The 115,343-nt window shown below is 69.4% G+C and carries 103 protein-coding genes and 1 pseudogene (2 of these 104 only partly in view); 35 read left to right on the top strand and 69 right to left on the bottom strand.

Annotated elements, in window-relative coordinates; all coding sequences use genetic code 11:
* On the bottom strand, positions 1 to 364 hold the beginning of the coding sequence (locus tag ABZV58_RS10125; protein WP_354999781.1) for a MerR family transcriptional regulator. The gene continues 452 nt to the left of window position 1, outside the view; the window shows 364 of its 816 coding nt (coding positions 1–364); its start codon is at positions 362 to 364; its stop codon lies off the left edge, out of view.
* 15 nt (positions 365 to 379) lie between these two features.
* Positions 380 to 1,282 (bottom strand): alpha/beta hydrolase, encoded by a 903-nt coding sequence (locus ABZV58_RS10120; RefSeq protein ID WP_354999780.1) that lies wholly within the window; start codon positions 1,280 to 1,282, stop codon positions 380 to 382.
* A 77-nt stretch (positions 1,283 to 1,359) separates the two neighbouring features.
* Between ABZV58_RS10120 and ABZV58_RS10115 the strand changes: the two genes are divergently transcribed.
* Positions 1,360 to 1,689 carry a hypothetical protein gene (locus ABZV58_RS10115; protein ID WP_354999779.1) on the top strand — a complete coding sequence of 110 codons (330 nt, stop codon included), beginning with the start codon at positions 1,360 to 1,362 and terminating at the stop codon, positions 1,687 to 1,689.
* Positions 1,690 to 1,714: 25 nt separating this feature from the next.
* Here ABZV58_RS10115 and ABZV58_RS10110 read toward each other — a convergent pair whose 3' ends face one another.
* A complete protein-coding gene (locus tag ABZV58_RS10110; RefSeq protein ID WP_354999778.1) occupies positions 1,715 to 2,962 on the bottom strand; it encodes a helix-turn-helix domain-containing protein in 1,248 nt (415 codons plus the stop codon).
* 225 nt (positions 2,963 to 3,187) lie between these two features.
* On the opposite strand from ABZV58_RS10110, the gene ABZV58_RS10105 reads away from it, so the two are divergent.
* Both ABZV58_RS10105 and ABZV58_RS10100 read left to right on the top strand, forming a co-directional pair.
* A complete protein-coding gene (locus ABZV58_RS10105) occupies positions 3,188 to 3,814 on the top strand; it encodes a helix-turn-helix domain-containing protein (protein WP_354999777.1) in 627 nt (208 codons plus the stop codon).
* A gap of 48 nt (positions 3,815 to 3,862) precedes the next feature.
* The gene (locus ABZV58_RS10100) at positions 3,863 to 4,171 is read left to right on the top strand and encodes an antibiotic biosynthesis monooxygenase family protein (protein ID WP_354999776.1); all 309 of its coding nucleotides are present in this window, start codon (positions 3,863 to 3,865) and stop codon (positions 4,169 to 4,171) included.
* Between the two features lie 2 nt (positions 4,172 to 4,173).
* Here ABZV58_RS10100 and ABZV58_RS10095 read toward each other — a convergent pair whose 3' ends face one another.
* Entirely contained in the window at positions 4,174 to 4,572 is a 399-nt protein-coding gene (locus ABZV58_RS10095) for a MerR family transcriptional regulator (protein WP_354999775.1), read from the bottom strand.
* Positions 4,573 to 4,620: 48 nt separating this feature from the next.
* Between ABZV58_RS10095 and ABZV58_RS10090 the strand changes: the two genes are divergently transcribed.
* Together ABZV58_RS10090 and ABZV58_RS10085 are read left to right on the top strand one after the other, a co-directional pair.
* Positions 4,621 to 5,544 carry an NAD(P)-binding domain-containing protein gene (locus tag ABZV58_RS10090; RefSeq protein ID WP_354999774.1) on the top strand — a complete coding sequence of 308 codons (924 nt, stop codon included), beginning with the start codon at positions 4,621 to 4,623 and terminating at the stop codon, positions 5,542 to 5,544.
* Positions 5,541 to 5,972, top strand: a complete 432-nt coding sequence (locus ABZV58_RS10085; protein ID WP_354999773.1) for a PPOX class F420-dependent oxidoreductase — start codon at positions 5,541 to 5,543, stop codon at positions 5,970 to 5,972. Before ABZV58_RS10090 ends, ABZV58_RS10085 begins: the two co-directional genes overlap by 4 nt.
* A gap of 39 nt (positions 5,973 to 6,011) precedes the next feature.
* Here ABZV58_RS10085 and ABZV58_RS10080 read toward each other — a convergent pair whose 3' ends face one another.
* The 3 genes from ABZV58_RS10080 to ABZV58_RS10070 all read right to left on the bottom strand — a co-directional run bounded on the left by ABZV58_RS10080 (position 6,012) and on the right by ABZV58_RS10070 (position 8,487).
* Complete coding sequence (locus ABZV58_RS10080; RefSeq protein WP_354999772.1) at positions 6,012 to 7,055, bottom strand: alpha/beta fold hydrolase; 1,044 nt, start codon at positions 7,053 to 7,055, stop codon at positions 6,012 to 6,014.
* A 63-nt stretch (positions 7,056 to 7,118) separates the two neighbouring features.
* On the bottom strand, positions 7,119 to 7,775 hold the full coding sequence (locus ABZV58_RS10075) for a PadR family transcriptional regulator (RefSeq protein WP_354999771.1): 657 nt from the start codon (positions 7,773 to 7,775) through the stop codon (positions 7,119 to 7,121).
* A gap of 145 nt (positions 7,776 to 7,920) precedes the next feature.
* The gene (locus ABZV58_RS10070) at positions 7,921 to 8,487 is read right to left on the bottom strand and encodes a TetR/AcrR family transcriptional regulator (RefSeq protein ID WP_354999770.1); all 567 of its coding nucleotides are present in this window, start codon (positions 8,485 to 8,487) and stop codon (positions 7,921 to 7,923) included.
* Between the two features lie 72 nt (positions 8,488 to 8,559).
* Between ABZV58_RS10070 and ABZV58_RS10065 the strand changes: the two genes are divergently transcribed.
* Positions 8,560 to 9,405, top strand: coding sequence for an NAD(P)H-binding protein (locus tag ABZV58_RS10065; RefSeq protein ID WP_354999769.1), 846 nt, complete (start codon positions 8,560 to 8,562; stop codon positions 9,403 to 9,405).
* Positions 9,406 to 9,531: 126 nt separating this feature from the next.
* Here ABZV58_RS10065 and ABZV58_RS10060 read toward each other — a convergent pair whose 3' ends face one another.
* From ABZV58_RS10060 to pyrR, 13 genes are all read right to left on the bottom strand, one after another.
* Positions 9,532 to 12,375, bottom strand: a complete 2,844-nt coding sequence (locus ABZV58_RS10060) for a hypothetical protein (protein WP_354999768.1) — start codon at positions 12,373 to 12,375, stop codon at positions 9,532 to 9,534.
* Between the two features lie 66 nt (positions 12,376 to 12,441).
* Complete coding sequence (gene metK / locus ABZV58_RS10055; protein ID WP_354999767.1) at positions 12,442 to 13,653, bottom strand: methionine adenosyltransferase; 1,212 nt, start codon at positions 13,651 to 13,653, stop codon at positions 12,442 to 12,444.
* A gap of 257 nt (positions 13,654 to 13,910) precedes the next feature.
* Positions 13,911 to 15,140, bottom strand: coding sequence for a bifunctional phosphopantothenoylcysteine decarboxylase/phosphopantothenate--cysteine ligase CoaBC (coaBC, locus tag ABZV58_RS10050; RefSeq protein ID WP_354999766.1), 1,230 nt, complete (start codon positions 15,138 to 15,140; stop codon positions 13,911 to 13,913).
* Between the two features lie 74 nt (positions 15,141 to 15,214).
* Positions 15,215 to 15,490: a DNA-directed RNA polymerase subunit omega gene (gene rpoZ / locus ABZV58_RS10045; RefSeq protein ID WP_067780290.1), complete on the bottom strand. Its 276-nt coding sequence runs from the start codon at positions 15,488 to 15,490 to the stop codon at positions 15,215 to 15,217.
* A gap of 106 nt (positions 15,491 to 15,596) precedes the next feature.
* Positions 15,597 to 16,178, bottom strand: a complete 582-nt coding sequence (gene gmk, locus ABZV58_RS10040; RefSeq protein WP_354999765.1) for a guanylate kinase — start codon at positions 16,176 to 16,178, stop codon at positions 15,597 to 15,599.
* Positions 16,179 to 16,186: 8 nt separating this feature from the next.
* Positions 16,187 to 16,507: an integration host factor, actinobacterial type gene (gene mihF / locus ABZV58_RS10035; RefSeq protein ID WP_040708330.1), complete on the bottom strand. Its 321-nt coding sequence runs from the start codon at positions 16,505 to 16,507 to the stop codon at positions 16,187 to 16,189.
* A 634-nt stretch (positions 16,508 to 17,141) separates the two neighbouring features.
* On the bottom strand, positions 17,142 to 17,966 hold the full coding sequence (gene pyrF, locus ABZV58_RS10030) for an orotidine-5'-phosphate decarboxylase (protein ID WP_354999764.1): 825 nt from the start codon (positions 17,964 to 17,966) through the stop codon (positions 17,142 to 17,144).
* Positions 17,967 to 18,180: 214 nt separating this feature from the next.
* Positions 18,181 to 21,513, bottom strand: a complete 3,333-nt coding sequence (gene carB, locus ABZV58_RS10025) for a carbamoyl-phosphate synthase large subunit (protein ID WP_354999763.1) — start codon at positions 21,511 to 21,513, stop codon at positions 18,181 to 18,183.
* On the bottom strand, positions 21,513 to 22,625 hold the full coding sequence (gene carA, locus ABZV58_RS10020; protein ID WP_354999762.1) for a glutamine-hydrolyzing carbamoyl-phosphate synthase small subunit: 1,113 nt from the start codon (positions 22,623 to 22,625) through the stop codon (positions 21,513 to 21,515). The genes carB and carA overlap by 1 nt, the downstream gene beginning before the upstream one ends.
* A complete protein-coding gene (locus ABZV58_RS10015) occupies positions 22,622 to 23,119 on the bottom strand; it encodes a transporter (RefSeq protein ID WP_354999761.1) in 498 nt (165 codons plus the stop codon). Before ABZV58_RS10015 ends, carA begins: the two co-directional genes overlap by 4 nt.
* Complete coding sequence (locus ABZV58_RS10010) at positions 23,120 to 24,505, bottom strand: dihydroorotase (RefSeq protein WP_354999760.1); 1,386 nt, start codon at positions 24,503 to 24,505, stop codon at positions 23,120 to 23,122. It abuts the gene before it with no gap.
* A gap of 180 nt (positions 24,506 to 24,685) precedes the next feature.
* A complete protein-coding gene (locus tag ABZV58_RS10005; RefSeq protein ID WP_354999759.1) occupies positions 24,686 to 25,645 on the bottom strand; it encodes an aspartate carbamoyltransferase catalytic subunit in 960 nt (319 codons plus the stop codon).
* On the bottom strand, positions 25,642 to 26,283 hold the full coding sequence (pyrR, locus tag ABZV58_RS10000) for a bifunctional pyr operon transcriptional regulator/uracil phosphoribosyltransferase PyrR (RefSeq protein ID WP_354999758.1): 642 nt from the start codon (positions 26,281 to 26,283) through the stop codon (positions 25,642 to 25,644). The genes ABZV58_RS10005 and pyrR overlap by 4 nt, the downstream gene beginning before the upstream one ends.
* 213 nt (positions 26,284 to 26,496) lie before the next feature.
* On the opposite strand from pyrR, the gene ABZV58_RS09995 reads away from it, so the two are divergent.
* Positions 26,497 to 27,123 carry an alpha-ketoglutarate-dependent dioxygenase AlkB gene (locus tag ABZV58_RS09995; RefSeq protein ID WP_354999757.1) on the top strand — a complete coding sequence of 209 codons (627 nt, stop codon included), beginning with the start codon at positions 26,497 to 26,499 and terminating at the stop codon, positions 27,121 to 27,123.
* A gap of 340 nt (positions 27,124 to 27,463) precedes the next feature.
* Positions 27,464 to 28,177, top strand: coding sequence for an HD domain-containing protein (locus ABZV58_RS09990; protein WP_354999756.1), 714 nt, complete (start codon positions 27,464 to 27,466; stop codon positions 28,175 to 28,177).
* 389 nt (positions 28,178 to 28,566) lie between these two features.
* Here the strand turns inward: ABZV58_RS09990 and ABZV58_RS09985 are convergent, their stop codons facing one another.
* Complete coding sequence (locus tag ABZV58_RS09985) at positions 28,567 to 29,160, bottom strand: helix-turn-helix domain-containing protein (protein WP_354999755.1); 594 nt, start codon at positions 29,158 to 29,160, stop codon at positions 28,567 to 28,569.
* 87 nt (positions 29,161 to 29,247) lie between these two features.
* On the opposite strand from ABZV58_RS09985, the gene ABZV58_RS09980 reads away from it, so the two are divergent.
* Together ABZV58_RS09980 and ABZV58_RS09975 are read left to right on the top strand one after the other, a co-directional pair.
* Positions 29,248 to 30,222, top strand: a complete 975-nt coding sequence (locus ABZV58_RS09980; protein WP_354999754.1) for a zinc-binding dehydrogenase — start codon at positions 29,248 to 29,250, stop codon at positions 30,220 to 30,222.
* Between the two features lie 511 nt (positions 30,223 to 30,733).
* Positions 30,734 to 31,942, top strand: a complete 1,209-nt coding sequence (locus ABZV58_RS09975) for a serpin family protein (protein WP_354999753.1) — start codon at positions 30,734 to 30,736, stop codon at positions 31,940 to 31,942.
* Between the two features lie 14 nt (positions 31,943 to 31,956).
* On the opposite strand, the gene ABZV58_RS09970 is transcribed toward ABZV58_RS09975, so the two are convergent.
* Positions 31,957 to 33,189, bottom strand: a complete 1,233-nt coding sequence (locus ABZV58_RS09970; RefSeq protein ID WP_354999752.1) for an FAD-dependent oxidoreductase — start codon at positions 33,187 to 33,189, stop codon at positions 31,957 to 31,959.
* A gap of 66 nt (positions 33,190 to 33,255) precedes the next feature.
* Positions 33,256 to 33,792: a DUF4334 domain-containing protein gene (locus ABZV58_RS09965; protein ID WP_354999876.1), complete on the bottom strand. Its 537-nt coding sequence runs from the start codon at positions 33,790 to 33,792 to the stop codon at positions 33,256 to 33,258.
* A 330-nt stretch (positions 33,793 to 34,122) separates the two neighbouring features.
* On the opposite strand from ABZV58_RS09965, the gene ABZV58_RS09960 reads away from it, so the two are divergent.
* Positions 34,123 to 34,953, top strand: coding sequence for an NAD(P)H-binding protein (locus ABZV58_RS09960; RefSeq protein WP_354999751.1), 831 nt, complete (start codon positions 34,123 to 34,125; stop codon positions 34,951 to 34,953).
* Positions 34,954 to 34,966: 13 nt separating this feature from the next.
* On the opposite strand, the gene ABZV58_RS09955 is transcribed toward ABZV58_RS09960, so the two are convergent.
* Positions 34,967 to 35,494, bottom strand: coding sequence for a hypothetical protein (locus ABZV58_RS09955; RefSeq protein WP_354999750.1), 528 nt, complete (start codon positions 35,492 to 35,494; stop codon positions 34,967 to 34,969).
* A 335-nt stretch (positions 35,495 to 35,829) separates the two neighbouring features.
* Here ABZV58_RS09955 and ABZV58_RS09950 point away from each other — a divergent pair, with 335 nt between their 5' ends.
* Complete coding sequence (locus ABZV58_RS09950; protein WP_354999749.1) at positions 35,830 to 35,979, top strand: hypothetical protein; 150 nt, start codon at positions 35,830 to 35,832, stop codon at positions 35,977 to 35,979.
* A gap of 210 nt (positions 35,980 to 36,189) precedes the next feature.
* Here ABZV58_RS09950 and ABZV58_RS09945 read toward each other — a convergent pair whose 3' ends face one another.
* From ABZV58_RS09945 to ABZV58_RS09930, 4 genes are all read right to left on the bottom strand, one after another.
* Positions 36,190 to 36,453 (bottom strand): YciI family protein, encoded by a 264-nt coding sequence (locus ABZV58_RS09945; RefSeq protein ID WP_354999748.1) that lies wholly within the window; start codon positions 36,451 to 36,453, stop codon positions 36,190 to 36,192.
* Positions 36,450 to 36,959, bottom strand: a complete 510-nt coding sequence (gene nusB, locus ABZV58_RS09940; protein WP_354999747.1) for a transcription antitermination factor NusB — start codon at positions 36,957 to 36,959, stop codon at positions 36,450 to 36,452. Before nusB ends, ABZV58_RS09945 begins: the two co-directional genes overlap by 4 nt.
* Positions 36,960 to 37,058: 99 nt before the next feature.
* Complete coding sequence (gene efp / locus ABZV58_RS09935) at positions 37,059 to 37,622, bottom strand: elongation factor P (protein WP_354999746.1); 564 nt, start codon at positions 37,620 to 37,622, stop codon at positions 37,059 to 37,061.
* A gap of 34 nt (positions 37,623 to 37,656) precedes the next feature.
* A complete protein-coding gene (locus ABZV58_RS09930; RefSeq protein ID WP_354999745.1) occupies positions 37,657 to 38,784 on the bottom strand; it encodes a Xaa-Pro peptidase family protein in 1,128 nt (375 codons plus the stop codon).
* 332 nt (positions 38,785 to 39,116) lie between these two features.
* Here ABZV58_RS09930 and ABZV58_RS09925 point away from each other — a divergent pair, with 332 nt between their 5' ends.
* The 4 genes and pseudogenes from ABZV58_RS09925 (at position 39,117) to aroB (ending at position 43,866) form a co-directional block, all read left to right on the top strand.
* On the top strand, positions 39,117 to 39,578 hold the full coding sequence (locus tag ABZV58_RS09925) for a prepilin peptidase (RefSeq protein ID WP_354999744.1): 462 nt from the start codon (positions 39,117 to 39,119) through the stop codon (positions 39,576 to 39,578).
* A gap of 255 nt (positions 39,579 to 39,833) precedes the next feature.
* Complete coding sequence (aroC, locus tag ABZV58_RS09920; RefSeq protein WP_354999743.1) at positions 39,834 to 41,051, top strand: chorismate synthase; 1,218 nt, start codon at positions 39,834 to 39,836, stop codon at positions 41,049 to 41,051.
* Positions 41,048 to 41,575: pseudogene (locus tag ABZV58_RS09915) on the top strand (shikimate kinase); the annotation flags it as partial. The gene aroC and the pseudogene ABZV58_RS09915, both read left to right, overlap by 4 nt.
* Positions 41,576 to 42,744: 1,169 nt before the next feature.
* Positions 42,745 to 43,866 carry a 3-dehydroquinate synthase gene (gene aroB / locus ABZV58_RS09910; protein ID WP_354999742.1) on the top strand — a complete coding sequence of 374 codons (1,122 nt, stop codon included), beginning with the start codon at positions 42,745 to 42,747 and terminating at the stop codon, positions 43,864 to 43,866.
* 147 nt (positions 43,867 to 44,013) lie between these two features.
* Here aroB and ABZV58_RS09905 read toward each other — a convergent pair whose 3' ends face one another.
* The 6 genes from ABZV58_RS09905 to ABZV58_RS09880 form a co-directional block, all read right to left on the bottom strand.
* Positions 44,014 to 44,487, bottom strand: coding sequence for a B-4DMT family transporter (locus ABZV58_RS09905; protein ID WP_354999741.1), 474 nt, complete (start codon positions 44,485 to 44,487; stop codon positions 44,014 to 44,016).
* A gap of 98 nt (positions 44,488 to 44,585) precedes the next feature.
* Positions 44,586 to 45,401, bottom strand: a complete 816-nt coding sequence (locus ABZV58_RS09900) for a shikimate dehydrogenase (RefSeq protein ID WP_354999740.1) — start codon at positions 45,399 to 45,401, stop codon at positions 44,586 to 44,588.
* Complete coding sequence (locus ABZV58_RS09895; RefSeq protein WP_354999739.1) at positions 45,391 to 46,944, bottom strand: endolytic transglycosylase MltG; 1,554 nt, start codon at positions 46,942 to 46,944, stop codon at positions 45,391 to 45,393. The genes ABZV58_RS09900 and ABZV58_RS09895 overlap by 11 nt, the downstream gene beginning before the upstream one ends.
* The gene (gene ruvX, locus ABZV58_RS09890; RefSeq protein WP_354999738.1) at positions 46,941 to 47,513 is read right to left on the bottom strand and encodes a Holliday junction resolvase RuvX; all 573 of its coding nucleotides are present in this window, start codon (positions 47,511 to 47,513) and stop codon (positions 46,941 to 46,943) included. The genes ABZV58_RS09895 and ruvX overlap by 4 nt, the downstream gene beginning before the upstream one ends.
* The gene (alaS, locus tag ABZV58_RS09885) at positions 47,513 to 50,179 is read right to left on the bottom strand and encodes an alanine--tRNA ligase (RefSeq protein WP_354999737.1); all 2,667 of its coding nucleotides are present in this window, start codon (positions 50,177 to 50,179) and stop codon (positions 47,513 to 47,515) included. The genes ruvX and alaS overlap by 1 nt, the downstream gene beginning before the upstream one ends.
* Before the next feature lie 109 nt (positions 50,180 to 50,288).
* Complete coding sequence (locus tag ABZV58_RS09880; RefSeq protein ID WP_354999736.1) at positions 50,289 to 51,644, bottom strand: replication-associated recombination protein A; 1,356 nt, start codon at positions 51,642 to 51,644, stop codon at positions 50,289 to 50,291.
* A 110-nt stretch (positions 51,645 to 51,754) separates the two neighbouring features.
* Here ABZV58_RS09880 and ABZV58_RS09875 point away from each other — a divergent pair, with 110 nt between their 5' ends.
* Complete coding sequence (locus ABZV58_RS09875; RefSeq protein ID WP_354999735.1) at positions 51,755 to 53,422, top strand: alkaline phosphatase D family protein; 1,668 nt, start codon at positions 51,755 to 51,757, stop codon at positions 53,420 to 53,422.
* Between the two features lie 52 nt (positions 53,423 to 53,474).
* On the opposite strand, the gene ABZV58_RS09870 is transcribed toward ABZV58_RS09875, so the two are convergent.
* The gene (locus tag ABZV58_RS09870; RefSeq protein WP_067780207.1) at positions 53,475 to 54,644 is read right to left on the bottom strand and encodes a kinase; all 1,170 of its coding nucleotides are present in this window, start codon (positions 54,642 to 54,644) and stop codon (positions 53,475 to 53,477) included.
* Between the two features lie 347 nt (positions 54,645 to 54,991).
* On the opposite strand from ABZV58_RS09870, the gene ABZV58_RS09865 reads away from it, so the two are divergent.
* Positions 54,992 to 55,930, top strand: coding sequence for a hypothetical protein (locus tag ABZV58_RS09865; protein WP_354999734.1), 939 nt, complete (start codon positions 54,992 to 54,994; stop codon positions 55,928 to 55,930).
* Between the two features lie 317 nt (positions 55,931 to 56,247).
* On the opposite strand, the gene aspS is transcribed toward ABZV58_RS09865, so the two are convergent.
* A complete protein-coding gene (gene aspS, locus ABZV58_RS09860; protein WP_354999875.1) occupies positions 56,248 to 58,047 on the bottom strand; it encodes an aspartate--tRNA ligase in 1,800 nt (599 codons plus the stop codon).
* Between the two features lie 162 nt (positions 58,048 to 58,209).
* Here aspS and ABZV58_RS09855 point away from each other — a divergent pair, with 162 nt between their 5' ends.
* The 3 genes from ABZV58_RS09855 (at position 58,210) to ABZV58_RS09845 (ending at position 61,227) form a co-directional block, all read left to right on the top strand.
* Positions 58,210 to 59,133 (top strand): neutral zinc metallopeptidase, encoded by a 924-nt coding sequence (locus tag ABZV58_RS09855; RefSeq protein ID WP_354999733.1) that lies wholly within the window; start codon positions 58,210 to 58,212, stop codon positions 59,131 to 59,133.
* A gap of 523 nt (positions 59,134 to 59,656) precedes the next feature.
* Positions 59,657 to 60,424 (top strand): methanethiol S-methyltransferase, encoded by a 768-nt coding sequence (mddA, locus tag ABZV58_RS09850; RefSeq protein WP_354999732.1) that lies wholly within the window; start codon positions 59,657 to 59,659, stop codon positions 60,422 to 60,424.
* 203 nt (positions 60,425 to 60,627) lie between these two features.
* On the top strand, positions 60,628 to 61,227 hold the full coding sequence (locus ABZV58_RS09845) for a hypothetical protein (RefSeq protein WP_354999731.1): 600 nt from the start codon (positions 60,628 to 60,630) through the stop codon (positions 61,225 to 61,227).
* Positions 61,228 to 61,544: 317 nt separating this feature from the next.
* On the opposite strand, the gene ABZV58_RS09840 is transcribed toward ABZV58_RS09845, so the two are convergent.
* From ABZV58_RS09840 to ABZV58_RS09815, 6 genes are read right to left on the bottom strand one after another with little or no spacing between them, the layout of a single operon-like run.
* Complete coding sequence (locus tag ABZV58_RS09840) at positions 61,545 to 63,035, bottom strand: NAD(P)/FAD-dependent oxidoreductase (RefSeq protein WP_354999730.1); 1,491 nt, start codon at positions 63,033 to 63,035, stop codon at positions 61,545 to 61,547.
* The gene (locus ABZV58_RS09835) at positions 63,032 to 64,432 is read right to left on the bottom strand and encodes a cytochrome P450 (RefSeq protein ID WP_354999729.1); all 1,401 of its coding nucleotides are present in this window, start codon (positions 64,430 to 64,432) and stop codon (positions 63,032 to 63,034) included. The genes ABZV58_RS09840 and ABZV58_RS09835 overlap by 4 nt, the downstream gene beginning before the upstream one ends.
* A gap of 24 nt (positions 64,433 to 64,456) precedes the next feature.
* Positions 64,457 to 65,485 carry an NAD-dependent epimerase/dehydratase family protein gene (locus ABZV58_RS09830; RefSeq protein WP_354999728.1) on the bottom strand — a complete coding sequence of 343 codons (1,029 nt, stop codon included), beginning with the start codon at positions 65,483 to 65,485 and terminating at the stop codon, positions 64,457 to 64,459.
* A complete protein-coding gene (locus ABZV58_RS09825) occupies positions 65,482 to 67,197 on the bottom strand; it encodes a fatty acid CoA ligase family protein (RefSeq protein ID WP_354999727.1) in 1,716 nt (571 codons plus the stop codon). The genes ABZV58_RS09830 and ABZV58_RS09825 overlap by 4 nt, the downstream gene beginning before the upstream one ends.
* The gene (locus tag ABZV58_RS09820; RefSeq protein WP_354999726.1) at positions 67,194 to 68,102 is read right to left on the bottom strand and encodes a hypothetical protein; all 909 of its coding nucleotides are present in this window, start codon (positions 68,100 to 68,102) and stop codon (positions 67,194 to 67,196) included. The genes ABZV58_RS09825 and ABZV58_RS09820 overlap by 4 nt, the downstream gene beginning before the upstream one ends.
* Before the next feature lie 6 nt (positions 68,103 to 68,108).
* Entirely contained in the window at positions 68,109 to 69,146 is a 1,038-nt protein-coding gene (locus ABZV58_RS09815; RefSeq protein WP_354999725.1) for a 3-oxoacyl-[acyl-carrier-protein] synthase III C-terminal domain-containing protein, read from the bottom strand.
* Positions 69,147 to 69,427: 281 nt separating this feature from the next.
* Here ABZV58_RS09815 and ABZV58_RS09810 point away from each other — a divergent pair, with 281 nt between their 5' ends.
* The 5 genes from ABZV58_RS09810 to ABZV58_RS09790 are packed head-to-tail and all read left to right on the top strand — an operon-like array spanning position 69,428 to position 75,304.
* The gene (locus ABZV58_RS09810; RefSeq protein ID WP_354999724.1) at positions 69,428 to 69,580 is read left to right on the top strand and encodes a hypothetical protein; all 153 of its coding nucleotides are present in this window, start codon (positions 69,428 to 69,430) and stop codon (positions 69,578 to 69,580) included.
* A gap of 2 nt (positions 69,581 to 69,582) precedes the next feature.
* Positions 69,583 to 70,803: a cytochrome P450 gene (locus tag ABZV58_RS09805; protein WP_354999723.1), complete on the top strand. Its 1,221-nt coding sequence runs from the start codon at positions 69,583 to 69,585 to the stop codon at positions 70,801 to 70,803.
* Between the two features lie 4 nt (positions 70,804 to 70,807).
* Positions 70,808 to 72,193 carry a wax ester/triacylglycerol synthase family O-acyltransferase gene (locus tag ABZV58_RS09800; protein ID WP_354999722.1) on the top strand — a complete coding sequence of 462 codons (1,386 nt, stop codon included), beginning with the start codon at positions 70,808 to 70,810 and terminating at the stop codon, positions 72,191 to 72,193.
* 1 nt (position 72,194) lies between these two features.
* Positions 72,195 to 74,120 carry an asparagine synthase (glutamine-hydrolyzing) gene (gene asnB, locus ABZV58_RS09795; protein WP_354999721.1) on the top strand — a complete coding sequence of 642 codons (1,926 nt, stop codon included), beginning with the start codon at positions 72,195 to 72,197 and terminating at the stop codon, positions 74,118 to 74,120.
* Positions 74,117 to 75,304 carry a cytochrome P450 gene (locus ABZV58_RS09790; RefSeq protein ID WP_354999720.1) on the top strand — a complete coding sequence of 396 codons (1,188 nt, stop codon included), beginning with the start codon at positions 74,117 to 74,119 and terminating at the stop codon, positions 75,302 to 75,304. Before asnB ends, ABZV58_RS09790 begins: the two co-directional genes overlap by 4 nt.
* A 25-nt stretch (positions 75,305 to 75,329) precedes the next feature.
* Here ABZV58_RS09790 and ABZV58_RS09785 read toward each other — a convergent pair whose 3' ends face one another.
* Positions 75,330 to 77,573, bottom strand: a complete 2,244-nt coding sequence (locus tag ABZV58_RS09785) for an MMPL family transporter (RefSeq protein WP_354999719.1) — start codon at positions 77,571 to 77,573, stop codon at positions 75,330 to 75,332.
* Between the two features lie 283 nt (positions 77,574 to 77,856).
* Here ABZV58_RS09785 and ABZV58_RS09780 point away from each other — a divergent pair, with 283 nt between their 5' ends.
* Together ABZV58_RS09780 and ABZV58_RS09775 are read left to right on the top strand one after the other, a co-directional pair.
* Positions 77,857 to 79,896, top strand: coding sequence for a CocE/NonD family hydrolase (locus ABZV58_RS09780; protein ID WP_354999718.1), 2,040 nt, complete (start codon positions 77,857 to 77,859; stop codon positions 79,894 to 79,896).
* Positions 79,897 to 79,975: 79 nt separating this feature from the next.
* Complete coding sequence (locus tag ABZV58_RS09775; RefSeq protein WP_354999717.1) at positions 79,976 to 80,620, top strand: TetR/AcrR family transcriptional regulator; 645 nt, start codon at positions 79,976 to 79,978, stop codon at positions 80,618 to 80,620.
* Positions 80,621 to 80,725: 105 nt separating this feature from the next.
* Here the strand turns inward: ABZV58_RS09775 and ABZV58_RS09770 are convergent, their stop codons facing one another.
* The 6 genes from ABZV58_RS09770 to ABZV58_RS09745 form a co-directional block, all read right to left on the bottom strand.
* Positions 80,726 to 81,493 (bottom strand): ESX secretion-associated protein EspG, encoded by a 768-nt coding sequence (locus ABZV58_RS09770; RefSeq protein WP_354999716.1) that lies wholly within the window; start codon positions 81,491 to 81,493, stop codon positions 80,726 to 80,728.
* Between the two features lie 141 nt (positions 81,494 to 81,634).
* Entirely contained in the window at positions 81,635 to 82,789 is a 1,155-nt protein-coding gene (locus tag ABZV58_RS09765) for a hypothetical protein (RefSeq protein ID WP_354999715.1), read from the bottom strand.
* A complete protein-coding gene (locus tag ABZV58_RS09760; RefSeq protein ID WP_354999714.1) occupies positions 82,786 to 83,265 on the bottom strand; it encodes a hypothetical protein in 480 nt (159 codons plus the stop codon). Before ABZV58_RS09760 ends, ABZV58_RS09765 begins: the two co-directional genes overlap by 4 nt.
* A 37-nt stretch (positions 83,266 to 83,302) precedes the next feature.
* The gene (locus ABZV58_RS09755; RefSeq protein ID WP_354999713.1) at positions 83,303 to 83,893 is read right to left on the bottom strand and encodes a DUF3558 domain-containing protein; all 591 of its coding nucleotides are present in this window, start codon (positions 83,891 to 83,893) and stop codon (positions 83,303 to 83,305) included.
* Between the two features lie 587 nt (positions 83,894 to 84,480).
* Entirely contained in the window at positions 84,481 to 86,130 is a 1,650-nt protein-coding gene (locus ABZV58_RS09750) for a hypothetical protein (RefSeq protein ID WP_354999712.1), read from the bottom strand.
* On the bottom strand, positions 86,127 to 86,453 hold the full coding sequence (locus tag ABZV58_RS09745; RefSeq protein ID WP_354999711.1) for a type VII secretion target: 327 nt from the start codon (positions 86,451 to 86,453) through the stop codon (positions 86,127 to 86,129). Before ABZV58_RS09745 ends, ABZV58_RS09750 begins: the two co-directional genes overlap by 4 nt.
* A 252-nt stretch (positions 86,454 to 86,705) precedes the next feature.
* Here ABZV58_RS09745 and ABZV58_RS09740 point away from each other — a divergent pair, with 252 nt between their 5' ends.
* From ABZV58_RS09740 to ABZV58_RS09720, 5 genes are all read left to right on the top strand, one after another.
* Entirely contained in the window at positions 86,706 to 87,710 is a 1,005-nt protein-coding gene (locus tag ABZV58_RS09740; RefSeq protein ID WP_354999710.1) for an NAD-dependent epimerase/dehydratase family protein, read from the top strand.
* A gap of 31 nt (positions 87,711 to 87,741) precedes the next feature.
* The gene (locus tag ABZV58_RS09735; RefSeq protein ID WP_354999709.1) at positions 87,742 to 88,764 is read left to right on the top strand and encodes an Rv2578c family radical SAM protein; all 1,023 of its coding nucleotides are present in this window, start codon (positions 87,742 to 87,744) and stop codon (positions 88,762 to 88,764) included.
* Between the two features lie 126 nt (positions 88,765 to 88,890).
* Positions 88,891 to 90,852, top strand: coding sequence for a 2-oxoacid:acceptor oxidoreductase subunit alpha (locus ABZV58_RS09730; RefSeq protein WP_354999708.1), 1,962 nt, complete (start codon positions 88,891 to 88,893; stop codon positions 90,850 to 90,852).
* Entirely contained in the window at positions 90,852 to 91,931 is a 1,080-nt protein-coding gene (locus tag ABZV58_RS09725) for a 2-oxoacid:ferredoxin oxidoreductase subunit beta (protein ID WP_354999707.1), read from the top strand. Before ABZV58_RS09730 ends, ABZV58_RS09725 begins: the two co-directional genes overlap by 1 nt.
* 100 nt (positions 91,932 to 92,031) lie before the next feature.
* Positions 92,032 to 93,183 carry an FIST N-terminal domain-containing protein gene (locus ABZV58_RS09720; protein ID WP_354999706.1) on the top strand — a complete coding sequence of 384 codons (1,152 nt, stop codon included), beginning with the start codon at positions 92,032 to 92,034 and terminating at the stop codon, positions 93,181 to 93,183.
* A 168-nt stretch (positions 93,184 to 93,351) separates the two neighbouring features.
* On the opposite strand, the gene ABZV58_RS09715 is transcribed toward ABZV58_RS09720, so the two are convergent.
* From ABZV58_RS09715 to hisS, 3 genes are all read right to left on the bottom strand, one after another.
* Positions 93,352 to 94,359, bottom strand: coding sequence for a malate dehydrogenase (locus ABZV58_RS09715; RefSeq protein WP_354999705.1), 1,008 nt, complete (start codon positions 94,357 to 94,359; stop codon positions 93,352 to 93,354).
* Between the two features lie 163 nt (positions 94,360 to 94,522).
* A complete protein-coding gene (locus ABZV58_RS09710; RefSeq protein ID WP_354999704.1) occupies positions 94,523 to 95,170 on the bottom strand; it encodes a hypothetical protein in 648 nt (215 codons plus the stop codon).
* Between the two features lie 126 nt (positions 95,171 to 95,296).
* Positions 95,297 to 96,577: a histidine--tRNA ligase gene (gene hisS, locus ABZV58_RS09705; RefSeq protein WP_354999703.1), complete on the bottom strand. Its 1,281-nt coding sequence runs from the start codon at positions 96,575 to 96,577 to the stop codon at positions 95,297 to 95,299.
* 139 nt (positions 96,578 to 96,716) lie between these two features.
* On the opposite strand from hisS, the gene ABZV58_RS09700 reads away from it, so the two are divergent.
* Together ABZV58_RS09700 and ABZV58_RS09695 are read left to right on the top strand one after the other, a co-directional pair.
* Entirely contained in the window at positions 96,717 to 97,586 is an 870-nt protein-coding gene (locus ABZV58_RS09700; protein ID WP_354999702.1) for a peptidylprolyl isomerase, read from the top strand.
* Positions 97,587 to 98,000: 414 nt separating this feature from the next.
* Positions 98,001 to 98,555, top strand: a complete 555-nt coding sequence (locus ABZV58_RS09695) for a hypothetical protein (RefSeq protein ID WP_354999701.1) — start codon at positions 98,001 to 98,003, stop codon at positions 98,553 to 98,555.
* A gap of 59 nt (positions 98,556 to 98,614) precedes the next feature.
* On the opposite strand, the gene ABZV58_RS09690 is transcribed toward ABZV58_RS09695, so the two are convergent.
* From ABZV58_RS09690 to ABZV58_RS09610, 17 genes are all read right to left on the bottom strand, one after another.
* Positions 98,615 to 98,977: a DUF4913 domain-containing protein gene (locus ABZV58_RS09690; RefSeq protein WP_354999700.1), complete on the bottom strand. Its 363-nt coding sequence runs from the start codon at positions 98,975 to 98,977 to the stop codon at positions 98,615 to 98,617.
* Positions 98,978 to 99,148: 171 nt separating this feature from the next.
* Positions 99,149 to 100,993, bottom strand: coding sequence for a TraM recognition domain-containing protein (locus ABZV58_RS09685; RefSeq protein WP_354999699.1), 1,845 nt, complete (start codon positions 100,991 to 100,993; stop codon positions 99,149 to 99,151).
* Positions 100,994 to 101,033: 40 nt separating this feature from the next.
* Positions 101,034 to 101,561 (bottom strand): hypothetical protein, encoded by a 528-nt coding sequence (locus ABZV58_RS09680; RefSeq protein WP_354999698.1) that lies wholly within the window; start codon positions 101,559 to 101,561, stop codon positions 101,034 to 101,036.
* A 101-nt stretch (positions 101,562 to 101,662) separates the two neighbouring features.
* Positions 101,663 to 103,327, bottom strand: a complete 1,665-nt coding sequence (locus ABZV58_RS09675) for a peptidoglycan DD-metalloendopeptidase family protein (protein WP_354999697.1) — start codon at positions 103,325 to 103,327, stop codon at positions 101,663 to 101,665.
* 61 nt (positions 103,328 to 103,388) lie between these two features.
* Positions 103,389 to 103,697: a transposase gene (locus ABZV58_RS09670; RefSeq protein ID WP_067779958.1), complete on the bottom strand. Its 309-nt coding sequence runs from the start codon at positions 103,695 to 103,697 to the stop codon at positions 103,389 to 103,391.
* A gap of 79 nt (positions 103,698 to 103,776) precedes the next feature.
* The gene (locus ABZV58_RS09665) at positions 103,777 to 106,110 is read right to left on the bottom strand and encodes a hypothetical protein (protein WP_354999696.1); all 2,334 of its coding nucleotides are present in this window, start codon (positions 106,108 to 106,110) and stop codon (positions 103,777 to 103,779) included.
* Between the two features lie 7 nt (positions 106,111 to 106,117).
* Positions 106,118 to 107,608 carry an SCO6880 family protein gene (locus tag ABZV58_RS09660; protein ID WP_141809824.1) on the bottom strand — a complete coding sequence of 497 codons (1,491 nt, stop codon included), beginning with the start codon at positions 107,606 to 107,608 and terminating at the stop codon, positions 106,118 to 106,120.
* Positions 107,605 to 109,083 (bottom strand): hypothetical protein, encoded by a 1,479-nt coding sequence (locus ABZV58_RS09655; RefSeq protein ID WP_354999695.1) that lies wholly within the window; start codon positions 109,081 to 109,083, stop codon positions 107,605 to 107,607. Before ABZV58_RS09655 ends, ABZV58_RS09660 begins: the two co-directional genes overlap by 4 nt.
* Positions 109,077 to 109,928: a hypothetical protein gene (locus ABZV58_RS09650; protein ID WP_354999694.1), complete on the bottom strand. Its 852-nt coding sequence runs from the start codon at positions 109,926 to 109,928 to the stop codon at positions 109,077 to 109,079. The genes ABZV58_RS09655 and ABZV58_RS09650 overlap by 7 nt, the downstream gene beginning before the upstream one ends.
* On the bottom strand, positions 109,913 to 110,722 hold the full coding sequence (locus ABZV58_RS09645) for a hypothetical protein (RefSeq protein WP_354999693.1): 810 nt from the start codon (positions 110,720 to 110,722) through the stop codon (positions 109,913 to 109,915). The genes ABZV58_RS09650 and ABZV58_RS09645 overlap by 16 nt, the downstream gene beginning before the upstream one ends.
* 156 nt (positions 110,723 to 110,878) lie before the next feature.
* Positions 110,879 to 111,541 carry a hypothetical protein gene (locus ABZV58_RS09640; RefSeq protein WP_354999692.1) on the bottom strand — a complete coding sequence of 221 codons (663 nt, stop codon included), beginning with the start codon at positions 111,539 to 111,541 and terminating at the stop codon, positions 110,879 to 110,881.
* A gap of 31 nt (positions 111,542 to 111,572) precedes the next feature.
* Entirely contained in the window at positions 111,573 to 111,845 is a 273-nt protein-coding gene (locus tag ABZV58_RS09635; protein ID WP_354999691.1) for a hypothetical protein, read from the bottom strand.
* Between the two features lie 7 nt (positions 111,846 to 111,852).
* Positions 111,853 to 112,143, bottom strand: coding sequence for a hypothetical protein (locus ABZV58_RS09630; protein WP_354999690.1), 291 nt, complete (start codon positions 112,141 to 112,143; stop codon positions 111,853 to 111,855).
* A 40-nt stretch (positions 112,144 to 112,183) separates the two neighbouring features.
* Complete coding sequence (locus ABZV58_RS09625) at positions 112,184 to 112,828, bottom strand: hypothetical protein (RefSeq protein WP_067779941.1); 645 nt, start codon at positions 112,826 to 112,828, stop codon at positions 112,184 to 112,186.
* Complete coding sequence (locus tag ABZV58_RS09620; protein ID WP_354999689.1) at positions 112,825 to 113,706, bottom strand: hypothetical protein; 882 nt, start codon at positions 113,704 to 113,706, stop codon at positions 112,825 to 112,827. Before ABZV58_RS09620 ends, ABZV58_RS09625 begins: the two co-directional genes overlap by 4 nt.
* A gap of 16 nt (positions 113,707 to 113,722) precedes the next feature.
* Entirely contained in the window at positions 113,723 to 114,649 is a 927-nt protein-coding gene (locus ABZV58_RS09615; protein WP_354999688.1) for a hypothetical protein, read from the bottom strand.
* A 56-nt stretch (positions 114,650 to 114,705) separates the two neighbouring features.
* Positions 114,706 to 115,343 carry the 3' portion of a cutinase family protein gene (locus ABZV58_RS09610; protein WP_354999687.1) on the bottom strand. It continues 1,000 nt past the right edge of the window, so the window shows 638 of its 1,638 coding nt (coding positions 1,001–1,638); its start codon lies beyond the right edge, outside the window — the gene reads right to left on this strand; the stop codon is at positions 114,706 to 114,708.

Genomic DNA, 115,343 nt, shown 5'->3' with positions numbered 1-115,343 from the left:
TTGCCAATTCGGCGATCCGGGCGCGGTATTCGGTGAGTTGGTCGATCTTGCGCCGCAATTCGGCGTCGACATCGGTGATGGCCGCGGCGAATTCGGTGGGCCGCGCGTGTAGCAGCGCGTCGATCCTGGCCAGCGGAACACCGGCGTCGGCGAGGGTTCTGATCCGGATGAGGTCCACCGCCGCTTGCGCGCTGTAGCGGCGGTAGCCGGAGGCATCGCGCTCGGGCTCGGGCAGCAGGCCGACGTGATGGTAGTGGCGAACGGCGCGCACCGTCACGCCCGCGGTCGCCGCGAGCTGGCCGATCGTGAGCACCGTCCTCCTCGGGTCTACGCCGAACATGATCGCGTCGAGTGTAGGCGGCATGGCTTGTCGGTGAGATCAGCGGCGAGCCGCCCGTGCGAGGACGTCGCGGATCGCCTGGACCACGGCGTCGGGACGGTCGAAGCAGAGCCGATGGTGCGCGGTGTCGGAGAGAACGCGTTGTTCCCCGTGCGAGACCGCGCTCACCAGGGCCGCGTCCATGCGCCTCCTGCCGGCTCGCATCTGCCGCTGCGTCTCCGCCGGCTGGGCGGGATCGGCGCCCAGCGCGCTGAGCGCGACGACCGGAACATCAGGGAGGTTCGGTCCGGCCCGCAGTTCGGTGGCCAGTTCGGTCAGATTGCTGCGCTCGGCTATGCCGACCCGGATCCATTCGTCGCTCTCCTTGGCCTCGATCAGCGAGCGCCGGACGTGCTCCGGGTAGTCCGCGAGCAACTCGGCGCGCATCGCGCGCAGCACGGGGCGCAGCTGCTCGAGCTGCTCCGGATCGGTGCCCATCCGCTCGGCCGCGGCCAGCCGCATCGCGGGCGGCATGAAGTCGTCCCAGTCGCGGTGCAGGCCGTCCAACCAGACCAGTCCGGCCACGTCTCGCGGGTACAGCTGCGCGAACCGATGCGCGTAGAAGCCGCCCAGCGAGTGTGGCGCGAGAACATAGGGAGCGGGGATGTTCTGAGCACGCAGCAGCACGCGCAGTTCCGTGGCGACCGCGGCGGCGGTGCGCGGCAACGGCACGGGGTCGCTGTAGCCGGTACCCGCGCGGTCGTACACCACCGCGGTGGTGAATTCTGAAACCTGCTGCTGCACACCGAGGTAATCCAGTCCGACCGCGCTGGCGCCCGGCAGGAACACGACGGCGGGGCCGCCACTCCCCGACCGATGCACGAAAACGCGGCGGCCGTCGACTTGCTGGAACCCACCGACCGGCGGAGCGAGCCGTGCCGAGGGGGTGCTGTTGTTCGTCATGCGACAAGCCTCCAACCCTGACGCACGGTCAAGGTCAAACCCCGGTGCGCGGATACCGCGAGAGATACGCTGGCCGGGTGGAGGTCAGCCGAATGCTGGAGGGCCGGGGCGCCTTCCAGGTGGCCGCCGAGCACGTCGTCCAGGCGCCGCCTGCCTTGTTCGGCGGGTTGGGGGTTCGGCGAGCGTTCGGATTCGACGTCGACCAACCGGAGCCGGTGCGACGCAACAAGATTCCCGGTGGCACCGTGAAGATCGTGTGCGCGCTCGATGGCACCGTCGACGGCGTGCGCCGTGATCCGTCGGTGCTGGTGATCGGCATGCACGACCGCGGAACGACCGCCACGCATGTCGGCCGGATGTGCAGTGTGCAAATGGAGCAGCCGCCAGCGGTGCCGCTGAAGCGGTGACCGGCGTAGGGCATCTCGGCGTTCGCTACCGGGCAACCCGCCGCTCGGTGAAATCGGCGTCGCGGTGACTGCGGGCCACCATCGCCGAGCGCAGGTACCAGAGTCCCGAGGCCTGGGTCGGGTCGAAGTCGATGAGCTGACCGATCCGCTTGAGGCGGTAGTCGACGGTGTTGGTGTGCACGTGCAGCAGGCGCGCGGTGCGCTGGCGGTTGAGGTTGGTGGCGATGTACATCTGCAGGGTCTCGAAGAACTCCGGATACTCTTCCAACGGATCCAGCAGCGAACCGAGGAAATCGCGGGCCGGGCCGGGACGGGTCAGCTGATACTCCAACGCCATGTCGTTGAACCGATACAACCCGGTGTCGAACCGCAAGCGCTGCACGATGTCCAGCAGCTCGTGCGCCTCGTCAGCGGCCTCGGGAATGCGCCGCAGCCCGGCCTCCACCGCGGTCGCCCTGATCGGCGTCTGAGCCGCGTCCGACAGCCACTTCACCAGGAAATCCAAGGTGTCGTCCTCGAATTCGTTGGCGGGCAGCAGAATCGTTCCTCCGTCGACGCTCAACAGCGAGAGCGCGCGTTCCCCGCATCGGGTCGCCAGTTCCGCCTGCACCCGGCGCAACTTGCGCCGCGCCACCACCTTCGGATCGAGCTTGGGATTCGCTTCGTCGCGGTGCGGCGGAATATGCAGTGCCAGAATGTGATAGGCGTCCGCGATCGGGACGCCGCACTCGCGGGCCATGGTGGAGGTGCTGTTGCCGCCGAGCAGCGCCGAGGTGAGCGTGTGCACCGCCGCATGGTGTTCGCTGACCACGGCTTTGAGCTCTCGCACGTAGGCGACCGACACGGTCGCGCCGATGGTGTCCAGGATATCCATCAGCCGCCGTGCGACATTCAGCAAACTCTGCTGGTCGCTGGTCGTCGCCTTGGCCAGGACCATATCGAAGCCGAGTTTGACACCCGCGTGGATGGCGTGCTGGATCGTGTCGATCGGAACTCCCTCGCGCGCCCACTGCGCGGCCGCCACGCCGACCCGCCCGATCTCGGCATCGATGTCGTCACCGCCGTCGAGCATCCGTGTCGCCAGCTCCAGGCACACACGCGTTACCGCGGCGACATCGCCGTCCAGCGCGTCACCGGGCAGGGTGTTGCACGGTACGACCGTCTCCAGGAAGTGACCGACCATCCGCTCCGAGATCGTGCGAACGTCCCGCAAATGCGTCGATACGGGACGACCTGACACCGTTAGGTCCTCGGCGACCTGCTCTGCGGACATCGAACCTCCCGCTGCTAGAACACGTTTCCCCACCGTATCCTCGCGAAACCCCACTCCCGCCACCTCACAACCGACTTTGTGGCAGCTGGGCGACTTCCCGACTTCCTTTGTCTCCCAGGACATATTGGTAGGACCCGCAGTCTCAGTAACTGCTTCGGCGCGCGAGTACCTATTGGCTTTACGTGTACTCTAATCAATATATGAGGAAGAAGATCGGAGAGGTGAGTGACCGAACCACCCCCGCGGCGAACCTACGATTCCCTGCGGCGACACGCTCAGGCGCAGCGCACGCGGGTGGAGATCGCCGACGCCGCTCGTCGGCTGTTCGTCGCGCAGGGCTGGGCGTCGACCACCGTGCGCGATGTGGCGCGCGAGGCGGGCGTTTCGGTGCCGACGGTCTATGCCGCGTACGGCAACAAGGCGGGCCTGGTCTGGGCGCTGGTGGACGCGGCCGACCTGTCCGCCGATCTCCCCCGCCTGCTCACCGAATTGGACGAATCCACCACGCCTGAGCGGCAACTCGCCGCAATGGCTGGCTACGACCGTCGGCTCCTCGAACGCGCCGGTGATCTCGTCGCGTTGATCCGCGAAGCCGGTCGCACCGAGGCCGATTTCGCCACCGTCTACGCGCAGGTCCGCCGCACGGCCGACCGGGTCCGCGCCGAGGTCTTCGAGGCTTGGCCGGATGACGTCCTGCGTCCCGGCGTGGACCTGTCCACCGCCCTCGACGTCTACGCCGCGCTGTGCAACATCGACGTCTACGCCACGCTCACCGTCGAACGCGGGTGGCAACCCGACCAGGTCGAGCGGTGGTGGAGCGAGGCGCTGGTCCGTCAACTGCTGCGCGGATGAGATCTCCTACTTCGAACCGAAATCACCGAAGACGAAAGGACATTCACCATGCCTGATCAGGGCGTCACCTTCATCAATGTGATCGAACTACCCGCCGACCGCATCGAGGAATTCGTCGAGCAGTGGCGCGAACGCGCGGCTCTCATGCGCGAAGCACCCGGATTCCGCGATGTGCGACTGCACCGAGCGCTGATGTCCGACACTCGATTCCAGCTGATCAACGTCGCCCATTGGGACAGCGTCGAGGCGTGCGAGGCCGCCGGACTCAACAAGACGGTGGTGGCCTCGGTCGCGGAGGCCGAGAAATTCGCCGACGCGAACCCCGGCCTCTATCACGTTGTCGCCGAATACCTCTGAACTCACCGACCCGCGGTGGTCTCGCACGGCGAATAGTCACCCGAGGGCGCGCGCTCCTCGGTGTTCTCGATGTAGTCGAGCAGCGCCTGTCTCGTCCGGGTCAGCGTGGCGATCTGCTCGTCGAGTCCGGCGAGGCGGCCGCGCAGGGTGTCGAACAACTCCGGGCACGGTACGAGATCGGCGTCCTCGCCGGTGATGCACGGCTGGAGGTAGCCGATCTCCTCGGTCGACAGGCCCGCGTCGAGGAGCTTCCTGATCTGCGTCACCGTCACCACCGAGTCGTCGGCGTACTGCCGGTAGCCATTGCTGCCGCGGTCGGGTTCGAGCAGCCCCTGGGCTTCGTAATACCGCAACTGATGGGCGTGGACCCCGGTTCGTCTGCTCAGTTCGCCGATCAACATGGCGCGCTCCTTGACCTTCATACCGGTGTGAACGTTGAGGATCGTGTCATGACGATCGACTCGACACAAGAGCAGGCGCCGACGCGCGAATCCGGCACCGAGACCGTGACGGTCCTCGGCCTCGGCATGATGGGTCACGCGCTCGCGAAAGCGTTCCAACGCAAGGGATATCGGACCGTGGTGTGGAATCGCACGGCGGCGAAAGCCGCGGATCTGGTGGCGGACGGCGCCGAGCTCGCGGCGTCCGTCGGCGATGCGGTCGCGGCCGGTCGGCTCCTTGTCGTGTGCCTGTCCGACTACGACTCGGTGCACGAGATCCTGGATCCGCTGGACGGGGCGTTGGACGGACGCGTCCTGGTGAACCTGACCTCGGGCACCTCGGCGCAGGCCAGACAGACCGCGGAATGGGCGGCGCGGCAAGGGTGCGCGTATCTCGACGGCGCCATCCTCGGCGTTCCCGCGGCGATCGGCTCGACGGATGCCGAGATCATCTACAGCGGCCCGCGCGCGGCCTTCGACGCACACGAAGAGACCCTCCAGAACTTCGGCCGCGCAACCTATCTCGGCGAGGACCACGGTCTGTCGTCGTTGCACGACGTGGCGGTGCTGAATCTGATGTGGGGAGTCCTGAACGCGTTTCTGCACAGCGCAGCACTGCTGGGCGCCGCCGGAGTACGCGCCGATGCCTTCGCGCCCTTGGCGACTCGCGGCGTCGGCACCGTCGGTGATTGGCTGACCGGATACGCGCAGCAGATCGACGCGCGCGACTACCCGGTGCTGGACGCCACAATCCACACGCACCTCGCCACCATGGAGCACGTCATCGAGGAGTGCGAGGCGGCGGGCGTCAGCGCCGAAATCCCCAGGTTCGTCAAGGCATTGGCGGACCGGGCCGTGACCGCCGGACGCGGCGACGAAGGCTACGCGGCCTTGATCGAGCTGTTCCGGGACGACTCGGTGACGCCACGGTGAGCGCCGAACCGTTCGACCCTCGCGCGCTGTTGGCGGAGAGCGAACTCGGTGTGCTCGCGACCATCAAAGCGTCTGGACGGCCCCAGCTCTCACCCGTGACGCCGTACTACGACAGCGCGACGGACCGGATCTACTTCGCGACCGACGAGGGTTCGGCCAAGACGGTCAACCTGCGGCGTGACCCGCGCGCCAGCCTGGAGGTCACCCGACCGGACGGCTGGGCGTGGACCACCGCCGAGGGCACCGCGACACTGACGGGGCCCGGAACGGATCCGCACGGTCCCGAGGTGGAGGCCCTGGTGGAGTACTACCGCGCCGCCGCGGGCGATCATCCCGATTGGGCGGAGTACCGAGCGGTGATGGTCGCCGAGCGGCGGGTGCTCGTCACGATCGCGGTCGAGCACGTCTACGGCGCCCGGCTGCGGTGATCGGGCCGGGCGGTTCACATCCCGCCCGGCCGACCCCGATCAGGAATTGCCCGCGATGATCACCTGCGGGATACCGGTGCCCAGCGGCACCGCCGCGCAGGTGGGCGTCGGCGCGTGCACGGGATCGAGCGCCCGCAGCACCAGCTGCTGCACGAACGGGTCGTAGACCATGTGGAAGTGACCGGTCAGGTTGGCCGGGCACAAATCCTGCACGACGATGTTCTCGGCGCCCGCCCCACGCAGCGCGATATTGCTGAAGGGCTGGATCATCTCGTCGACCCGGCTGCCGATGGTCACGTAGCGGACACCGGGCACGGTATCGCCGCCCGCGTTGAGTTCGAGCATGATCGGCGAGCCCTGCGCCTGCTGCACCGCCGCGGTCGAGGTGACCCTGGCGAACACGTCCAGCGCGCCCGGGATCACCTGCGCCACCGGCACCAGCCCGTACATCACCCCGCCGTAGCTCGGCGACGCCACGCCGACCCACTGGGCCACCTTCGCGGCGCCGCCGAGCTTATTGGTGTAGAGCCGGGTCACGTTGGCGCCCTGGGAGAATCCGACGAGATCCACCTTCGCGGCGCCGGTCGCCGCCAGCACCCGATCGACGAACATGCCGATCTGCTGGGCGCTCGCGCGCAGGTCCTCGGTGCCGTAGGTGTCGGCGCCCGGCGCGCCGCCGTAGTTGAGCGCGAAGACGCAGAATCCGGCCGCCACCAACTGCGGACCGATCGCCGACCAATCGGAGTAGGCGGTGGAGTCGGTGCCGTGCGCCAGCACGACGGGACGGGGGTGGGCCGCGGTGGGACGGCAACCGAAATCGTTGGTGCCCAGCGGCGTGGCGTTCTTGTTCTCTCTCAGAAGCCGCGCGGCGGCCAGGTGGTCGGGCTGCGGCGGCGCGCCGACGGTCGGCACGTCGGGCGCCCGGACGACGAGCGGTTCGGCGATATCGCCCGGTTCGGCGACGGCGGTGGTCGACCCGCCCACACCCGAGCCGACCAGCACTCCCGCGACCAGCGCGAACGCCATTGCGCCGCGCCAAACCTGTGACCTACCCCAACCCCACGAACCAATCGGCTGTTCCATATCACAATGATCTACCCGATCGGCGCGAAAAACGCACGCTCGAGCGATGTTTCGTGATCGTTACTATTCGGTAGCTTCGTCCTCGGCGAGGATGCGGTAGAGCGAACGGCGAGTGTCGTTCAGGATCTCGGCCGCCTTCGCCGCTTGCTCGGGGGTGCCGACGGCGGCCACCTGCGCGACCGCCCCCATCACTCCGCCGACCAATCCCCGCAGGTCGATAGCTTGCGCGCCGACGTCCGCCTTGACCTGCGCCCAGGGGTCGCCGAGTTCCTCACGATGCTCGGTGACGTACTCGCCGCCCGCCTCGGTGAGCTTGGCGGTCTTGCGACCGGCAACCTTCTCGATGAGGACCAGGCCCTCGTCCTCCAGCTGCGCGAGCGCCGGGTAGATCGATCCGGGACTCGGCCGCCAGATGTCGTCGCTGCGCTCACGGATCTGCTGGATCAGCTCGTAGCCGTGCATCGGCCGCTCGGTCAGCAGCAGCAGCACGGCGGCGCGCACGTCGCCGCGCCTGCCACGACCCCCGCGGCCGCGACCTCGTCCGAATTGCGGGCCGAAGCCCGGCCCGAAACCCGGACCGAAGCCGGGACCGAACTCGGGGCCGAAGCCGTGCCTGCCGCCGTGCCGGTGCGGTCCGCGTCCGAACTCGCCACGGCCGGGCTTGCGCCAACGGCCGCCGCGTCCGAACTCTCTGTTCTGCGTGTTCTCGATGTTTTCCATGTCGGCCCTCCTTGGGCTCTCGTGTTCATTTCACAGTATCGACGATATATCGACAATGCATCGAACACAAGGAGGTCTTCGAGTATTCCCCGCGAGAAACGCCTCGGGCGCGCCTGTGCACCACAGGAGCGCCCGAAGCAGGTCGCTACAGCGAGTCGATCCAGTCCTGGAGCCGCTTTCCCTCGGCCGCCATCAGCTCGGGATCGCGGAAGGTGTTGGTGAGCAAGGAGATTCCCTGATAGGAAGCAATGAGCGCCACCGCGAGATCCCGGGCGTCGGCGCGGCCGATTTCCGCGAACTGCCGCTCGACCCAGTCCAGCAGCGTCCGCATCACGTCGGCCGCGCGACCGTCCAACGGGTCGGTGCGCTTGTGCAGCTCGGCGGTCAGCGAGCCGAATGGGCAGCCGTGCCGGACGGCCATCTCGCGCTCGTCGACCCAGCCTTGGATCAGCGCCTTCAGCCGCTCCCGCGGCGTCGGCAGGGCATCCAAGTTCGCGGTGAGCTCGTCCAGACCCTTCGCGTGCGCGCCGATGGCCGCTTCGATCAGCTGATCCTTGGTTTTGAAGTAGTAGTACACGTTGCCGACGGGCACTTCGGCGGTGCGCGCGATGTCGGCGATGGTGGTCTTCTCGACGCCGCGCTCGTAGAACTCGCGCACTGCCGCGTCGACCAGCCGCTCGCGCTTGCCCGCCTTCTCGACTGAGTTAGTCACACAACTGACTATAGACAGCCGAGCGATCCTCCACTACGTTTCTTTTAGTCAGTCAACTAACTAGGAGTGCACATGATCGTGGTGACCGGGGCGACCGGCAATATCGGACGCTCGCTCGTCCCGCTGCTCGCGGCGTCGGGGACGCGGGTGACGGCCGTCTCGCGGGGAATCGGGTCGATCGCCCTGCCGGAAGGCGTCCGGCACGTCGCGGCGGATCTCGCCGATCCCGCGAGCCTCTCCCCCGCCCTCGCGGGCGCCGAGGCGCTGTTCCTGTTGATCACCGGTGAGCAGTTGATGGCGGGACCGGAACCGGAGGAAGTTCTGGGCGTCGCTGCCGAGGCGGGCGTACGGAGGGTGGTCTTCGTGTCCTCGCTCGGGACTCAAACCCGCCCCGATGCCGCGGGCTACGACCGAATGCGCGCTTACGAGAAGGCACTTCGGGCTTCGTCTTTGGAATGGACCATCCTGCGGCCCGGCGGTTTCTTCAGCAACACCTACGCGTGGGTGGAGTCGGTGCGCGGCGAGCAGACCGTCGCCGCGCCGTTCGGATCGGTCGGGCTGCCCTCGGTGGACCCGGCCGACATCGCGGCCGTCGCCGCCGCGGCGTTGCGCGAGGACGGGCACGCCGGTCAGATCTACACCCTGACCGGACCCGTACCGATCACGCCACGCGAGCAGGCGGCGGCACTCGGTGCGGCCCTCGGCACCGAAGTCCGTTTCGTCGAACTCTCGGCGGCCCAAGCGCGCGAAGCCATGCTCCGCTTCATGCCGGAAGCGGTCGCCGACCACACGCTGGAGATTCTCGGTTCGCCGACGCCCGACGAGCTGCTCATCAGCCCGGACATCGAGAAGGTGCTCGGTCGGCCAGCGAGCACGTATGCCGAATGGGCGGAACGGAATCGGGCTGTCTTCGCCTGACGCGCAGGACCCGGCGTCCGCGCCCAGCGGGCGCACGCTGCTCCCGCCCGGCGCGCCGCACGGGCTTTCGTTCGGCGATGTGACGGCGGTGTGGGGTTTCGACCGGCATGACAGGGCACCTGGGGGTCAGCCGATGTCGATGGGGTCGATTTGGACGCGGAGGGGGGCGTCTGAGCGGTGGGTGCTGCGGATGGCTTGGGCGGTGGTGAGGGCGCGGGAGAGGGCGGCGCCGGTGCGGCGGGGAACGCGCAGGAGCATGCGTTCGACTTCGGCCGGGGAGTCACCGGAGAAGGGTTTGCGTGCGGTGGCGGGGAGCGGGACGGGGCCGAGCACCTCGACGTCGGCGGGAAGGTCGGCGGCGGTGAGCAGTTCGTCGATGGCCTCGGTGGCGCCGTCCACCGCGGCCAAGCGGACGGCGGGCGGGAAACCGACCTCGGCGCGGGCGTCGACCTCGGCGCGGGCGTGTCCGAGCGGGTCCCAGCGCACCAGCGCCTGCACGGTCGGCAGGGACGGCTCGGCCATCACCACGACCTGCCCGTGCGGGCGGACCAGCGCCGCGGCCGACATCCAGCGGCGCAGCGCGTCCTCGGCGGCGCGCAGGTCGGCGCGGCCGAGCAGCGCCCAGCCGTCCAGCAGCAGGGCGACGCCGTACCCGCCGCGCACCACCGGTTCCGCGCCGACGGTGGAGACGATCACCTGCGGACCCGGTTCGACGGTGTCGAGCACCGCGCCGCCGCCGGAACCGCGGATCGGCACGCCGGGAAAGGCGCGGCCCAGTTCCTCGGCGGTGCGCACGGCGCCGATCACGACGGCGCGCAAGGCGCGGGAGCCGCAGGCCGAGCAGCGGAACGCGGTCTCGGTGATGCCGCACCACCGGCAGCTCGGGCTGTGCGCCTCGTGGACGCCGCCGGGCGTGCTTTCCGGAAGCGCCAGTGGGCCGTTGCAGTGTCTGCACCGCGCGGGCGTCCGGCATTTCGCGCAGGACAACGCGGGGACGTAGCCGCGGCGCGGTACCTGCACCAGCACCGCGGCCCCCTCCTTCAACGCGGCCCGTGCCGCCGCGAACGCGACGCCGGGGATGCGGACCGCGCGCGCCACGGGATCGCGCTCCATCGCCATGTCGCTGTCGCCAGGAGCGCTGATTCGAGGCGCGGCCTTGCGTAGCACCGAGCGATCGGCGACGAGGTCGTGCGCCCAGCCGGAATCCACCACCGCTTGGATCTCCGCGGTGCGGGCGAACCCGGCCGCGACGAACGCCGCCCCCGTCTCGTGCGCCCGCAACATCGACACCTCGCGCGCGTGCGGGTAGGGCGCGCGGGGCTCGGCGTAGGTGTCGTCGCCGTCGTCCCAGATCGCGACGAGACCCAGGTTCGCGGCGGGCGCGAACACGGCGCTGCGCGTGCCGACGACGACCTTCGCGCTGCCGCGCAACACCGCCAGCCATCGCCGATACCGCGCGGCGGGTCCCAGCCCCGCCGTCAACCCGACGGCCGAATCACCCACCAGCCGAACGCATTCGGCGAGGACGCGATTCAGATCCCGTTGATCGGGCACCATCAGGATCGCGCTGCGCCCGGCCCCGACCACTGTCGCGGCGAGTTCCGCGAGCCGCCGCGCCCAGTCCTCCCCCGGCATCGCCTGCCAGGCCGCCCGCACCCCCTTGCCCTGTCCGAGCGCTGCGAGGAACGCACCGCCGTGGACGTAACGCTCCCACGGCGCGGTATCGAAGCCCGGCTCCGAACGCACCCCGGATGTGCTCTGCGGCAACGCCTTCGGGCCGACTGCACGGTTGGCAGCCGCGGCGGCTCCGCCCGCGACCGCACCGGGCGCGGTCTCGCCACCACGGCTGCCCGCTACGCCATCGACCGCGTCTGCCCCGCCGCCCGCTACGCCATCGACCGCGTCGGCGCCACCTTCGGCCACATCATCCACCGGTGCGGCGCTCCGGGATGCACCCCCCGCAGGGCCACTATCCGCTGCTCCCCCACCAGCACCTGCCACGGGCGCCGCACCCTGCACCGCACCGCCCGCAGCCCCATCGTGCTCGGCCCCGGCACCACTTTCCTCTGCACCACCTGCCACGGGTGCCGCACCCGGCGCCGTGCCGCTCGCAGCGGCGACTTGCTCGGCCGATTCACGATTCTCGTTTGCACCGCCGGCCAGCTCGCTACCGGCAGCGGCACTACCGACGACAGCCGGGCCATCCGTGACCACGTCTGTCGCGACGGCGCCAGTGGCGGTCCCGCGAAGCTCCGGAGCCATCCTCGCGTCCTCGGTCGAGACGAAGCCATCATCTCCGGTCGGGGCGGTCGCCGATCGTGGAGTGCGAGAATCGTTCTCGCCGAGAATATTTCGCGGCACATCCGCAGCCGCGCTACGGTCGCCCGAGTCATCGGAAGCGGACGCATCGGACTCGCCAGCCGAATGGCCTGGTACAGAACCGTTTTCGACAACTCGCATCGGCGGGTCCGCATGTCTGTTCTCCGCCATGACCTCAGGCGCACCCTGCTGCTCGAGATCGGCGCCGGAGACGGAGTCGCCCCCTTCTTCGTCCGCCGACGACGCACCGGACGAACGAACGCCCCGCTTCTTGGTCCCTCCGTTCTCCGTCCGCGCATGCCGCGGCGGAATCGCCAACCGCAGCACATCCGCGCGGGTCCCCGCGTAGCGGGCGGCGATGGCGGTGGCGAGGTCCAGGATCTCGGGGGTGAGGACGCGTTCCGCGGAGACGACGCGCTCCAGCTTGACGAGCTTGCCGCCGTGCTCGCTGTGCGTCAGGCGGGCGAGCACGTAACCATCGACGAGGCGGCCCGCGAAGCGGACGCGCACCCGCACGCCCGGTTGGGCGATCTCGTCGAACTCGGGGGGCACCAGGTAGTCGAAATCGCGGTCCAGGTGCGCGGGCGTCAACAGCGGAAGCACCCGCGCGATAGGTCGCGCGGGTGCTTCCGCTGTCGTCGTCGGTCCCACGGACACATCATCCGTGGAGGTGGCGGATTGGTCCGCCGCGGGTCGGCTCACTCCGGCCCGGTCGGCCTACAGGCCGGCGGCCGCGCGCAGCTTGTCGGCGCGGTCGGTGTGCTCCCACGGCAGGTCGACGTCGGTGCGGCCGAAGTGGCCGTAGGCGGCGGTCGGTGCGTAGATCGGGCGCAGCAGGTCCAGGTCGCGGATGATGGCGCCGGGACGCAGGTCGAAGACCTCGGTGATCGCGGTCGAGATGCGCTCCGGGTCGACCTTCTCGGTGCCGAAGGTCTCGACGAACAGACCGACCGGAGCGGCCTTGCCGATGGCGTAGGCGACCTGCACCTCGACCCGGTCGGCCAGACCCGCGGCCACCACGTTCTTGGCCACCCAGCGCATGGCGTACGCGGCCGAGCGGTCGACCTTCGACGGGTCCTTGCCGGAGAACGCGCCGCCACCGTGCCGGGCCATGCCGCCGTAGGTGTCGACGATGATCTTGCGGCCGGTCAGGCCCGCGTCGCCCATCGGGCCGCCGAGCACGAACTTGCCGGTCGGGTTGACCAGCAACCGGACGTCGGAGATGTCCAGGGTGGGCAGGCTCAGGTCGGCGAGCACCGAGTCCAGCACCTTCTCGCGGATATCGGGCGCGAGCAGGTTGTCCAGGTCGATGTCGGCCGCGTGCTGGGTGGAGATGACCACGGTGTCGAGCCGGACGGGCCGGTGGCCGTCGTATTCGATGGTGACCTGGGTCTTGCCGTCGGGACGCAGGTACGGCAGCACGCCCGTCTTGCGGACCTCGGTCAGGCGGCGCGAGAGCCGGTGTGCGAGCGCGATCGGCAGCGGCATCAACTCGGGGGTGTCGGTGTTGGCGTAGCCGAACATCAGGCCCTGGTCACCCGCTCCCTGCTTGGCGATCTCGTCGTCTTCGCCGCCGACGCGCGCCTCGTGCGAGGTGTCGACACCCTGCGCGATATCGGGCGACTGGGCGCCGATGGCGATGTTGACACCGCACGAGTTGCCGTCGAAACCCTTTGCGGACGAGTCGTATCCGATCTCGAGGACCTTCTCGCGGACGATGCGCGGGATGTCGGCGTAGGCGGAGGTGGTCACCTCGCCCGCGACGTGCACCTGGCCGGTGGTCACGAGCGTCTCCACGGCGACCCGGCTGCGCGGGTCTTCCGCCAGCAACGCGTCGAGGATGGAATCGCTGATGGCGTCACAGATCTTGTCCGGATGACCCTCGGTCACGGACTCACTGGTGAATAGGCGGCTGCCAGACGTGCGCACAGTTGTTCCCTCTCCCTCAACGGGTTTCTCGTATCGGATGGCCACAGCGACAGTAATGCGATACCGCCGTCGCGCAACCCTTCATCTCAGACTATTCCAAACCCACGACGCGACGAATCCGCCGGTTATCGCCGTCCCAGACTATCCGCACCCGCGGTGGTCGCGGCGCACATTCGCGCACTGCGCCCGCAGTCGACGTCCGGATCGAGCGGCACGCCGATCGCTCGGCGCGGCAACGGAATTCGATCGAGCCAAGGCTACCCGGCGCGCAGCAGCGTGCCGAGCGCGTCCAGCACACGGCTGGCGAGCAGCGCCTTCGACCCGTGGTCGAGAGCCTGTTCGGTGCCGTCGGCGCCGAGCAGCCAGCCGTCGTTGGTGTCGACCTCGAAGGCCTTGCCCTCGCCGACCGCGTTGACTACGAGCAGGTCACACCCCTTGCGGGCCAGTTTGGCGCGCGCGTGGGTGAGCACGTCGCCGTGCTCGTCACCGGTCTCGGCGGCGAAGCCGACGATGGCGGTGCCCGCCAGCTGGCCGTCGCGCCGCGACTGCACCAGACCGGCGAGGATGTCGTCGGTCTTGGTCAACGGGATGACGTCCGGCTCGCCCGCGCCCTTCTTGATCTTGGCCGCGGCCACGTTCGTCGGCCGGAAATCGGCGACGGCGGCGGCCATGATCACGGCGTCGGCGCCGACCGCGTGCTTCTCCACCGCCGTCTTCAGCTGCTCGGCCGTGGTGATGTGCACCAAATCGACGGCCGCCGGAGCGGCCATCTCGATCGTGTTGCCGGCGATCAGCGTGACGTGCGCGCCGCGCTGCGCGGCGACCCTGGCCAGCGCGTAGCCCTGCTTGCCCGAGCTGCGGTTGCCGAGGAAGCGCACCGGATCCAGCGGTTCCCTGGTGCCGCCCGCGGTGATCACCAGGCGACGGCCGACCAGGTCGCGCGGAATGGCGTCGGCGCGCTCCAGCAGCAGCGCGGCCAGCCCGAAGATCTCCTCGGGCTCGGGCAGCCTGCCCGGACCGGTGTCGGTGCCGGTGAGGCGTCCGGAGGCGGGCTCCATGACGGTCGCGCCGTGCCTGCGCAGCGTCTCGACATTGGCGATGGTCGCCGGATGCTCCCACATCTCGGTGTGCATCGCGGGCGCGAAGAGCACGGGACATCGCGCCGTCAGCAGCGTGGCGGTGAGCAAGTCGTCGGCGCGGCCGTGTGCGGCGCGCGCCATCAGGTCCGCGGTGGCGGGGGCGATGACCACGAGGTCGGCCTCCTGCCCCAGGCGGACGTGCGGGACCTCCGGCACATCCGTGAACACGTCGGTGTGCACCGGGTTCCCGGACAGCGCCTCGAAGGTCGCCTTGCCGACGAACTGCAGAGCCGACTCGGTCGGGATCACCCTGACCTCGTGCCCCGTCTCGGTGAAGCGCCGGACGAGCGCGCAGGCCTTGTAGGCGGCGATCCCTCCGCTGACGCCGACGACGATGCGTGTGGTCACTACGCCTCCGTGGGCTCGTCCCCGGCCACGCGGGGAGTTCGATACTGCTGCATCACGCGCGAACGCGAGATGGGTTACTCGCCCTCGGAGTGCTCGAGCAGGTCGGAGTGGATTTCGCGCATCGCCACCGACAGCGGCTTCTCCTGCAGGCCCGGCTCGACCAGCGGACCGACGTACTCGAGGATGCCGTCGCCGAGCTGGTTGTAGTAGTCGTTGATCTGGCGGGCCCGCTTGGCGGCGTAGATGACCAGCGCGTACTTGGACGACGTGCGCTCGAGCAGCTCGTCGATCGGCGGGTTGGTCAGGCCGACCGGGGTGTCGTACGCGGGCGCGGTCTTGGTGTCGCTCACTGATGAGGCTCCTGCGGGTTGTCGTGGAAAAATCAGCGGGTAGTCGAGCGTGCGATACCGCCGCCCTGGCCCCGGCCGCGATGACCGGGACACGGGTGTTCGGCGGCTACCTCGAATTTGTGCTAACGAACAACGATACCAACTGCTCACAGGCGCTGGTCACCTCGTCGTTCACGATGACGATGTCGAACTCGTCACATGCCGCCAGTTCGGTGCGCGCGGTCTGCAACCTGCGCTCGATCACCTCCGGCGATTCGGTGCCGCGTGAAGTGAGCCGGGAGACCAGTTCGTCCCAGCTCGGCGGGGCGAGGAAGACCAGGAGAGCTTCCGGCATCGCCGTGCGCACCGAGCGCGCGCCCTCGAGATCCACCTCGACGAGCACGTTCATGCCCGCGTTCAGCGCCTCGCGCACCGGGCCGGCCGGGGTCCCCGACCGCTGCAGGCCGCCGTGGATGTCCGCCCATTCCAGCAGTTCGCCCGCCTCGATCATGGCGTCGAACTGGTCACGGGAGACGAACCGGTAGTCGAGTCCGTCGACCTCCCCGGGCCGGGGGGCCCGGGTCGTCGCCGACACACTGAAGACCAGTTCGGGCAGGCGTTCCCGCACGCACCGCACGACCGTGGACTTGCCTACGGCCGAGGGGCCGACCAGTACAACCAGCCGACCCTTCCGCGTGTGTTCGACCACCCTCGTCGTCAGGCGTCGAAGTCGAACCGGGCGAGCAGCGCCTTGCGCTGCCGATCGCCGAGTCCGCGCAGACGGCGGGTGGGGGCGATCTCCAGCTCGGTCATGATCTCGGCAGCCTTGACCTTGCCGACCTTGGGCAGGGCCTCCAGCAGCGCCGACACCTTCATCTTGCCGAGGATCTCGTCGGTCTCGGCATCCTTGAGGACGCTCTTCAGGTCGGTGCCGCCACGCTTCAAGCGCTCCTTGAGCTCCGCCCGAGCGCGGCGAGCGGCAGCCGCCTTCTCCAAAGCAGCGGCGCGCTGCTCGTCAGTCAGCTGGGGAAGGGCCACGGTTCCTCCGTCTCATCGTTCATTGCTTGATCTACCGCCGGTAACCCGCGCGGTCTCAGCGACCGTACCCACGACGTCCGCCGATTGCGAACCCACCCCCCAGGTCAGCGCATGATTCTGCATGCCGTAGGGGCGAGTCGGACCGGATGCGCGTCGCGCCCCGGGCGCTGCGGTGATCGTACCGCCGAATCTCGGAAACGCCCTGCTACCAGCATATTTTCGAAGCATTCCAGGGTTAGCGGAGCGGTTGCCATGACTTCTCTCGACGTGTCAGCAATCGGTCAGGCTTCCGACCAGGAACTTTCTGGAAATTCCCCGCGTGTCGCACTGTTCGTCCGCGTGTCGGATCGAACACATGTCCCATCGCTTGGGATTCGGCACCACCGAAACGACGACAAGCCAGGGCGCGAGAGGGCGCGAGCGGAACGAGAGAGCCGGGGGCACGGCGTGCCGCTGAATCGCCGTCTACGCGATTCACCACACGTCACCCGGGTTTCCCCGCGCGGGACGCGCGTAAACCCCGCAGGAGGGCGGCCAGACACCACGAAGCGGCCCGCGGGTTCGGTCGGTGCCGAGCCCGCGGGCCGCTTCGAGGACTATGCGCCGGGAAAACCCCGGCCGCGCTGCGATTTTCTCAGCGCCGCAAGAAGGCGAAATCCTCCTGAAGCGCGCTCACCCTGGCACGCAGTGCCGAAACGGACGGGCCTTCGCGCAGCACCTCACGCGAGACGTTCGGCACCACCGCGCCCAGCACGGACTCGGGCACCAGGTCGCGCACCGATCCCGGTCCGCCGCCCTGGGCGCCGATGCCCGGCATCAGGATCGGGCCGTTCAGCGCGGACAGGTCGGGGGCCTCGGCGAGGGTGGCGCCGACGACGACGCCCACCGACCCGAAGTCCTGGCCCGCGTTGCGCGCGGCGGCCTCGTCCACCATCGTCTGGGCGATGCTGCGGCCGTCACCGACTCGCGCCAGCTGCACCTGCGCGCCTTCGGGATTCGAGGTGGCAGCGAGCACGAACAGGCCGCGGTGGTTGGCCTCGGCGAGTTCGAGCGCGGGCGCGAGCGAACCGAAACCGAGATACGGCGAGACCGTCACCGCGTCCGAGCCGAGCGGCCCGTCGCCGAGCCAGGTGCGGGCGTAGGCGTCCATGGTGGAGCCGATGTCACCGCGTTTGGCGTCGGCGAGCACCAGGGTGCCCGAGGCGCGCAGCACCTCGACGGTCCGCTCCAGCACCGCGATCCCGGCCGAACCGTAGGCCTCGAAGAACGCCACCTGCGGCTTGACGAGGGCGACGGTGCCGTCGAACGCCTCGACGCAGATCTCGGCGAACTTCTCCACGCCCTCGGCGTCCTCGGTCAACCCCCAGGCGGCGAGCAGCTGCGGGTGCGGATCGATGCCGACGCACAGCGGGCCGAAGTGGTGCATCGCGTGGTGCAGGCGCGCGCCGAACGTCTTCATCGAGTCTCCTGTGTTGTCGGCGCGCCGGGGCGCGCGGGTTCGCGGCCCCTGGTGTCTCGCGTCCCGGCGATCGAGACTCGCGCTACGCGCATGCGCTTCGATCGCCGGGCCGCGAGACGGCCGCGAACGGTCGCTCGTAAGGCTCGCTCCGTGCGGGGCCGGTCTGAATGGTTCGTCACGTTCCACCTGCCCGGCAGACCGCCGCATCGCTGCCTCAGCCGCGCAGCGACGAGTGCAGTTCCTGCAGGGACCGCACGCCGATGCCGCCGTTGATGCTGGCCTCGATGCCCTGCACGGCCGCGGCCGCGCCCTGCACCGTGGTGATGCACGGGATGTTGACGCCCACCGCCGCGGTGCGGATCTCGTAGCCGTCCACCCGCGGACCGGAGTTGCCGTACGGGGTGTTGAACACCATGTCGACTTCGCCGTCGCGGATCTGCTCCACGATCGTCGGCTCGTCGGCCCGGTCCTCGTCGGAGTGCTTGCGCACCTGCTCGCACGGAATACCGTTGCGGCGCAACATTTCCGCGGTGCCCTCGGTGGCCAGGATGCGGAAGCCCAGGTCGTGCAAGCGCTTGACCGGGAACACCATGGCGCGCTTGTCGCGGTTGGCGATCGAGACGAACACGGTGCCCTCGGTGGGCAGCGAGCCGTACGCGGCGGCCTGGCTCTTGGCGAAGGCGGTGCCGAAATCGGCGTCGATGCCCATCACCTCGCCGGTCGACTTCATCTCCGGCGAGAGCAGCGAGTCCACGCCGCTGCCGTCGGCGCGACGGAACCGGTGGAACGGCAGCACCGCTTCCTTCACCGCGACCGGAGCGTCCAGCGCGACGTGCCCGCCGTCGCCCTCGCTCGGCAGCATGCCCTCCTTGCGGAGTTCGGCGATGGTGGCGCCGAGCATGACCCGCGCGCAGGCCTTGGCCAGCGGCACCGCGGTGGCCTTGGAGACGAACGGAACCGTCCGGCTCGCCCGCGGATTGGCCTCCAGCACGTAGAGCACGTCGTCCTTGAGCGCGTACTGCACGTTGAGCAGGCCCTTGACGCCGATGCCCTTGGCCAGCGCGATCGTCGAGCGGCGCACCGCCTCGATGTCGCTGCGGCCCAACGTGATCGGGGGCAGCGCGCAGGCCGAGTCGCCGGAGTGGATGCCCGCTTCCTCGATGTGCTCCATCACGCCGCCGAGGTAGACCTCCTCGCCGTCGCAGAGCGCGTCCACGTCGATCTCGATGGCGTCCTCGAGGAACCGGTCGACGAGCACCGGGTGCTCGGGGTTCAGCTCGGTGGCGCGGGAGATGTAGCCCTCCAGGGACTTCTCGTCGTAGACGATCTCCATGCCGCGACCGCCGAGCACGTAGGACGGACGGACGAGCACCGGGTAGCCGATGCCCGCGGCGATCTTCTTCGCCTGCTCGACCGTGGTGGCCGTGCCGTACTTCGGCGCGGGCAGACCGGCCGCGACCAGCACCTCACCGAACTCGCCGCGATCCTCGGCCAGGTCGATGGCGGCCGCGCTCGTGCCGACGACCGGAACGCCCGCGTCGGTCAGCCGCTGCGCGAGACCCAGCGGGGTCTGCCCGCCGAGCTGCACGATGACGCCCGCGACGGTGCCGGACTCGCATTCCGCGTGGTAGACCTCGAGCACGTCCTCGAAGGTGAGCGGCTCGAAGTAGAGGCGGTCGGCGGTGTCGTAGTCGGTGGAGACGGTCTCCGGGTTGCAGTTGACCATCACCGTCTCGTACCCGGCCTGCGACAGCGTCTGCGCCGCGTGCACGCACGAGTAGTCGAACTCGATGCCCTGGCCGATGCGGTTCGGGCCGGAGCCGAGGATGATCACCTTCTCGCGCTCGCGCTGCGGCGCCACTTCGGACTCCGCGGCAGGATCGAGCTCGTAGGCCGAGTAGTGGTACGGGGTCTTGGCCTCGAACTCCGCGGCGCAAGTGTCGACGGTCTTGTAAACCGGGCGCACGCCGAGCCGGTGGCGCAACGCGCGCACGCCGGTTTCCCCCGCCAGCTCGGGCCGCAGCGCGGCGAGCTGGTTGTCGGAGAGGCCGTAGTGCTTGGCGCGGCGCAGCAGCGGCTCGTCCAGCACCGGGGCGTCGATGATCTCCTGGCGCAGCTCGACCAGACCGGCGATCTCGGCGACGAACCACGGGTCGATGCCCGAGGCCGCGGCCACGTCATCGATGCTCGCGCCGTAGCGCAGCGCCCGCTCGACCTGGTAGATGCGGCCCTCGATCGGGGTGCGCAGGTCGTCGAGGATCTTCTCGATCGCGGCCTGCGCGTCACCGTCGACGGGCGCCCACGGGCCGTCGTCCAGAGTCCAGAAGCCGGTGGCCTTGGTCTCCAGCGAGCGCAGCACCTTGCCGAGCGCCTCGGAGAAGTTGCGGCCCAGCGACATCGCCTCGCCCACCGACTTCATGGTGGTGGTCAGCGTCGCGTCGGCGCCGGGGAACTTCTCGAACGCGAACCGTGGCGCCTTGACGACGACGTAGTCCAGGGTCGGCTCGAAGCAGGCCGGGGTTTCCTTGGTGATGTCGTTGACGATCTCGTCCAGCGTGTAGCCGATGGCCAGCTTGGCCGCGATCTTGGCGATCGGGAAGCCGGTGGCCTTGGAGGCCAGCGCCGAGGACCGCGAGACGCGCGGGTTCATCTCGATGACGATCAGGCGGCCGTCGCGCGGGTTCACCGCGAACTGGATGTTGCAGCCGCCGGTGTCGACGCCGACCTCGCGCAGGATGGCGATGCCGAGGTCGCGCAGCTTCTGGTACTCGCGGTCGGTGAGCGTCATGGCCGGGGCGACGGTCATCGAGTCGCCGGTGTGCACGCCCATCGGGTCCACGTTCTCGATCGAGCAGACCACCACGACGTTGTCGCGGCCGTCGCGCATCAGCTCGAGTTCGTATTCCTTCCAGCCGAGGATGGACTCCTCGATCAGGACGTTGGCCGTCGGCGATGCGGCGAGGCCGCCGCCCGCGATGCGGTCGAGGTCCTCGTGGTTGTAGGCCATGCCGGAGCCGAGGCCGCCCATGGTGAAGGAGGGCCGCACGACGACGGGGAAGCCCAGCTCGGCGACCGTCTCGCGCACCTCGTCCATGGTGAAGCAGACCCGCGAGCGGGCGCTCTCGCCGCCGACCTTGGCGACGATGTCCTTGAACTTCTGCCGGTCCTCGCCGCGCTGGATGGCGTCGAAGTCGGCGCCGATCAGCTCCACGTTGTACTTCTCCAGCACGCCGCGCTCGTGCAGCGCGACGGCGGTGTTCAGCGCGGTCTGCCCGCCGAGGGTCGCGAGGATGGCGTCGGGACGCTCCTTCGCGATGACCTTCTCGACGAACTCCGGCGTGATCGGCTCGACGTAGGTCGAGTCGGCGAACTCGGGGTCGGTCATGATCGTCGCCGGGTTGGAGTTCACCAGCGACACGCGCAGGCCCTCGGACCTGAGCACCCGGCACGCCTGGGTGCCGGAATAGTCGAACTCACAAGCCTGGCCGATGACGATCGGGCCCGAACCGATCACCAGGATGTGGCGTAGATCCTCGCGGCGAGGCATCAGGCTCCTTCCATGAGACCGGCGAAACGGTCGAACAGATATGCGGCGTCGTGGGGGCCTGCGGCGGCCTCCGGGTGGTACTGCACGGAGAACGCGCGGCCGTTGACCAGGCGCACGCCCTCGACGGTGCCGTCGTTGGCGCAGACGTGGCTGACCTCGGCGCGGCCGAACGGGGTGTCGAACTGTTCACCCTGCTCGCCCTCCAGGGCGAAGCCGTGGTTCTGCGCGGTGATCGAGATCCGGCCGGTCTCGTGCTCGACGACCGGGATGTTGATGCCCCGGTGGCCGAACTTCATCTTGTAGGTCTCGCGGCCGAGCGCCCGGCCCAGGATCTGGTTGCCGAAGCAGATGCCGAACAGCGGCAGTCCCTGCTCGAGCACGCCCTGGGTGATGGCGACCGCGCCGTCCTGGGTGGCCGGGTCACCGGGACCGTTGGACAGGAAGACGCCGTCGGGCTTCAGCTCGCGGATCTGGTCCAAGGTGACGGTCGAGGGCACCACGTGCACCCGCATGCCGCGCTCGGCGAACATGCGCGGGGTGTTGGTCTTGATACCCAGGTCGACGGCGACGACGGTGAAGCGGCGCTCGCCCGTGGGCTCGATCGTGTAGACCGAATCGGTGCTGACCTCCTCGGCCAGATCCGCGCCCAGCATGGACGGCTGGCCGTTGACCCGGGCCAGCAGCGCGTCCTCGTCGGCGAGCGCGGGGCCGGAGAAGATGCCCGCCTTCATCGAACCGCGGGTGCGCAGGTGGCGCACCAGAGCGCGGGTGTCGACACCCGCGATGCCGACGATGTCCTGCTCACGCATGGCGTCGGGCAGCGTCGTGGTCGCGCGCCAGTTCGACGCACGGCGCGCGGGGTCGCGCACCACGTACCCGGCCACCCAGATCTTCGAGGACTCGTCGTCCTCGTCGTTCCATCCGGTGTTGCCGATCTGCGGTGCCGCCGCCACCACGATCTGGCGGTGGTAGCTGGGGTCGGTCAGAGTTTCCTGATACCCGGTCATCGCGGTGCAGAACACCGCCTCGCCGAGCGTCTCGCCCACGGCGCCGTAGGCCGTGCCGCGGAACACCCGGCCGTCCTCGAGCACCAGCGCAGCCGCTTCATTCACGTTCGTTCATCTCCCGTCGTCGTCCTGGCCCACGCCGGATACACCGTCTTGTCGTCACCTCGGAAGCCGGTGTCTATCTCGGTTCCGGTCGGCAGCTTCCAGCGAATTACCAGCACACCATCTTCTGTCATCACCTTGCCCGCGTGGCCGCGTTCGGTGCGCACCGCCGTGATGGACTCCTGCGGAATCCAGATCACCGTCGCCCCGTCGCGCTCGAGCAGGATCCCCCGCTCGAACCGCGTGAGTTCCGCGGTGGCGCGGAAACCCAGATCGCCGACCGCGATCCGGTCCTGCCAACTCGGCGCGATCGTGCTGCCGAGATACAGGCCGGTCGTCGGCTCCAGCACTTGGGCGCCGAGGTCGGCGGGCACCGGCGGCAGTTCGCCGATCCGCTCCTGCTGACGCGCCGCGCGGTTTTGCCAGCCCCGGTACATCAGCCAGACGCCGAGCGCGAACAGCGCGAGGCACCCGACCACCCACAGCGTTCTTTCCACTTACGGACCTCCTGCGTCCAATCGGCGGCGCTCCCGGTGCCCTCCGTGGCCACGCTCCGCTACCGCCTCCGGGCCCGTCGCTCGCGCCGCGGCACCCAAGACCGCCTTGCCCTCGCGTGCGGTCACCCGGCCGCGCAGCAACGTCGCCGTCACCTTGGCCGGGAAGGTCATCGCCTCGAACGGCGTGTTGTTCGAGATGCTGGCCAGCTCCGCGGCGCGCACCGTCCAGGTGGCGTCGGGGTCGACCAGGGTGAGGTTCGCGGGCTCGCCCACCTCGAGCGGGCGGCCGTGGTCGTCGAGCCCGACGATCCGCGCGGGCTGCTCGCTCATCACGCGGGCCACGCCGCGCCAGTCCAGCAGCCCCGGCTCGACCATGGTCTGGACGATGATCGACAGCGCGGTCTCCAGCCCGAGCATGCCGGGACGGGCCGCGGCGAATTCGCAGCACTTGTCCTGTTCGGCGTGCGGGGCGTGGTCGGTGGCCACGCAATCGATGATGCCCTCGGCCAGCGCCTGCCGCAGCGCCGCGGCGTCGGAGGCCTCGCGCAGCGGCGGGTTGACCTTGTTGACCGCGTCGTAGGTCTCCAGCCGCGTGTCGTCCAGCAGCAGGTGGTGCGGCGTCACCTCGGCGGTGATCGAAATGCCCTGGGACTTGGCCCATTTCACCAGTTCCACGGTGCCCGCGGTGGAGGCGTGGCAGATGTGCACGCGCGCGCCGGCGTCCCTGGCCAGCAGCGCGTCGCGGGCCACGATCGATTCCTCGGCGGCCCGCGGCCAGCCCGCGAGACCGAGCCGGGCAGCGGTCGGGCCCTCGTGCGCGACCGCGCCCTTGGTCAGCCGGGGCTCCTCCGCGTGCTGGGCGATGAGCACGCCGAGGGAGTTCGAGTACTCCAGCGCGCGGCGCATGATCAGCGGGTCGTACACGCAGTGGCCGTCGTCGGAGAACATCCGCACCGCGCCGACGCCCGCCGCCATGGTGCCCATCTCCGCGAGCTGCTTGCCCTCGAGCCCGACTGTCACCGCGCCCACCGGGAACACGTCGACGAGGCCGACCTCCTGGCCGCGCCGCCACACGTGGTCGGTGACGACCACCGAGTCGGCGACCGGGTTGGTGTTGGCCATGGCGAACACGGCGGTGTAGCCGCCGAGCGCCGCGGCGGCGGAGCCGGTCTCGATGGTCTCGGTGTCCTCGCGGCCCGGTTCGCGCAGGTGGGTGTGCAGGTCGACGAAGCCGGGCAGCAGGATCTGGCCCTTCGCGTCGATGATCTCGGCGTCCACGATGCCCAGATCGGTGCCGATCTGCCGGATCTCGCCCTCGTCGACGAACACGTCCACGGGCTGACCCTCGCCGTAGATCAAGGCCCCCTTGATCAACAGCCCACTCATGCTGTCCTCCTTTCGGCCTGAGCGGGGCTCTCCGTGGTTACGCGGGCTGCCTCCTCCGAGCCCTGACCGCTCATGCCTGCGCCTCGCTGACGCTCAGCTTCGGCATGCGCGCTGCGCGCTGCCACATGATTCGCTCACTTCGTTCGCTCATGCCGGGCGCCACCTTCCGCTCGTTGCCGTTCATGCCACTGCCTCCTGCGCGCCGACCAGCAGGCGGAACAGCACCGCCATGCGCAGGTGCACGCCGTTGGTGACCTGCTGCAGGATCGCGGCCTTCGGCGAGTCCGCCACGGCCGAGGCGATTTCCATGCCGCGCAGCATCGGACCGGGGTGCATGACCACCGCGTGCTCCGGCAGCAGCGCGAGCCTGCGCTCGGACAGGCCGTAGTTCACCGAGTACTCGCGCGCCGAGGGGAAGAATCCGCCGTTCATGCGCTCGGCTTGGACGCGCAGCATGAGCACCGCGTCGGCACCGGGCAGTTCGGCGTCCAGGTGGTGCGAGACCCGGGCGGGCCAGGCTTCGACGCCGACCGGCAGCAGCGTGCGCGGCGCGACGAGCACCACCTCGGCGCCGAGGGTGTGCAGCAGGAAGACGTTCGAGCGCGCCACCCGGCTGTGCAGGATGTCGCCGACGATCACGACCCGCTTGCCCTCGATGTCGCCGAGCCGCTGGCGCAGCGTCAGCGCGTCCAGCAGCGCCTGGGTCGGGTGTTCGTGCATGCCGTCGCCCGCGTTGATGATCGCGGGACCGGATGTCCGGCCCTCCGAACGCGCCCAGCCGTCCATCCAGTGCGCGATCTGGTGCGCGGCGCCGGAGGCCGGGTGCCGCACGATCAGCGCGTCCGCGCCCGCGGCGTGCAGGGTCAGCGCGGTGTCGCGCAGCGATTCGCCCTTGGACACCGACGAGCTGCTGGCGCTGACGTTGATCACGTCGGCGCTCATCCACTTCCCGGCGACCTCGAAGGACACCCGGGTGCGGGTCGAGTTCTCGTAGAAGACCGTCATCACGGTGCGCCCGCGCAGTGTCGGCAGCTTGTGCACCTCGCGACCCAGCAGCGCCTGCTCGAAGCGCTCGGCCTCGTCGAGCAGCTCGGACGCCGCGGCGCGGTCCAGATCGGTGACGCTCAACAGGTGTCTCACGCTTCGGCCTCCTGGTGCAGATAGACGCCGTCGCGACCGTCGTGTTCGGTGAGCAGCACCGAGATGTCCTCCGCCCGCGCGGTCGGCACGTTCTTGCCGACGAAGTCCGCGCGGATCGGCAGCTCGCGGTGGCCGCGGTCGATCAGCACGGCCAGTTGCACCGAGCGCGGCCTGCCCAGATCGCGCAGCCCGTCCAGGGCCGAGCGCACGGTGCGGCCGGAGAAGAGCACGTCGTCCACGAGCACGACGAGCGCGTCCTCGATGCCGCCCTCGGGCACCGAGGTGCGCTCCAGCGGTCGGTGCGGACGGCTACGCAGGTCGTCGCGGTACAGGGTGATGTCGAGCGAGCCGAGGGCCGGGCGGACGCCGGAGAACTCCTCGATCTTGTCGGTCAGCCGCGCTGCCAGAGTGGTGCCGCGGGTCGGGATGCCGATCAGCACCACGCGCGGCGAACCGGCCTCGTCGGAGTCCAACGCGGTCTTCTCGATGATCTGGTGCGCGATGCGCGCGATGGTCCGGCCAACATCGGAAGCCGACAACAGCTCCCGCCCCGTCGCCACCCATTCGGGTGTGTGCCGCTGAGAATGCGTCGTCTCGGCAGCGCCGGACTTGGCGGCCCGGTCCCCGGGCACGGCCATGCCGACCTCCTTCCCCGCCTCACCGGACGGTCCGTTAAAGGATGTCTTACGGCTAGCAGCGTAACAGCGCCTCCGACCCCGCTTTCACCAGGCATATCGGCCTGTGAGCTGCCCCACGAACGCGCTGTGAGCGGCGCCACCCGGAACATCGGGCGATACCACGGCATACGACGGTGTGTGCACATATGTTCGAATGGGGGTAGGGTCGGGCGGGTGACCGCTTGGCTGCAGGGTTCGCTGTTCGACGGGTCCGGGGACGTCTGCCTCGGCTCCCTCGATGGCTTTCACCGCACGCCGCTGTCGGATGGTGCGTGGGTCGATGTGCGGCCCGGGTGGCTGACCGGTGCGGACACCCTGTTCGATCGGCTGGCGCGGGAGGTTCCGTGGCAGGCCGAGCGCAGGCCGATGTACGACCGGGTCGTGGACGTCCCCCGGCTGCTGCATTTCTACGACGAGCACGCGGCGCTGCCGGATCCGATTCTGGACGAGGCGCGCGACGCGCTCAGCCGCCACTACGCCAGCGAACTCGGCGAGCCGTTCCGGACGGCGGGCCTGTGTTGGTACCGCGACGGCCGCGACAGCGTCGCCTGGCACGGCGACACCTTCGGGCGCGGGGCGAAACACGACACCATGGTGGCGATCCTGTCTGTCGGCGCCCCGCGCGCGCTGCTGCTGCGGCCGCGGCGCGGCGGCGCGAGCATCCGGTATCAGGTGGGGCACGGCGACCTGCTGGTGATGGGTGGTTCCTGCCAGCGGACTTGGGAGCACGCGGTACCCAAGACCCGCAAGCCGGTCGGTCCGCGGATCAGCATTCAGTTCCGTCCGCGGAACGTGCGCTGAGGCCATCGGTCTCGAACGCCTGGCACCGCAGCGTCGACGGGCGGATGCGAGAGAGCGTCCCCTGCGGCTAAGTGTCGTAGCCGCGACTCGTGATATTCACGAGCGGAGAGCCGCGCATCGTATGAACCGCGAGTCAGGACCGCAGACTGCGGGCTGCGGGCTGCGGGCTGCGGGCTGCGGGCTGCGGGCTGCGAAAGAGTTTGCCCGCGAATCGAATCGCCGTATCAGGAGCTGACGAACGCACCCGTCGAATCGACTCGCGGCCGATTTTCGAAATCCGGTAGGTGAACAAGTGGCGCAGGGCACAGCGCGCGGCCGAAAGGCTCGATAGATTGAGACTATGCGCAACCCTGGGGCGGGAGTCTTGGCCGTGATGCCGCTGCACACGATCAGCGAGGTCTATGGCGAGCCGGGGCTGCGCGAACGGCTGCTGCTGGAAATCGCGGATCTGCCCGATGGTGAGCGGCTGAACGAGGCGCTCGAACTGGCCACCGAATTGCACCGCGACGACAAGTACGGCCGCGAACCCTATCTGAATCATCTTCTGCGCGTGGCGATCCGGATCGTCAGCCACTACGAGGTGCGCGATACCGACGTGGTGGCGGCGGGCCTGCTGCACGACGCTGTGGAAGACCATCCGGCCGAACTGGCGGGCGCCCGCGACGGCTCCCCCACCGACGGCGCGCTCACCGAACTGTCCGAGCGCTTCGGCGTGCGGGTCGCCGACCTCGTCGCCGCCGTCACCAATCCCGAGCCCGATCCGGCCCGCGATCGTCACGAGCAGTACCGCGACCACGTCGCCACGACCTTGGATCGCGCTCCCTGGGCGCGGGTCGTCAAGCTGTCGGACTTCACCGACAACGGCGTCGGCATCCTCTACGCCGAGAAGCCGATCATGCGCAAGCTCGCCACGAAATACCGTCCACTCACCGACGTCTACCGCGATTTGGTGAGCAGGCCGGACACTCCCCTCGCGGATCACGTCAAGCAACACATCCTCGGTCAGCTCGACCGCGCCGACGAACGCTTCGAAGCCATCCTCTCGCGGGGCTGATCGGGCGCGGCGAGGTCGCACGATGCAGCGGTTCGCCTTCTCGGCGTGCGACTGATCAACGGTCGCTCGGCAAAGCCGCGGCAAGGTCATGCACCGCAACGGTTCGTCATCCGCACGCGAGGCCGATCAGCAGGCGTGCGCAGTCGCGGTGGGATCGCACACCTCAACGGCTCGCCACCCAGGCGCACGATTGATCAACGACCGCCCGGCAGAGCCGCGGCGAGATCGCGCATCGCAGCGGTTCGTCATCGAGCGCGGGGCTGATCAGTGGCCGCTCGGGATAGGCACGGCAAGGCCGCAACGGCTCGCCATCCTGGGCGCACGGCTGATCAACGACCCTCGTCAGAGCCGCTGAGTCGCACGGCGGACCGCGGCCGTTCCGCCCGGCATCATGTTCCCGTCGCGCCCCGAGGCGCTCGCAGCACCGACGTGACGAGATCGTGCACCGCGGCCCGCAGGCGATCCGCCTCCCCGGCGCGCACCATCCTAGACGCGAGCTCGGTGCCCAACGGCGCGAGCAACAGCGCGCCGACCACTTCGGCGTCCAGATCCGGGCGTGCCTCGCGCAGCATCGCCGTGATGTGCGCGGCCCAGAAGGCGTGGAACTCTTCGCGTCTGGGATGCGGTGGCACCGCGTTGTAGGCGACGACGAGTTCGATGTTGTCGATCACCAGGTCGGCCATCGCCGCGAAGTAGGCAAGCAAACGCTCGGCGGCGGGTGCACCCGGCCCCAGGGGCGGCGGTCCGCTGGAGACGGCCTCCATCAGGGCGACCGCGGGTTCGGCGACCAGTTCGTGCAGCAGCCCGGCACGGCTGCCGAAGCGGTGAAAGATCGTCCCCTTGCCCACGCCCGCCGCGGCGGCGACCCGATCCATGGTGACGGCCTCGGCTCCGTGCTCGGCGAGCAACGTCCTGGTCGCGTCCAGGATCGCGCGCCGGTTGCGGGCGGCGTCGGCCCGTTCTCGCGTGCGCCCGTCGGACATGCACCCGCCTTCGTCGTTGACAAAGTTGACCGACGGTCCATATCGTGGCGAGATATCTGGACCGACAGTCAACTTATGGAGTTCTCGATGCGGGCAATCGTAATGACAGGGGTGGGCGGACCCGAGGTGCTGGTTCCGTCCGAGGCGCCGCGGCCGACGGCGGGCGCGGGCGAGCTGGTCGTCCGGGCGGAGGCCGTTCCGGTGCTGTATCCGGAGACCGTGATCCGCGCGGGCGGATTCCCCACGCCCGCCGAACCACCGTTCGTGTTCGGTTTCCAGGCGGCGGGCACGGTCACCGAGACCGGAGCGGGCGTCGAACCTGGATGGGTCGGGCGTCGAGTCGTGGCGGACACCAATGGTTTCGGCGCCTACGCCGAATACGTCGTCGCCCCCGCCGCGCACGCGACGCCCATCCCCGACGGTGTGGAAACCACCGTCGCCGCGGCGGCCATGATGAGCGGATCCGTCGCGGCGGCCCTGATCGACACGGCCGCACCCACCGAGGATGAGACGGTGCTGATCGAGGCGGCCGCGACCGGTGTCGGCGCCTACTCGACCCAGTACGCGGTCCGCCGGGGCGCGCGCGTCATCGCGACGGCGGGCGGCCCCGCCAAGGCCACACAGGCGCGCAAGCTTGGGGCCGCCGAGGTGATCGACCACAACGACCCGGCGTGGACGGACCACCTGCGCGACGTGCTCGCTGCGACGACGCTGGATGTCGTGTTCGACGCCATCGGCGGGCCCGCGACACCGGCGCTGCTCGACCTCATGACGCCGGTGCGCGGTCGCATGCTGAGCTACGGCTTCCTCTCCGGCGGTCCCGCGCCGATCACCGCGATCGACCTCGTGACCCGCGGGCTGACCCTGATCGGCTGCGCTGGTCCCGCCTGGCTCGGCAAGGTGGCGGGTCATCGCGCGCAAGTCCTCGACGAGGTCGCGGCTGGAACGCTCGAGCCCCTGCTGGACCAGGTACTGCCGCTCGACGAAGCTGCACGCGCGCACGAACTGATCGACCAGCGCGCCACGTTCGGCACGATCGTCCTGCGCACGAACCACACCTGATTTCACCCGGCCGCTCGTCGCCCGACTCGCACGAGCCACCGAGTCTGCCGGGCACGGCCCACGACTCTCCCCGAGTAGACCGAAACGTGTACGAGCGGCCGACGCCAGCAGGCGCGAGCGGTAGACGACGAGCGCTGGCGGCGGTCATAGACAGCCGACGACGAACAACCGGCAGCAGACAGCGAGCCACGAGCGGCAGACGCCATCAGGCGACAGAGAACGGACTCCGGGCGGCAGACGCCAACAGTAGGCAGCGGACAGCGCGGCTCATGGACAAGCCGACAGCCGCCAGCGGGCAGCGAGCGGCGGACAGCGGGCGGCGAACAGCGGACACCGCGGCTCACGGACAAGCCGCCAGCGAGCGGCGGGCGGCCGTCGCAATCATGCGGCAGAGAACGGACTCCGGGCGGCAGTCGCCAACAGTGGGCAACGGGCAACGGGCAACGGGCAGCGGGCAGCGGGCGAGGCCAGCTTCGTCGGCAGTGGCGGTTATGGCGGCTATGTTGGCTTGATGGGGAGCGCAATCGATACGCAGGTAGCGGCCGTCAACGAGTTGACCGCGCGGTGGGCGGCTGTCGCGGGCGAGAGAGATTTCGTAGTCTCGGGGGCCGGGATCTGGCCGCTGCTCGCCCTGCTGGCCGCAGCCGCGGACGACCCGGCTCGCGCGGAACTGGAAGCCGCGGTCGGGCTGCCCGCCGAGCGAGCCCACAGTGCCGCGCTGGAGGTGCTGCGGATCATGGCCGAGGCCGAAGACCTCTCCGCCGTGCTTGGCGTGTGGTTCGCCGAAGAGCTTCCGCTGCACCGCGTGTGGTCCGACAGCCTGCCGCCGGACACCATCGGACGGCTGACGATCCAGGCCGCGCTGGACGCCTGGGCCGCGCGCGGGACGGACGGCTTGATCGACCGCTTCCCGCTGCGGATCGATCCCGACACCATGCTGGTACTCGCCACCGCGTTGGTCGCCAAAACCGAATGGCGCGAGCACTTCGTCGACGCCGTGCTTCGTCCCGAAACCGGGCCGTGGCGCGGCATCGACGGACGCGGGCTGACGCGCACCACCGGAGACCTGTCCCAGGTCTCCCTTCTCGACGGCTCGGAACCCGTGACCCGCGTGGTGGTAACCGGAACCGGCGATCTCGACGTGCACCTGCTGCTCGGCGCGGCACCAGACGCCACGGAGTCGCCGGACGCCAGCCCACCGGGCGCGGTGCTCACCACCGGCCTCGCCGCACTCACCGGGCAGGTACCCGTCCGCGATCACCTGCCGCCCGGAACCACCGGCCCTGGACTGCGCGTGACCCGACACCGCGCTCCCCGCCCCGGGGACCGTCTCGATATCCGCATGCCGCCCTTCGAGATTCGTTCCTCGCACGATCTGTGCGCCACCCCCGAACTCTTCGGCCTCACCGCCGCCATGCGGACGGACCGAAACCACTTCCCCGCGATCTCGCCGGAGCCATTGGCACTCGCGCAGGGCGCGCAGGACGTACTGGCCCGTTTCACCCGCGAGGGGTTCGAAGCCGCGGCGGTCACTGGCCTCGCGATGCGCGCGGTCAGCATGCCGCTCTCGGCCGAGCACCTGATCACCCAGGTCGAGGTCGTCTTCGACCGCCCGTTCGGTTTCCTCGCCGTCCACCGCGCGACCGGACTCGCGGTGGTCGCGGGCTGGGTCGCCGAATTGCCCGGTCGAGCAGGCGGCCCGGACGATCTCTTCGGCTGACCGACCGTGAACCGTCAGTGCCCGCGCCGCGCGAAATCTGGTGCGTGCTCGGGCAATACGCCCCTGGCGAGCAGAAACGGCGGAACGCTTCGCACCACGGGGATGCGCCGCAGCACCCTGATGGGCAATGGCGCGTTGTCCGCGCCGGTGAGATCCACCTGCCCGCTCAGCGCGGGCCGGATGACGGCGGCGTGGAGCAACCGCTGGATGCCCTGTGTGACAACGGTCGGGAACCAGCGCCGCCGCTGCACCTTGGCCAGCTCCGCGACGCCGACCCGTCCCGAAAGCAGCGGCGCGGCAAGAATTCTCGCCGCCGCCACCGCGTCCTGCACGGCGAGGTTGATGCCGACGCCACCGGCCGGGGACATGGCGTGCGCGGCGTCGCCGAGGCAGAGCAGCCCGTCGGTGTACCAGCGTTCGAGGCGGTCGAGTTGCACGTCGAGCAGCTTGACCTCGTCCCAGTCGCGCAGCGTGTCGACCCGATCGGCCAACCACGGTGCGGCCGCGACCATCTCGCGCATGATCGCGCCGACCGGCCCGCGCCTGGCCGCGGCGTCGCTACCCTTGGCGATGAGCGTGGCACACTGCCAGTAGTCCCCGCGATCCAGCATGACGGCGGCGCGGCGGGCGGTGACGATCGGAATCGCGCCCGCGGGATCGATCCCCGTGCGCGGCAGGCGAAACCACCACACGTCCATCGGCGTCGCCCACCGGCGCGACCGCAGCCCGGCGGACGCTCGCAGCACCGAACCGCGCCCATCGCAGGCGACGGTGAGCGCGGCCTCGATCGCGCCGGTGCCACCGTCGGCCGTCCGGTATTTCACCCCGGCGACCCGGCCTTCGGCGAAAATCAGACCGGTGGCCTCGGTGTTCACGCGCAGTCGGAACGTCGGCTCGCGATCGGCGGCGCGGGCCAGCAGGTCGAGCAGATCCCACTGCGGCACCATGGCGATGTATTTGTGTTTGCCCGGAAGGTTTTTCAGCGACGCCAAGGTTTGCAGCGAGCCGCCGACGGGGAGCAGGATCGAGTCCAATCGCCGCGCGGGCAGTTTCGCGAACTCCTCCCCTAGGCCGAGTTCGTCGAGCAGGTCGAGGGTGGTGGGATGCACGGTGTCACCGCGGAAGTCACGCAGGAAGTCGCCGTGCTTCTCCAACACGGTGACCTCGACGCCCGCGCGGGCCAGCAGCAGGCCGAGCACCATGCCCGCGGGCCCACCGCCCGCCACCAAACAGGTCGTACGTTCCATCGACGGTCTCCCCTCGCACGGCGATAAACCCTCGGCGACTAGTTCGATGGTAGGCCGGGCCGCGACTCACCGACGCAGGACGAAGAAGTACGGCTCGGTCATGCCGCGCAGGTCCATCACACCGAACAGCGTGTGCGCGTCGACGCGGCGGAAGTGGTCGATGATCGGCAGGTGGTCGTAGACCATCGCCGCGCCCACCTCGCCCCGGTACTCGATATCGCGCAGCCGCGCGGTGGGCTTGCGGGCGCGCAGCGCGGGACCGAGCACCGGCAGCATCGAGCGCAGCATCCGCACACCGGACAGCGGCACCTTGCCCGCCAAGCTCAGCGGCACCCGGCGGGGATCGACGGGGAACACCGCCCCCGCGGCGTCGGCGAACAGCAGCGGGTGCACGGCGTCCGGACCGTCGAACTGCTTGCCGTACCAACCCGAGGCGACAAGCATGCCGTCGAACGGATGTCCGGTGTCGATCTCCTCGCCGCGCCAGCGCCCGGTCGCCACCTCGGCGACCCGCACGCCGGGCAGTCGATCGAACAACGCCCACGCCTGCTCGGCGGTGCACCCTCCGGTCTGCAATCCGGCCAGTTCGGCGGTTCCTGTCACGGGCGTTTCGGCGACCATTCCACACTCCTCGTTGCGACGTTGCGAGAAGTAGTCTAATGATCTCTCATCGCCGCACGGGAGCGGCCTCAGAGCGGCGCGTCCAGCTGACTCCACGGTGATGTGCGTGCCGATGAGGCGGTTCGTGCTGACCGGCCGCGGTCTCGCGCTCCTCGCCACCGTCGGCTCGGTCACGGCGCTGCTCGTCACCGGCTGAGCGCGCCCGGTCCGGTGGCCGCATCCGAGTAGCGAGAGCACTTTTCTTGACCTCGAGTCGCATTGAGGTCTTAGCGTCTTCGCCAGTCGATCACCGCGGACAAGGAGAAGTCGCTCATGATGCTGATCACCGGATCCACCGGGAACGTAGGTAGCGCGCTACTGAAGCAGCTGCGGGCCGTCGACGCCGGACCTCTGCGAGCTCTCACCCGCAACGCCGACGCTTCCTTTCCCGAGGGGGTCGAGGCCGCCGAGGGCGACTTCGCCGACGTCGCTTCGCTGGAGCCCGCGCTGGACGGAGTGCACTCGATGTTTCTCGTCTCACGGCTCGGCCCGGATGCCGACATCCTCGACGCCGCGCGACGAGCGGGTGTGGAGCATGTGGTGCTGGTGTCATCGATCACCGTCCAGACCCATCCCCACCTCGGCCCCGCCGCCGAGAACGCAGCTGTGGAGCGGTTGCTCGAAACCAGCGGTATGGACTGGACCATCCTACGTCCGACGCAGTTCGCCTCCAACGCCCTGCTCTGGGCGGACGCGATCCAGGAACGCCGATCGGTCCAGGTGCCCTACGCGGATGTCGGGCTTCCCACGATCCACCCGGCGGACATCGCGGCGGTGGCCCGTGTCGCGCTGACCGAGCCCGGGCACCGAGGCCACCGTTATGCCTTGACCGGCCCCGACCGCATTACGCCACGCGAGCAAGTGGCGACCATCGCCGCCGTGCTGGACCGGGAGATCGAATGCGCCGAGATCGGTCGTGCGCAGGCTCGGGCGACCATGGTGACGGTCTTCGGCGAAGAAGCCGCGGACGCGGTACTGGACGTGACCGGCGGGGATGTCAACGATGAACTGCTCGCGGTCCGCGACACGGTCTCGCGGATCACCGGCTCCCCCGGCAGGCCATTCCGTCAGTGGGTGGAAGAGAACGCCATGGCTTTCCAGTGAGGTCGGCTCGTTGCTAGAGGGCGGCCGCGTCGCCGCGACCGCCGCCGAGACCGGTCACGGTGATATCCGCGGCCGATTTCACCAGCAGGGTCAACTCGGAGAGCACGTCAGGACGGGCGGCGACGAAGCTGACCTCCCCACCGGATGGATCGATCCGGTCGTCGAACGGCGCGCCGTCGAAACCGGTTACGGTGACGCCTGATTCCCGCGCGATGAGACTGCCCGCCGGCAGATCGACCAGACCGGCGCGATACCCCACGAAGCCGTCGATATCCCCGCGGCTCAGCATGATCCAGCACAGCAGCGGCGACCACAGTTCGATGAGCCGCCGGGCGCCGGACCCCAGGGCGAGGCGTAGCGCGCGGGCCGTCGGGTCGGTGTGGGCGACCGGATAGCTCTGGAGCCAGGCCAATGTCGGCCGGGCGAGGGTCCGCGGCGGGCGCAGCGAGCCGCCTAAACCGGTGGCGCCGCGCCCGCGCTTGGCCGACCGCCTGCGTCCGGTGGTCGGCACCGCCACCATCGACGCGCTGTTGACCAGCACGCAACGCACGCTCGACGGTCTGGCCGCGGTCCGATTCGCGCTCGGCAACGAGGTGTCGGACGCGCTGGCGCAGGCCAGGTCTGGCACCGACCGCTGGATCTTCAAGGGCGGTACCGGCGCGCACACGCGGGTGGTCACGCTGCCGGACTGCGTGCGGCAAGCGCTGCACGATCGTCGAGAGATGTTGGTGCGCATGGAGATACTCGACCCCATCAATGTGGAGCTGTGCGACCGGTACGCCGCGCTCTACCGTTCCCTCGCCGAAGGCGCCGAGGACGACGCGCATACCTGGACCGGCAAGGGCACCCAAATCGACGCTGGCGGAGCAACCCGGCGTGGCGGAGGTTCGCGAGCTGTTCGACGGACTCGAGATGAGTCTGCCCGCCGACCACGACGATGCCGACGTCGACGACATCGTGGCGAAAGCGCTGCGCGACAGCGCCCGTCCGCTCCGCGGCGCCGGCGACCAGCTCGGCGTCGGCTGATTCGAACGGCCGAGCCCGGTCCATGACGCGCGCCACAGCGGATTGACCTCGAGCGCACTCGAGGTATGAGGATCACTGAGTGCCCGTCGCCGGTGATCCGGTCGGTACCAGCGGCGGACACACCCCCGGCCCGGGACACCGCAGACGTCCCGGTGGGCTCCCGCCGGGCCCAGTACACCCACCGGCGGGAGCCGGATCGGGCGGTGCGGCTCAGGCGGAGACGGTGATCTCCCACTCGTACACGGTCAGTTCCGACGCGCCGGTGGTGTGCACCGGGTCGGCGAAGGCGATCTCGCGCGCCGCCGCGAGGCTCTCGGCACGGATCACGTAGGCGCCGCCGGTGCCGTCGGTGAAGCGGCCGCTCTCCACGAGCCGACCGCGTTCCACCAACTCGTTCAAAAACTCCTTGTGCGGTTCGATGACCGCCGGGTCGAAGCGCGGCGTGCGCATCACCATGACCAGGTACTTGTTCACGCCTCGGGCTCCGGGCGCGGGGCACGGGTCGCGGCCGCCGCCGCGCGCACCTGCGGCGCGACGAGCACGACCTGACCGAGCACGCCGTTGATGAACGACGGCGAGTCGTCGGTCGAGAGTTCCTTGGCCAGCTCCACGGCCTCGTCGACGGCCACCACCGGCGGAACGTCGTTGGCGTGGAACAGCTCCCACACGGCGATGCGCAGGATGGCGCGGTCCACCGCGGGCAGCCGGGACAGCGTCCAGTCCTGCAAGTAGGACTCGATGGTGCCGTCCACGCGGTCTAGGTCGTCGGCGACGCCTTCGACCAGGGTCCGGGTGTAGGCGTGCACGGGGGCGACGGTCTGGTCCTTCGTCGCCAGGTCGACGCGCTCGTCGAGCAGGTCGGCGGCGTCGACGTCGCGGGCCTCCGCCTCGAACAGCAGGTCCACGGCGCGGCGCCGGGCCTTGTGCCGGGCGCCCAGCTTCTTGAACGTGGATTTCTTGTCTGCGGGCTGTTCCGCCACGATCACATCATCCCTGTCGTTCTGTATCAGGGCGGCAGGAGCGCCCGCCACGGTGGACCTGCCACCGGGTCGCGCGCTCCCGTCGCGAGCGACCGGTGATCAGGCGTTGACGCGGCCGAGGTAGCTGCCGTCGCGCGAGTCGATGCGCAGCTTGTCGCCGGTGTTGATGAACAGCGGCACCTGAACCTCGGCGCCGGTCTCCAGGGTGGCGGGCTTGGTGCCGCCGGTGGAGCGGTCACCCTGCAGGCCGATGTCGGTGTGCTGCACCACGAGCTCGATGGAGACGGGAAGCTCGACGAACAGCGGCTCGCCCTCGTGCACGGCCACCTGGACGGCCATGTTCTCCAGCAGGAAGCGGGCGCCGTCGCCGATGGTGGCCTCGGCGATCGAGATCTGGTCGAAGGTCTCGCCGTCCATGAAGATGTAGTCGGAGCCGTCGTGGTACAGGTAGGTCATGTCGCGACGGTCGACGGTCGCGGTCTCCACCTTGACACCCGCGTTGAAGGTCTTGTCGACGACCTTGCCGGACACGACGTTCTTCAGCTTGGTCCGCACGAAGGCGGGGCCCTTACCCGGCTTGACGTGCTGGAATTCGACGATCTGCTGGAGCTGACCGTCGATCTTCAGCACGAGGCCGTTCTTGAAGTCGCTGGTGTCCGCCACTGTCTTCGGATCTCCTGTTCTCAGGTAACCGGCGTCATTCGACGACGGTCAGGTCTTTGCTGGTGTGGGTGAGCAGCTCAGGGCCCCCTTCGCGCACCACGAGCGTGTCCTCGATTCGGACGCCGCCGCGGCCGGGAAAGTACACACCTGGTTCGACGGTCACCGCCACGCCGGATAGAAGTGTACCGGTTCCGTTTTTCATGATCCCCGGCGCTTCGTGGATGCGCAGGCCGACGCCGTGCCCGAGACCATGCACGAACAGCTTGCCGTGGCCCGCCGCCTCGATCACCGAGCGCGCCGCCGCGTCCACCTCACCGGCCTGCGCGCCCGGTCGCAGCGCCTTGCGCCCGGCCCGCTGGGACTCCACGACCAGTGCGTAGACCTCGCGCTGCCAGTCGGTCGGGCGGCCGAGCACGAAGGTGCGGGTCATGTCGGAGTGGTAGCCGCCGACGACCGCACCGAAATCGATCTTCACGAAATCACCCGCGGCCAGCACGGCGTCGGTCGGACGGTGGTGCGGTATCGCGGAATTGGCGCCCGCGGCCACGATGGTCTCGAAGGAGATGGCCTCGGCGCCGTGCTCGTACATCGCCCATTCGAGGTCGCGGGCGACCTGCCGCTCCGTGCGCCCCGGCCGTAGTCCGCCGCGTTCGAGCAGCGTGGCCAGCCCGGCGTCGCCCGCCGCGCACGCCTTGCGCAGTTGTTCCACCTCGTAGGCGTCCTTGACCATGCGCAACTGCTCGACCAAGTCCGGCGTCGCAACGAGTTCCAGCCCGGTCTTCTGCTCGACGAAACCGCTGTGCTGGTCGACGGTCACCACATGGCTCTCGAAACCGACCCGGCCGAGCTGCCATTCCCCCGCCAGCTCCACGATCCGTCGCGCGGTGCCGCGAGCGATCTCGGCGCGCAGGTCGGGCGCTTGCTCGACGACCTGGCTGCGGTAGCGGCCGTCGGTCCCGATCACGGTGCGTTCCTCGTCGTTGCGCATGTCCCAGGAATGCACGAGCAGCGTGGCGTTGGAGCCGGTGAAGCCGGTCAGATACCTGATGTTCACCAGGTCGGTGACCAGCAGCGCGTCGACCTCGTTCTCCACCAGCAGACTGCGCAGTGCGCCCCGGCGCGCCGCGTAGTCGGGCCCACGGCCCGCGTGATCAGCAGACATGGGTCAAAGCTACCGCCGACACGCGGTGGTGCGGCAGTCCAACACCCGAACCGTCACCTGCTGGCGCCGGGCGCAGGGAGGAGGAGCGGGACGAATCGGGCGCGGATGCCGAATGGGGACTTGCCGCGCGATCGACAATCAGCGTGAAACCCCGCATGCCGCTCGGCGGGCGAGGCGCCGGAGTCATGAGGTTTTGGGCCCGAACCCACCAGGCCGCCTCTTCGTGTCTCTCCCCGCGATTCCGATCCATCGGGTGTTCACATGCGCTGCGGTTATCCACATTTCGCATCGAGCACTTCGAAACGGGCCGGGAATCAACAAGGGTGGATCGCATGGCCTACCTAGCATTCGCCGCGCTGACGGGATGGTGTGCGGCGCTGAGTCTCAACGATCTTCGACAGCGCAGGCTACCCAACGCGCTCACCGGATGGGGCGCGCTGGCCGTCTTCGGATACGCCCTGTTCACAACACAATTCACAGCTGCGGTGATCGGGGCCGCACTGCTCGCGGCGCCCTATGTGATGGTGCACTTCGCCGCTCCGGCATGCCTCGGCGCGGGCGACGCGAAGCTGGCGATCGGACTCGGAGCCGCCGCGGCGCTCGGCGGCGCGCAGGCTTGGGTGTGGGCCGCGCTGGCCGCGCCGGTACTCACCGCGGGCGTCGGACTGGCGATGCTGGTTCGCCATCGAATCTCTCGAATTGCGATGGGTTCGCGGCCGCCGCCCGACACCGTGGCACACGGCCCGTCGATGTGCCTGGCGACGTTGTTCGCTTTGGCGGTAGCGAGCGGGTGATGCCTTGACGGTATCGAGTGAGCGATGCCTCGACGGTGGCAGAACGGCAGCCGCTCGCGGTGTGCGGCGCACGGACACCCGACCGCTTGCGAAGTGTGAGCACGTTCGGGCTCGAACCGCGGGCAGTCGGCGGCGGCGTACGTCTGGCTTGCGAGTGGCGATAGCCAGTAAGAAGACTCGGGCGCGGCTCGCGTCGGCTACGTGCCAGTGATCACGGCGGACCGGATGCGGGTCGGACCGCCCCGACATGGAAGGATGGACAGCGTGCTGCGCTGGATAACTGCCGGAGAATCCCATGGTCCCGCCCTCGTCGCCATCCTGGACGGGATGGTCGCGGGTGTCGAAGTGACGTCCGAGGACATCTCCGCTCAGCTCGCGCGCCGCAGGCTCGGCTACGGGCGCGGCGCCCGGATGAAGTTCGAGGCCGACAAGGTGACCATGGTCGGCGGCGTGCGCCACGGGCGCACCATGGGCGGTCCGGTCGCCATCGAGGTGGCCAACTCCGAGTGGCCGAAGTGGACGACCGTCATGTCCGCCGATCCCGTCGATCCGGCCGAGCTGGCCGACCTGGCCCGCAACGCCCCGCTGACCCGGCCCCGCCCCGGGCACGCCGACTACTCGGGCATGCTCAAGTACGGCTTCGACGACGCGCGCAACGTGCTGGAGCGCGCCAGCGCCCGAGAGACGGCCGCGCGCGTCGCGGCGGGGACCGTGGCGCGCAACTTCCTGCGCCAGGCCTTCGGGGTCGAGGTCGTCTCGCATGTCGTCTCGATCGGCGCCGCCGCCAACACCACCGGCGTGATTCCCACGGCCGCGGATCTGGACGCCGTCGACGCCAGCCCGGTGCGCGCGTTCGACGCCGACGCCGAGGCGGCGATGATCGCCGAGATCGAGGCGGCGAAGAAGGACGGCGACACCCTCGGCGGCGTCGTCGAGGTGGTCGTGGAGGGACTTCCGGTCGGTCTCGGCTCGTTCGTCAGCGGCGAGAACCGCCTCGACTCCCGGCTGGCCGCCGCGCTCATGGGCATTCAGGCCATCAAGGGCGTCGAGGTCGGCGACGGTTTCGAGACCGCGCGCAGGCGCGGCAGCCAGGCGCACGACGAGATGCGGCCCGGGCCGGACGGCGTGCTGCGCTCGACCAACCGCGCGGGCGGCCTCGAAGGTGGCATGACCAACGGTGAGCCACTGCGGGTGCGCGCGGCGATGAAGCCGATCTCCACGGTGCCCCGCGCCCTGTCCACCGTCGACATGAGCACCGGCGAGGAGGCCGTGGCCATCCACCAGCGCTCCGACGTGTGCGCCGTGCCCGCCGCGGGCGTCGTCGCCGAGGCGATGGTGGCGCTGGTCGTCGCGCAGGCCGCGCTGGAGAAGTTCGGCGGCGATTCGCTGAACGAGACCGTCGACAACATCACCAGCTACGTCAAGCGGATCGGCACCCGCCCGCACGTCCCGGCGGACAGTCGGCCGCAATGATCGTGCAGACCGACCCGCGCGCCCCGCGCGTGGTGCTGGTCGGACCGCCGGGGGCGGGGAAATCGACGATCGGCCGCAAGCTCGCCAAGGAACTCGGCGTCGACCTGTACGACACCGACGCGGGCATCGAGCGCGAGACCGGCCGCACCATCCCCGAGATCTTCGCCGCGGACGGGGAACCGGAGTTCCGCCGGATCGAGGAGCGAGTGGTGCGGCGCGCCATCCTCGCCGAGCGCGGCGTGGTCTCACTCGGCGGCGGCGCGGTGCTGTCCAAGGACACCAGGGCGCTGCTGCGCAACCGGACCGTGGTGTACCTGGAGATCAGCGTGGCCGAGGGTCTGCGGCGCACCGGGGCGAGCAACCAGCGTCCCCTGCTCAACGGCGACGATCCCGGCGCGAAATACCGCGAGCTGATGCGCAAGCGCCGCCCGCTGTACCGCGAGGTCGCCACGGTGCGGGTGCGCACCGACGGGCGCAGCCCCGGCCGGGTGGTGCGAATGATCCTGGACAAACTGGGCATGGAACCCGCGGCGCCGACCGCCGACCCCGAACCCGAAGCCACCGCGACCGGCCGCGCCGCGGCCCAGACGCCGGAAGGGCAGGGCAGCAGCCGCTCCCGTGCCCGTCGCCGGGCCAGGGCTCGTGCCGCCGCCCGCCGCGCGGCAGCCAAGAACGAGATCGCCGCGACCGACCAGACCGGTGCGGCGGGCAAGAACAACAGCGCTGCGGCCGAGCAAACCGGCACCGGCGCCAAGGACGACGGCACTGCGGCCGAAGTGAACAGCGCTGTGTCCAAGTGGAACAGCACCACGGACAAGGCGAGCGGTGCCGCGGTCACGGCGAGCAGTGCCGCGACCACCGAGAACGCTGCGGCCGACGAGGAAACCGGCTCTGCCGCAACGAAACTCGGCCGCAGGACCGAAAGCGCCGACGTCGCGACCAAGGGCTCGGACATCGCGGGCTCGGACGCGGCAACCGAGGACTCGTCCGCGACGCCCCAGGACGCTCAGCACGCAACCGCGGTGAACGCGAGCGAAGGCGGCGCGAACCCGGACGTCGGCGTGCGCGAAGACCGCGGTGCGGCCGAAGTCGGTGCCGCCCGAGGCGAGGGAGCCGCCGCCGAGCGGGCATCCGGCGCACAGTCCGACGCCTCGCGCGCGGGAAGCACAGCCGAGAGCACGGCTTCCGGCAGGCGACGTCGTCCTCGCCGCAGGCGCCCGGCGGCCCGAACGTCCTCCGGCGAACCGAATCGCACCGAGTCCACAGCGCCACGTGCGGAGCCCAGGTCCTGGCTCCCCCGGCTCATCGCCTCCGGCGCGCGACCCGAGGACACCGGCACGACGCCCACCTCGGGACGCGCCCGTCGCCCAAGGGCGTGCCGCCCCGCGGGCGCACCGAACCCTGCCGGCTCGCAAGCATCCGCCGTTTCCGTTGTGGGTCAAGCCGATTCGACGACTCCGGCACCGAAGAACGCGGAACCCGCGAGTGCCTCGGCCACCGGCGAGAACCAGAGCGCCCGCTCCCGGGCGCTTCGCCGCGCCGGTTCCGACGCACCCGCCGACCCCACCGCGCACACCGCGGCGGCAGAATCGGCGACGAAGACCAGTTCCAGCGGCCGCGCCCGGCGCGCCCGCGCTCGCCGCGCCCGCGCGCGAGCACTCGAGCAATCGGCACGAACAGAATCGGAGCAGCAGTGACAGAGCCGAGTCGTATCCAGGTACGCACCGCCGACCCGTATCCGGTGATCATCGGCCGCGGCTTGCTCGGCGAACTCGTCGAGTCGGTGACGGGCGCGACCAAGGGCGTGCGCACGGTCGCGATCTTCCACCAGCCGCCGCTGGCCGAGACCGCCGAGGCGGTGCGCAAGGCGCTGGCCGAGACCGGCCTGGACGCGCACCGCATCGAGATCCCGGACGCGGAGGCGGGCAAGGACCTCGCCGTCGCCGGTTTCTGCTGGGAGGTGCTCGGCCGCATCGGCCTGACCCGCAACGACGTCGTGGTCAGCCTCGGCGGCGGCGCCGCCACCGACCTGGCCGGTTTCGTCGCGGCCACCTGGATGCGCGGCGTCCAGGTCGTGCACGTGCCGACCACCCTGCTCGCCATGGTGGACGCCGCGGTCGGCGGCAAGACCGGCATCAACACCGAGGCGGGCAAGAACCTGGTCGGCTCCTTCCACGAGCCGGCCGCGGTGCTGGTCGATCTGGTGACGCTGGAGACCGTGCCGCGCAATGAGATCGTCGCGGGCATGGCCGAGATCATCAAGGCCGGTTTCATCGCCGACCCGGTGATCCTGGACCTGGTGGAGCGCGATCCGGAGGCGGCGCTCGATCCCACCGGCGACGTGCTGCCCGAACTCGTGGCCCGCGCCATCCAGGTCAAGGCCGACGTGGTCGCCGCCGACCTCAAGGAATCCAGCCTGCGCGAGATCCTCAACTACGGCCACACGCTGGGCCACGCGATCGAGCGCAGGGAGCGCTACCGCTGGCGTCACGGCGCCGCGGTCTCCGTCGGCCTGGTCTTCGCCGCCGAGCTCGGCCGCCTCGCCGGACGCCTCGACGACGCCACCGCCGACCGCCACCGCGCCATCCTGTCCAGCGTCGGCCTGCCGACCAGCTACGACGCCGACGCGCTTCCGCAGCTGCTGGACACCATGCAGACCGACAAGAAGACCCGCTCCGGCGTACTGCGCTTCGTCGTCCTCGACGGACTGGCCAAGCCCGGCCGGCTGGAGGGCCCGGATCCCAGCCTGCTGGCCGCGGCGTACTCCGCCATCGCCCGGGAGCAGAGCCCGAGCGGCGGCGCGATCCTGCTGTAGCGGAAACGTCGGAACAGCGCCGTAACACGAATCTCGGCTGCGGCGCTGTTCCCTGTCGTCACCGCCAAGAACCTCGCGAAGTATTCGCGCCCAGACGACTACAGCGCCACACCCTTTCAAGGGGCGGCGCTGTTTCGCGTTCGAGGGTCAGGCGCCCGCGGCGGCGGGATTGTTGGTGAGCGACGGCGTGCTCTTGTCGGCCCGCCGTCCCGCGAGCATCCGGCCGATGCCGACGCCGATCAGGCCGGGGATGAAGATCAGCAGGATGATGAACGACGCGCCCGCCGTGAGTTCGAACAGCAGACCGTTGTCGCCGAGGTCGAAGCGCGGCAGGAAATCCAGCAGCCAGGAAACCGCGCCGCTGCCGAGCCCGCCGGCCACGGCCGCCTTCAGCCACCGGATGGTCAAATCCGAGCCGCGTTCCGGATCCGGGTGCGCCGCGCGGTCCCTGCGCCCGTCCAGCGCGCCCCACCCCACGATGACGACCAGCAGCACGAGCAGGCACAGCATCCGCATCCACGAGCCCTGCGTCGGCCACTGCACCATCGCGAACCCGAGCACGGTGCGCAGAGCCACGACCAGCGCACCGAGCAGGACGGCTCGCACTACCCAAGCAATCATGGGAAACACCTTAACGCGCAGGCCCGGGGAACAGAACTAGAACCGGTGTCAGAAATTTCCGGCCGCCGAAATCATCCGACCGAATGTCGGTCGAGATGTCAGGCGTCGACCGCCGCCGCCATCGCGGCACGCGGCGCGGGGCGACCGGTGAACTGCTCCACCTGCCCGTAGGCCTGGTTCAGCAACATCTGCAACCCGCTCACCACGGTGTGCCCGGCGCGTTCGACGGCCGCGGCCAGGGGGGTCGGCCAGGGGTTGTAGATGGCGTCCAGCACCACCGGAGCAACCGCCACCGCCTCGGCCACCAAGGCGCCCGCCGCGGCGGGGATCGTGCTGACCACCGCGCCCGCGCTCGCGCTCGCGCCGCGCACGGCGTCGCTGTCGAAGGCGATCACGTTCGCCGTCATCCCGAGCCTGTCGGCAAGCTCCAGCGCGCTACGGGCGCGTCCGGCGTCCCTGGCGACCACGGTGACCGACTTCGCGCCGAGTTCGGAGAGCGCGAGCAAGGCCGGCCGCGCCGTGCCGCCCGCACCGAGCACCAGCCCCTCCGCGATCTCGGTCACGCCGCCGCCGCGCAGCGCGCCGAGCACGCCGTCCACGTCGGTGCAGTCGGCGCGCCAGCCCTGCGCCGTGCGGACCAAGGTGTTCGCGGAGCCGACGAGCACCGCCCGATCGGTGCGCTCGTCGGCGTAGGCCAAGGCGGCCTCCTTGCCGGGCATGGTCACCGACAGGCCGACCCACTCCGGTCCGAGCCCGTCCACGAGTCCGGGCAGCTGTTCGGCCGCACACTCGATGCGCTCGTAGGTCCAGTCGAGGCCGAGCGCACGATACGCCGCCAAATGCAGCTGGGGCGAACGGGAATGCGCGATCGGCTTGCCGAGTACCGCCGCCTTGCGCACAGATTCACCGTCCACTGTCGAGAATCCCGCTCTGCTGCGCCTTTTCGATATTGCGCAGGTGTTCGGAGTAGCTCTCGGTGAACAGCGTGGTGCCCTTCTGGTCGATCGTCACGAAGTACAGCCAGTCGCCCGGTTCCGGATTCTCCATGGCGCGCAACGCGTTCAGCGAAGGCGCGGAGATCGGGTTGGCGGGCAGGCCGGACATCGCGTAGGTGTTCCACGGGGTGCGGGTGGCCCGGTCCTCGTCGGTGGTGGCGACCTCGGTGCGGTCCAGCGAGTAGTTCACCGTCGAGTCGAATTGCAGCGGCTGCTCGACTTCCAGCCGGTTCACGATCACCCGCGCGACCTTCGGCATGTCCTGCGGCAGCGCTTCCCGCTCCACCAGGGACGCCGCGATCAGCGTCTCGTAGGGGCTGAGCTTGTTCTTCCCGCTGGAGCTCAGCAGCCCGGTGGACTCGTAGCTCGCTGCGCTCGAGGTGATCAGCTGGCGCAAAATCTGCTGCGGGGTGCCGCTGGGGTCGAAGTCCAAGGTGCCCGCCGCGATCAGACCCTCGATCTGCCGCTTGCGGTCCGGCGCTTCGCGCACCGACTGCTCGGCCCAGGACGGCACGCCGAGTCCGGCCAGATCGGCGCTGGAGCCCGCGGCGTCGAGTTCCTCGTAGGTCACGCACTTCTGCTGCGCACCGGTGCCGATGCAGCTGGCGGCGGCGATCTTGGTGTAGATCCCCTCCTTGCGCGCCCCGGTGTTGACGTCGTGCTGGTCGTGCAGCTGACGTCCTTCGGAGATGACCAGGTTGCCGACACGCGAGTTCTTGCCGAGCAGCGCGGCGACCGCTTCGGCGGCGGGACTGCGGCTGGGGATCTGGTAGTACCCGGGCTGCACCGAGCTCATGTTCGAATTGCGCACGGCCGCTTCGAAGAACGCTCCGGTGCTCGCGACGACGCCCTTCTCGACCATGGTCTCCGCGATCTGCGACGAGGTGTCGCCGGGGTGCACCTGCACGACGACCAGCGGCCCGGCGGGGCCCGCGAAATCCTCCGGCGGCTCGAATTCGCCGACCAGCTTCTTGACCGCGAAACCTCCCGCGCCGATCAGCAGCACCGCGAGCACGCCGCCGATGAGCCACATGTTGCGGCGCTTGCGCTTGCGCTCGGCCGCTTTGCGGGAGGCCACCCGGGAACGCTTGCGGCGCGAACCGCGCGCCGGCCGTGACTCCTTGCCCTTGGCCGCGAGCTTGCGAGCCGACGATCGCGGCGCGCGCTCGGGCGGCTCCAGCGGTTCCGGCTCGTCGTAGTCCGGCTCGTCGTCGTAGCCGTCGTCCTCGTACAACGGCTGATCCTCGTACCGGGGCTCGTCGTCGTAGAGCGGCTCGTCGTCGTCGGTGTAGCGGGGGATGACGGTGGTGTCGTCCTCGTAGTCGTCCCAGTCGTGCGGCCCGGCCGACCGGCCGCCGGTATCTCGTCCGTCTCTGTCCCAGGCTCGGTCGTCCCGTCGGTAGCGCCGATCAGCCTCGCGCTGTCGGTACCGTTCCTCGGCCCGCGCCCATCGATCAGTCATGCATCGTCTCCGGACGACACATCCCGCGTCGCTTCCTCGAACGACCTCAACACCGCACTCCGTTCGTCCAACCATCCTTGCAGGATCGACACGGCCGCCGCCTGATCGATCACCTGCCGCTGGCCACGCGCGCGAACTCCACTGTCCCGCAATGCACGTGCAGCTGACACCGTAGTCAAACGTTCGTCGGAAAGCCTGATCGGCACGGGAGCAATCTCTGCTCGCAAACGTTCGGCGAACGCGATGGCCAGCCCCGCCGCGGTTCCCTTTTCCCCGCGCAATGTGCGCGGCAGACCGACAATAACCTCAACGGCTTCGTATTCCCGCACAATTTCGGCAATTCTGGCTATATCGGTTGCCGTACCCGCGCCGCGCGCGTTCTTCTTCGCGCGCGGCACGGTCTCCACGGGGGTCGCGAGTATGCCGTCCGGGTCGCTGGAGGCGACGCCGATGCGGACACTACCGACGTCGATGCCGAGGCGTCTGCCACGGCCGGGATCGGCCGCCGGGTCGGGCCGGTCCGCGGCGTGCGGCAGGCCCGTCGAACGCGAACTCTCGGAGTCGGGCATCACCCGGCGATTTCGGCCACCCGGGCACGGACCGCGGCCAGACCCGCCGCGATCCCGGAGGGGTCGGAACCGGCGCCCTGCGCCATCTCGGGCTTGCCGCCACCACGACCGGCGATGCTCGGCCCGAAGCTGCCGACGAGATCGCCCGCCTTCACGCCGAGTTCCTGCGCGGCCTTGTTCACGGCGACGACGAACGGCACCTTGCCGTCGACGTTGCCGAGCAGCACCACCACCGCGGGCTCGCTGCCGAAGCGCCCACGGATATCGGTGGCGAGGGTGCGCAGATCGCTCGCGGCGACGCCCTCCGGCGCGGCCGCGGCGACCAGCAGCAGACCGCCGAGGCGCTCGGCCTCGTCCACGAACTTGCCGGCCGAGGAGAGCACCGCGGCGATCTTGGTGCGCTCGAGTTCCTTCTCGGCGATCTTGAGCCGTTCCACCAGCTGCTCGACGCGGGCGGGCACCTCGTCCGAGGGCACCTTCAGCGAGGCGGCGACACCGGCGAGCAGCGCCCGCTCCTTGGCCAGATACTTGTAGGAATCGAGGCCGACGAACGCCTCGACGCGCCGCACGCCCGAACCGACCGAGGACTCGCCGAGCAGCGTGATCGGGCCGATCTGCGACGAGTGCTGCACGTGCGTGCCGCCGCACAGCTCCATCGAGAACGGGCCGCCGATCTCGACGACGCGCACCTCGTCGCCGTAGTTCTCGCCGAACAGCGCGAGCGCGCCCATCTGCTTGGCCTTGGGCAGGTCGGTGACGAAGGTGTTGACCGGGAAGTCGGCGCCGACGGCGTCGTTGGACACCGCCTCGATGTCGGCCTTCTGCTGTTCGGTCAGCTGGCCCTGCCAATTGAAGTCGAAGCGCAGGTAGCCGGGCTTGTTCAGCGAACCGGCCTGCACCGCGTTCGGGCCGAGCACCTGCCGCAGCGCGGCGTGCACCATGTGCGTGCCGGAGTGGCCCTGGGTCGCGCCGCTGCGCCAGGCCGGATCGGCCTGGGCGAGCACCACGTCACCCTCGGTGATCTGGCCCTGTTCGACGGTGGTCTTGTGCACCCACAGCTTCTTGGCGATCTTCTGCACGTCGTTGACGCGCAGCTTGAGACCCGCGGCCGTGATGCTGCCGCGGTCGGCGATCTGGCCGCCGGACTCCGCGTACAGCGGGCTGCGATCCAGGATCACCTCGACGTCGTGCCCCGCAGTCGCGGTGGGCACCCGGACGCCGTCGGCGATCAGGGCGAGCACGTGCGCCTCGGAAGTGAGCTCGTCGAAGCCGGTGAACTCGGTGGCGCCGCGGTCGACCAGCTCCTTGTAGATGCTCAGGTCGGCGTGCGCGTGCTTGCGGGCGGCGGCGTCCTCCTTGGCGCGCTGCCGCTGCTCGGCCATGAGCGTGCGGAAGCCCTCCTCGTCCACGGAGAGCCCGGCTTCGGCGGCCATCTCCAGGGTCAGGTCGATCGGGAAGCCGTAGGTGTCGTGCAGGGTGAAGGCGTCCGATCCGGCGATCTTCTTGCCGCCCTTGGCCTTCACCGCGGCCGCGGTGTTGTCGAACAGCGTCGAGCCGGTGTTGAGCGTCTTGAGGAACGCCGTCTCCTCGCCGACCGCGACGGTCTCGATGCGGCCGAAGTCGGTGCCAAGCTCGGGGTAGGACGGCGACATCAGGTCGCTGACGACCTTCATGAACTCGGCCATCACCGGCTTCTCGGCGCCGAGCAGGCGGGCCGAGCGCACGATGCGGCGCAGCAGGCGGCGCAGCACGTAGCCGCGGCCGTCGTTGCCGGGGTTGACGCCGTCGGAGATGAGCATGGCGGCGGTGCGGGCGTGATCGGCGATGACGCGGAAGCGCACGTCGTCGGCGTGCTCGACGCCGTAGGACCGGCCGGTCAACTCCTCGGCCTTGTCGATGATCGGGCGCAGCAGGTCGGTCTCGTAGACGTTCTCCACGCCCTGCAACAGCATGGCGACACGCTCGACGCCCATACCGGTGTCGATGTTCTTCTTCGGCAGCGAGCCGACCGGCGGGTGGCCGAGCTTCGGGCTCAGCTCGCCGCGCACGTCCTGCATGAAGACGAGGTTCCAGATCTCGAGGTAGCGGTCCTCGTCGGCGACGGGGCCGCCCTCCTTGCCGTAGGCGGGGCCGCGGTCGTAGTAGATCTCCGAGCACGGGCCGCCGGGGCCGGGCACGCCCATGTCCCAGTAGTTGTCCTTGCCGTCGCGGAACTGGATCCGCTCCTTCGGGATGCCCGCGACCCGGTGCCAGATCTCGGCGGCCTCCGGGTCGTCCTCGTAGGCGGTGACCCAGATGCGGTCGGTGTCGAAGCCGAAGCCGCCCTCCTCCTGGGACTTGCTGATCAGCTCCCAGGCGAGGGTGATGGCACCCTCCTTGAAGTAATCGCCGAAGGAGAAATTGCCCGCCATCTGGAAGAACGTGTTGTGCCGGGTGGTGACGCCGACCTCTTCGATGTCGCCGGTGCGCACGCACTTCTGGACGCTGGTCGCCCGCGGGTAGGGCGGCGCCTCCTGGCCCAGGAAGTACGGCTTGAACTGGACCATGCCTGCGTTGACGAACAGCAGGTTGGGGTCGGCCAGGATCAGCGAGGCACTCGGCACCTCGGTGTGTCCGGCACGGACGAAATGGTCCAGGAAACGCCGTCGAATCTCGTGGGTCTGCACAGGTATCCAGCCTACCGGTGGGGCGCACCTGGTTTTTCATCGACCGGCCGCTTCGAAAGCCCCGGCGACCTTCCGGCGAACGCGGCGGCCACCGGGCACATCGCGCCCCTCACTTTCCGCGCACGATGCGGCGCAGGCGGTCGACGCGCGGGCCGACCTCGCGTTCATAGCCGTGATCGGTCGGGCGGTAGTAGTCCGCGCCGACGAGATCGTCCGGCGGGTACTGCTGGGCGAGCACGCCGTCGGGGTCGTCGTGCGGGTACTTGTAGCCCTGGGCGTGGCCGAGCAGCGCGGCGCCCGTGTAGTGACCGTCGCGCAGGTGCGGTGGCACGGCGCCCGCTTTGCCGGCGGAGATGTCGGCCATGGCGGCGCCGAGCGCGGCGGGGACCGCGCCGGATTTCGGGGCGGTGGCCAGGTGGATGGTCGCGTGGGTCAGGGTGAGCTGGGCCTCGGGCATGCCGATCAGCTGGACGACGTGCGCGGCCGCGACCGCGGTCTGCAACGCCATCGGGTCGGCCATGCCGATGTCCTCGCTCGCGGAGATGACCAGCCGCCGCGCGATGAAGCGCGGGTCCTCCCCCGCGCTCATCATGCGCGCCAGGTAGTGCAGCGCCGCGTCGACGTCGGAGCCGCGGATCGACTTGATGAAGGCGCTGATCACGTCGTAGTGCTGATCGCCCGCGCGGTCGTAGCGCACAGCGGCCTTGTCCACGCTCGCCTCGACGAGCGCCAGGTCGACAGTGCCGTCGAGCGAGGACTCGGCCGAGGCCTCGAGTGCGGTGAGTGCCCGGCGCGCGTCGCCGCCGGCGATCCGCACGATGTGGTCGAGCGCCTCGTCGGTGACGGTGTAGGCGCCGCCGAAGCCGCGCGGATCGGTGAGCGCGCGCTCGAGCACGACGCGGATGTCGGCGTCGGTCAGCGAACGCAGTTGCAGCACCAGCGAGCGCGACAGCAGCGGCGATACGACCGAGAACGACGGATTCTCCGTTGTCGCGCCGACCAGCAGCACGATCCGGTTCTCGACCGCGGCGAGCAGCGCGTCCTGCTGGGTCTTGGAGAAGCGGTGCACCTCATCGATGAACAGCACGGTGCGCTCGCCGACCGTCAGCCTCCTGCGCGCCAAGTCGATGACCGCCCGCACCTCCTTGACCCCGGCCGAGAGTGCGGAGAGCGCCTCGAAGCGGCGGCCGGTGGCCTGCGAGATGAGCGAGGCCAGCGTGGTCTTGCCGGTACCGGGCGGACCGAACAACAGCACCGACGCTGCGCCGGAGCCTTCGATCAACCGCCGCAGCGGCGAACCGGGTCCGAGCAGATGTTGCTGTCCGACGACCTCGTCCAAGGTGGCGGGCCGCATCCGCACGGCAAGCGGCGCGGCGCCTCCCGGGCCGCGAAAATCCACGCCCGCTGCGCCCAGCGCATCCGACTCCGCCGCCTGGCCCGGCACGTCGAACAGCCCATCGCTCATGCTTTCGACCGTACAACTCGGCTCCGACACGCCCGGTCGAGACCGCAATCCGCCGGACTTACGCCGTGTCGATTTGCGAGTGCGCCGCGCATCGGCTGTGATCTTGTGTCGTGGCTGAAAACGTGGTCGTTTCAGATGCCGTCCCGACCGGTCCGTTCGGCAGGCGCGCGCTACTGAAGGGTGGCGCGGCGGCGGCCACCGCGGGCGTGCTGCTCGTGCCGACGCTCGCGCGCGCGTCCGGTCCGGTGTTCCGGCACGGTGTCGCCTCCGGTGATCCGCTGCCCACCGGCATCGTCCTGTGGACCCGGGTGACGGTCTCCGACGACGCCACGCCCGGCTCGGGCGTCGGGGCGGACGCCTCGGTCCGCTGGGAGATCGCCGACGACGCGGACTTCGCCTCGATCGCCGCCTCCGGAACGGCGACGGCCACCGCCGATGCCGACCACACCGTCAAGATCGACGCGTCCGGCCTGGCCCCGAGTCGCGACTACTGGTACCGATTCACCGCGCTCGGCGAGACCTCGCCGACCGGTCGCACCCGCACCGCGCCCGCTCCCTCGGAGACACCGGACCGGCTGCGCTTCGGCGTCGTCTCCTGCTCGAACTGGGAGGCGGGCTACTTCGCCGCCTACCGGCACCTCGCCGACCGCTCGGATCTGGACGCGATCATCCACCTCGGCGACTACCTGTACGAATACGGCCGCGGCAAGTACGGCGGCCGCAACGGCGCGGTGCGGCCGCACGATCCGGCCAACGAGATCGTCACACTGACCGATTACCGGATTCGCCACGGCCAGTACAAGACCGATCCGGACCTGTCCGCGCTGCACGCGCTGCTGCCGTTCATCTGCACCTGGGACGACCACGAGTCCGCGGACAACTCCTGGTCCGGCGGCGCCAACCATCACGATCCCGCGATACACGGCAGCTGGCAGGACCGCAGCGCCGCGTCGGCCCGCGCCTACCTGGAGTGGATGCCGGTGCGCGCCACCGGTTCGGGGACGAACGTGCAGATCTACCGCAGGCTGCGCTTCGGCACCCTCGCCGAGCTGTCCATGCTCGATCTGCGCAGCTACCGCGATCAGGAGGTGTCGCCCGGCGCGGGCTGGCGCGAGGTCGACAACCCCGCGCGCACGATCACCGGCAAGGCCCAAATGGATTGGCTCACCGCGGGTTTGGTCTCGGCGCCGGTGCGCTGGAAGCTGGTCGGCAACTCGGTGATGATCGCGCCGCTGGTCTTCCCGCCACTGGAGCCCGCGACCACCGCGGCCATCACCTCCGCGCTCGGCGTGCCGCAGTCCGGCGTGCCCGCCAACGCCGATCAGTGGGACGGCTACACCGCCGACCGGCAGCGTCTGTTCGGCGCGATCACCGAACATCAGGTCGGCGACGTCGTCTTCTTGACCGGCGACATCCACTCCTCCTGGGCTTCGGACCTGCCGGTCAATGCCGCGAACTATCCCGGCGGACCGACGGCGGGCGCGGAATTCGTCGTCCCGTCGGTCACCTCGACGAGCATCGGCGAGATGCTGGAGGCGCCCCCACGCACCGTGGCGGTTCCGATCGAGGAATCGTTCAAGAGTTTCAACCACCACATGCGCTACGTCGAGCTGGAGTCGCACGGGTACGGGGTTCTCGACGTCACTGCCGAGCAGACCCAGATGGACTGGTTCTATCTGGCGGACGTCACCGATCCTGCGACCGCCGTGCGGCACGGGGCGAGCTTCGCCGTACCGAGCGGCGGCCGGATCGAGCCGCGTCCGACGCCCATCCTGTGATCGCCGCACTGGCGGTTCGCTGAGCGCTCCGAGCGCTGAGCTCGCCCGGCGACTACTCCGACCAGCGCTCTTCCAGCATCGCCGACACCTCGTCGGCGAAGTCGCCGATCACGTCGTCGCCGGTGCAGCGCGCGTCCTCGGCGAGCGCGGCCCAGCGGTTGATCAGCGCCGCCGAGCGCGGTACCGACAGGCCGTGCTCGCGGGCGGCCGCGATGCGGGTGTGGTCGGCGGGCAGGAACCAGTAGGTGGTGAGCCACACCCAGATGAGGCGCGCCTCCAGGATGCGTTCGGCGAGCACCTCGTCGTCGGCGAGCGCCGGGAACACCCCGACGACCTCGGAACGCCACGCCTCCACCATCTGCCTGGCGCGATCCCTGGACAGCTCGAAATCGCACAGGCAGCCGGGGAAGGAGACCAGCGCGTAGGCGATGTCCAGGGTCGCATCGCGGAAGCCGCCCCACTCGTAGTCCAGGAACCTGGCGCCCTCCTGGTTGAGGATGACGTTGTCCGGGCACAGGTCCGACGGGCTGAACGCGCGGAACCGCCCGGCCGAGAACAGCCGGTTGCCGCGCACGATGCGCTCGGCGATCTCACCGGGCACCTCGATGCCCAGCTCGCGTTGCAGCATCCCGGGCACTTCGGAGATCGCGGACTCGGCCTGCTGGGCGATGCCGTCGACCCGGTGCACCACCTCGACGCGGCGCAGCAGCGCGACGAAATCGGCCTCGCGCCCGACGGTCGCCGCGTGCATCCGGCCCAGCGCCTGCGCGAAGGCCATCAGCGCGTTGCGGGTGGCGGGCTCGGCGCCGGACTGCAGCACCGCGGTCATCCTGGCGTTCTCGCCGAGATCGGACAGGATGAGCAGGCGGTCGGGCAGGCTGTGCGCGATCAGGTACGCGCCGGGCCGCTGCTCGCGGCTGAGCGCGGTGGTGAACTGGTAGGAGACGGCTTCCCGGAGGAACGCCGAATCGATGCTCGCGACGCCGGGGGCCAAGCCTCCGGTGCGGCGGTCCTGAGCGGCTCCGCGCACCTGCTTGACGATCAGCGTCCGGGGTAGCGAGAACGAGTTCTCGGCAACACGCACACGTAGGACTGTCGTCCTACCACTACCGCTGAGTTCCATCGGATCGCTCAGCTTCACCGGAGCACCCATTCGCTTTGTGAGCAACTGTTGTGCTGCGGACACGACTTCGGCGGCGCGTTCGGCCAATAGTGCGGTCATCGCCTCTCAAGCTACTCGCATGGGGTCACTTCTAGCGAGCGGTTACGCAACCTTTCCGCTTCGCTCGGCGTGTCTCGTGTCGCGGGCGCGGACGAAAGCCGTGCTCGCTTGACACCATTGCACGCATCCGGTTTTCTCATCGTGAACTGCTGTGCGCCACATCGCAAACCAGTTGCGTCGAAAGGTCTCCGACATTGACCGACACACCGTCCTCCGCACCGAAGGATCCCACAGGCGGCACACCCCAGCAGGGCGGTGGAAGCGAGCGGTTCGCGGCTCAGCCCGGGCAGCACGAGAGCGGTGCCCCCTACGAACCGCCATCCGGCGCGGGGCACTCACGCCACGAAATGCCTGGTGGAGCGGGGTATCCACAGTTCGAGGGGCCGGGCGCGGCACAATACGGCGCCGAGCCGGTGGAGCCGCCGCCCGCGGTCGCCGCGCAGCCCGCGTACGGGCCCGCGGGCACTGGGCCGGGCGTGTCGCCGGACGCGCCGCAATACGGAGCGTCGCCGCACTATGGAGCGCAGCAACAATACGGTGCACCGCACGAATACGGCGCGCAACAGGAATACGCGGCGCAGCAACCGGGTACGATGCCGCCCGGCGCGACGCCCGCGGGAGCGGTACCGGGACAACCGATCTACGGTTATCAGGTAGGAACGCCGACCGGCCTCGACGTCGGCCACGCGATCAGTTATGGGCTGGAAAAGTTCCGAACGAATCCCGCTCCATGGCTAGGAATTACGGCGCTGGGTGTCGTCATCTATTTGATATTCGTGTTGATGGTCCAGACATTCGAACCGAACTCGCTGCTGCCGCTGATGTTGCTCTTCCTCGCGGTGATGGCGGCGCTGTGGTTGTTGCAGGCCGCGATGGTGCGCGGAGCGCTGTACGAAACCGACGGCGCCAAACCTGTTTTCGGTTCGTACTTCAAGTTCGTCAACGCGGGAAACGTCTTGCTGACCGCCCTGCTCGCGTTCCTCGGCACCTGGATCGGTCTGGCGCTGTGCGTATTACCCGGACTGGTCGCCGGTGTGCTGTGCATGTTCGCGCTGCACTTCGTCGTCGACCAGGATCTCGGCCCGTTCGACGCGATCAAGTCCAGCGCCACGCTGGTGGTCAACAACGCTTGGAAGGTGTTTCTGCTCGCCCTGTCCGTCGCGATGATCACCTTCCTCGGCCTGCTGCTGTGCGGCATCGGACTCCTCGTCGCGGGTCCCGTCTCGATCCTCGCGGTGACCTACTCCTACCGCACCCTCACGGGCGGACGCATCGCCCCGGTCTGACCAGAACCGAGCCGACACCGCCAGCTGGCCGGTTCACAAGGTAAAGCTTCCGTTCCACACACCTTCCGTACGCCTCACAAAGCCGGCGACTCTGTGAGGCGTACTGAGCATGTGCGGCAGCCAACGAGTCCCTTGGGCCTGCACAGCACCGAGAGGCGGCGACGGCACGTCTTTGCCGGGTGCGGCGGGAAGCGGCTCCTGGCTGGTGGGACCTGGGGGCGCCGAGAACAGGCAAACCCCTCGACGCGAACGCGCCGTCCGCTCGGAGGCGACAGGCGACTCCGTGCGGACGGCGCGTCGGACGGCCGTGGCTCGGCCTACGGCTCGGTGACCTCGAGCTTGATCTCGACTTTTTCCTGCTCCGGCTTGACGTCCAGACCCGCCTCCTTGCGCTGCTGCGCGGTGATCGGCGCGGGCGCGTCGGTCAGCGGGTCGACGCCGCCGCCGGTCTTCGGGAAGGCGATGACCTCGCGGATGGAGTCCAGGCCGGCCAGCAGGGCGGTGATGCGGTCCCAGCCGAAGGCGATGCCGCCGTGCGGCGGAGCGCCGTAGGCGAAGGCGTCGAGCAGGAAGCCGAACTTCTCCTGCGCCTCGTCGTGGCTGATGCCCATCACCTTGAACACCCGCTCCTGGACGTCGCGGCGGTGGATACGGATCGAGCCGCCGCCGATCTCGTTGCCGTTGCAGACGATGTCGTAGGCGTAGGCGAGCGCCGAGTCGGGGTCGGTGTCGAAGGTGTCCAGCGACTCCGGCTTCGGCGAGGTGAACGCGTGGTGCACCGCGGTCCAGGCCGAATGGCCAAGCGCCACATCGCCACTCGCGGTCGCGTCGGCGGTGGACTCGAACAGCGGCGCGTCCACGATCCACACGAACGACCAGGCGTTCTCATCGATCAGTCCGACCTTGCGCGCGATCTCGCCGCGCGCGGCGCCGAGCAGCGCGCGCTGGGCCTTCGCCGAGCCCGCGGCGAAGAAGACGCAGTCGCCGGGGACCGCGCCCACGTGCTTGGCCAGCCCTTCGCGTTCGGCGTCGCTGAGGTTCTTGGCGACCGGGCCGCCGAGCGTGCCGTCCTCGTTCACCAGCACGTAGGCCAGACCCTTGGCTCCGCGCTGCTTGGCCCACTCCTGCCAGGCGTCGAGCTGACGCCGCGGCTGGTTCGCGCCACCCGGCATCACGACCGCGCCGACGTAGGGCGCCTGGAACACCCGGAACGGCGTGTCCTTGAAGTACTCGGTGCACTCGGTGATCTCGACGCCGAAACGCAGGTCCGGCTTGTCGGAGCCGAAGCGGCGCATGGCCTCGGCGTAGGTCATGTGCGGGATCGGGGTCGGGATCTCGTGGCCGATGAGCTTCCACAGCGCGACCAGGATCTCCTCGGCCAGCAGGATCACGTCCTCCTGGCGCACGAAGCTCATCTCGATGTCGAGCTGGGTGAACTCGGGCTGACGGTCGGCGCGGAAGTCCTCGTCGCGGTAGCAGCGCGCGATCTGGTAGTAGCGCTCGATACCGCCGACCATGAGCAGCTGCTTGAACAGCTGCGGGCTCTGCGGCAGCGCGTAGAAGTTGCCCGGCTGCAGCCGCGCGGGCACCAGGAAGTCGCGGGCGCCCTCGGGGGTGGAGCGGGTCATCGTCGGCGTCTCGACCTCGATGAACTCGTGGTGCGCCAGCACCGCGCGAGCCGCGGCGTTGACCTTCGAGCGCAGCCGGATGGCGTGCCCGGGTCCTTCGCGGCGCAGGTCGAGGTAACGGTACTTGAGGCGCGCCTCGTCACCGGGCTGCTCGTCGAGCTGGAAGGGCAGCGGGGCGCTCTCGTTGAGCACCTCCAGCTTGCTCACGTTCACCTCGATCTGGCCGGTCGGCAGCTCGGGGTTCTCGTTGCCGTCCGGGCGCTGCTCGACGACGCCGGTGATCAGCACGCAGTACTCGGCGCGCAGCCGGTGCGCCTGCTCGGCGGCCTCGCCTTCGCGGAACACCACCTGCGCCACACCCGACGCATCGCGCAGATCGATGAAGATCACGCCACCGTGGTCGCGCCGCCGGGCCACCCATCCGGTGAGGGTGACGGTCTGACCGGCATGCTCGCTTCGCAGCGAACCAGCCAAGTGGGTGCGCAGCACGGGATTCCTTTCGACGACTCCGGCACCGGCGGGGTGTCGCCGGATGCGGTTGCCATCGTAGTTAGACACGTTCGTCAAGGGGAAACCGATATCCGCGCGGCCGTGTCAAGCTGTAGCCAGCAGGTCGCCCGCCAACCGTACGAAACGCCACTAAGGACGATCATGACGTTCAACGAAGGGCTGCAGATCGACCCGGACCGAGCCTCTTCCGGCGGACCGGGCATGGGCGGCAAACTCGCGCTCGGCGGCGGCGCGGGCGGTCTGATCCTGCTGGTCATCACGCTGCTGCTCGGCGGCGACCCCGGCTCGGTCCTCGGCCAGTTCACCGGCGCCGAGAGCACCCAGCAATCACAGCCGGGCACGGCGGGCACGCCCGAGCACTGCAAGACCGGCGCGGACGCCAACAAGTACGTCGACTGCCGGGTCGTGCTCACCGCGCAGAGCTTGGACGCCGTCTGGGCGGCCGAACTGCCCAAGCAGACGGGCAGGCAGTATGTCGAGCCCGAGCTCGTGCTGTTCTCCGGCGCGGTAGCCACCGGTTGCGGCAACGCCACCAGCGAGGTCGGCCCCTTCTACTGCCCCGCCGACCAGACCGCCTACTTCGACGTCCGCTTCTTCCAGGAGCTGACCGACCGCTTCGGCTCCAGCGGCGGCCCGCTCGCCCAGGAGTACGTCGTCGCACACGAGGTCGGCCACCACATCCAGAACCAGCTCGGCAACATCGGCCGCGCACAGCGCGACCCGCGCGGACCCGAGTCGGCGGCGGTGCGCACCGAACTGCAGGCCGACTGCTACGCGGGTATCTGGGCGTACTACGCGGACAAGACGCCCGCGCCCGGCGGCACTCAGCCGTTCCTGCGGAGATTGTCCGACAACGACATCAACGACGCCCTCTCGGCCGCCTCCGCGGTCGGCGACGACCGTATCCAGCGCTCCGCGCAGGGCCGGGTCAATCCGGAGGCGTGGACACACGGTTCGTCCGAACAGCGGCAGAAGTGGTTCCTGACTGGCTACCGCACCGGTCTGGTGCGGGCCTGCGACACCTACTCCGCGCCCGACCTCGACAACCCGCCCGAGCTGCGCTGAGCCGCGCGTCACGACCGGGCCCGCCGATCGCACCGGCTGATCAGGGCGAATGCCGCGCGAGCGGGTTGTCCGCGCGCCCGCCCACCATCTACCGTGAACTGGTGATCAGCTGCGGCGACCGGCAGCGCGACTTCACGCACCACAGCTACGGTGAGCCTGCCCGAAGGCGAGCGCCGTATCCGATCGGACGGCGATTCCACGATCGCCTGCCCGCGGTGAACGCGTGGTCGCATCGAGCGCATCCCAGAACGGTCACCCGGTCGCGTCTCGGCAACGCCGCCGAGTTCGGTGCGGGTTCGCACGCGACCAGGAACACGCCGGGCCTCGCGGGCGCCCGAACCCCGCACGCGCGGACGGAGGCGTCGCCGCGTCGCCCGCACACAGCTTCCGGAGCACGCCGACGTGCGGCCGTCGCGTCGCGCTCCCTCCGGGAGATCGCGCCGTTCCACCGACCGACCCGAGCGGTGACCCTCCCCTCGGTGCTTCCGGACGCGGTGCGTAACGGACCACTTCGAAGGACCTGATGATGCGTTATCTCGCATTCGGTTACGGCGTCGTGAGCTACCTGGCGTTTCTCGCCGCATTCCTCTACGCGATCGGTTTCGTCGGCAATTTCTGGGTTCCCCGCAGCGTCGACGCGGGAGTGCAGGCTTCGATCGGTGAGGCCATCGTGGTCAACGCGCTCCTGCTCGGCGTGTTCGCCGTCCAGCACAGCGTGATGGCGCGTCCGGCGTTCAAACGCCGGTGGACGCGGGTGGTGCCCGCCTCGATCGAGCGCAGTACCTACGTGCTGCTGGCCAGTCTGGCGCTGTTCCTGCTCTATTGGCAGTGGCGGACGATGCCCGCCGTCGTCTGGGATGTCGAGGCCACCGCGGGCCGCGTCGTGTTGTGGACGCTGTTCTGGATCGGCTGGGCGACCGTGCTGCTCTCGACGTTCATGATCAACCACTTCGACCTGTTCGGGCTGCGTCAGGTTTATTTCGTCTGGCGTGGCGAGCCCTACCGCGACCTGCCGTTTCGCACCAGCCTCTTCTATCGCGTGATCCGGCATCCGCTCATGCTCGGCTTCCTCGTCGCGTTCTGGGCGACGCCGACCATGACGGCCGGTCACCTGTTCTTCGCCGCCGCGACGACCGGCTACATCCTGATCGCCCTGCAAATCGAGGAACACGATCTGGTGGCGGTGTTCGGCGAGCGCTATCGCGACTATCAGCATCGCGTGCCGATGTTGCTGCCGTGGCCGCGGCACCACGACACCCCTGCGCCGACCGCCCAGCATCGCCCTGCCTGAACCACTACCGCGTCAGGCCACCACCGCATCGACCTGCGGCATCGTCGGTTCGACTCGTCGCGGCCGGTCGGCACTCACCATAGGCCCGCATCGATGCCGCATGGGCGCTACGCTCATCGGCGTCCGAAGCCGCTGCGCCGGAGCGAGTCCGCCCTCGCCGTCCGGTTGAGGCGATCACCCGACGCTGCCGAAATGGGATGTTCATGCGGAGAACGTTGTCGATCCTGGTTGTCCTCGCGATGTTGTTCGCGACCGGTTCGATCGTCGCCGCGGCCGATCCGGCCACGCCGGAGGTCCCCGCCGCGCCCGCACCGGAAACGAATCCGCCTGTGCCCGCGGCTCATCCGCCCGTTCTCGTTCCCGCGCCGGTGCCCGCCAGGTCGGCCGTCGCGCTGCTCATCCTGACGACGATGCCGGGCGGCTGGCAGGAACGGATCGATCTGCGTCCGCTGCTCGAGGTCTACGCCGACGGCCGCGCCGTCCGTCAACCGGATGCCATCGCGCCCGAACGGAATCCGAGCACTCCCCCGCGCCAGGTCGACGGCGCGGTCCGGCGCGAGGTGATCGACGCGGCCTTGGCCGAGCTCACGGCGCTGTCGACGGTCGACCTCGGCATGCCCGCGTCGGGCGACGGCGGCAGTCAGATCATCGACGTGATGCCCGAACCACCGGGCCAGAACCTCCACCTGATCGTGTACGGGCCCGACTCGACCGACGGCCTGACCGCCGAGCAGCAGAACGCGCGCAAGCGCTTCGCCGACGTCTACCGCAGCCTGCTCGACGCTTTCGTCGCCGACCGCTGACAGTTGATCGCCGACCGCTGATCATCGACGGCTGAAGGCTGACCGCCGACTACTGACCACTGCCAGCTGACACCGACCACTGTCGGCTGACCACTGTTGGCTGAACTCTGACCACTGTTGGCTGAACTCTGACCACTGTCGACAGATCACTGACGGCACATCACTGACCGCTGACAGCTGACCACTGACGGCCGATAGCTGACGCCTCACGGCTCACGGCTCACGGCTCACGGCTCACGGCTCACGGCTCACGGCTCACGGCTCACGAGAGAATCGAGTCCGCCCTCCCGACTACGCTCCGCGCGGTCGAAAACGGTTCAGGGCGTGCTGGATTCGACGGCCCGCTGGCGGCGGTCCCAGTCCTCGGGACGAATGTGGTGGCGGTCGCGGCGAACGCTGCGGGTGCTCCCTGGCCAGGTGAGGGTGTTGGTCCCGGTGGGCGTGACGAAATAGCTTGTGCAGCCACCGATGGTCCAGACGCGGTCGGCGAGAACGCGGCGACAGTGGGCCACGAAGCGGTGTTGAGCGACGTCGGTCGGGGTGTAGCGGGTGACAGCGCGCTCGCGCATGTGGGCGATGGTGCGCGCGATGAGGCGCGTGGTGGGTTCGATGGCCTGGAACTGGGAGGTGTGCGGCAGCGCGGTATTGGGACCGGTGACGCAGAACAGGTTCGGCAGACCGGCGAAGGCGATGCCGCGATAGGCGGCGAACCCGTTGCGCTCATAGCTTTCTCGCAGCGAGAAGGCGGGCGTCCGGAAGTCGGGGAAGCGCGGGATCGAGTCCTGGACGTGATAGCCGGTGGCCCACACGATCGCGTCCACCTCGTGGACGACACCGTCGGCGGTGCGCACGCCGGACGGAGTGAGGTCGACGATCTTCTCCGTCACGAGGTCTACGTCGTCACGCGCGAAGGCCGCGTAGTACTCGTCGGAAACCATCGGCCGCTTGCACCCGAACCGGTAGTCGGGCCGCAACTTCTCCCGCGTGCGCGGATCGGGCACCTGGTTACGCAGCGCGCGCAAGCAGACCTGTTCGAAGACCGGCAGCAAGCGGGGATGGAACTCCGCCAGGTGCACCAGCTCGAGCAACGAGAACACCATGCCACGCAACGCGAGTCGCGCGGGCGGGAACTTCCGCAGCACCGTCCGCACCGGTCCGGCGATCGCACGATCCCCACGTGGCAGCACCCACGCCGGACTGCGCTGGAACGACACCACGTGCGCACCGGCGCGTGCCAGCGCGGGCACGATCTGCACGGCGCTCGCGCCCGAGCCGACGACGGCGATCCGCTTCCCTTCCGGCCGGAACCCGGAATCCCAAGAGCCGGAGTGCATCTGAACGCCCTGGAACTGTTCCCGGCCGGGAACATCGGGGACGAACGGCACGTGCAGCGAGAAGTACCCCATGACGACGGCGCGCGCGCTGATCACGCGCCCGTCGGCCAACCGCACCCTCCACCGGTGCTCGGTCTCGTCGAATTCGGCACCGACGACCTCGCTGTTCAGCCGCACGTGGGGTCGTAGATCGAAGGCGTCGACCACGGATTCGGTGTAGGCGCGCAGCTCGGGTTGGGTCGCGAACAGCCGCGACCAGTCGCCGGGGAAGAAGGAGTACGAGTACAGCACCGACGGCACGTCGACGGCGCATCCCGGATACACGTTGTCGCGCCACGTGCCGCCGACCGACTCCGCGCGTTCGAGAATCACGAAATCGTCTATACCGCAACGCTTCAGATTGATCGCGACGCCGAGCCCGCTGAAACCGGAGCCGATCACGGCGACTTCACAACGTTCGGTGACCTCGCTCATCGCCCACCCTCCTGACCAGCGCCGTTCGTCTCGCGACGGGCTTCGACCCGCATCGGCAGGCTCTCCGGATGGACCAGCGCGCCGATGACGGTCTCGCGCGCCGTGAATCCGGGCTCCAGCCGCAGCCGCCAGCGCCCGCACAAGGTGGCGATCTGCAATGCCACCTGGGTCAGCGCGAATATGTTGCCGGGGCACTGCCGCGCGCCCATGCCGAACGGGATGTGCGCGCCGCGCGACATCCCTGCCGTCGCCTCGGGCAGCCAGCGGTCGGGGTCGAACCGGTCGGGGTCGGCGTGCACTCGCGGGTCGCGGTGCACCGCGATCGGGCAGACGAACAGCATCGCCCCCTCGGGCAGCTGGTACCCGCCGAGTTCGTAGTCGGCGGGCACGTGCCGCACGGTGAGCCAGGGCGAGTAGCGGCGCAGCGTTTCCAGCACGAGCCGCTTGGTCAGATCCAGCCGGGGCAGGTCGGCGAGTTCGGCGGGTCGTCCGCCGAGCACCTCGTCGAGTTCGGCGTGCAGGGCGCGCTCGATCTCCGGATTGCGCGCCAGTTCGTAGAGCAGCCACGTGGCGGTCATGCCGATGGCCTCGGTGCCGCCGACGAGGAAGTTCACCAGTTCGTCGTGCACGTGCTTGTCGGTCAGCGGCGCGCCGTCGTCGTCGCGGGCCCGGATCAGCGTGTCGAGCAGGTCGCCGTGGTCGAGTGCCGGGTCGGCGGCCAGGTCGGCGCGGTAGGCCGCGATGATGTCGGCGGTGGCGTCCTTCAGTTCTTCGACCAGCGCGAGGAAGCGGCGGTTACCTCGGGTGGGCAGCCGGTCCAGCCACGCGGGCCGGGTGACGCGGCGCGCGAGCAGCGTCATGACCTCGGGCAACAGCCGGTGCACGCGCCGCGCGGTGATCTCGCCGAGTTCACCGGAGAACAGCGCGCCCGCCACGGTGCGCAGCGCGAGGTCGTGCATCTCCTCGTTCGCCGCGAGCGTCGCGCCGTCGCGCCACTGGTCGGCCCGTGCCCGCCCCATCGCCGTCATCACGGTGGCGTACTGGGCGATTCGCGCCTTGGCGAACGCGGGTGCGATGAGCCTGCGCGAACGCCGGTGTGTCGCACCGGAGACGACGGTGACGCCGCTCCCGAGCAACAGTTCGGCGCGCTCGATCATCGAGCCCTGATCCGACAGACCGGCGAATGCCTCCCTGATCAGCTCCGGTTCGGTGACGACATACGTTTCGTAGCCGGGGATTCCGATACGGACCACCGGTCCGTGGGCCGACAGTGTGGACAGGAACCGGTGCGGTGTGCGGCCGAAGCGGTGCCAGTGCCCAAGGAACGGCAGCGCGCCGGGCGCGGTGGGCACCGTGGACTCGATGCCCGCGCGGCGTCCCCGCAGCAGAGATGTCACGAGACCAACCTCCTCGTAATCCGTTCAGCCGCGGGCAAGCACGGCGTCGACGCCGCCGACCGAGCGCACCCACTCGACGTAGCGCGCCAGGCCCGCGTCGCGGGAGACGGTCGGGTTGTAGTCGAAATCCTTACGGGCGGCGGAGGTGTCGTAGGTGTTGGAGACGGTCAGCGCCGCCGTCGTCCAGCTCGACAGCGGCGGCGCCCACCGCTCCTTGACGGCGGGTATCCGCCAAATGGTGTCGAAGACGGCGATCGCCGCGTCCAACACCGGTCCGGGCACGGTGCGGGTCGGCGGGGTCAGGTCGAGCGCGACGGCCAGGTCGCGGACGAACTCCCACAGGTCGATGTCCTCGGGATCGGCCAGGAAGTAGGCGTTTCCGGCGACCGCGGGGGAACGTGCGGCTTGCAGACAGGCGGCCGCCGCGTGCTCGCAGTAGGTGATGGACGCCATGACCCGGCGTCCACCCGAAAGGTCGGGCAGCCGATTGCTTTTCAGCTTGCGCAGCAGCAGGCTCATCCATCCGGCCGAACGCGGGCCCCAGATCATCCTCGGCCGCAGCGCGCAGGTGGTGAAGCCGGGCGAGTCGGCCGCGAGCACGTACTGCTCGGCCACTACCTTCGTCGCGACGTAGAGGCTCTTGGGCGCGTCGACATAGGGTTCGGACTCGTCGATGCCGAAGCGGTCGGTCTCGTAGGAGGTGGCCACCGACGGACTGCTGACGTAGACGAACCGCGAAACGCCCGCATCGCGAGCGGCAGCGATCAGGTTGCGGGTGCCCTCGACGTTCGCGCGCCAGAACTGATCACGCGCACCGACTTCCGAAACGAGTCCCGCGCTGTGGTAGACGACGTCCACGTCGTGGCAGGCCGCCCGCAGCGAGTCCGAATCGCCGAGATCGCCGACGGCGGTGTCGAGACCCGGCACGCCCGAAAGGTAGCCGAGGTCGCTGCACGCGCGGACCAGCGCCCGCACCTCGTCGCCCGCGCCGGTGGCGGCGTCGACGATGTGGCTGCCGAGAAATCCGGTCGCGCCGGTGACGAGAACCTTCATCGGTCCGTTCCTTTCGTTCGCGGGAAGCCGAGCCGATCCGCGGCCCACCGCGCCAGCCGCTCCCGCCCGATCTTCGCGTTGTGCCGGATGTCGACGGGAAACTCGCTGTGCGGCAGAAAGATTCGGATGCGCCTTGTCTCCGCCCTGTGCTGCGCGAGGGTCCACAATTCGCGCCGCACCCGGGTGATTTCGGCGGGCGAGAGATCCACGGCGGGCTCGAAGCACAGCACCGGGATCTGTTCACCCGGCGCGCCGACGCCGACCAGCGCGGTCCTGGCGACTTCCGGGTGCGTGTTGAAAATCTGCTCGCACCGGACGGTGTACAGGTCACCGTCGGCGGTCCGCACGCGCTGGGAGAGCCGCCCGCAGAACCACAGGCGGCCCGATTCGTCCACACGCGCCAGGTCACCCGTGCGGTGCCAGCGCCGGATACCACCGTCGGCCAGCCGCTCGTCGATCTTGTGCCGCACGTCGGCGGCGGCATTGCGGTGGTAGGCGCGGCTGACCTGCGGTCCGCTCGCGACGATCTCGCCGATCCGCCCGGCGGGCAGGACGAGGTCCTCGCTCCAGTCGGCGATGGGCTCGTCGGTGACGCCGATGATCCGGACCAGGGTCCCGCCGCTGCTCTCCGGCAGCGGGCGGCCGACGCACACACCCGCACCCTCGGCGGTGGCGGCGCGCGTACGGTCCAGCTCGGACCATTCCAACGTGGTCAGCGGCAGCGCCTCGGTCGCGCCGTAGGTGGTGAAGATCCGCGCGTCGTCGCCGAGCGCGGAGCGGATACGTTCCAGCGCAACCAGATTCGCCGGAGCGCCCATGGAGATGACCCGCGCGATGTCGGGCAGGCTCTCGCCGGTCTCGGCGAAATGCTCACCGAGCCTGGCCAGCAGGGCGGGCGAGGCCGTGAGGTCGGTGGCGCCGAAGGACCTCGCCACGTCGGTGAGCAGCGCGGGATTCGCCTTCGACACGCGCACCGGGTCGACCGGACCGAGCACGACGTGCGCACCTTGCAGCAGATCGAACAGCCCGAACAAGGGAACCGAGGTCAACGAGACGAAACCGATTGGGCGGCCGTGTAGTTCGGCGACGACATCGAGGGCCGCGCCGAATCCCGACCTGGTGAACTCGACGCCCTTGGCCGGTCCGGTGCTTCCGGTGGTGAACGCGATCATGAACAGGTCGTCCGGATCATGTTCGGCCGCCGGCGTTTCCGGCTCGGCACGCAGATCGTCCAGGCTGTGGCCGCCCCAGAACGACCGACCCGCCGTGACGTGCACCCGAATCGAGCCGAACGTGCGCCGTGCGGCCAGCCGCACCGCGTGCGCTTCGGGGATCCCGATGAACGCCTCCGCGCCGACGCTGCGGAAGCAGTGCAGCATGCGGCGCACACCCATGCCGGGATCCACCACCACGGGCACCGCGCCGACCCGGAACAGCGCGAACAGCACCGCGAACAGGTCAGGATCGGGGCGCACGAGCACGATGACCTTGACGCCCTTGGTGATTCCGATCCGCGCGAAGCCCGCCGCGTAGGAGCGGACCCGCCGCCCCAGCTCTGCGTAGTTCATGGTCGCGAACCGCAGGTCGGCGCCGCGATCGGCCCTCGCCGCGTCCGCGCGGGTCGGGTAGCTGATGGCGGGCGCGTCGGCCCGTTCCGCGATCCGGTGCTCGAGCAGGATGCTCGGGTCCGCGTATCCGGTCGCGCGCGTCACCCGACACCGCCGACGGGCACCCGGTAGCCGACACAGCCCGCCGTCGGCCCCGATCCGCCCGCGACGAGCAGCAGCTGGTCGCCCTCGCGCACTGCACCGGAACGGATCAGCTGGTGGTAGGCGATGATGAGACCGGAGCTTCCGGCGTTCCGCGAGCCGGTATCGGCTTGGTGGTGGCGCGCGAAGCCGAAGTCGGCCGCCAGCGTCGCCGCGAAGCCCGGCGCGGGGTTGTTGGTGACAAGCACTGTCGAATCCCTCGCGGTATCAACGTGATTCGCGAGGTAGTTCCGCACCGCCGTGCGCGCCACGTCGGTGACCCGCTCGGCGAAATCGTCGGCGACGTCGACGGTGATCGTGCGCGCGCCGTCGCGGCCCATCGCCTTCAAGTCGAGATAGCCCGCGACGCCGGGATGCGCGCCCTCCGGCCGCGGGGCGGGCTGCAAGTGCACCGCGCCGAGCCCGGTCGCGTCATCGATGCCCTTCGTCACCAGAAAAGCGCCGCCCGCGGTGGCATAGGGGAAGTCGGCCGCGTCCGCCCGGCCGCCGGGGTGGGCGTCGCTGCCGACGATGAGGACGTGCTCGGCGGTGCCATTGACCAGCAACGCGTTCGCGGCCTGGAGCGCGTTCAGCACGCCGCAGGCGCCGTTGCGCAGGTCGAGGGAGAAACCGGGCCGGGAGGACCCGGATTCGTAGTCGAGGTGCATGCCGAGCTCGCGCTGGATCAGCGCGGCGTTGGACGGCTCCACGATGTTGGCGTCCCGGTACACGCCGACGTTCACCAGCACGTCCACGTCCGCCGCCGACAGCCCCGCCCCGGCGAGGCACTCCCGCGCCGCCGCGACCGCGTGGTCGATCGAGCCGAGCGCCGGATCCACGCTCACCGCCGAATTCCGCAGAATGGTCACCACGATCTACTTCACCAACTCACCGATGGTCGCCGACAACACCCCGAACACCATTCCCGACGCGGTCGGCACGAAACAGATCTTCGAACCCGCCGGAATCAGGCCGCGCGACAGGTAGTCGTGCAGCACCAGGAAATGTGTGCTGGCTCCGGTATTTCCGTACTTTTCGACGCACGCTAGCCGCGGCGGCATGGGCGCGCCGTGGATCTTGCTGCCCGACTCCGCCAGTTTCTCCGTGAACCCGACGCCGAGCTGATGGAAGACGATGTAGTCGAAATTCTCCTCGGCGAACGTCGAGCCTTTCTTGGCGAGCACGTCGCGATGGAATTTCGCCCAGGTCTCGCGCCGCGGCGCGGCCTGCATGGTGAGGTTGTCGGTCAGCATGATCATGTTCTCGGTGCTGTCGCTGGGTTTCGCGATGCACAGGCCGGAGTATTCCGCGCAGGTGATCATGTCGATGGAGTGGACGGCCTCGGCCTCGTCGACGGCGCGGTCGAGCACCACCGCGACGGCCGCGTCGGCCAGCGTCAGCGCCGCGAACTGCGGGTCGCGCGCGTCCACCGCCTCGGCCAGCGCACCTTCGGTGACCGGCGAGATGACCTCGGGGGTCACCACCATCCCGGTCCGGACGGCGCCGGCGCGAATCAGGTTGTCCAGCAGGTAGATACCAGTCATGGTGCCGCCGCACGCATTGGCGACGTCGTAGCCGGTGGCATTGACCGCGCCGATGCGCCGAGCGATCTCCCCCGCCGCGGACGGCTCGAACACCATCCGGAATCCGTCGTGCACGGTGGTGCCGCCGCAGATGATCACATCCAGGTCCGCGGGGTCGTATCCCGAGTCCGCCAGGCAGTCGAGCGCCGCGGCGACACCCAAGGTCAGGGTGTCCTCCTCGGTGCGGTCGACCATATGCCGGTGTGCGATGCCGGTAATGCGTTCGACGTCGAACTCGCCGCCGCTCGACATGCGGTCGAGCACTTCGTTCGTGGTGAATTCTCCGGCGGGGAGAGCGGCCCCGAGCGCGCGTATTCGAGAGCGATTCATACGAGATTTCCTCCGATGGCCGCGGCTCCCATGGGAAATGGAGCGACACGGCGCTGATAAAGCAAGGGGGCCAAAGAAACCCGGCTCGACCGGATGATTTCGACACTACGACCAGACCGCGACAGCAGTCCACTCGGCGCCACCGGTCAGTGAGGGGGATCACCAATCGATGTGTGTGCCTTGCTACTTCGTGACAAAAGCGCGGCGCGAACATCGTCTCCCGCGATGAATTCTCGTCTCCGATTGCGCCGAGCACCCGATTTGTGATTAGGCTCGGCCCGGTGACCGTCCCGCTCCGCGCGCCGATGTCGCTCCTGGATCTGCCCGGCCCAGACGGCTGGCCGGTGCTCGGCAACCTCCCGCAACTCACCCCGACGCGACTGCACCGGCACTCGACAGCTGGTGCGCGGAATACGGCCCCGTCTACCGGTTGAGCATGCCGGGCAGGCGGCTGGTCGTGGTCGGCGATCCGGAGCTCGGCAAGGAGATCCTGCGGCAGCGCCCGGGAACCTACCGCCGACAGTCCTCGATCGAGTCGATCATGAGCGAGATGGGCTCCAACGGACTGTTCTCCTCCGAGGGCGAGGCGTGGCGGCGGCGCAGGAGGCTGGCCATGCCCGCGTTCAACGCCGCCCATCTCACCCGGTTCCACACCACGCTGGAGCAGATCACCGAGCGACTACGGCGGCGTTGGCTGGCATCCCCGCCCGAGGACGTGCGCGCCGATCTGACCCGCTACACCGTGGACGTGACCGCCAAGCTGACCTTCGATTACGACATCAACACCCTCGAGCAGTCCGGCGACGTCATCCAGCAACACCTCGAGCACGTCTTCCCGATGATCAACCGCCGCTTGAACATTCCGTTCCCGTACTGGCGCTACGTCAAGCTGCCCGCCGACCACGCGCTGGACCGGGCACTGGACGCGCTGCGCGCCGAGGTGAACACCGTCATCGCCCGCGCGCGCACCGCGGCGCCGGAGCAGCCGACCAACTTCATCGAGGCGTTCCTGCTCGCCAGCGACGGTGGCGAATCGTTCACCGACGATGAGCTGTTCGCCGAGGCGCTGACGATCCTGATCGCCGGACAGGACACCACGAGCAACGCCACGGCGTGGCTGCTCTACCACTTGGCCTCCGAACCCGAAACGCAGGAACGCATCCGGGAGGAGATCGCCAGGATCCCCTCGACGCTCGAGCGTCAGCCGTATCTGGAAGCCGTTGTCGCCGAGTCGATGCGGCTGCAACCCACCACTCCCCTGCTGCTCATGGAGGCAGTGCACGACACCGTGCTGCGCGACATCGCGTTGCCCGCGGGCACCTGGGTGTTGGTCGACGTGCGGTACCCGGGCCTCCAGGAGGAGAACTTCGCCGATCCGCAGCGGTTCGACCCCGAACGGTGGCTACGCGGCGCCGACGGCCGGGCGCACCGCCCCGACGTCTCGATTCCCTTCGGGTCGGGGCCACGGTTCTGCCCGGGGCGCGGGCTGGCGATGCTCGAGGTCAAGAGCGTCGCCGCGATGGCCTGTCGCACTTTCGATTTCCGGCTCCCGGACGGTGTGCCGCCGCCCGACGACCGGTTCCATTTCGCCGTCATCCCGGTCGGCCTGCGGCTCGACCTCGCGCCACGGTCGGCGGACCGAGAGTTCGGAGGATAGGGGTATGGCGATCAAGCGATTGTCGGCCACCGACGCGACCTGGTTGTCGCTGGAGTCGCCGGAGATGCCGATGCACGTGGCATTCCTGATGGAATTCCACTGTCCCGACGGCGATGCCGAGGGGTTCGTGCGCCGCTGGCGGGCGCGGCACGCGGCGCCGTTCAGCGCACCGCCGCCATGGAACCTGGCGCCGGTGCGTGGCCGCCTCGCCGAATCACTCGCCCTGGTAAGGGAAGTCGAGGAAATAGATCCGGCCGACCACATCAGGCAGTGGTCGCTACCCGCGGGCGCGGGCCGCGACGAACTCGTCGAGCTCGTGACGCGGGTCCATCGCGAGCAGCTGGACCTGGGCAAGCCGCCATGGGAACTGCACTTCGTGACGGGACAGTCCGAGGATCGCTTCGCCGCGGTGCTGAAGGCGCATCACAGTCTGCTGGACGGTGTTTCGCTGGTGCGCGTCATCACCGGCGGTCTCTCCACCGACCCCGAGGCGCGCGGCCTGCCGCCGTTCTTCACCATCGGACCCGACTCCAAGGATTCGACGCGCGCGAGCCGGATCAGTTCGCTGTTCACGGCAATGCGCGGGTTCCTCGCGGTACTCGCCGGGGTAGCCGGTGCGGCGCGGGATGCCTTGCGGCGCAAGGCCGGACGGGCGACGGCGCAGCAGACCTATCGGCAACCGCCCTCCGTCCTCGACGGTCCGATCACCGGCGCGCGCGACCTCTCGCTGCGCCGCTACCGGCTGAGCGAGATCAAACGGCTGGCGCGCGCCGCGGACTGCACTGTCAACGATCTGGTGCTGTACCTCGTCGCCACGGCGCTGCGCAACTACCTCACCGACCACGCCGAACTGCCCGAGCGCCCGCTCACCGCCGGTGTGCCGACCGACTTGCGCGACGGTGACCAGCGGGTCGGCACCCGCGCCGGGCTGATGTTCACGGCGCTGGCGACCGACGTCGAGGATCCGGTGCGACGCCTCGCCGCCGTCAAGGACGCGATCGACACCGCCAAGCGCCACATGGGCGCGATGTCGCCCGGCGCGGTCATCGGATACGGCCTGGCGACCACCTTCCCGTGGGTCTTCACGCTGCTGCTCGGCATCCGGTCGGCTCCGTCCTCGCACCCGATGGGAATCTCCAATATCCCCGGCCCGCGAGAGACGCTGTTCTGGGACGGTGCGCGGCTCGACGCGATGTATCCGATATCTCTTCTGATGCACGGCAATTCGCTGAACTTCACCTGCTTCGGCTACCGAGACGAGCTGTTCCTCGGTGTGCTCGGCGCCGCCGACAAGCTGCCGCCGATCGAGCACCTGACGGCCGCCATGGATGCCGCGCTGGCCGAACTGGACGGGCTCCTCGCGCCCGCGACCGCGGTCGGGCAGTCCTGAGATGTGCGCGGTCTGCGGCATCGTCGACTTCGCTGCGCCGGTCGATCCCGGCCCGCTCGCGGCGATGTGCGCGGTGCTGCGCCACCGCGGCCCCGACGACCACGCCACCTGGCACGACCGGCACGCCGCGCTGGGGTTCCAGCGCCTGTCCATCGTGGACGTGCGGCACGGCGCGCAGCCGACGGCCGACGAGAGTGGTTCGGTCCGTGCGCTGCTCAACGGCGAGATCTACAACCACAAGGCGTTGCGCCGCGCCCTCGCGGCGCGCGGGCACCGGTTCCGCAGCGACAGCGACGCCGAGGTCCTCCCGCACCTGTACGAGGAGTACGGGAACGGTTTCGTCGAGCACCTGGACGGCGATTTCGGCATCGCGATCTGGGATGCCACCCGGCGGCGTCTGACGCTGGCCCGCGACCGGGTCGGGGTCAAGCCGCTCTTCTACCACCTGCGCGGCGCCCGCCTGACGTTCGCGTCGGAGATCAAGGGCATCTTCGCCTCCGGCGCGTGTACGCCCGAGATCGACCCGCAAGGGCTCAGCGACTGCCTGTTCTACGGTCACACCATCGCGCCGGGCACCTTCTGGCGTGACGTGCGCGATCTGGAACCGGGAACCGTTCTCACCGCAGACGCCCACGGCGTTCGCACCAGGCGTTACTTCCGCGTCTTCGTGCGCGAAGACCCCGACGCACCGCTGCTCACCGGACGCGCGGCGATCGAGGCGTTCGACGAGCGGTTCACCGCCGCGGTCGCCAAGCGCGTCCCCGACGAGGTGGCGGCGGGCGTCGCGCTCAGCGGCGGGCTCGACTCCTCCGCGATCGCCGCCGTCGCCGCCCGGCGCTGCGACGCGCCGCTGACGACGCTCAGTGTGCGGCTGTCCGGCGCGATCCACGACGAGACCGAGATGTCGCGGCTGGTCGCACGGTCGCTGGGCGTCCCGAACGTGGAGGCGGAGACGACGGGTGCGCGCGTCTGCGAGTTGCTGCCGAAGAGCATGTGGCACTTCGAATCCCCGTTCTGGTACGGCGGTGTAGCCTCCCCCTTCCTCGACCTGACCGCCCTCGCCCGAGACCAAGGGCTCACAGTGGCGATGAGCGGTGACGGTTCGGACGAGCTGCTCGCCGGTTACGACTTCTACCGGTTGATGCGGCTGAGTTCGCGGTTGACCGACCTGCGACTGGACGCGCTGCGACCGCTGGTGTGGCGGCAGGCGACGAAATGGATCGGCGCGCCGAGCGGCATCGACCGCCATCTCGTCGAGATCGCTACTCGCAGTGCGGGTTACACCGAACGGTACGGACAGATGCCGCCGTGGGTCCATCTGTGGAGCGCGCTGTCCGGTACCGCGCGGCCCGCCGTCCTCGCCGACCTGCCCGAACCGTCGGCGCTGCCGCGCCCGCCCGAGCACAGCACGCTGCACCGGCAGATGCATTTCGAGTTCCACACCCGGCTGCCGCACTGGGTGCTGCCCATCTCCGACCGGCTCGGCATGGCGCACGGCCTCGAGGTGCGGGTGCCGTTCCTCGACCGCGACGTCCTCGACGTCTGCGCCGAACTCGACCCGCGCATGCTGCTGCGTCTCGGCACCGAGAAATACGTGCTCAAGCGGGCGATGGCCGATCTGCTGCCCAAGCGGATCGTGCGGCGGCGCAAGAAGCCGTTCATGACGCCGATCGGCCCGTGGTACCTCAGCGGGCCGGGCGCGCAGCTGGCCGCCGACCATCTCTCCCGCGCCGCCGCGCGACGCTATGGGCTGTTCGATCCCGAAGTGACGGAAAGGATCTGGCGCACGGCTGTCGACCGGCCCGGCACCTGGGACGGCGTCACCGCCGAATGGGCCGCGATGGCGATCCTGTGCACCCACCTCGTGGTCGACCAGTTCAGCGCCGACCGCTTCACCGCCGATGCGATCACCGGAGCCCGCGCATGACCGTGACATTGCCGCGTGCCGCCGAATGGCACGAACTCGCCCTGCACGCCGCCGCCCAGCCGGGCCTGGCGCTGCTCTTGCCACTCGGCGCCGCCACCCGGCCCCTCCGCAAGGTGCCGAAGTTCGGCTGGGTGGTGTCGGATCCGGAACTCGCGCGCGAAATTCACCGGGACAGCGAACATTTCAGCATCGCCACCGACGGCGCGTCGGGACACTGGTGGTCGCAGATGCTCGGCGAATTCGGCGCCGAACGTTTCGAGGGTCCTGAGCACCAGCGGTTGCGCGCCGGTCTCGGCGATCTCTTCGGCAAGCCCGCTGCCGAGCACCTCGTCGAGGACGCGACCGGCGCGCAGCTCGAGCGCCTGCGCACCGATCTGGCCGCGGGCCGGACGGTCGACATCGCCGAATTCGCCCGGGTTTTCACGGCGCGCACGATGGTCGACGTGGCCGGTCTGCCGCGTGAGACCAGCACCGACACACCGTATCTGGACCTGTTCGCCGCCATCGAGCGGCTGGCAGACCTGGGCAAAGGAAACTGGGCGACCACCGTCGTCCCGCCGCGCCACCGGCGCAAGGGCCGCGAGCTGGCTGCGCTGATCGGCGCGAACGTCGAGCACGTGTACGACTCGGCCGACTCGGGCACCGTCATCGGGCGCTGCCGCGACCTGGGGCTGACACTCGAGCAGACCCGAGGATTCACCGTGCTGCTCGTGGTGGCCGGGACCGTCACGCTCGCCAGCACCATCGGGCGACTGGTCGCGCTGCTGCACGACACCGGCGACCAGCACCGGCTGCTGGCCGACCCGAGCTCGATCCCCGACGCGATCCGGGAGGGGCTGCGGGTGACGAGCTCGATGCCGGTCGTCGGGCGCGGGGTGATCGGCGATCTCGAACTCGGAGGCAGGCGATTGCGCTCCGGTGACCGCGTCAAGGTGATGACCTGGTACATCGACAATTCCGTCGGCCGGTTCGACCTCGACCTGGGTTACGTGGCGCGGACGCGGCAGCTGTGGTTCGGCGGCGGTAAGCACTTCTGCCTCGGCGCCGCGCTCACCCACGTGCAGCTGACCCGCTTCCTGGAGACACTGCTCGCTGCGGGCCGTCCGTGGGAGATCACCCGCCGCCGGTACCGATTCAACGCGTTCGTCCCGCTCTATCGCAGGCTCGACATCCGCTTGCGCTGAGACACCCACCGGCGTCGAGACATCCCTAACGCTGCGGAATCCGCTTGCCCCCGCGGAGTGCGGGCAGCCACCAGTTCCAGCGGCCGAGCAACCGGAGGGTGGCGGGTACCAGCACCAGTCGCACGACGACCACGTCGAGCAGAACCGCCACCGCCAGCGCGAAGCCGAGCTGTTTCAGTTCCAGGGTGCTCGCGGTGAGGAAACTCGCGAACACCACGACCATGATCGCCGCCGCGACCGCGACGGGTTTGGCGGTGGCGCCGATCCCGTCGGCGACCGCTTCGCGGTTGGCCTCGGCCGGATCGATCGCGCCGCGCGCCACGGCCGCGTCCCAGTTCTCCCTGATCCGGCGGATGACGAACACCTCGTAATCCATCGAAAGGCCGAACAGGATCACGAACACGATCAGCGGCATCACGACCTGGACGAAACCGGGGCTCGAGAAGCCGAAAGGCTTTTCGCCCCAGCCCCATTGGAATACCGCGACGGTGATGCCGAGCGCGGCCGCCGTGGCGAGCAGGTTGACCGCGACGGCCTTCACCGGCACGGCGACGCTACGGAAGACCACCAGCAGCAACGCCAGCGCGCACAACACCGTGATCACGACGGCCAAAAGGTAGGCGTCACGGATCGCGTCGCTGATCTCGAGCAGACCGGCGGGCGCGCCGCCCGCGCTGACGCGCAAGTCCGGGGTCGAGGCAGCGAGAGAGCGCGCCCGCGCGTCGAGTTCGGCGACCAGGTCCGAGCCCGCGGCCGAGTCGATCAGCATGCGGGTCACGACGGTCAGGTGGACACGGCCGTCGGACCACTGCGCCAACACGGCGGCGACGCGGGGATCGGCGCGCAGCTCGTCGGCGAAGCCTTGCACGACGCTCGCCGCACCGGGGTTCAGCGGCCCGCCGTCGGACGCCGTGGCGACGAACTCCATCGGCGAGAGCATGCCGGACGGGAACTTCTCCGCGACCGTGCGAGCCGCGATTCCAGAGGGATAGTCGGTCAGCGACGCGATACCGAGGTCGAAGCCGGTGCGCAGGCCGGTCAGCGGCAGCGCGGCCACGACGAGCAGGCTCGCGGCGGCCAGGCCGAAGACGACCGGCCTGCGCATCACCCGACGTGTCCACCGGCGGGCGGCGGCGCTGTCGTCCGAGTCGACGCCACGGCCGCGCACACGCCAGCGGTTCACGGCGGGGCCCAGCACGGTGAGAATCGCGGGAAGCAGCGTCACGGCGGCCAGCATCGCCGTCGCCACGGCCACGCCGACACCGAGCACGATGCCGCGAAAGACCCCGGCGGGCACCACGAGCAGCGCCGCCAGCGACACGATCACGACCGAGCCGGACGCCAGGACCATGCCGCCGGTAGTGGCCATGGTGGTGGTCACGGCGGCGCGAATCGCGTCGGCCTCGGACCGAGAGGTCACCCCGCGCGCCGACAGCTCCTCGCGAAACCTGCTCACCACGAACAGGGCGTAGTCGATACCGACGCCGAGACCGATCATGGTGGCGATGGACAACATCAGCGGGTCGACGGAGGTCACGGTGTCGGCGACCAGCAGCACGCCGGTGCAGGTCAGCAGCCCGGCGACGGCCATGAGTATCGGCAGCAATGCCGCGGACACCGCACCGAGCGCGAGGACCAGGAGCACGAAAGCCACTGGCATGCCGAGTGATTCGGCGCGGAGCGCATCGGCCTGCTCGGCGATGATCACGTCGTTCTGGATCGCGGTGTAGCCGGTGAGGTCGACCCGGATCACGTCACGATCGGGCAGCGCGGACAGCGCGTTCTGCACGTCGGCGGAGACGGCGACGCGGTGGGACTGGTCGCCCTCGATGGCGACGACGGCCAGGGCGGTGCGGTTGTCGGCCGAGATCAGTTGCCGGGCGCTGTCGGGAGTCACGAGCAGCGTCACGCCGCCGATCGATTCGACGGCGCGCCGTGTTCGCTCGAGCTGGGCACGGTATTCGGCGGTGTCCACGCTCGCGGTGTCGGAGTCGAAGACCAGCAGCGCCTGTTCGGCCCGCAAGCCGGGAAAGTGCTCGGCGATCAGACGCTGCACCTCGACCGACTCGGCGCCGTCCACGGTGAGATCCGGTGCCTGCACGCGCGATTCGAGCACCGGATAGCCCGCCCCGCACAGCGCGAGAACGACCGACCACACCGCGATCACCGTGCGCGGATGGGTCGTCAGCCATCGCGTCCAGCGCGACAGCGGACCATGGTGCGCGGAAACCGCTGTGGTCGAGTCGGTTTCGAGTGCATCGAGGCTCATCGGGCGACAAGTCCGGGTCCGAAATCGCCAACCATCGCACCGCGCCCTTCCCGGCCCAAGAGATCGCTCCCTCGAGCGTGGGCCGGTGAATCACCGTACGCAGCAAAGCGATCGAGTGTCACTGCACCGTCGGGAGAACATTCGCCGCCGATCTTGTTCGGTAAGACGAACTGCGTGTGTCGCCGATGTGAGCCCGGTCATGGTGGCGTGATTTCGTGGCGTAGGTTACCGTTGCGTCACTTATGGGAACGGAGTAGTTCCTCATTGGGAGGGTTTGCAAGGCATGATCAGACGTCGGGGTCCGATCGCTGCGGCGGCCGCAGCACTGTCCGTATTTCTCGTGATGGCGGGTGGGGTGGTGTCCGCGCCGTCGGCCGAGTCGACGCCCACGCGCGCCGGGCTCGACGCCCAGTTCGTCGCAACCCACAATGCGCCGCCCCAGTATCCGAACGTCTTCATCGAATGGGATGTGCCGATCACCATGAGTGACGGCACGGTGCTGAAGGCGAACGTCTACCATCCCGCCGACGCGACGGGTCAGCCGATCCAGGAGCCGACGCCGACCGTCGTCAACCTGACGCCCTATACGAAACTCGTTGCCAACCTGGCTGATTCCGCGCTGGCGATTCCCGGGTTCGGGGACCCGTTGATGCACGTGCTGCGCGGTCTGGACTTCTCGGCCTTCGGGATGAGCGGGCTCAGCGATCTGATGCGCGCTCTGCCCGGCGGCGCCGCTCGGACCTTCGGCGTGGACCGCAAGCTGATTCAGAGCGGCTACACGCAGGTCGTCGTCGATGTGCGCGGAACCGGTTTCTCGCAAGGTGTTTGGCAGGTCTTCGGCCATCGCGAGCAGCAGGACGGCGCCGAGGTCGTGGACTGGGCGGCCAGCCAACCGTGGTCCAACGGACGGATCGGCATGAGCGGCATCTCCTACTCCGCCGTCAACCAGCTGCACACCGCCGAACGCAGACCCGCCGCGCTGCAAGCGCTCTTCCCGGTCGTCCCGGGCAGCGACCTCATCCGCGACGTCGCGGCGCCCGGTGGCGCGCTCGGCATCGGTTTCATCCCCGAATGGCTCCTCGCGGTCAATGCCACGAAGTTGCTGCCCGACGTGGTCTCGATGCTGTCCGGCAGGTTCGACTGGACCTGGCTCGCCGACCGCATCCGCGACCCGTTCACCTTCTTCAACGTCGTCATCGCGGCGCTGGCCACGCCCAGCATCGACCAGATCCCGCCGGAAATGCTGTCGGTGCTCGACGACGAGAGCCCGCTGCGGACCGCGTGGGTCGGACATCCGGAGCGAATCCAGGTGCCGACCTTCATCTACGGAGGCTGGCACGACATCTTCACCTACTCCTCGCCCCGGGTGTACAACGCCATCGACGTACCCGACAGCGAGAAGAAGCTGGTGATGGGTGATACCTACCACATCACCACCGGCGCGGGCCTCGGCCTGCCCGGCGCACCGCCGTCGCTGGACGTGCTGCAGCGCGCGTGGTTCGACAAGTGGCTCAAGGGAATCGACAACGGCATCGACGGCTACGACCAGGTGACGTCGTGGCAGCAGGGCGGCGGATGGAGCGACAGCCCGTCCTTCCCACGCCCCGGCATGGAGTACCGGCGGCTGTACTTGAACGCGGCCCCCTCGGGCACCGCGCCGACCGCCGCGGGCGACGGCTCCCTGACCGAGGCGCCGGGCGGACCCGCACGGCTGACGATCGCGCCCGGACTCGCCACCCTGTGCTCGCGCGACGCCGCGCACGGGACGGCGGGCATCATCGCCGCACTGGACATCTGCGCCGAAGACGCGCGGATCAGCGAGGTGAACGCGCTGACCTTCACGACGGCGCCGGTGGACCGGCCGACCCAGATCTCCGGCCCGCTCGCCGTGCACCTGAACACCGTGCTCGACACCACGGACGGCTACTGGACGGTGACCCTGAACGACGTTGCACCGGACGGTCGTTCGACCGTGTGGACGACCGGGCAGCGCACCGCCTCGTTGCGCGCGGTGGACGAGGCGGCCTCCACTCGCTCACCCAACGGCGACTACACCGATCCCTACCCGATCCTCACCTTGGCGAGCCGCGAGCCCGTCGTCCCCGGTCAGCCGACCGTGCTCGACATCGGACTGTTCGCCACGGACGGCGTGCTTCAGCCGGGACATCGGCTGCGCATCGACATCTTCGCGAGCAACTTCCCCAGCAGCGTGCCGCTGCGCCCGCTGCTGAACGAGAGTGGTCTTCGGCCACAGCATCTCGTGCTGGATCCCAACGAACCGAGCTGGGTCAACATCCCGGTCGAGGGCGATCCCAGCTGGTGAGCGGACCGTGACGGGCCCGCGGCGAGCACTGTGCCCGGCGTGGTTTGTCTCACACCGAAGGCGATGCCACCATGGTGGCGTGACCGTTTCCGAGCTCGGCGCCCCCGGCCGCAAATACCGGGGCGCCGGGCCCGAACAGCGTCAACAGCAGCGGCGCGCCAGGCTCGTCGACGCGGCGATCGAGGAATTCGGCACCCGCGGCTATCGCAACACCACCATCGACGCCGTCTGCGCGCGGGCGGGCGTCGGCAAACGCTACTTCTACGAATCGTTCGACGGCAGTGAGGGTTTGCTGCGTGCCGCGTACACCGTGGCCACCGATCGGTTGCGCGGATCCATCGTCGACGGAGCCGCTGCCTCGTCCGACACCGTCAGCGCCGCCGTGCACGGCTCGTTGACCGGCTTCTTCAGTGGCATCGCCGACGACCCCCGAATCGCACGGATCGCGTTCTTCGAAATACTCGGCATCAGCCCGGCCGTGGACGCGGACTATCGCAGGGTGACAGGATCCTTCGTCGACACCTTCCTGGAGCTGGCCACCCCGATGATCGACATCGAAGCGGTGCCGAAACCGCTTCTGCGCACCATCGCCACCGGGCTCGTCGGCGCCGTACTCACCATCGCCCAGCAATGGGTGCTGGAGGACTACCGCCAACCGCTCGACGGGGTTGTCGACAGCGCCCACACGGTACTGACCTCGGTGCTGGAGGGGCTGGGCCGGTAGTTCGGCCCGAGAATCGACGAGGGAAATGGTTGTCGCGGCAGCGTGTCGGACCGCCATTTCCGCACCGCCAGAACCGTTTCCCTATCGACGGGAGAGAAATGGTGGTCAGAAGTCGTCGGCGCGGAGGTGGTCGAGGGCTCGGGTGATCCAGGTGGCGAACTGGGTGGTCAAGTCGGCAGGTGTGGTGGGGCGGACGGTGATGTGGGCGCCGCGGAGTTCGGTGTAGCGGCCGTCGCCGGAGATGTCGTACCACTGCACGACGTTGCGGGGTGTGGCGTGGGTGTGCAGCGGGCCGGTCAGCAGGACGGCTGAGCCGCCACCGTCGGCGGGTCGACCGAGGAGGCGTTGGTAGCGCTCGCGCGGGGTGTTGCGGGCGTTGTCCTGGAGGTAGCCGTCGCGGCGGGGGCTGAGTTCATCCGGGTGGAAGGTGGCGGGTTTCTCGGCGCCCGGCGTGCAGGCGGGTACCGCTTGGGTCAGCCGGGCGGGGAGCTGGTCGGCGTCGAAGGCGCGCAGGCGGATCGGGCCGTGCTCGCTGTCGGTGCCGTACTGACTCAACGTGACGGCACGATGCCCGGTGCGGGCGCCGATGATCCGGTATTCGCGCAGGTCGTCGCGACCGGTGCTGGCGCGGTGTTTGCAACTGCCGCCGAGGATTTCGATCCGGAGTTCGGAAGTGCCCAGCGTGTGCAGGGCGGCGCGGATCTCGTCGAGTTCGTCGGTGGAGTAGCGCTGCCGGACCGCCTCGCGGTGCGCGGCGAACTCGTCACGGAAGGCGAAGCGGCTGAGGTGGCGCAGCGGACTCGGGATCCGATCGTGCGCGTCACCCAACCACAGCGCCGCGAAATCGTCCGTTTCCCACGACCATTCACCCATCCACGAACCCTCATCTCACGATCGGGCATGCGGCGTCCCGCACACCTTGTTGCCATGCGAAGTCGGCACTTCTAGCTCGGCATGCGGAGCTCGGTCCGCGCCGAGCGCCCGAGGCCCAGCATGCGGAGCCAACCACCGATGTCAGTCGCCGTCGCCACCGATGACGCCGCCGGGGATCGTCTTCGGGATCTCGCCGAGCAATTCGTCGGTGTTCTCCTGCGTGACAAGGTATTCCGGCAGCTTGTGCTCCTCGTCGTCCTTGCCGCCGCCGCGCGCGCCCGGCGCACCCATGCCCGGCATACCGGCCATCCCACGCGCGTTGGCATTGCTCGCCGCTGCCAAACCACCCACCGGACTCTGTGTGCCCGGTGTGGTCGGCACGCCCTGGATGCTGCGGCCCATGCCCGGTGGTGTGGGGACGCCCGGGGTGCCGGGTCCCGGGCCGCCGCCGGGTGATCCGGGACCGGAGGGGAGGCCGCTCGGTACCGTGCGGTTCGGGTCGGTCGGGTTGACACCGGCCGGGATGGTCGACGTCGGAGTCTGGGTGGTGGGCGTGGTTGTCGTGCTCGTCGGACTCGTCGAGGTGTCGTCGGTGGTCGTGTCCTCGGGGGTTTCCTCGTCCGTCGGCTCCACGCCCGGGGTGTCGGGTACACCGTCGCCGTCGGTGTCGCCCGGTTCTCCGGAACCAGGTCCGGGACCGGGGCCGCCGGGGCCTGGTCCAGGACCGCCGTTGTACCCGCCGGGTGGTGGAGGCGAAATGTCCAGCGAGGAAGTGGGACTCACCGGGGTTGGCAGCACCGGAATCTTGCCGTCGATATCGGCGAACGGTTTGACGTAGTGCGTCTCCATCGCCACTTGCGCAGCCTGCTCCTCCGACGACTGCTCTCGCTGGAGCTTCCACCGATTCGGCGGCCACAGCCAGGATGTCCCGGTGATCACGACGGGGTCGGGCAGTGCCTTCTTGGTGTTGACGATCGCGTCCGCGGCGTCGCGTACGCGGGTGTACAGCTCTGCGAGGATTGGAGTCAGTTCGTCGGCCTTCTTCGTGTACTCCTTGATCCGATCCTTTGCCTTGTCGGCTGCCGGGCCCGACCAAGCCTGATCGATCGAAGCCTGGATCGAGCGTTCGAAAGTTCGCAGACCCTGATCCCACAGGTTGCGCACTTGCCAGTACTGCTGAGCCTGGTTCACCGCATTGGTGACATCCAGCGGGCTGAAGGCGTCGTTGATGTCGGGATGCTTCCAGCGTTGTGGATGTTCGCCACCGATGGGAATGCGTGGGCCTTCGTAGCTCACTTCGTCGTCCCATCCGGGAGAATGAACGGCCCGAGAATCTGTCCCTCGCGCGGCCGCTCCGGGAGAGTTTCGTTCAAATGATTGAACTGGTCGGCAAACCAACTGTCCGCCTGCATCATCCGCTCGCGGACAAGTCTGTGCACTTCCTGGATGTCTTCGATGATGCGGTAGTGCTCGTCCATAATCTTCACAACGGAATTCCCGTCTTCCGCACCACTTGCCTTCGAGCGGAATCGGCTGACCACTGTGCTTGCCGAAACCATCTCTTTGTTGCCTTCCCCCAACCCCCAGCGATCCTGACGTGCAACTTCGTTCATGATCCTCCTGATTTCCAAGATGGATTCTTTGAACAGCTCGCAATCGCGGTCGATATAGACGAAGTCTTCGGGCTTCAGTGCGATCGAAAGATAGCCGTCTCGCGCAGCATTGAGCATGTTCGCCATTGGCCGAGGCGTTGCTTCGGAATCGTCGCTCAACTCTTCACTCCCTCCCCGTGATCGTAAGCAATTGGTCTCATGCGGCGGCCGGAATTGCCGGAACGATCTTCTCGGCCAGAGTACGCGCGAGGACGCAGGTGTCGAGGTGTCCCGTCTCACGGGTGACCGAAGGGTTCGTCAAGCTGACGTCTAGACTTCCACCCTTCATCTCTACGTTCACGACACACGATTCCTCCGGAGTAGCCTCGACTTGTCGTGTAGAGATTGCTCCACGACCGTTGATCGTGAATTCTTGTGCATCGCGGAAGTTCTCGTGTCGCACCATGTCGATCGTGAGGTTCGTAGTCGTGATCGTCGCCGCGTAGCCGTTCGAGCGCAGGTACTTGCACCCACGCCATTTGATGCCATCTGCGGCATTCGAATCCGCTTCCCCCCGCGGCTTGAGTTTCTCCGAATCCAGCACGCTCTGCGGAATATCCGTGCACGTGTTGAAACCTGACGGTACGTCCGCCGCAACTCCCGCCCCAGCATTGGTCGCAGTGGAACTCCCAGACGGCGTCGCATCCCCGTCCACCGACGATCCACACCCCACCAGCACGAACGCGGCCCCGAGAGCGAGAACCCCCACCCGCCACGCATTCGACTTGCTCGTCATCGGCACCTTCACCGCCGGACCCTCGGCGTCACGGGGTGGACCGGCTTCTCCGCCCCCAGCCAACTGCGGCTGAGACTACCACCGGCGCGCTAACACTCGCGAGATGCGGAAGCACCCAGCGCGGAACCGTTCCGATCAGGAGATCGGTTGCTGAAAGTCGCCACCCACGACGGCTCTGGTGAACGCCACCCACTCGTCGGGCGAGAACGCTAGCGCACCGCCACGCGGGGTTCTTCGAATCGCGTACGCCCACCCGCCCATCAGCGAGGAACCGACTTGCGCGGCATCGACCGCTGGGCGCGCGCGAACCTTCCCGTCGCGCACGGCGGGGCCTACCTACACACCGAGGGTCTGGGCGCGATCATCGATCGCCTCGCCCAACTCACCGCACACGCCCACAGCGCTCTCGCCGAGAACTCCGACTGGACCTGTGGTTCGCCTGGGAGCGCCTCGGGGAGCTCGCCGTCGCTTACGAAGACCTCGCCACGGAACTCGTCGCGGGCCGCCGCAGGCCTCCCGACATCACCTGACGAAGACGAACAACGGCGCCCTCCCCGACTCCGGGAGAAGGGCGCCGTCGCGAAACCCGTTGCGAATCCCTAGAACTGGTCCTGCTCGTAGTCCGAGCTGAGCAGTTCGTCGGTGTGCGTCGCACCGATGACGTCCGGCGTCGACTCACCGAGCGGTCCGGTGAGATCGTCGTTGCCGGTACGGCTCTGGTACGGCTGCACGTTGCGCGAGTGCTGGTCGTCGTCGGACTGGCGGGCTCCGGCCGCACCCGGCGCGCCACCGCCCATGAACGAGCTACCGGTGCCCGCGGGCGTCGTCGCCGCGCCGAGACCGGTCGGCAGCGTCGCGCCCGGCATGCCGATCGGACGGACGGCGGGCACCGCGGCGCCGGGCAGACCCGGTGTGCTCGGCACTCCGGAGTAGCCCGGTCCGGGGCCACCGCCACCGGGACCGGGGCCGCCCGGACGACCCAGCGGACCGAGCAGACCGCTCGGCGAGCCGGGCGTACTCGCGGCGCCGGTGGTGTTCAACGAGGACGGGATCGTCGAGGTCGACGTGTTGAGACCACTGCCGGGGCTGGTGCTGGCCGCCTGCGTCGCGGTCTCCTGCGCCTGCGCCAGCAGCGGCTCTCCGATGTTCTGCGCCGCCGCCTGCGCGACCTCCTGCGCCGAAGGCAGTCCACTCTGCCCGAGCAGCTGCCCGACGACGCCGTTCAGCTCGGCGGTCTTGCCCGCCAGATCGCCGCGGGTCATGTTCACCACCGAGACGGCCTGCCCGAGATGCTCTGTCGCGCTGGCGATCAGCGCGGCCTGGCCGGGCGGGGTGAGGATGACCGGCGCCATCGCGGTCGCCTGGGTGGCGAAAGACCCTGCGATACCGAGCAATTGGGCGTTGCCCTGCTGGACCACGGCCGCGGCGCGCTGGGTGAGCTCGGAGATGTCGAAGCCGCGCTGGCTGGTCTCCTGCCCCTGCTGGTTGGCTTCCTGCCCGGCCGCCTGCGCCTGGCGCGAGGCCTGCCCCTCCCAGACCTGCTCGACGGTGGCGAGACTGCCCTTGCCGAGCTGCATCGCCGTCTCGATGATCTTCGAGGACTGGCTCAGAATCGCGGTCGGGTCGAGTGCGCCGAGCACGCCGGTGCCGAAGCTGCCGAGCAGATCCAGGATCGGCTTGAACAGCAGGTCGACGCCGGGCAGCGCCGGAATCTGCAGGCCGTTCATCAGCGCGCCGATCGGGTCGGCGGGCAACTCGGGCAGGGTCGGCAGCTGCGGGGTCGCGGCCGCCGCGGGCGTCGCGGCGCCGGACGGGTTCCCGCCCAACGCGCCACCGAGCAGTCCGCTCGTCTGACCGATGAGGTTGTTCGCGGCGTCCTGCACCTGCGTGGCAGCGTGGCTGATCGCGGTGTTCGCACCGGCGAGCAGGCTTTCCACGTCCGTGGGCATTCCACCGAGGATGTCCTGGGCCTCCGGCGCGGGCGCGCCACCGAGGCCGGGCAATCCGGCGGGCATGATGCCGTGCGCGGGCGCGTCCTCGCTCACCCGCTGCGACAATACGAATTCCGGCGCCTCGATGGGCGCGATGTCCTCGGGCAGCTGCGGCAGCGGCAGATCGAGGAGGGCTTGATCGGTGGGAATCGCCATGGCGGCAGCCTGATTCGCGCCCGCCGCGGCGTGGTCGAGCGAGTCGAGAGCGGGCTCGGACGGGGCGATGAGACCCGTGGGCGAGGAGTCCAGCGGCTTCACGCTCCGCCTCCGATCTCGCCCGTCTGGACGTTCATCGCGGCCGCGTTGCCGGTGTCGGTGCCCTCGAAGAGCGAGGCGGCGTTGAACGCCTTGAACGACAGGTCGGCGTACTTGGCCGACAGGTCGTTGATGTCTTTGGCCTGCAGCACCTGCGCGGCCGCGAAGCTCAGCAGATAGTCGGCGCCGATCAGCCCGAAGACCGGCGTGAGTGCGGCCACCTGAGCCGGTCCGTCGAAACTTGCCGAGGAAACCTGCGCGGCGATCCCGGCGTTCTCCGTGGCGAATGCCCGGACCGCTTCGGTCTCCACCGAGAGATCACTCATCGAGTTGCCCCCCAATTCGTCGTGAACATCTGTGTCGTGCACATAGCGTTGTCGAACGTCTCCCTGCCCGAAACGACTGTGCCCCCGGACAGCTCGGCCGTCCGAACGGCGAAGCCGCTGCGGTTGGGCTCAATATAGCGGACGCTACCGGCAAGTTTCGAGACCGTAGCCGAGCGAAGCGGAACCGATCGCGCCACGACGAGCGGAACTGGAACGTGTTGCAAATTAGAACAAGTTCTATATTCTATCGCCATGAAGGTCGCAGTGACCGGCGCCGCCGGCTACCTTGGCACGAATCTGCTCCGCCTGCTCGTCGATCTGGGACACGAAGTCACCGCGATCGACCGAGTGGCCCCCGAGCGGTCGGCGCACCCGAACGTCACCTGGGTCGCGGGAAACGTGCTCGATCCCGCGTCGATGCGCGAGGCGTTGACGGGCGTCGACACCGTGTACCACCTGGTCGCCGTGGTCACTCTCGCCGAGAAGAACGACTTGGCGTGGAAGGTCAACACCGAGGGCGTGCGGGTGGTGGCCGAAGCCGCGCTCGAGGTCGGCGTCCGCCGGATGGTGCACGCGAGCTCCATCCACGCGTTCAACCAGTACAGCTGCGGCGGCCGCATCGACGAACGCACAGTCCGCTCCACCGACCCCGCGCTCCCGGTCTACGACCGCTCCAAGTGGGCGGGCGAGGTCGAGCTGCGCAAGGCCGTCGACAACGGCCTGGACGCCGTGCTCTGCAACCCGACGGGCGTGTTCGGACCCCTCGACTACAGCACCCCCCTTTCCCGGATCAATCTCGCACTGCGGGAAGCCGCCCTCGGCAGGGTGCCCGCGATGATCGGCGGCAGTTTCGACCTCGTCGACGTGCGCGACGTGGCGCAAGGCCTGATCCTGGCCGGCGAGAAGGGCCGGACCGGCGAGAACTACCTACTCGGCGGGTCGATGATCTCGATGCTCGATCTGTGCCGGATGGCCGCGGCACACGGCGGTAAGAAGGGACCGAGGTTCACCATTCCGCCCAAACTGGTCGGTGGCCTGATTCCGATCCTCGCGCCGATCGGCAAGATGCTCGGCACCGACATGCTGTCCAAGGCCGCGCTCGGCGCGCTGGTCTCCGCGCCGGTGGTCGACCACGGCAAGGCCGAACGCGAACTCGGCTACCGGCCGCGCCCGATCGACGACACCGTGCGCGATCTGGTCACCTTCTTCGCCGATACGACCGCGTTCGACGCGACGGAGACCCGCCGCATCGCTTGACACACCCTAGAACACATGTTCGACTGACTGGGTGCGGTGGCAGAACCAGACCCTGGACGCCGACGACGGCGCACTGCCCGGCTTGAGCCGGGCGGGGTTCGTTCGCACCGTACAGACACCGGAATTCGAGGGCATCACGTTCCACGAAGTGCTCTGCAAGAGCGCGCTGAACAAGATGCCCGAGAATTCGAATCTGCCCTTTCAATGGACGGTCAACCCGATGCGCGGGTGCTCGCACGCCTGCCGCTACTGCTTCGCCCGCCCCACCCACGAGTATCTGGACCTGGACGCGGGCCGTGATTTCGACGCGCAGATCGTGGTGAAGACCAACATCGCCGCGGTGTTGCGCAAGGAGCTCGGCCGCAAATCCTGGCATCGGGACCCGGTGGCGCTCGGCACCAACACCGATCCGTACCAGCGCGCCGAAGGCCGATATCGGTTGATGCCCGGCATCATTCGCGCGCTGACCGATTCCGGCACGCCGTTCTCCATCCTCACCAAGGGCACCTTGCTGCGCAGGGACCTGCCGCTGCTGACGCTGGCCGCCCGCGAGGTGTCGGTGAGCCTGGCCGTCTCCATCGCCATCCTCGACCAGGAACTGCACCGAGGCCTGGAGTCCGGGACGCCGTCGCCGCGCGCCCGGCTCGACATGGTGCGCGCGCTGACCGACGCGGGCTTCGCGGTGCACGTGATGGTCGCGCCGGTCATCCCGTACCTCACCGACAGCCGCGCGCATCTCGACGAACTGTTCGGCGCGATCGCGGCGGCGGGCGCGTCCTCGGCCGTCGCCTTCCCGATGCATCTGCGCGGCAGCACCCGCGGCTGGTTCCTCGGCTGGCTGGCCGAGGCGCACCCCGCCTTGCTACGCAAATACCGCCAGCTGTACGGCCGCGGCGCCTACGTCACGCCGGAGTATTCGGCCTGGCTCCGCGAGCGCGTGACGCCCCTGCTCGAGCGACACGGTCTGACCAGGAACGGCGACGCCATGGCCGCGCGGGTGCGTGCCGAGGACCCGCCGCGCGCCTCCGACACCCAGCTGGCGCTGTTCGCCTGATCGGCGACCCGCCCGACCTCGGGAAATCAATCCGCGGCGGACTGCGCGCTTCAGCGGCGATACCCGCCTGAGGCGGAGTAGGTTGGCCATGGCACCTCTCACTCGACGAGGAAGTGAAGCAGGCATATGGTTTCGCACCAAAACGATGTCGGCACAGCCAAACTGGAAAAGGTCGTCATTCGGTTCGCCGGGGACTCCGGCGACGGAATGCAGCTGACCGGCGACCGCTTCACCCACGAAGCGGCCGCGTTCGGCAACGACCTGGCCACCCAGCCGAACTTTCCCGCCGAGATCCGCGCGCCGCAGGGCACGCTACCCGGCGTCTCGTCCTTCCAGATCCAGATCGCCGACTACGACATCCTCACCGCGGGTGACCAGCCCGACGTGCTGGTGGCGATGAATCCGGCGGCGCTCAAGGCGAACCTCGAGGACCTGCCGCGCGGGGCGACCGTCATCGTGAACACCGACGAGTTCACCAAGCGCGCCCTCGCCAAGGTCGGCTACCCCACCGACCCGCTGGAGGACGGCTCGCTCACCGATTTCGTGGTGCACCAGGTGCCGATGACCTCGCTGACGCTCGCCGCCACCGAACCCGCCGAGGTCGGCAAGAAGGACGGCCAGCGCGCGAAGAACATGTTCGCGCTCGGCCTGCTGTCCTGGATGTACGGCAGGCCGATCGGCGGCACCGAACGCTTCCTGCGCGAGAAGTTCGCGGGCAAGCCCGACATCGCCGAGGCCAACGTGCTCGCCTTCCGCGCGGGCTGGAACTACGGCGAGACCACCGAAGCCTTCGCAACCACCTACGAGATCGCGCCCGCCACCCTCGCGCCGGGCACCTACCGCCAGATCACCGGCAACACCGCGCTGGCCTACGGACTGGTGACGGCGGGACAGCTGGCCGGGCTGCCGGTCTTCCTCGGCACCTATCCGATCACGCCCGCCTCCGACATCCTGCACGAGCTGAGCAAGCACAAGCACTTCGGCGTCACCACCTTCCAGGCCGAGGACGAGATCGCGGGCATCGGCGCGGCGCTCGGGGCCGCGCTGGGCGGCGCGCTCGGCGTCACCAGCACCTCCGGGCCCGGTCTCGCGCTGAAGAGCGAGACGATCGGTCTGGCGGTGATGACCGAGCTGCCGCTGGTGGTCGTCGACGTGCAGCGCGGCGGGCCCTCCACGGGTCTGCCCACCAAGACCGAGCAGGCGGACCTGTTGCAGGCGCTGCACGGCCGCAACGGCGAGTCCCCGGTGGCGGTGCTCGCGCCGCGCTCCCCCGCCGACTGCTTCGCCACCGCCGTGGAGGCGGCCAGGATCGCGCTCACCTATCGCACTCCCGTGCTGCTGCTCTCCGACGGCGCTATCGCCAATGGCTCGGAGCCGTGGGCGATTCCGAACGTCGCGGAACTGGCGCCCATCGATCCCGGCTTCGAACCCGACGCGGATGACGAGACCGGATTCCAGCCCTACGCCCGCGATCCGGAAACCCTGGCCCGCCCGCTGGCCGTGCCGGGCACGAAGGGGCGCGCGCACCGCATCGGCGGACTGGAGAAGGCCGACGGCAGCGGCAACATTTCCTACGAGCCCGCCAATCACGAGCTGATGGTCCGGCTGCGGCAGGCCAAGATCGACGGCATCGCCGTCCCCCGGCTCGAGGTCGACGACCCCGACGGGCGCGCCGAGCTGCTACTGATCGGCTGGGGTAGTTCCTACGGTCCGATCGGCGAGGCCTGCCGCCGCGCCCGCCGTCGCGGCGTCCCGGTCGCCCAGGCGCACCTGCGGCATCTGAATCCGTTGCCGCCCGACCTCGGCGCGGTGCTGCGCCGCTATCGGACGGTGGTCGCGCCGGAGATGAACGGCGGCCAGCTGGCCATGCTGCTGCGCGCCAAGTACCTGGTGGACGTGCAGCCGTGGACGAAGATCGCCGGTACCGCCTTCTCGGCGCAGGAACTCGTCGGCGTCATCGACGCCGCGCTCGACGGCTCCATCGAGGACATGGAACAGGACAAGGCGTTCACCGCCCGTGCGCGGGCCACTTATCGGACACAGGACGCACGACGCGCGGCCACCGCCGAGCGGATCGGGGGCAACTGATGACCATCGTCGAAACCTCGCTCGTCGGAACGGATCTCGGCCTCTCCGGCGTGTCCGGAGTGCCCGGCGCGGACGGACCGCAGAAGGTCAAGGACTTCACCTCCGATCAGGAGGTCCGCTGGTGCCCCGGCTGCGGCGACTACGTCATCCTGGCGACCGTGCGCGGGTTCCTCGCCGAGCTCGGATTACGCAGGGAGAACCTGATGTTCGTGTCGGGGATCGGCTGCTCCAGCCGCTTCCCGTACTACCTGGAGGCCTACGGCATCCACTCCATCCACGGCCGCGCGCCCGCCATCGCCACCGGTCTGGCCGTGACGCGCCCGGATCTCTCGGTCTGGGTCGTCACCGGCGACGGCGACGCGCTGTCCATCGGCGGCAACCACCTGATCCACGCGTTGCGCCGCAACGTGAACATGACGATCCTGCTGTTCAACAACCGCATCTACGGCCTGACCAAGGGCCAGTACTCGCCCACCTCGGAGCAGGGCAAGATCACCAAGTCCACGCCCATGGGCTCGGTCGACCACCCCTTCAACACCCTCTCGCTCGCGCTGGGAGCCGAGGCCACCTTCGCCGCCCGCGCCATCGACTCCGACCGCGCGGGACTCACCGAGGTGCTGCGCGCCGCCGCCGAACACCGCGGCACGTCCTTCGTCGAGATCCTGCAGGACTGCCCGATCTTCAACGACGGCTCCTTCGACGTCCTGCGCCGCGGCGATGCCGAATCGCGACTGATCCCGCTGCACCACGGACAGCCGCTGCGTTTCGGCGCCGAAGGCGAATTCGCCGTCGTGCGAAGCGGTTTCGGCCTGCGTGTGGTCCGCGCGGCGGAGGTCGAGGAGGCCGACATCGTGGTGCACGACGCCTACACAGACGACCCGGAATACGCCTACGCCCTCTCCCGCCTGTCCGACCAGGATTTGGGCCATGTAGTCACCGGTATCTTCCGCAGCGCCACTCGCCCCACTTACGACGACGCCGTGCGCGCCCAGAACACCGCCGTCGCCGACCGCAACCCCCTCACCCCCGACTCCCTCCAAACCCTCCTCACCGGCCCGGAAACCTGGACCGTCGCCTGACCCTCGCGCCACCTCCGCACGCTTCGCAGCGGCTGCGACCCTTGCGAAGCAGATAGCTGTGTGAGGTGTCCCTGCGATCACCGCGCCCTACGATGGATTTGTGCGGATCGCGGTCGGACTCTCCACCGCGCCCGACGCCAAGGACGCCGGCGCGGAGGCTGCGCTGCGTGCGCGCGACCGGCTCGCGGGTGCGTCGCCCTCGCTCGCGGTGCTCCTCGCGTCGCGGGCACACAGGCATGAGGCTTCCGCTGTGCTCGACGGCGTCCATCAAGCGGTCCGCGTGCCCGCGCTCGTCGGATGCGTGGCGCACGCGATCGTGGCCGGGCGGCGCGAGCTCGAGGACGAACCCGCGGTGGCGGTGTGGCTGGCGTCCGGTGCGCCCGCCGAGACGTTCGAACTGGACTTCGTCCCGACGACCTCGGGCGGGCTGCTCGCCGGCTATCGCTTCGACCGCACCGCGCACGATTTCCACCTGTTGCTGCCCGACCCCTTCACCTTCCCGGCCGAAGCGCTGCTCGAGCACATGAACTCCGATATGCCCGGCACCGTCGTGATGGGCGGGCTCGTGAGCGGCGGCCCACGTCCCGGCGGGAGCAGGCTGTTCCGCGACCACGAGGTGGTGTCCTCGGGTGCGGTCGGCGTGCGACTTCCCGGGCTGTGCGGTGTGCCGGTCGTGTCGCAGGGCTGCCGCCCGATCGGACAGCCCTACATCGTCACCGAGGCGAGTGGCGCGGTGATCACCGAACTCGGCGGCCGATCGCCGATCTGGCGGCTGCGCGAGATCGTCGACGCGCTACCGCCCGATCAGCAGGAGTTGGTGGCGCGTGGCGTACAGATCGGCATCGTGGTCGACGAACACTTGGCCACCCCGGGCCAGGGCGATTTCCTGATCCGCGGGCTGCTCGGCGCCGACCCGGCGAGCGGTGCGATCGAAATCGGCGAGGAAGTCGAGGTCGGCACCACCGTGCAGTTCCAGGTCCGCGACGCGGACGTGGCCGACCGGGATCTGCGCGCCGCACTCGCGCAGGCCCGCGCGGCGCTCCCCGGCCGCCCCGCGGGCGCCCTGCTGTTCACCTGCAACGGACGCGGCAGGCGAATGTTCGGGGTCGCGGATCACGACGCCACCGCCATCGAGGACATACTCGGCGACATTCCGCTCGCGGGCTTCTTCGCCGCGGGCGAGATCGGCCCGGTCGCGGGCCGCAACGCACTGCACGGGTTCACCGCGTCGATGGCGCTGTTCGGCGAGTGAGCGTCACCGTCCAGCGCCCTCCGCCGCGGCACGACAAGCTGGATCGTCGCCTGACCTCGCGGAGATCGCACCCGCCTCGCGGGGTTGCGTCCCATGTTCGCCGCGAGGCGGGTGGATGATCTGCGAAGTCCGGCGATCGCCTTGTCGGTCCGGCGCTCGGCGGCCGGATCAGCCGCGCTTGGCGAAACCGAGGTCGACGACGGCCTCGCGTTCCTGTTCCAGTTCGGTGACCGTGGCGGTGAGGCGGGCGCGGGAGAACTCGTCGAGCGAGAGGTCCGGGACGATGGTGTAGCCGCCGTCGGCGCAGGTCACCGGGAACGAGCTGATAAGGCCCTCGGGGACGCCGTAGGAGCCGTCGGACGGGACAGCCATCGAGGTCCAGTCGCCCGCGGGGGTGCCGAGGACCCAGTCGTGGATGTGGTCGATGGCGGCGCTGGCCGCGCTGGCGGCCGAGGACGCGCCACGGGCCTGGATGATGGCGGTGCCGCGCTGCTGCACGGTCGGGATGAAATCGTCGCGCAGCCAGGCGGCGTCGACCAGGTCGAGGGCTGGGCGGCCCGCGACGGTGGCGTGGCCGATGTCGGGGTACTGGGTGGCGGAGTGGTTGCCCCAGATCGTCACGCGGGCGATGTCGGCGGCGGGCGCGCCGGTCTTCTTGGCCAGCTGGGCGATGGCGCGGTTGTGGTCGAGGCGGGTCATCGCGGTGAAACGCTCGGCGGGCACGTCCGGGGCGTTGCTCATGGCGATGAACGCGTTGGTGTTGGCCGGGTTGCCGACGACGAGCACCTTGACATCGTCGCCGGCGCTGGCGTTGATGGCCTGTCCCTGCTCGGTGAAGATCGGGCCGTTGGCTGCCAGCAGATCGGAACGCTCCATGCCCGCCGTCCGCGGGCGCGCGCCGACCAGCAGCGCGATGTTGGCGCCCGCGAAGCCGACCCACGGATCGTCGCTGATGTCGATGGAGTCCAGCAGCGGAAACGCACCGTCCTCGAGTTCCATCGCCACGCCCTCCAGGGAGGCGACCGCCGCGGGGATCTCGAGTAGCCGCAGCCGCACGGGAGTCTCCGGTCCGAGCATCGCGCCGGAGGCGATACGGAACAGCAGACCGTAGGCGATCTGCCCGGCTCCACCGGTCACGGCAACGGTCACGGGCGTGTTCCGAGCGGCGGTGCTCACGCGAACTCCTTGCGTCGAACGGATACTCAGGCCCAACCCTACTCAGCCTCACGGCGGTCGAAACGCGCCCGTGAGCAACGCCTCACGCCTCACACAGCCCGTGTACGCCGCACATAGGCACCGCCTGTGTGGGGCGTACACGGAGCGTGTGGGAACAGATGGATCAGCCGAGTTCGGCGATCTCGCGGTCGCTGAGCACGACCGGCGAGACGTAGTCCTTGGCGCGGGCCAGTTGCACCGCGCGGTAGAGGGGGCGCTCCTCCAGGCGAGCGTCGCGCGCTTCGGCGCGCAACTGGTGCACGAGCAGCGCCGAGACCGCGATCGCGGCGGCCAGGTGGCTGGCCGCGAGTGCATCGGCGAGCTTGCGCAGCCCGAGCAGGTGCAGCTCCCGTCCGCTGCCCGCGTCGGTGTACATGGCGAGCGGGATCAGCTGGACGTCCGGGCCCGCGGTGACGCGCAGCGCGATGCGGCTCAGCCGCGCGGGAAAGACCAGGAGCTCGACGCCGGTGGCCGCCGCGACCTCGACTCGCCGCTCGCCGAACACCCGGCGGGCGTGGATGGTGGTACCCGTCACCCACATCCGGCGGCGTCGCAGCGCCAAGGCGTAGCCCACGGTGGGCAGGCCGACGACCAGACCGATGGCGACCGCGATCGGCCACTCGACGACGGTCGCCGCGAGCAGCGCCGCGCCGATCCCGACGCCGGCCGCCGCCAGCGCCAGCCTGCGCAGCATCGGCTCGTACATCTCGGGTGCGACGAGATCGAGTCCGACCGGCGGAACCGGTTCCGGCTGACCAGGATTCGCGTCCACTCTCCACCTCTCCGCAAGGTCACCGCACCGGCGGTGCGCAGACACGGTACCGCGCGCGTATCCGAGGAGTACGGCGTTGGGCGGGGCACGGGGCTTTCGTCCCCGCGCCCTGCCCGCCGAGCCGGGTCAGTGCCCCGCGATCAGCGCCTCGCGCAGGACGCCGACGACCTCGCTGAGCGGCACGTGCCGCTGGTCGCCGGTCGCCATGTCCTTCACGGCGATGCTGTTCTCGGCCAGGTCGCGGTCGCCGAGCACCACGGTGAACTTCGCGCCGGAGCGGTCGGCCGCCTTCATCGCGCCCTTGACGCCGCGCCCGCCGTAGGCGAGGTCGACGCGGATGCCCTCGCCGCGCAGCTGCGCCGCGAGCACGACGAGGCGCTGCTTGGCCGCGTCGCCCAGCGGCACGCCGAACACCTCGCAGCGCGAGGGAACGGCCGCCGACTTGCCCTCGGCTTCCAGCGCGAGCACGGTGCGGTCGACGCCGAGACCGAAGCCGATGCCCGACAGCGGCTGCCCGCCGAGTTCGGCCATCAGCCCGTCGTAGCGGCCGCCGCCGCCGATGCCGGACTGCGCGCCCAGCTGGTCGTGCACGAACTCGAAGGTGGTCTTGGTGTAGTAATCCAAGCCGCGCACCATCCGCGGGTTCAGCACATAGGGCACGCCGAGCGCGTCGAGGTGGCCGAGGACCTGCTCGAAGTGCGTCTTGGCGCTCTCGGAGAGGTGATCGATCATCAACGGAGCGTCGGCGGTGAGCTCGCGGACCTCGGGACGCTTGTCGTCCAGCACGCGCAGCGGGTTGATCTGCGCCCTGCGTTTGGTCTCCTCGTCCAGCGGCAGGCCGAACAGGAAGTCCTGCAACAGCTCGCGGTACTGCGGACGGCAAGTCTCGTCGCCGAGCGAGGTGATCTCCAGCCGGAACCCGTCCAGACCGAGGCCGCGATAGCCCGCGTCGGCGATCGCGATGACCTCGGCGTCCAGCGCCGGGTCGTCCACGCCGATCGCCTCGACGCCGACCTGCTGCAACTGCCGGTAGCGACCGGCCTGCGGGCGTTCGTAGCGGAAGAACGGCCCCGCGTAGCACAGTTTGAGCGGCAGCTGACCGCTCTTGTCCAAGCCGTGCTCGATCACGGCGCGCATCACGCCCGCTGTGCCCTCGGGGCGCAGGGTGAAGCTCTCGCCCTTGCGGTCGGCGAAGGTCCACATCTCCTTGCTGACCACGTCGGTGGACTCGCCGACGCCGCGCGCGAACAGCGCGGTCTGCTCGAACACCGGCAGCTCGATGTGCCCGTACCCGGCCAGTCGGGCCGCATGCACGAGGCCGTCGCGCACGGCGACGAACTCGGCGGAGCCGGGAGGCACGTAGTCCGGTACCCCCCGCGGGGCGGAGAAGCTGCTGGTCTTGGTCACGATGGTCCAGTTTCCACCACCACCGCCCGTCAAGTCCAACCGGTTTGCCTCCGACCCGTACGAGGAACTGCCGAGCGGTCTCAGGAAGAGATGGCACACTCTTACCTCGGAAGCAAGCCGACACGGGAGGAACGTGGTAGTGCCGAGCAACGAACAGCGACGAGCAGCGGCCAAGCGCAAGCTCGAGCGCCAATTGGCCAACCGGGCCGAACGCGCGCGCCGACGCAAGCAACTGACCATCGCCGGATCCGTGCTCGGTGTGGTCGTCGCGGTCGCGGCCGTCACCGGCGTCTACTTCCTCACCAAGGGCGAGGACAACCAGAACAGCGCCTCCGAGACGAAGGACGCGTCGCTGTCCGCCGCCGCGCCGCCCAACGCCAAGGCCAAGCCCGAGCTGGTCGACTGCACCTACCGCGACGGCGCCAAGCCCGCCGACAAGCCGGTGCAGAAGCCGTCCAAGGCGCAGGGCATCCCCACCACCGGCGGGGACGCCAAGGTCAGCGTGAGCATGGACACCAATCAGGGCCCGATCGGCCTGACCCTGAACAACGCCGGATCCCCCTGCACCGTCAACAGCTTCGTGAGTCTGGCCACCCAGAACTACTTCGACGGCACCGACTGCCACCGGATGACCGCGGACGAGAGCCTGAAGGTGCTCCAGTGCGGCGATCCGACCGGCACCGGAATGGGCGGTCCCGGTTACGAATTCGACAACGAGTACCCGACCGATCAGTACGCCGAGGGCGACCCGAGCAGCCAGATGCCGATCGACTACAAGCGCGGCACGCTGGCCATGGCCAACGCGGGCCCCGGCACCAACGGCAGCCAGTTCTTCATCGTCTACGGCGACTCACAGCTGCCGCCGCAGTACACCATTTTCGGCACGGTGGACGAGAACAGCATGGCGACGCTGGACAAGATCGCGCAGATCGGCCAGGACAACTCCAACGGTCCCGGCGACGGCAAGCCCAGCGCCCCGGTGACCATCCAGTCGGTTCAGCTGGACTGAATCTCCGGCAACTTCTTCGGGCCCGGCGCCGTCCCCGGCGGCCGGGCCCGAGCCTTGTGCGCTACGACAACTGAGGGTAGGCGAGCCTAATTATCCGGCGGCACAGGACATGTGCCGTAACTACTCCGGCGCTTCGCTGCGCGTGTCGGAATTGTGCGATATATGCTGTTACCGGCACGTCCGTACGGTTGTGCCACGCGTTTCTCGGGTAATCTCGAAACAAGGAGTTCGCGTAGCGTAGCCATCCCTAAAATGGGCGATCCCCAGCCACAAGGGATGCCGACGACACGAGTCCTCCTGGTGTCCACGTTTGCAGGCGGGGCACCCGCCGACGGGCTACAGTTCCGCGTGGCGGTGTCCGTGACGAAGCACCACAATCATCCATAGTGATCACTGCAGCATCGGGGAGCAGCCATGTCCGAGGAACTGGACGACATCGGCCGGGAAACCGCGGCCATGATGAAGAGTATGTTGCAGCTGGCGACCCTGGTCGCACTGCGCACCCGTGAGCGTGGTCAGAAGGAAGCCGAGGCGCGCGCCAAGATCACCGAGGCCCGCGTGAAAGAGGCTCGCGAACTCCAGATTCGGGAGGCGCGCGACGCCAAGGCCAAGGACCCGCGCAACCTCGAGCTCGCGCGCATGGTGGAGAAAGCGGCTCCGGCCAAAGGCATTTCACTGGAGAAGGATCGTTTCTCCGCGCAGGCCGAAGCCACTCGTATGGCGGCCACCGCGTCCGCCGCGAAACAACCGGTCGTTCGGTACGATTCGGCCGAGCGGCGTATGGCGATCGCGGCGCATCTCTCGCGCATCGGCGTCGCACCGGAGTTGGCGGCGGTCCGCATGCTCATCGAGGTAGGGCAGGGACAACCGCCGGAGGAAGCGGTCCGAGCCCGCACCGAGGAGAACCGCTCCGTCGCGGCGCGCGGTCGCGAGCCGGACGCCCGCGGTCTCGAACGCACCAGGCAGTAATCCGCCCGGAAAACTGAATCATCAAGAACGCCCGCTGATTTCAGCGGGCGTCTTGGTTTCTAGACCCGGAAGTCGCCGACCGTCGGATCGCCGAACATGCCTTGCGCGGGCGACTTCAGCGGCAGCGGGCTCAGCATGTCCTTGTGCCCGTTGCGCACACTGCAGTACTTGAACGGCCCGCGCGGGTCGAACAGCTTGGTCATGTGCGGGTCGGCGTGGTCGAGGAACCAGATACTCAGCCCGGTACTCGGTTCCATGCGGTAGTGCTCCCAGGCGCGCCACAGCGCGTCCAGTCGCGCCACCGCCTCGGCGTGCTTCCACCATTCGGGGCACCACACCGTTTCGCTGATATCGGTCACCTGCCGCCGGTAGACCAGACTCAGGTAGTTCTCGACGAATTCGACGACGTTGGTGTAAATCATTTGCTGCTGCTGTTCGGTCACGACTTCGCCTCGCTGTCGCTCGGCTCCGTCGCGACCGGAGGTGCTGTGTACATGGTTCGCTCGCTACGCTCCCTCACGACTGCGCCTCACTGACACTCGGCTCCATCGCGACCGGAGGTGCTGTGTACATGGTTCGTTCACTACGCGTGCTCACAGGGGCCGAACCTCCTCGACTTGCCCGGCGTCGGGTTGTTGCGGTGGGACCTTGGTCAGCGAGGGTGAGCCGATCAGGTCGGTGATCTCGGTCTTGCGTTGCGGATCGTGCTGCGCGATCGACTTCTTCACGTCCGCAGCGTACTCGCCCTCCCACCACGGAACCGTTCGGATGAGCACCGCGGGCTGACCCGAGGTGAAGACGATCGCGCGGCCACGCGGCAGCGTGGCGAGCGCATTGACGTTGAACGTCCTCGACGAACCCAGTGATCGCGAATAACTCTTGCTGCCTTTGGATTCCGAGACCGAACCGGAGATGGAGTCGTAATCGCCGATCGCCTCGGATCGATCGCGCAGGAAGTTCATGTCGTCGACGCCGCTGCCGAGCACCTTGATATTGGCCGCCGACCACAGCGCGAGCATGCCCGCGTCGCCCCAGCATCGCGCGCCCTGCGCCCAGGACTGCAACACCGTCATCACGACGATGCCACGCGAACCGAAGTGGCTGTACTGCTTCGGCAGATCCTTCCAGCGCACCACATTGGCGGCCTCGTCCAGCACCGCGAGCAGCGGGATGGGCAGGCGACCGCCGCGCGAGCGAGACGCCTTGCGCATTGCCACGTCGATCACGGCCTCGGTCAGGGCGCTCACCAGCGGGGCCGCCGAACCGCGCCCTTCCAGCGAGAGGCAGTACAGTGTGCCGTTGCGCTCGATGAACTCGAGCTCGTCGAACTGCCTGCGGGTCTGGCCGGTGCTCGGATCGGCGCCGGGCAGGATCCAATCGTGCACGTTGGACAGCTGCAGACAGCGCACCATCTTCTTGGCGGTGCCGAAAATGCCGCTGCGGGTGCGGGGATCGGCGTTGTACTGCATCGCAAGCCCGGAGGCCATGTAGTGGTGGCGGGCGTTGCGCAGCAACTCGATCGGCTCGGTGTCGACCGGGTTGGTGACCCAGTCCCAGACCTGCACGATCGGCCGCTGCCCGACCGCCGCGGCGAGGAACAGCGCGGCGAGCAGATCCTCGGCCTCGGGATCGAAGAACTCGTCCGACTTGGACTCGGTGCCGTTGTCGGCGTCGGCGAAGTGCCCGGCCAGTCGCTGCGCGCGCATCTCACAGCCCTCGTGTCGCGCGTCGACCCAGTCCAGCGGGTTCCAGTACCAGCTGGGACTCTCGTCGGCGACGCCCTGCGGATCGAACACGAACGTGGGGCTGCCCTTGGACTCTCGCACGTCGCGGGTCGCGTCGACGACGTCGCGCTTGTTCGAGGTGGACAGCACAGGGCCGATGGCGGACAGGATCGCCGGGATGACCCGTGAAGTCGACTTGCCTTGGCGCGGACCCCAGATGTCCAGGTGCAGATCCTCGTAGGAGCCGTACAACATGACACCGTCCGCGACGCCGACGCCGATCGGCACGCCGGGCGCGTCGTCGTAGCCGAGGTTCATCCCGAGCTGTTCGGCCTTCTCGCGCACGCCCGCCTCGGTGAGCGCGCGGATCGCGCCACCCGATCCCATGTGCTGCGCCTTCTCGTCCACCGGCAGTGCGCCTTTGGTCTTGCGCTTGGTCATCTGCTTGCGCACCACCAGGTAGGCGACGGCGCACGACACCACGAGCAGCAGGATCACCGTCGCGCCGGTCGGCCAGGTGTACTTGCGGCGCGCCAGCCCGGCGACGATCTCGATCGGGTTCATCGGCAGGTCCTGCGGCTCGGCCGCCATCGCGTTGCCGAGATGCAGCGCCAGTAAAAGCGTTCCGATTACCACGGCACCGGCGTAGACCGATAACAGGCCGAGATCGGGACCGGGTATCGCCGGATCCGTCACCTTCTTCTTCTTTGCCATGTCTGTCTCCTCGAATCGCCGTGCGGTCGAAAGCGTGTGGTCAGCGGAACGCGTCGAGCCGCCAGCCGTCGGGCGTGCGCACCACGGTGGCGATCACCGTCGCGGGCGCCAGCGGTTCCTTGCGCCCGTTCGGGAAGACGACGGTCTGCTCGATGCCGATCTTGAACTGCGCCAGGTCCGGATCGGGCCCCGGCGGCGGCCGGTCCCCCGAAGCGAAGGTGAACGCCTCGACGGTGGCCTTCGCCTTGGCCCAGTCCGACCACTGCAGCGAGGGCTTGGGCGTCTCGGTGACCGACGGCTCGCCGTCCAGCATTCGTATCATGCTGGGCCCCAGCCATTTTCGCGCCCGAGCCAGCGAATCGCCCGGCGCCTCGCTCGCGGGCCGCCAGGTGTAGATCTCGCGCAGCGCCGCCACCGCGACACCGTCCGGCGTCACCGGATCCGGCGCGGGAACGTTCTCGAGCAGTCTGGTCGTGGACGTGGCGGGCTGCGGCGCACCGGAACCCGATTCGCCGGTCTGGTCACGCCCGCAGGCCGCGATCGTCATCGCCACGCTCACCACCAGCATCACCACCAGTTTCGCGCGTGCAGTTGCTCTGTCTTTCAAGGCTAACCGCCCGGACCGACACGGTGGTGGTCCGATCAGCACTCGCGCCTCGGCGTGTTCGCTCACAGTACCCTCCGCAGCCGTGCGTCGCCGGGCACCGCGACCTCGATCACGCCGCCGCCCGACCGCGCGCCCGAACCCGGCACGGACTGGATCATGCGTCCGTCACCGGCGTAGATTCCCACCTCCGCGGGCCCGCGCGGCCCGAAGGAGCTGAACACCAGATCCCCCGGCTGCGCCTTGCTTCTCGGCACCTCGACGCCCGCCTCCCACTGCTGCTCGGCGGTGCGCGGCAACGTCACCGCACCCGAGGAGGCCGCGAACACCGCGGCCGCGGTCAGGCCGGGGCCGTCCATGCCGCCGCCGGTGGGACCCTGCGGCCCGCCGCCGCCCCACACGTACGGTGTGCCGAGCCAGTCGTGCGCGGCCTCCAGGATCTGTTCGCCGCCGCTGCCCTCCTGCGGGCTGAAGCGTCCGGTCGAACCCGGTGCCCGGTACTGCGGTTCCATCGCGAGGATGTTCGCCACGTAGGGCCGGGTCTCGGAGTAGTGCGCCGCATACTGATTCGGCATGCCGCCCGACGCGAGCACCGCGCCCTCGCCCGCGTTGTAGGCGGCCAGCGTCAGCGCGGTGACATCCCCCTGGACGCGCCCTTCGGCCACCCACTGGGTGACCTTGCGGGCGATGGCACACATGTAGCGGCCCTGCCCGATGATCGCGTCGCCGTCGTCCCACACGCTGGCCACGCCGTTGCCGTCGGCGTCGATGACATACGGCCTGCCGTCGTCGGGGTTGGTCGCGGCCGCGGTGCCGGGCAGGAACTGCGCGAGACCCTGCGCGCCCGCTGGCGAGGTGAGACCCCTGCGGAAGCCCGACTCCTGCCTGCCCTGGGCGGCCAGCAACGAGGACGTGATCTGCGGGCAGAGCGAACCCGCACGGCGGTACCAGATCTCGAGTTCCTGGGGCACCTTGCCCGCGGCCAACGCGCCGCCCGCGCTGCCGAAACCGCGCTGGCAACGCGGATCGGCGGAGTACCACTGCGCGCCGCCGAGATCCGGCGTCGGCGCGCCGTCCAGCCAGGGCAGCGGGTCGATCTGACGGCCGCCGGTGAAGCGACCACCGGGGACGATCTCGAAATGCAGGTGCGGGCCGCTGGATTCGCCCGCCGAGCCGACCGCGCCGATCTGCTGACCCGCACGCACGCTCTGCCCCACCCGCACCAGCACGCCGTGGTCCCACATGTGTCCGTACACCGCCGAATACGACCGGCCGTTGGTGTCTACCGAGTCGACGACGATCCAGTTGCCGAAACCCGAGGCCGGTCCGGCCGCCACCACCCGGCCGTCGGCGACCGAGAAGATCGGGGTGCCGTCGCTCGCCGCCATATCGACGCCGCGGTGCCCGCCGTTGCGGGAGCCGAAGGTGTCCGAGATCGTGAAGGTGCCCGCGGCCATCGGCAGGGTGCGCCGGATCGGGCCGATGCCCGCGGCCAGCGAGGGCGTGCCCGTGACGCTCGGATTCGCCTGGGAGGCAGTGGGTTCGGCGGCGCCGGCGGGACTGTCGCCCGGCACGTCGCCGCCCAGCGGTGGCAGCGCGGTCTGTGAGGGGCCGAGCACCGACGCGTCCTCGCACGGGTCCTCGACGGCGGGCAGCACCACGACGAGTACCAGGGCGATCAGTCCGATCACCGCGCCGAGGGCCGTCCACAACACGCTGCGGGCGGTCACCACGCCCTCGCACGGGGACGCGGCGGGGCGCAGGTAATCGAATGCGACTCGGGGAAAATGGTCACGTGTGGCGTCGGGCTTCGTTCAGGGTGTCGGCGAGGGTGCGGTTCATTTCGGCGGCGGCAGCCAATTGTTGTTGCAGCAGCGCCACTTTCCGGCGCAGCGCGGTCGCGTCCATGCGTTCCAGCCCGGGGCCTTCCGCGGCGCGCACCCAATTGCGCACCGAGTTGGTGTGGACGCCGATCTGCTCGGCGACCACTCGGCATGCCTCGGATTCACTGCGTAGCTTGCCGGTCAGCGCGATGACCTGCTCGACGGCGGCCTTTCGCACTTCCGGCGACACTCTGCGATACGAACGATGCGGCATCATGCGGCACTCCTTCCGCCGAACAACACCGCCCATCCAGGCGCTCGGCCGATCCCTGTTGCTTCGCGTCCTGGACGGTATCTCATGCCGCGCTCCCGTTCGGGGATTCACCGCCACGCGCGGTGGATTCGGTATTCGGGCCGCCGGTGAATTCACTGAACCGCTGGTTCGTGTCGTGAATCCCGCTTTCCTTCTCCGACAACGTGAATTCCATGTGGAAGGGAATGCCGGGACGCCGATCCTCACCGATCTTCAGCAGGAATTTACCCGTGCCCGGCGGAGAGGGGCGCTGCTGGCCCGGTTTCAGCGCCTCACCCGTCAGCGCTTGCGGCGCCGACCATCCGGTCACCATGTCCTCCTCGGCGGAGGTGAACGGCACTGTGCTGTCGAGCCGCTTGACCTCCTCGGCGGGCAGCGCGCCGAAGATCTTGGCGCGGGCCCGCTCCAGGAAGCCGAGCGCCTTGGCGATCGCGGCTTCCGAGCCGAGCGCCTGCAGGTCCTTGATCGTGTGACTGATCATGATCAGCGCGGTGGCCAGGCCGCGCTGCAGACGGGTCAGCTCGTCGACGCGGTCGACCATGAAGTCGCCGAGGCCGAGCACCTGCCACAGCTCGTCCATCACCACCTGGAAGTAGCGCTGCGGGCCGAGACCCGCGTCGGCCAGCACGTGCGCGGCCTCCACCGAGGCGAAGCCGTCGGCCCAGCAGGCCAGCATCACAGCGGCTTTGAGCTTCTTGTCGCCGGTCGGGATGTGCGAGACGTCGATGCAGACGGCGACCGCCTCGGTGTCGATCGGCACCGAGGTCTGGCCGTTGAAGACCGCCCCGAACGGGCCCTGGGTGAGCGCGCGCAGCGAGCGGCGCAGGTTCTTGATCGCGACCTGGTATTCGGCGGGATCGTCGGCGCCCGCGTCGAGCTGGAGCTCCTCGCCGCCCGCCTGGATCACCTCCAGCAGGTTCTCCATGATCGGCGGCTGGTCCGGGGTGTAGCCGCTGCCGGGCTGGTAGAGGATGCGCAACGCCGTGGAGATGAGCGTCTCCTCGTAGTCGCGCACCCGCGCGCCGCGCACCAGCTCGATCAGGCCCGCGATCAGCGTGACCTGCCTGGCCCGCATGTCTTGCAGCACTTGCAGTTGCAGCGCGGGGAACTCTTCCAGCCGCGGCACCACCGAGCCGAGCACCCCGGCCGCCAGCGGGTTCAGCTTGCCGTGGCCATAGCCGAGGTCGATGATCTGACCGCCGACCAACTCCACCAGCTTGCGGTAGTCGGGCTTGACGTCGGCGAGCACCAGCGGCGTGATGCCCTGCGCGATACCGCCGAGCACGATCCTGCGCACCAGTGACGACTTGCCGAAACCGTTGAGGCCCAGCACGAACAGGCTCGGCGCGGTGATGAAGCTGCCGCGCATGAACCAGTTCATCGGGTCGAAGCAAACCGGCGCTCCGGTGTGCAGGTGCGAGCCGAGCGGCGTGCCGATCAGCGGCGCGCCCGCGCCGACCGACCACGGCCACAGACCGGCCACCTGCGCCGTCGTGGCGCGGTATTCGACGGGGCGGCCGACCACGTTCATCCGGCCGCCGCCCGCGCCCGCGTAGCCGCGGTCGGTGAGTTGGGCTGTGCTGCGGTCGAATCCGTCCTCGATGGTCTGTTCGGCGCGCGCGGCGTAGTTGCGGCGGCGGATGTCGTCGGTGCGGATGCGGAAGGTCGCCCATGCCGCGCGCAGGCCGGAACCCTCCCGGCTGACGGCCTCCAGCCGCGCCCGCGTCGAGTCGTCGAGCAGTGGCGGGCCGGACTGTTTGCGCTTGTCCGCCTTGGCTTTCGCGCGCCGGGCCGCCTTGTCCACGTGCGGTGCGCCCATGGCGCGGTCGGCGGTGTAGTCGACCTTCGCCGGGCGTTGCGGCGCCCGCCCGCCGCGACCGTTGTCGGAGCGGACCGGCCGCTCGCCGCGCACCGGGCGGTCCGCGGGCCGTTGCGGACGAGCGCCGTTGGCGCGCGCGCGTTCGTGGGCGGCTCGCTCGGCTCGCGCGTGCTCGGCGCGTGCCCGGTCCATCGGAGAGCGGTCGGCGTGCGTCCGCTCGGGACGGGCGCCGTCGGCGCGGGCGGGGCGCGCACGCCGCTCGCCCGCGTCCCGAGGCTGCCGCCGCTCCCGATCGGACGTCTCCCCCAGACCGGTCCGCTCCTCGCCGCTCACCCGCGCCGGATCCCCGGCCGGACGCCGCCTCCGCTCGGGCATCTCCTCGGTGCCGGAGCGCTGCCCGCCGCCGCGTGGGCTCGCGCCCTCGACGGGCGGGCGATGCGGCCTGCCTTCGGCCGCGGGGCGACCCCATGCCTCACGTTCGACGTCCTCGCGTCGCCTGCCGCGGCGCGCCTCCGCCTCGTCGCGCTCCCGTACGGGTGGCTCGTTGTCACGTGCCATGAATCGCTCACCCCGCCAATGCCTTCGGAATCGTCGCGTGCTCCGGCAGGATCACCCCGCACCCGAGGGAAGCCGCGAAGGCCGCCGCCTGGTATCGGTAGCACCGCCGGATCTTCAAACGCGCCTGGGTCGACAGGTCGCGCGTGATGGCCTCGATGCGCGGCAGGTCGCCGCGCAGGGGCTCGGTGATGGTCACCAGCGCCCCGAAGCGGGTCACACCGTGACCCCTCGCCTGTTCCTCACGGGCCTGCTGGGTGGCGCCCACCCGCAGGGTCGCGGCGGCCGAGACGACGCCGCGTTCGCTTTGCTGCGCCACCAGCGCGTTCTTGAAGTCGTCGTCGACGATCTCGGCGGCGTCGGCGGCCGAGTGCGGCCGGTAGACGATGGCGATACGCTTGCGCGGCACCTCCGGGTTCGGCGCGAGCAGCCGCTGCAAGACCCGCTCGTCCACCGCGCCCTCGGGTGCGGCGTCCATCTCCCAGGTGACCGACCGGCCGCCGTCGTGGATGAAGTGGTCCCACTTCTCGTCGTGCGAGACCGGGCCCGCGTCGGCCCAATCCAGCCCGTGCCCTTCGGGTTCGGAGGCCGCGACCTCGAGGTCGGCCTGCGAGGCCGGGTCGTAGCTGCGCCGGATGAAGGCGATGACCTCGTCGGCCGACATCGGCTGGGCGCGCACGCCCGCTTCGGCGAGCGCCGCGCAGATGCCCGGCAGCCGCCTGCCGATCTCGACGGCCTCCTCGGCTGGGTTCTTGCGACGCTCGGCGGTGGTGGCCTTGAACGTGATGGCGACGCGCGGCAGCAGCTGCACCCGCTCCTGCGGCAGCTCGGTGGCCAGCTCGTACATCACCTGCTGGGCCAGTTCCGGCGCTTCGGGGCGGGTGATGGTGGAAACCTCGGTGAGCAAACGGTTTCCGGTCTCGGGAACGGTGTCGATGACCGGCACCACGGCCACGATGTCGCTGGTCTGGCCCACCGAGGCGAGGAAGGTGCCCCAGGCCGAGACCCAGCGGTCGATGACCGGCTGGTCCACCGCCTCGTGACCCTGCGGCCAGGCCCGCAGCACCACGGTGTACTGCGCGAACTGCGGTAGGTGGATCATGCCGAAGCTGTAGCCGCCCGCGTCGATGCCCTCGTACAGCTTCGAGGGCGCGAGCAGTCCGGGCAGCCGGGTGACGCCGCCGGGGATCCGGGAGAACCGTCCGCCCCGATACACGTGTTCGCCGCGGTTCCGCGAGCGCATCCAGTTGAACATCATCAATCCCGTCTCATAGCCGGAGCGGCCCCCCGTCCGCCACACCAGTGGAACCATCACGGCGACGCCGACGCCGCCGACGATGAGACCCCATTGGAAGCCGCCGACCATCGCGCAGATCAGCGCCGTGATCACGACGACGAAGCCGATCACGGTCTCTTCCCAGCGCAGGCCGAAAAGGCCTGCGCTGCGCGGCTTCTGCCACAGCCCGTAGGAGCGGCGCTCGTAGGGTTCGGTCATCGTCATCGCGGAATGGTGCTCCTCCCGAGGTCGGGCGACCGGTTCGCCCAACGGTCGCCTGCCACATCACCCATGGAATCGTCGGCGTTGCGCATACTGCCCGCCGCGGCTCTCGCCGCGCCGATGCGGCCTGCCGCTCGCGCCGCACCGGACGGTACTCCGGCCGAGCCCTGCGGCTCGGAGGCGCGCGGTGGTTGACCCGCCGCGCCACCGCCGCCACCGCCGCGCGGAGGTGTGGGACGTGGTGCGCCACCGCCGCGTCCGCCGCCCGCGCCACCCGGCGGACGCGGGCCCGAGCCGCTGCCGCTGACGTAGCCCGCCGAACCGGGAGAGGCCGCGGCTTTGACCCCAACGGCCTTGGTGCCCATGGCCCCGAGCGCCAGCGCGCCGACCACGGCGCCGCCCGTCCAGGCCAGACCCGAACCGCCGGAACCGACGATCGCGACGGCCGGGGTGACCAAACGCATGAGCGCGGGCAGCACGAACGCCACGCTGCACAGCAACACGATGGCGACCAGCATGCGCTGTGCCTCTTCGCCTTCCGGCAGACCGGTGGTCGAGGTGAGCCCGTCGACGTGGCCCGCCGTGGTGAACGCGATCATGTAGACGATCGCCGCCACCGGTTTGAACAACATGAAGGCGATGATCCAGCCGATCAGCTTCTGATACGACGACTTGCCGATGTTCATGCCGGACGCGGCGGCCGCCAGCGGCAGCACGCCCGCCGCGATGATCAGCAGTCCTTGGCGGACGATGGCGAACACGATCTGCGCGAGCGCGCCGAGCAGGCCGACGATCGCGATGATCAGCACCAGACCCGGCGAGAAGGCTTGCAGCTTACTGGTTTTCACCATCAGCTCGGCCAAATCCTTGGCGTTTCCGTTGGTGGAGTCGTTGATGATCCACTCGGCGAAGCGATCCGAGGCCTGGGTGCCCGCCACGATGATGGCGCCGAGCATCCAGGAGCTGAAGACCACCCTGGCGAACATGCGGAAGGACTCGGCCGCTTCGCTCACCGCCGCGCCGCGCCTCGCCTCGGCTAGTCTCGCGCCCGATAGGATGACCGAGGCTATGAGCAGCAATATCTGGATCTGATAGGTGTAGTCGTTGATTCTGGTGAACAACGACCCGTTGTCGCTGGCCGCCTCGTTGGGCACCTTCATCCAGAACGTCAGCGCCAGGATGATGGCCTCGCCGAGGCCGTTCATCAGCGAATCCACCACCTTGCCGAAGGTGGAGTCCCACGCCTTGTCCTTGACGGCGGTCGCGGCGTCGCCGGGATGCGACGCGGCGTTGCCCGCCTTGCACACCGCGGACGCGGCGTCGCCGAGCGAGATCCCCGGCAGGCCGACACCGTCGAGGGTGTCGTGGATCTCGTTGCACGTCTCGTCGAAGCCGTAGGTCTGGCCGTAGGCCACCGTCGGCGTCGCGATCATCACGGTGAAGATGACCGCGAGGATCGTCACTAGTTTTTTCACCATCGTGTCCACCCCTCGATGCTCCGCAGGGACTCGATCTGGACTTGCTGCTCGCCGGTCACCGGCCTGAGCTTCCAATCGCCGTCGCGCCAGACGACCGCAAGGCGCATGCCCACCCATGTTGGTTGGCCATCAACTGTTTCTCGTGCCTTTCTCGCGAACCGCACGATCGCGGAATCGTCGGCGTAGCTTTCGATTCGGTACGCGTCCGAAGCGAACAGCAGGGGTCTGAGCTTCTCCGGTATCCGTTCGGAGACCTTGCCCTCGGCGACCAGCCGGTCGTACTCCGCCAGGTACTGCGGAGACACCTCGACCAGCCGGAGCAGCAGGTCTCGATCACGCGGGTTGGCGTTGGTGCGCCAGTAGATCTGTTCGGCGGCGAGCGCCGCGCCCCGCGGGGTGTGCGCGAAACCGACGGCGGCGTTGCCCTCGATGCGCGCGGGCCCGTCCGAGCCGGAGAAGCGCACGACGGGACCGCCGAACAGCTTCTGCCAGATGCCTTCGCCCTCGGCGGGCGCCGGAGCGGCGGTGAGCCAGTCCGGCTGATCGGGTCGCGTCGGCACACCCGAAACCTGTTGCAGCGCAACCCCAGCCGGGTTCACCGGGACGTCGACCGGTCTGCCGAAGAGGTCGGTCTCCCGTCCCGCGAAGCCGACGAGGCCGTGCGGACCTGCGGCGGGTTCCGTCGTTCCGGTCGCGGTCACCTCGGCGGCCACGCTGCCGTCGCGGGTCGCGGTCACCGTCACACCGACGGCGATCGCCACCGCCAGCGCCGCGCCGAAACCGAGCAGGGGCAGCGGTGCGCGACCGCGGCCGGATACCGGGCCCGCGGTCACCACTTCGTCCACCCCTCGAGCGACTCGATGTATTCGGTCTGCGCGCCGTTGCTCGTGGCGGGCTTGAGCCGCCAGTCGCCCGCGTCCCAGACCATGACCAACCGCAGCGCCGCCCACAGCTGCTTGCCGTCGACGACGGGCCCGCGCGAGGCGAACCGGACGATGGCCAAGTCGTCGGCGTAGTTCTCCACCTTGAACGCGTCGGAGGCGACGAAGTAGCGAGTCACCTTCTCCGGCTGTTGTTTCGGCAGCCGATCCTCGTCGAGCGCGCGGTCGTAGGCGGCGATCTGCTGCGCCGAGACGCGCACCTGCCGCACGTAGAGGTCGCGGTCGGCGGGGCGGGCGTTGAGCCGGTAGGTGATCTGCGCGGCCGCCAGCGCGGCGCCCTGCGGGGTGTGCGCGTAACCGACGGCGAGCCCGTCCTCGATGCGGGTCGGCCCGTCGGAGGTGGAGAACGGCACCGACGCGCCGTAGACCCGCTGCCAGCCGCGCGGGGCGAGGGTGCCCTCCGGCGCGGCGGTCAGCCAGTCCGGGTCGGACGGCTTGCGCTGATGCGTCGGATCCTGCGGAAGCGGTTGTCCCGCAGGATTGTTCGGGACGTCGACGCGCCTGCCGAACAGGTCGACCTCCGGGCCCGCGAAGCCCTCGCCGGTGGTCGCGGCGAATTCGGCCTCGTTGTTGCCCGCGGCCTCGTCGTCGCGACCCAGATACACCACCGCGCCGACGATCACGATAAGCGCGAGCAGCGCCGCGGACGCGATCGCACCGAAGGAGACGCGATCACGCGCGTAGTCCCTATCGCTCACGACTCCACCTCGCTGGCGCTCGGCTCCGTCGTGCGCGAGAGCGCACTGTGCCGATGGTTCACTCGCTGGCGCTCGCTCACGACTCCACCTCGCTGACGCTCGGCTCCGTCGTGCGCGAGAGCGCACTGTGCCGATGGTTCACTCGCTGGCGCTCGCTCACTTCGGCGCCTCCAATGTCACTATGTCGGTGGGTAATACGTCGATGGCCTCGACGGGGCGTGCGGTCGAGTCGGGGTCGGGCAGTCGTAATCTCCAGTCCTCGGCGAACCACTCGACAACCGTGTGGTTCACCGCTTTCGAGCCGTCCGAGTACTCGGTGTACACGTCGACGGCGGTGCGTTGCTCGGTGTAGTCCGTGATCTTGTACCCGAGCAGCCGCGGGGCGTACTCGGGCTCGGCGGGCCCGGTGATGGACAGCTGCACCCGGCTCACCGCCCACTCGTCTCTCGCGGGTCCCGGCACTACCTCGGCTGCGATCACCTTCGGCCACTGGTCGTCGGCGGCCACCGACAGGCGCACGGTGTGGGTGATGGCGGCGACGGCCGCACCGGGCGGTGACTGCTCGAAACCCGTTGCGGCGCCGTCGGCGAGCGACGCGGGTCCCTGGTCGCTGTGCGGCAGCGCCACACCCTGGTAGGCCTGCCAGCGCAGCCCGCTGGGCCGCGCGGCCAGATCCGGGCCCGTGGGCTGGTCCGCGCCGCCGCAGCCGACGGCGGCCGCCAGCAGCACCACGCCGAACATCCCGGCCGCGGATCTGCCTCGCCGCCCCGCGCCGTGCGGGTGCGACACCGAACGCGGCCGCGCCGCTGTGCAGTTCATGTCCGAACCGTCTCCATCAGGGGCCCGCGGCTCACGTCGGTAGGAACGCCAACGCGATACCCGAGGCGGTGCTGGCGACGATCGCGCCGATCAGGCTCATCACCACGCCGTGGGTCGCGTCGTTGACGGCCAGATCGCTGCGGAAGGCGATCCACAGCCTGCCCGCGGACAAGATCATCCAGGCGAGGCACACCAGCAGCACGAACCACAGCAGCCAATTCAGCAGCTGCATCAGCGGTTCGAGCACCTCGGAGGGCATCTGCTTGTAGGCGAGCAGCTCCGCCGACATTCGCACGGTGGACATGGTCGTCCTAGATGACGGCGTTCATGATGGTGCCCGCGCTGGTGGCGACCACGCCGCCGATCATCGCGCCCGCCACCATCTTCGGCGATTCGAGCCCGCCCCCGGTCCACTTCTCCCAGGCGAACCGGCCGCCCGCGTAGATGATGCCGCAGACACCCGACAGCAGCACGAACCAGGTCAGGTAGCGGACCAGCTGCAGGATCTTCTCCGACCCAGGCGGCGCCTCCGGAGTCGGGTTACCGACCTGAGCCAGCACGGTGCCGTACGTGTCCTGCACGGCGAGGAGGAACATGCTCATCGGATGCCTTTCTCGAAATTGCTGTGCGTGCCGGTCGACCTCACGAATCCTCCCCCTCGTCGAAAGCCGCAGTGCTGTCAAGCTTCTCACGCACCGCGGAGACGATGTCGACGCCCAGCTCGCGTACCTCCAGCGGGACCTCGGCCAGCGGATCGATCTTGCGTTTCTTCTCCGGCATCGGATCTCCCGGCGTCCACACCGGCAACTGCTCCGGCTCGACCAGGGTCCACTCCTCGTACCACGGCACCTGCCACAGCGGGCCCGCCAGCGAGCCGACCACGTCGCGGTAGCGCCGGATCTCGGCGGGCATCCTGCCGGGCCGCGCGGCCACGGTGATCAGGCCGAGCACCTCGGAGGGGCCGCCGAAACCGAAATGGTGCTGGCGCAGCAGGTCGTGCGCGCGGGTCAACCCGGCGATCGTCTCCCTGGCCACCAACACGACGAACGGGGATTCACGCTCGAAGACGCCCGGCCAGCGGCGGCTCGAATCCGCCGCTGGCGCAAGCACATGCGCGAGGGTAGTTGCTCCGGCTCCGCCGTGCACACCCAGCAGCCAGACCAGCGGCGCGCGGCCGACGCCCGGCACCGGACGGTCCCAGACCGGCGCGCGACGGGACTCGGGCGGCGCGACGACGCCCGCGGGCTGTGGATCGAGTTTCCGGCGAAGTTTCATGGCGGCGGTCATGATGCCACCCCCGCCAACAGCACCCCGTACGCGCGGCGGGTCTCGGCGGCCAGCGCGCTGTGCCGGACGAGTTCGCCGCGCGCCAGATGCGGATCGTAGGGAATCTCCCTGATGTCGCGGACCCAGCCGCCCAGGTGTTCACGCAAATGGTCGGCAACCCGCGAATCGGCGCCCGGCTGCTGGTGCGAGACGACGATGGTGGTGTCGCCGACGATGCCCGTGCCCTGGCCCTCGGCCGAGTCGCCGAACTGATCGTCGAGCCATTCCAGGGTGACGCGCAGCCGGTTCGCGGCATCCGGGCGCGCCGGAATGGCAAGCACCAGAGCGACATCCGCGTCGTCGAGCAGCGGACGCAGCTGGCGTCCCGCGATCGGGCTTCCGCCGTCGTAGACCGCGGTGAACCCCGCGTCCTCCACCGCGCGCGCGACAGTCAGGTACGTGGCGCGGCGGCGCAACGGGGCGGCGTCGCGCCAGAGCAGGCCGATGCCGGAGGTGGCGCGGGACAGGCACTCCTTCAGCGGGGCCGGTTCGTCGTCGCCGCGCCCGTACAGCCACGACTGCAGACTGATCGGGTGCAGGTGCTCGTCGGCGCCGCGCAGCGCGAGATCGCTGCCCGCCGCGGTGGCGTCCACCGCGACCGTAGGCGTTCCGCCCGAACCCAATTCGCCCGCGATACCCAGTGCGGTCGTGGTGGTTCCCGCGCCACCGCACCCGCCGACCACCAGAATCGGCCGCTGCGTCGGGCCGGTCTCCTCCTCGCCGTCACCCCGCTTGCCGCGCCGTAACCGCACCACCGGAGCCTTCGAACGCGCTTGACGACCCGGCGGAGGGCCCTCCTCGGGCGCCTCGTCGAGCCAGCGGCTCCAGTCCTCTCCCATCGTTCTCAGCTCTCCTTCATCCGGCCGCGATACCCGTGATCAGGGTGCGGCCGCCGATCACCGCGGTGGTGACCGTCTGCTTGTTGTACGTGGCGGGCGCTCCGCCCGGCCGATACTCGGTGACCTCCACCGAATACATGTCGGCCCCCACCGTCGCGATGCGCACGCAGTGCGTGGTGCCCTCCGGGACCGTGTCGATTCCACGCTGAATCGTCGGGGCGGCCGGAACCGCCGCGTCCGGCGCGACGAATGCCCGTGCCCGCTCGCCGGACCGCTCCACGTAGTAGGCGTACTGGAAGGCCAGCACGACGTCCTGGCCGCTGTGCGTGCCGCCGGCCTCCGCGCTGCGGATCAGCCGTTCGGCGCGCTCGGTCGGGCAGCCCGAGGTGATGCCCGCCTGCGCGCTGCCCGCGGTGAATTGCATCGGCGCGGTGGTCGGCGCGACGGCGGCGCGGTTGGCGGAAGACCGCCAAAGGTACAGCGCGCCCACCGCGACGAAGGCCAGCAACAAGACCGCAACGATCAGCACCACGATGACGCGACCGCGGCGCGAGGCCGGGTGGTCGCGCAGCGCGCGCGGGTGCGGGCGGACGGGTGGCGCGGGCTCGTCGTCGTAGTCGTCGTCTTCCGGCCACGGGAAGCGAACCAGATCGCCGTCGCGCGGTGCGTAGTCGTCGTCGGGGCCCGGCGCGTGGACGGCGACCCAATCGGACCAGCCGCCGGTGAATTCCGCGCGGCGCGAGGCCAGATCCGCCGGAACCTCGTTCCGCGCGCGCGCCTCCTCGGGATCCTCTTCGTCGCGGATATAGTGCGGATACCGGGCCGGTCCGTCGTCCTCCACCGGATCGAGACTCGCGTCGTCCTGCTGCGCCGAAGCGGGCGCACCGTTGTCGGGTTCGAGCGCGTCGTACCAGCGGGACAGATCTTTGTACGACTTCAACATTCCCCCATTCCCGCAGAGCCAGGCACGTGGTATCGCATCGTCGGACCTCTCGGCGATCAGTTCGTGGAGAACGGGTAGGCGTTGTTGGCGGTGCCGGGTCGCTCGGTGGGCGGAATCGAGGTCGCGCCGCCGGATGAGGCGCCATCGGCTCCTGTCCCGAACGGAAATTGTCCCGTACCGGACGAATTCGGCGTAGTCGACGCGCCGGTACTTTCGCCGAAGAATCCGGCGGGCGGCTTGGCCGCGCCACCCTGCGGCTCGGCGCCCGCGCCGAAGCGATCGGCCAGGTCACGGGCCAGTGCGGCGAACCAGTCGGCCACGAAGCGGGTGGGCGCGTCGCCGTTGGCGGCCACCGCCGCGGTGCTGTACGCGCCGTGCCGTTGCACGGTGTCCCAATACCGCACCCAGGTCGTGAGGTTCAGCAGTTCGCTGTTGTCGGTGATGTTCTGCACCACCGCGTCGAACGCCTGGGTGACCAGCCGGGACACCGTCGTCGGCGGGATCAGTTGGGGAATGGCGCCGATCAACTTGGTGCCGAGCAGCAGCAGTCCGGCCGCCGGATTGGACAGCCCCGCGGTGGCCAGCTGCGAGATGGCCGCTGGGCTGATCACCGCCTTGACGACGGTGGCGACCGCGTTGAGCCCGATCATGCCGACCTTCAGCAGGGCGCGCAGCGCACCGTTCAGATCCAGCT

The organism is Nocardia sp. NPDC004654, assembly GCF_040609595.1.
In the GTDB taxonomy this organism is placed as follows: domain Bacteria; phylum Actinomycetota; class Actinomycetes; order Mycobacteriales; family Mycobacteriaceae; genus Nocardia.
The sequence above is the reverse complement of the archived record's forward strand: the minus strand, read 5'-3'. Positions and strand labels throughout refer to the sequence as shown.

Bases quoted from the DNA above. Each gene is read 5' to 3' on its own strand.
- ABZV58_RS10120 (WP_354999780.1), bottom strand. From the start codon at position 1,282: ATGACGAACAACAGCACCCCCTCGGCACGGCTCGCTCCGCCGGTCGGT.
- ABZV58_RS10110 (WP_354999778.1), bottom strand. From the start codon at position 2,962: ATGTCCGCAGAGCAGGTCGCCGAGGACCTAACGGTGTCAGGTCGTCCC.
- ABZV58_RS10100 (WP_354999776.1), top strand. From the start codon at position 3,863: ATGCCTGATCAGGGCGTCACCTTCATCAATGTGATCGAACTACCCGCC.
- ABZV58_RS10095 (WP_354999775.1), bottom strand. From the start codon at position 4,572: ATGTTGATCGGCGAACTGAGCAGACGAACCGGGGTCCACGCCCATCAG.
- ABZV58_RS10090 (WP_354999774.1), top strand. From the start codon at position 4,621: ATGACGATCGACTCGACACAAGAGCAGGCGCCGACGCGCGAATCCGGC.
- ABZV58_RS10080 (WP_354999772.1), bottom strand. From the start codon at position 7,055: ATGGAACAGCCGATTGGTTCGTGGGGTTGGGGTAGGTCACAGGTTTGG.
- ABZV58_RS10075 (WP_354999771.1), bottom strand. From the start codon at position 7,775: ATGGAAAACATCGAGAACACGCAGAACAGAGAGTTCGGACGCGGCGGC.
- ABZV58_RS10065 (WP_354999769.1), top strand. From the start codon at position 8,560: ATGATCGTGGTGACCGGGGCGACCGGCAATATCGGACGCTCGCTCGTC.
- pyrF (WP_354999764.1), bottom strand. From the start codon at position 17,966: ATGAAGACGTTCGGCGCGCGCCTGCACCACGCGATGCACCACTTCGGC.
- carB (WP_354999763.1), bottom strand. From the start codon at position 21,513: ATGCCTCGCCGCGAGGATCTACGCCACATCCTGGTGATCGGTTCGGGC.
- ABZV58_RS10010 (WP_354999760.1), bottom strand. From the start codon at position 24,505: ATGAGTGGGCTGTTGATCAAGGGGGCCTTGATCTACGGCGAGGGTCAG.
- pyrR (WP_354999758.1), bottom strand. From the start codon at position 26,283: ATGGCCGTGCCCGGGGACCGGGCCGCCAAGTCCGGCGCTGCCGAGACG.
- ABZV58_RS09990 (WP_354999756.1), top strand. From the start codon at position 27,464: ATGCGCAACCCTGGGGCGGGAGTCTTGGCCGTGATGCCGCTGCACACG.
- ABZV58_RS09985 (WP_354999755.1), bottom strand. From the start codon at position 29,160: ATGTCCGACGGGCGCACGCGAGAACGGGCCGACGCCGCCCGCAACCGG.
- ABZV58_RS09980 (WP_354999754.1), top strand. From the start codon at position 29,248: ATGCGGGCAATCGTAATGACAGGGGTGGGCGGACCCGAGGTGCTGGTT.
- ABZV58_RS09975 (WP_354999753.1), top strand. From the start codon at position 30,734: ATGGGGAGCGCAATCGATACGCAGGTAGCGGCCGTCAACGAGTTGACC.
- ABZV58_RS09970 (WP_354999752.1), bottom strand. From the start codon at position 33,189: ATGGAACGTACGACCTGTTTGGTGGCGGGCGGTGGGCCCGCGGGCATG.
- ABZV58_RS09960 (WP_354999751.1), top strand. From the start codon at position 34,123: ATGATGCTGATCACCGGATCCACCGGGAACGTAGGTAGCGCGCTACTG.
- ABZV58_RS09930 (WP_354999745.1), bottom strand. From the start codon at position 38,784: ATGTCTGCTGATCACGCGGGCCGTGGGCCCGACTACGCGGCGCGCCGG.
- ABZV58_RS09925 (WP_354999744.1), top strand. From the start codon at position 39,117: ATGGCCTACCTAGCATTCGCCGCGCTGACGGGATGGTGTGCGGCGCTG.
- aroC (WP_354999743.1), top strand. From the start codon at position 39,834: ATGGACAGCGTGCTGCGCTGGATAACTGCCGGAGAATCCCATGGTCCC.
- ABZV58_RS09905 (WP_354999741.1), bottom strand. From the start codon at position 44,487: ATGATTGCTTGGGTAGTGCGAGCCGTCCTGCTCGGTGCGCTGGTCGTG.
- ABZV58_RS09895 (WP_354999739.1), bottom strand. From the start codon at position 46,944: ATGACTGATCGATGGGCGCGGGCCGAGGAACGGTACCGACAGCGCGAG.
- ruvX (WP_354999738.1), bottom strand. From the start codon at position 47,513: ATGCCCGACTCCGAGAGTTCGCGTTCGACGGGCCTGCCGCACGCCGCG.
- ABZV58_RS09880 (WP_354999736.1), bottom strand. From the start codon at position 51,644: ATGAGCGATGGGCTGTTCGACGTGCCGGGCCAGGCGGCGGAGTCGGAT.
- ABZV58_RS09870 (WP_067780207.1), bottom strand. From the start codon at position 54,644: ATGACCGCACTATTGGCCGAACGCGCCGCCGAAGTCGTGTCCGCAGCA.
- ABZV58_RS09865 (WP_354999734.1), top strand. From the start codon at position 54,992: ATGCCTGGTGGAGCGGGGTATCCACAGTTCGAGGGGCCGGGCGCGGCA.
- ABZV58_RS09855 (WP_354999733.1), top strand. From the start codon at position 58,210: ATGACGTTCAACGAAGGGCTGCAGATCGACCCGGACCGAGCCTCTTCC.
- mddA (WP_354999732.1), top strand. From the start codon at position 59,657: ATGATGCGTTATCTCGCATTCGGTTACGGCGTCGTGAGCTACCTGGCG.
- ABZV58_RS09845 (WP_354999731.1), top strand. From the start codon at position 60,628: ATGCGGAGAACGTTGTCGATCCTGGTTGTCCTCGCGATGTTGTTCGCG.
- ABZV58_RS09840 (WP_354999730.1), bottom strand. From the start codon at position 63,035: ATGAGCGAGGTCACCGAACGTTGTGAAGTCGCCGTGATCGGCTCCGGT.
- ABZV58_RS09830 (WP_354999728.1), bottom strand. From the start codon at position 65,485: ATGAAGGTTCTCGTCACCGGCGCGACCGGATTTCTCGGCAGCCACATC.
- ABZV58_RS09815 (WP_354999725.1), bottom strand. From the start codon at position 69,146: ATGAATCGCTCTCGAATACGCGCGCTCGGGGCCGCTCTCCCCGCCGGA.
- ABZV58_RS09805 (WP_354999723.1), top strand. From the start codon at position 69,583: ATGCCGGGCAGGCGGCTGGTCGTGGTCGGCGATCCGGAGCTCGGCAAG.
- ABZV58_RS09800 (WP_354999722.1), top strand. From the start codon at position 70,808: ATGGCGATCAAGCGATTGTCGGCCACCGACGCGACCTGGTTGTCGCTG.
- asnB (WP_354999721.1), top strand. From the start codon at position 72,195: ATGTGCGCGGTCTGCGGCATCGTCGACTTCGCTGCGCCGGTCGATCCC.
- ABZV58_RS09790 (WP_354999720.1), top strand. From the start codon at position 74,117: ATGACCGTGACATTGCCGCGTGCCGCCGAATGGCACGAACTCGCCCTG.
- ABZV58_RS09785 (WP_354999719.1), bottom strand. From the start codon at position 77,573: ATGAGCCTCGATGCACTCGAAACCGACTCGACCACAGCGGTTTCCGCG.
- ABZV58_RS09780 (WP_354999718.1), top strand. From the start codon at position 77,857: ATGATCAGACGTCGGGGTCCGATCGCTGCGGCGGCCGCAGCACTGTCC.
- ABZV58_RS09770 (WP_354999716.1), bottom strand. From the start codon at position 81,493: ATGGGTGAATGGTCGTGGGAAACGGACGATTTCGCGGCGCTGTGGTTG.
- ABZV58_RS09745 (WP_354999711.1), bottom strand. From the start codon at position 86,453: ATGAGTGATCTCTCGGTGGAGACCGAAGCGGTCCGGGCATTCGCCACG.
- ABZV58_RS09740 (WP_354999710.1), top strand. From the start codon at position 86,706: ATGAAGGTCGCAGTGACCGGCGCCGCCGGCTACCTTGGCACGAATCTG.
- ABZV58_RS09730 (WP_354999708.1), top strand. From the start codon at position 88,891: ATGGTTTCGCACCAAAACGATGTCGGCACAGCCAAACTGGAAAAGGTC.
- ABZV58_RS09725 (WP_354999707.1), top strand. From the start codon at position 90,852: ATGACCATCGTCGAAACCTCGCTCGTCGGAACGGATCTCGGCCTCTCC.
- ABZV58_RS09695 (WP_354999701.1), top strand. From the start codon at position 98,001: ATGTCCGAGGAACTGGACGACATCGGCCGGGAAACCGCGGCCATGATG.
- ABZV58_RS09690 (WP_354999700.1), bottom strand. From the start codon at position 98,977: ATGATTTACACCAACGTCGTCGAATTCGTCGAGAACTACCTGAGTCTG.
- ABZV58_RS09685 (WP_354999699.1), bottom strand. From the start codon at position 100,993: ATGGCAAAGAAGAAGAAGGTGACGGATCCGGCGATACCCGGTCCCGAT.
- ABZV58_RS09680 (WP_354999698.1), bottom strand. From the start codon at position 101,561: ATGCTGGTGGTGAGCGTGGCGATGACGATCGCGGCCTGCGGGCGTGAC.
- ABZV58_RS09670 (WP_067779958.1), bottom strand. From the start codon at position 103,697: ATGATGCCGCATCGTTCGTATCGCAGAGTGTCGCCGGAAGTGCGAAAG.
- ABZV58_RS09665 (WP_354999696.1), bottom strand. From the start codon at position 106,110: ATGGCACGTGACAACGAGCCACCCGTACGGGAGCGCGACGAGGCGGAG.
- ABZV58_RS09660 (WP_141809824.1), bottom strand. From the start codon at position 107,608: ATGACGATGACCGAACCCTACGAGCGCCGCTCCTACGGGCTGTGGCAG.
- ABZV58_RS09655 (WP_354999695.1), bottom strand. From the start codon at position 109,083: ATGGTGAAAAAACTAGTGACGATCCTCGCGGTCATCTTCACCGTGATG.
- ABZV58_RS09640 (WP_354999692.1), bottom strand. From the start codon at position 111,541: ATGAACTGCACAGCGGCGCGGCCGCGTTCGGTGTCGCACCCGCACGGC.
- ABZV58_RS09635 (WP_354999691.1), bottom strand. From the start codon at position 111,845: ATGTCCACCGTGCGAATGTCGGCGGAGCTGCTCGCCTACAAGCAGATG.
- ABZV58_RS09630 (WP_354999690.1), bottom strand. From the start codon at position 112,143: ATGAGCATGTTCCTCCTCGCCGTGCAGGACACGTACGGCACCGTGCTG.
- ABZV58_RS09625 (WP_067779941.1), bottom strand. From the start codon at position 112,828: ATGACCGCCGCCATGAAACTTCGCCGGAAACTCGATCCACAGCCCGCG.
- ABZV58_RS09620 (WP_354999689.1), bottom strand. From the start codon at position 113,706: ATGGGAGAGGACTGGAGCCGCTGGCTCGACGAGGCGCCCGAGGAGGGC.
- ABZV58_RS09615 (WP_354999688.1), bottom strand. From the start codon at position 114,649: ATGTTGAAGTCGTACAAAGATCTGTCCCGCTGGTACGACGCGCTCGAA.